The 115,343-nt window shown below is 42.1% G+C and carries 125 protein-coding genes, 1 pseudogene, 1 riboswitch and 1 other annotated feature (1 of these 128 running past the window's edge); of the genes and pseudogenes, 119 read left to right on the top strand and 7 right to left on the bottom strand.

Annotation, left to right across the window (positions count from 1 at the left end; all coding sequences use genetic code 11):
• The 4 genes in view from GQY27_RS08900 to lipB are tightly spaced (at most 47 nt apart) and all read left to right on the top strand, a layout consistent with a single transcriptional unit that may run on beyond the window.
• Positions 1-1,005, top strand: the 3' portion of a protein-coding gene (locus GQY27_RS08900) for a thiamine pyrophosphate-dependent dehydrogenase E1 component subunit alpha (RefSeq protein WP_160033670.1). Its footprint begins 12 nt before the window's first position; 1,005 of the gene's 1,017 nt are visible here — the last part of the coding sequence; its start codon lies off the left edge, out of view; the stop codon is at positions 1,003-1,005.
• Positions 1,005-1,991, top strand: a complete 987-nt coding sequence (locus GQY27_RS08895; protein WP_160033405.1) for an alpha-ketoacid dehydrogenase subunit beta — start codon at positions 1,005-1,007, stop codon at positions 1,989-1,991. The genes GQY27_RS08900 and GQY27_RS08895 overlap by 1 nt, the downstream gene beginning before the upstream one ends.
• Positions 1,992-2,038: 47 nt before the next feature.
• A complete protein-coding gene (locus GQY27_RS08890) occupies positions 2,039-3,409 on the top strand; it encodes a dihydrolipoamide acetyltransferase family protein (protein ID WP_160033403.1) in 1,371 nt (456 codons plus the stop codon).
• Between the two features lie 46 nt (positions 3,410-3,455).
• Positions 3,456-4,154, top strand: a complete 699-nt coding sequence (gene lipB / locus GQY27_RS08885; RefSeq protein WP_160033401.1) for a lipoyl(octanoyl) transferase LipB — start codon at positions 3,456-3,458, stop codon at positions 4,152-4,154.
• A 95-nt stretch (positions 4,155-4,249) separates the two neighbouring features.
• Here lipB and prli42 read toward each other — a convergent pair whose 3' ends face one another.
• Positions 4,250-4,351, bottom strand: coding sequence for a stressosome-associated protein Prli42 (gene prli42 / locus GQY27_RS08880; protein WP_160033399.1), 102 nt, complete (start codon positions 4,349-4,351; stop codon positions 4,250-4,252).
• Between the two features lie 79 nt (positions 4,352-4,430).
• On the opposite strand from prli42, the gene GQY27_RS08875 reads away from it, so the two are divergent.
• Complete coding sequence (locus tag GQY27_RS08875) at positions 4,431-5,567, top strand: M20/M25/M40 family metallo-hydrolase (protein ID WP_201450710.1); 1,137 nt, start codon at positions 4,431-4,433, stop codon at positions 5,565-5,567.
• A gap of 82 nt (positions 5,568-5,649) precedes the next feature.
• Here GQY27_RS08875 and GQY27_RS21490 read toward each other — a convergent pair whose 3' ends face one another.
• Positions 5,650-5,814 (bottom strand): Z-ring formation inhibitor MciZ, encoded by a 165-nt coding sequence (locus GQY27_RS21490; protein ID WP_201450709.1) that lies wholly within the window; start codon positions 5,812-5,814, stop codon positions 5,650-5,652.
• Between the two features lie 100 nt (positions 5,815-5,914).
• On the opposite strand from GQY27_RS21490, the gene GQY27_RS08865 reads away from it, so the two are divergent.
• The 37 genes from GQY27_RS08865 (at position 5,915) to GQY27_RS08685 (ending at position 40,412) form a co-directional block, all read left to right on the top strand.
• Positions 5,915-6,514: an NUDIX domain-containing protein gene (locus GQY27_RS08865; RefSeq protein ID WP_160033395.1), complete on the top strand. Its 600-nt coding sequence runs from the start codon at positions 5,915-5,917 to the stop codon at positions 6,512-6,514.
• A 1-nt stretch (position 6,515) separates the two neighbouring features.
• The gene (locus tag GQY27_RS08860; protein WP_160033393.1) at positions 6,516-7,724 is read left to right on the top strand and encodes an endonuclease Q family protein; all 1,209 of its coding nucleotides are present in this window, start codon (positions 6,516-6,518) and stop codon (positions 7,722-7,724) included.
• Between the two features lie 77 nt (positions 7,725-7,801).
• The gene (spoIIM, locus tag GQY27_RS08855; protein WP_160033391.1) at positions 7,802-8,428 is read left to right on the top strand and encodes a stage II sporulation protein M; all 627 of its coding nucleotides are present in this window, start codon (positions 7,802-7,804) and stop codon (positions 8,426-8,428) included.
• 119 nt (positions 8,429-8,547) lie between these two features.
• Complete coding sequence (gene fur, locus GQY27_RS08850) at positions 8,548-9,009, top strand: ferric iron uptake transcriptional regulator (RefSeq protein WP_160033389.1); 462 nt, start codon at positions 8,548-8,550, stop codon at positions 9,007-9,009.
• 308 nt (positions 9,010-9,317) lie between these two features.
• Positions 9,318-9,560, top strand: a complete 243-nt coding sequence (locus GQY27_RS08845; protein WP_160033387.1) for a DUF4227 family protein — start codon at positions 9,318-9,320, stop codon at positions 9,558-9,560.
• Positions 9,561-9,614: 54 nt separating this feature from the next.
• Entirely contained in the window at positions 9,615-10,520 is a 906-nt protein-coding gene (gene xerD, locus GQY27_RS08840; protein ID WP_160033385.1) for a site-specific tyrosine recombinase XerD, read from the top strand.
• Positions 10,521-10,587: 67 nt separating this feature from the next.
• Positions 10,588-11,781, top strand: a complete 1,194-nt coding sequence (gene deoB, locus GQY27_RS08835) for a phosphopentomutase (protein WP_160033383.1) — start codon at positions 10,588-10,590, stop codon at positions 11,779-11,781.
• 17 nt (positions 11,782-11,798) lie between these two features.
• Positions 11,799-12,623, top strand: a complete 825-nt coding sequence (locus GQY27_RS08830) for a purine-nucleoside phosphorylase (RefSeq protein WP_160033381.1) — start codon at positions 11,799-11,801, stop codon at positions 12,621-12,623.
• Between the two features lie 65 nt (positions 12,624-12,688).
• Positions 12,689-13,555, top strand: a complete 867-nt coding sequence (locus GQY27_RS08825; RefSeq protein WP_160033379.1) for a purine-nucleoside phosphorylase — start codon at positions 12,689-12,691, stop codon at positions 13,553-13,555.
• 51 nt (positions 13,556-13,606) lie between these two features.
• The gene (locus GQY27_RS08820; RefSeq protein WP_160033377.1) at positions 13,607-14,941 is read left to right on the top strand and encodes a pyrimidine-nucleoside phosphorylase; all 1,335 of its coding nucleotides are present in this window, start codon (positions 13,607-13,609) and stop codon (positions 14,939-14,941) included.
• A 610-nt stretch (positions 14,942-15,551) separates the two neighbouring features.
• Positions 15,552-16,736, top strand: a complete 1,185-nt coding sequence (locus GQY27_RS08815; RefSeq protein WP_160033375.1) for a D-alanyl-D-alanine carboxypeptidase family protein — start codon at positions 15,552-15,554, stop codon at positions 16,734-16,736.
• A 113-nt stretch (positions 16,737-16,849) separates the two neighbouring features.
• Entirely contained in the window at positions 16,850-17,203 is a 354-nt protein-coding gene (spoIIAA, locus tag GQY27_RS08810; RefSeq protein WP_160033373.1) for an anti-sigma F factor antagonist, read from the top strand.
• Positions 17,200-17,652, top strand: a complete 453-nt coding sequence (gene spoIIAB / locus GQY27_RS08805) for an anti-sigma F factor (RefSeq protein ID WP_160033371.1) — start codon at positions 17,200-17,202, stop codon at positions 17,650-17,652. Before spoIIAA ends, spoIIAB begins: the two co-directional genes overlap by 4 nt.
• An 11-nt stretch (positions 17,653-17,663) precedes the next feature.
• On the top strand, positions 17,664-18,419 hold the full coding sequence (gene sigF, locus GQY27_RS08800) for an RNA polymerase sporulation sigma factor SigF (RefSeq protein ID WP_160033369.1): 756 nt from the start codon (positions 17,664-17,666) through the stop codon (positions 18,417-18,419).
• A gap of 220 nt (positions 18,420-18,639) precedes the next feature.
• Positions 18,640-19,299, top strand: coding sequence for a stage V sporulation protein AA (locus GQY27_RS08795; protein WP_160033367.1), 660 nt, complete (start codon positions 18,640-18,642; stop codon positions 19,297-19,299).
• Positions 19,296-19,718, top strand: coding sequence for a stage V sporulation protein AB (locus GQY27_RS08790; protein WP_160033365.1), 423 nt, complete (start codon positions 19,296-19,298; stop codon positions 19,716-19,718). The genes GQY27_RS08795 and GQY27_RS08790 overlap by 4 nt, the downstream gene beginning before the upstream one ends.
• Positions 19,719-19,732: 14 nt before the next feature.
• Complete coding sequence (locus GQY27_RS08785; protein ID WP_160033363.1) at positions 19,733-21,310, top strand: spore germination protein; 1,578 nt, start codon at positions 19,733-19,735, stop codon at positions 21,308-21,310.
• Between the two features lie 174 nt (positions 21,311-21,484).
• Positions 21,485-22,816 (top strand): diaminopimelate decarboxylase, encoded by a 1,332-nt coding sequence (gene lysA / locus GQY27_RS08780; RefSeq protein ID WP_160033361.1) that lies wholly within the window; start codon positions 21,485-21,487, stop codon positions 22,814-22,816.
• Positions 22,817-23,074: 258 nt separating this feature from the next.
• Positions 23,075-23,566 carry a nucleoside 2-deoxyribosyltransferase gene (locus tag GQY27_RS08775; RefSeq protein WP_201450708.1) on the top strand — a complete coding sequence of 164 codons (492 nt, stop codon included), beginning with the start codon at positions 23,075-23,077 and terminating at the stop codon, positions 23,564-23,566.
• A gap of 154 nt (positions 23,567-23,720) precedes the next feature.
• Positions 23,721-24,161, top strand: a complete 441-nt coding sequence (locus tag GQY27_RS08770; protein ID WP_160033359.1) for a peptidylprolyl isomerase — start codon at positions 23,721-23,723, stop codon at positions 24,159-24,161.
• Between the two features lie 129 nt (positions 24,162-24,290).
• Positions 24,291-24,456: riboswitch (FMN riboswitch) on the top strand.
• Positions 24,457-24,701: 245 nt separating this feature from the next.
• Positions 24,702-25,817 carry a bifunctional diaminohydroxyphosphoribosylaminopyrimidine deaminase/5-amino-6-(5-phosphoribosylamino)uracil reductase RibD gene (gene ribD / locus GQY27_RS08765; protein ID WP_160033357.1) on the top strand — a complete coding sequence of 372 codons (1,116 nt, stop codon included), beginning with the start codon at positions 24,702-24,704 and terminating at the stop codon, positions 25,815-25,817.
• Between the two features lie 6 nt (positions 25,818-25,823).
• Complete coding sequence (gene ribE, locus GQY27_RS08760) at positions 25,824-26,492, top strand: riboflavin synthase (protein WP_160033355.1); 669 nt, start codon at positions 25,824-25,826, stop codon at positions 26,490-26,492.
• A 51-nt stretch (positions 26,493-26,543) separates the two neighbouring features.
• Positions 26,544-27,785 carry a bifunctional 3,4-dihydroxy-2-butanone-4-phosphate synthase/GTP cyclohydrolase II gene (locus GQY27_RS08755; protein ID WP_160033353.1) on the top strand — a complete coding sequence of 414 codons (1,242 nt, stop codon included), beginning with the start codon at positions 26,544-26,546 and terminating at the stop codon, positions 27,783-27,785.
• Between the two features lie 25 nt (positions 27,786-27,810).
• Entirely contained in the window at positions 27,811-28,278 is a 468-nt protein-coding gene (ribH, locus tag GQY27_RS08750) for a 6,7-dimethyl-8-ribityllumazine synthase (protein WP_160033351.1), read from the top strand.
• A gap of 104 nt (positions 28,279-28,382) precedes the next feature.
• The gene (locus GQY27_RS08745; protein WP_236570538.1) at positions 28,383-29,183 is read left to right on the top strand and encodes a segregation and condensation protein A; all 801 of its coding nucleotides are present in this window, start codon (positions 28,383-28,385) and stop codon (positions 29,181-29,183) included.
• Positions 29,152-29,745, top strand: a complete 594-nt coding sequence (gene scpB, locus GQY27_RS08740; protein ID WP_160033347.1) for an SMC-Scp complex subunit ScpB — start codon at positions 29,152-29,154, stop codon at positions 29,743-29,745. Before GQY27_RS08745 ends, scpB begins: the two co-directional genes overlap by 32 nt.
• A gap of 152 nt (positions 29,746-29,897) precedes the next feature.
• On the top strand, positions 29,898-30,590 hold the full coding sequence (locus GQY27_RS08735; RefSeq protein WP_160033345.1) for a DUF2953 domain-containing protein: 693 nt from the start codon (positions 29,898-29,900) through the stop codon (positions 30,588-30,590).
• 96 nt (positions 30,591-30,686) lie between these two features.
• The gene (ytfJ, locus tag GQY27_RS08730; RefSeq protein WP_160033343.1) at positions 30,687-31,124 is read left to right on the top strand and encodes a GerW family sporulation protein; all 438 of its coding nucleotides are present in this window, start codon (positions 30,687-30,689) and stop codon (positions 31,122-31,124) included.
• A gap of 148 nt (positions 31,125-31,272) precedes the next feature.
• Complete coding sequence (locus GQY27_RS08725) at positions 31,273-32,472, top strand: D-alanyl-D-alanine carboxypeptidase family protein (protein ID WP_160033341.1); 1,200 nt, start codon at positions 31,273-31,275, stop codon at positions 32,470-32,472.
• 27 nt (positions 32,473-32,499) lie between these two features.
• Positions 32,500-33,141 carry a nucleoside recognition domain-containing protein gene (locus GQY27_RS08720; RefSeq protein ID WP_160033339.1) on the top strand — a complete coding sequence of 214 codons (642 nt, stop codon included), beginning with the start codon at positions 32,500-32,502 and terminating at the stop codon, positions 33,139-33,141.
• 4 nt (positions 33,142-33,145) lie between these two features.
• Positions 33,146-33,679: a spore maturation protein gene (locus GQY27_RS08715; protein WP_160033337.1), complete on the top strand. Its 534-nt coding sequence runs from the start codon at positions 33,146-33,148 to the stop codon at positions 33,677-33,679.
• Between the two features lie 118 nt (positions 33,680-33,797).
• Entirely contained in the window at positions 33,798-34,544 is a 747-nt protein-coding gene (locus GQY27_RS08710) for a pseudouridine synthase (protein WP_160033335.1), read from the top strand.
• Between the two features lie 115 nt (positions 34,545-34,659).
• On the top strand, positions 34,660-35,187 hold the full coding sequence (locus GQY27_RS08705; RefSeq protein WP_160033333.1) for a redoxin domain-containing protein: 528 nt from the start codon (positions 34,660-34,662) through the stop codon (positions 35,185-35,187).
• 23 nt (positions 35,188-35,210) lie between these two features.
• Positions 35,211-36,887, top strand: coding sequence for a cytochrome c biogenesis protein ResB (gene resB / locus GQY27_RS08700; protein ID WP_160033331.1), 1,677 nt, complete (start codon positions 35,211-35,213; stop codon positions 36,885-36,887).
• Positions 36,884-38,149 (top strand): cytochrome c biogenesis protein CcsA, encoded by a 1,266-nt coding sequence (ccsA, locus tag GQY27_RS08695; protein ID WP_160033329.1) that lies wholly within the window; start codon positions 36,884-36,886, stop codon positions 38,147-38,149. The genes resB and ccsA overlap by 4 nt, the downstream gene beginning before the upstream one ends.
• An 80-nt stretch (positions 38,150-38,229) precedes the next feature.
• Positions 38,230-38,946: a response regulator transcription factor gene (locus tag GQY27_RS08690; protein ID WP_160033327.1), complete on the top strand. Its 717-nt coding sequence runs from the start codon at positions 38,230-38,232 to the stop codon at positions 38,944-38,946.
• Positions 38,946-40,412, top strand: a complete 1,467-nt coding sequence (locus GQY27_RS08685; protein WP_160033325.1) for an ATP-binding protein — start codon at positions 38,946-38,948, stop codon at positions 40,410-40,412. Before GQY27_RS08690 ends, GQY27_RS08685 begins: the two co-directional genes overlap by 1 nt.
• Positions 40,413-40,623: 211 nt before the next feature.
• Here the strand turns inward: GQY27_RS08685 and serA are convergent, their stop codons facing one another.
• Positions 40,624-42,219: a phosphoglycerate dehydrogenase gene (serA, locus tag GQY27_RS08680; protein WP_160033323.1), complete on the bottom strand. Its 1,596-nt coding sequence runs from the start codon at positions 42,217-42,219 to the stop codon at positions 40,624-40,626.
• A gap of 200 nt (positions 42,220-42,419) precedes the next feature.
• Positions 42,420-42,659 (bottom strand) — a binding site (T-box leader).
• A gap of 230 nt (positions 42,660-42,889) precedes the next feature.
• On the opposite strand from serA, the gene GQY27_RS08675 reads away from it, so the two are divergent.
• From GQY27_RS08675 to GQY27_RS08465, 43 genes are all read left to right on the top strand, one after another.
• Complete coding sequence (locus tag GQY27_RS08675; RefSeq protein ID WP_160033666.1) at positions 42,890-43,483, top strand: CPBP family intramembrane glutamic endopeptidase; 594 nt, start codon at positions 42,890-42,892, stop codon at positions 43,481-43,483.
• Positions 43,480-43,896 carry a hypothetical protein gene (locus GQY27_RS08670; RefSeq protein ID WP_160033321.1) on the top strand — a complete coding sequence of 139 codons (417 nt, stop codon included), beginning with the start codon at positions 43,480-43,482 and terminating at the stop codon, positions 43,894-43,896. The genes GQY27_RS08675 and GQY27_RS08670 overlap by 4 nt, the downstream gene beginning before the upstream one ends.
• A gap of 133 nt (positions 43,897-44,029) precedes the next feature.
• A complete protein-coding gene (locus GQY27_RS08665; RefSeq protein ID WP_160033319.1) occupies positions 44,030-44,389 on the top strand; it encodes a hypothetical protein in 360 nt (119 codons plus the stop codon).
• A 193-nt stretch (positions 44,390-44,582) separates the two neighbouring features.
• Positions 44,583-45,200 (top strand): genetic competence negative regulator, encoded by a 618-nt coding sequence (locus tag GQY27_RS08660; RefSeq protein WP_160033317.1) that lies wholly within the window; start codon positions 44,583-44,585, stop codon positions 45,198-45,200.
• Positions 45,201-45,247: 47 nt separating this feature from the next.
• Positions 45,248-45,952, top strand: a complete 705-nt coding sequence (gene prsW / locus GQY27_RS08655) for a glutamic-type intramembrane protease PrsW (protein ID WP_160033315.1) — start codon at positions 45,248-45,250, stop codon at positions 45,950-45,952.
• A gap of 339 nt (positions 45,953-46,291) precedes the next feature.
• Positions 46,292-47,647 carry a germination protein YpeB gene (ypeB, locus tag GQY27_RS08650; RefSeq protein WP_160033313.1) on the top strand — a complete coding sequence of 452 codons (1,356 nt, stop codon included), beginning with the start codon at positions 46,292-46,294 and terminating at the stop codon, positions 47,645-47,647.
• Positions 47,648-47,773: 126 nt separating this feature from the next.
• Positions 47,774-48,430, top strand: a complete 657-nt coding sequence (locus GQY27_RS08645) for a flagellar brake protein (RefSeq protein ID WP_160033311.1) — start codon at positions 47,774-47,776, stop codon at positions 48,428-48,430.
• An 88-nt stretch (positions 48,431-48,518) separates the two neighbouring features.
• Positions 48,519-48,752 (top strand): hypothetical protein, encoded by a 234-nt coding sequence (locus GQY27_RS08640; RefSeq protein ID WP_160033309.1) that lies wholly within the window; start codon positions 48,519-48,521, stop codon positions 48,750-48,752.
• Positions 48,753-48,849: 97 nt separating this feature from the next.
• On the top strand, positions 48,850-49,554 hold the full coding sequence (gene cmk / locus GQY27_RS08635) for a (d)CMP kinase (RefSeq protein WP_160033307.1): 705 nt from the start codon (positions 48,850-48,852) through the stop codon (positions 49,552-49,554).
• A complete protein-coding gene (locus GQY27_RS08630) occupies positions 49,551-50,141 on the top strand; it encodes a lysophospholipid acyltransferase family protein (RefSeq protein WP_160033305.1) in 591 nt (196 codons plus the stop codon). Before cmk ends, GQY27_RS08630 begins: the two co-directional genes overlap by 4 nt.
• 117 nt (positions 50,142-50,258) lie before the next feature.
• The gene (gene rpsA / locus GQY27_RS08625) at positions 50,259-51,488 is read left to right on the top strand and encodes a 30S ribosomal protein S1 (RefSeq protein ID WP_160033303.1); all 1,230 of its coding nucleotides are present in this window, start codon (positions 50,259-50,261) and stop codon (positions 51,486-51,488) included.
• A 182-nt stretch (positions 51,489-51,670) separates the two neighbouring features.
• Positions 51,671-52,993 carry a ribosome biogenesis GTPase Der gene (der, locus tag GQY27_RS08620; RefSeq protein WP_160033301.1) on the top strand — a complete coding sequence of 441 codons (1,323 nt, stop codon included), beginning with the start codon at positions 51,671-51,673 and terminating at the stop codon, positions 52,991-52,993.
• 12 nt (positions 52,994-53,005) lie between these two features.
• Positions 53,006-53,626 carry a glycerol-3-phosphate 1-O-acyltransferase PlsY gene (gene plsY / locus GQY27_RS08615; protein ID WP_160033299.1) on the top strand — a complete coding sequence of 207 codons (621 nt, stop codon included), beginning with the start codon at positions 53,006-53,008 and terminating at the stop codon, positions 53,624-53,626.
• The gene (locus tag GQY27_RS08610) at positions 53,619-54,659 is read left to right on the top strand and encodes an NAD(P)H-dependent glycerol-3-phosphate dehydrogenase (RefSeq protein WP_160033297.1); all 1,041 of its coding nucleotides are present in this window, start codon (positions 53,619-53,621) and stop codon (positions 54,657-54,659) included. Before plsY ends, GQY27_RS08610 begins: the two co-directional genes overlap by 8 nt.
• Positions 54,660-54,755: 96 nt before the next feature.
• Positions 54,756-55,034 carry a stage VI sporulation protein F gene (locus GQY27_RS08605; RefSeq protein WP_160033295.1) on the top strand — a complete coding sequence of 93 codons (279 nt, stop codon included), beginning with the start codon at positions 54,756-54,758 and terminating at the stop codon, positions 55,032-55,034.
• Positions 55,035-55,228: 194 nt separating this feature from the next.
• Entirely contained in the window at positions 55,229-55,408 is a 180-nt protein-coding gene (locus GQY27_RS08600; RefSeq protein ID WP_160033293.1) for a DUF2768 family protein, read from the top strand.
• A 47-nt stretch (positions 55,409-55,455) separates the two neighbouring features.
• The gene (locus tag GQY27_RS08595) at positions 55,456-56,055 is read left to right on the top strand and encodes a hypothetical protein (RefSeq protein WP_160033291.1); all 600 of its coding nucleotides are present in this window, start codon (positions 55,456-55,458) and stop codon (positions 56,053-56,055) included.
• A gap of 38 nt (positions 56,056-56,093) precedes the next feature.
• The gene (locus tag GQY27_RS08590; RefSeq protein ID WP_160033289.1) at positions 56,094-56,438 is read left to right on the top strand and encodes a 2Fe-2S iron-sulfur cluster-binding protein; all 345 of its coding nucleotides are present in this window, start codon (positions 56,094-56,096) and stop codon (positions 56,436-56,438) included.
• Between the two features lie 49 nt (positions 56,439-56,487).
• Positions 56,488-57,249: a YphF family lipoprotein gene (locus GQY27_RS08585; RefSeq protein WP_160033287.1), complete on the top strand. Its 762-nt coding sequence runs from the start codon at positions 56,488-56,490 to the stop codon at positions 57,247-57,249.
• A 417-nt stretch (positions 57,250-57,666) separates the two neighbouring features.
• Positions 57,667-59,145: a stage IV sporulation protein A gene (gene spoIVA / locus GQY27_RS08580; RefSeq protein ID WP_160033285.1), complete on the top strand. Its 1,479-nt coding sequence runs from the start codon at positions 57,667-57,669 to the stop codon at positions 59,143-59,145.
• 367 nt (positions 59,146-59,512) lie between these two features.
• Positions 59,513-59,785 (top strand): non-specific DNA-binding protein Hbs, encoded by a 273-nt coding sequence (gene hbs, locus GQY27_RS08575; protein ID WP_160033283.1) that lies wholly within the window; start codon positions 59,513-59,515, stop codon positions 59,783-59,785.
• A gap of 83 nt (positions 59,786-59,868) precedes the next feature.
• Positions 59,869-60,096, top strand: coding sequence for a trp RNA-binding attenuation protein MtrB (gene mtrB / locus GQY27_RS08570; RefSeq protein WP_160033281.1), 228 nt, complete (start codon positions 59,869-59,871; stop codon positions 60,094-60,096).
• A gap of 126 nt (positions 60,097-60,222) precedes the next feature.
• On the top strand, positions 60,223-60,777 hold the full coding sequence (locus GQY27_RS08565; RefSeq protein WP_160033279.1) for a hypothetical protein: 555 nt from the start codon (positions 60,223-60,225) through the stop codon (positions 60,775-60,777).
• A gap of 94 nt (positions 60,778-60,871) precedes the next feature.
• Entirely contained in the window at positions 60,872-61,723 is an 852-nt protein-coding gene (locus GQY27_RS08560) for a heptaprenyl diphosphate synthase component 1 (RefSeq protein ID WP_160033277.1), read from the top strand.
• A 42-nt stretch (positions 61,724-61,765) separates the two neighbouring features.
• Entirely contained in the window at positions 61,766-62,494 is a 729-nt protein-coding gene (locus tag GQY27_RS08555; protein ID WP_160033275.1) for a demethylmenaquinone methyltransferase, read from the top strand.
• Positions 62,487-63,353: a UbiA-like polyprenyltransferase gene (locus tag GQY27_RS08550; RefSeq protein ID WP_160033273.1), complete on the top strand. Its 867-nt coding sequence runs from the start codon at positions 62,487-62,489 to the stop codon at positions 63,351-63,353. The genes GQY27_RS08555 and GQY27_RS08550 overlap by 8 nt, the downstream gene beginning before the upstream one ends.
• A 1-nt stretch (position 63,354) precedes the next feature.
• The gene (locus GQY27_RS08545; protein ID WP_236570537.1) at positions 63,355-63,963 is read left to right on the top strand and encodes a UbiX family flavin prenyltransferase; all 609 of its coding nucleotides are present in this window, start codon (positions 63,355-63,357) and stop codon (positions 63,961-63,963) included.
• Complete coding sequence (locus GQY27_RS08540) at positions 63,960-64,820, top strand: menaquinone biosynthetic enzyme MqnA/MqnD family protein (RefSeq protein ID WP_160033271.1); 861 nt, start codon at positions 63,960-63,962, stop codon at positions 64,818-64,820. The genes GQY27_RS08545 and GQY27_RS08540 overlap by 4 nt, the downstream gene beginning before the upstream one ends.
• Positions 64,817-65,791 (top strand): polyprenyl synthetase family protein, encoded by a 975-nt coding sequence (locus GQY27_RS08535; RefSeq protein ID WP_160033269.1) that lies wholly within the window; start codon positions 64,817-64,819, stop codon positions 65,789-65,791. Before GQY27_RS08540 ends, GQY27_RS08535 begins: the two co-directional genes overlap by 4 nt.
• A 79-nt stretch (positions 65,792-65,870) precedes the next feature.
• Complete coding sequence (gene ndk / locus GQY27_RS08530; protein ID WP_160033267.1) at positions 65,871-66,314, top strand: nucleoside-diphosphate kinase; 444 nt, start codon at positions 65,871-65,873, stop codon at positions 66,312-66,314.
• A gap of 34 nt (positions 66,315-66,348) precedes the next feature.
• Complete coding sequence (locus GQY27_RS08525; protein ID WP_160033265.1) at positions 66,349-67,143, top strand: CheR family methyltransferase; 795 nt, start codon at positions 66,349-66,351, stop codon at positions 67,141-67,143.
• A 73-nt stretch (positions 67,144-67,216) separates the two neighbouring features.
• Positions 67,217-67,396 carry a hypothetical protein gene (locus GQY27_RS08520; RefSeq protein ID WP_160033263.1) on the top strand — a complete coding sequence of 60 codons (180 nt, stop codon included), beginning with the start codon at positions 67,217-67,219 and terminating at the stop codon, positions 67,394-67,396.
• Positions 67,397-67,555: 159 nt separating this feature from the next.
• Positions 67,556-68,725, top strand: coding sequence for a chorismate synthase (gene aroC / locus GQY27_RS08515; protein WP_160033261.1), 1,170 nt, complete (start codon positions 67,556-67,558; stop codon positions 68,723-68,725).
• 2 nt (positions 68,726-68,727) lie between these two features.
• Positions 68,728-69,822 (top strand): 3-dehydroquinate synthase, encoded by a 1,095-nt coding sequence (gene aroB, locus GQY27_RS08510; RefSeq protein ID WP_160033662.1) that lies wholly within the window; start codon positions 68,728-68,730, stop codon positions 69,820-69,822.
• A gap of 6 nt (positions 69,823-69,828) precedes the next feature.
• Positions 69,829-70,206 (top strand): chorismate mutase, encoded by a 378-nt coding sequence (gene aroH, locus GQY27_RS08505; RefSeq protein WP_160033259.1) that lies wholly within the window; start codon positions 69,829-69,831, stop codon positions 70,204-70,206.
• A 527-nt stretch (positions 70,207-70,733) separates the two neighbouring features.
• A complete protein-coding gene (gene trpE / locus GQY27_RS08500) occupies positions 70,734-72,296 on the top strand; it encodes an anthranilate synthase component I (RefSeq protein ID WP_160033257.1) in 1,563 nt (520 codons plus the stop codon).
• 21 nt (positions 72,297-72,317) lie between these two features.
• Entirely contained in the window at positions 72,318-73,367 is a 1,050-nt protein-coding gene (gene trpD / locus GQY27_RS08495; RefSeq protein WP_160033660.1) for an anthranilate phosphoribosyltransferase, read from the top strand.
• The gene (gene trpC, locus GQY27_RS08490) at positions 73,351-74,148 is read left to right on the top strand and encodes an indole-3-glycerol phosphate synthase TrpC (RefSeq protein ID WP_160033255.1); all 798 of its coding nucleotides are present in this window, start codon (positions 73,351-73,353) and stop codon (positions 74,146-74,148) included. The genes trpD and trpC overlap by 17 nt, the downstream gene beginning before the upstream one ends.
• Positions 74,149-74,847, top strand: a complete 699-nt coding sequence (locus GQY27_RS08485; RefSeq protein ID WP_236570536.1) for a phosphoribosylanthranilate isomerase — start codon at positions 74,149-74,151, stop codon at positions 74,845-74,847. It abuts the gene before it with no gap.
• Positions 74,844-76,040 (top strand): tryptophan synthase subunit beta, encoded by a 1,197-nt coding sequence (gene trpB / locus GQY27_RS08480; protein ID WP_160033253.1) that lies wholly within the window; start codon positions 74,844-74,846, stop codon positions 76,038-76,040. Before GQY27_RS08485 ends, trpB begins: the two co-directional genes overlap by 4 nt.
• Entirely contained in the window at positions 76,037-76,855 is an 819-nt protein-coding gene (gene trpA, locus GQY27_RS08475; RefSeq protein ID WP_160033251.1) for a tryptophan synthase subunit alpha, read from the top strand. Before trpB ends, trpA begins: the two co-directional genes overlap by 4 nt.
• Before the next feature lie 41 nt (positions 76,856-76,896).
• Positions 76,897-77,994: a histidinol-phosphate transaminase gene (hisC, locus tag GQY27_RS08470; protein WP_160033249.1), complete on the top strand. Its 1,098-nt coding sequence runs from the start codon at positions 76,897-76,899 to the stop codon at positions 77,992-77,994.
• Positions 77,995-78,004: 10 nt separating this feature from the next.
• The gene (locus tag GQY27_RS08465) at positions 78,005-79,114 is read left to right on the top strand and encodes a prephenate dehydrogenase (RefSeq protein ID WP_160033247.1); all 1,110 of its coding nucleotides are present in this window, start codon (positions 78,005-78,007) and stop codon (positions 79,112-79,114) included.
• Positions 79,115-79,322: 208 nt separating this feature from the next.
• Here GQY27_RS08465 and GQY27_RS08460 read toward each other — a convergent pair whose 3' ends face one another.
• Positions 79,323-79,928, bottom strand: a complete 606-nt coding sequence (locus GQY27_RS08460) for a zinc ribbon domain-containing protein (RefSeq protein WP_160033245.1) — start codon at positions 79,926-79,928, stop codon at positions 79,323-79,325.
• A gap of 365 nt (positions 79,929-80,293) precedes the next feature.
• On the opposite strand from GQY27_RS08460, the gene GQY27_RS08455 reads away from it, so the two are divergent.
• Positions 80,294-81,859: an SIR2 family protein gene (locus tag GQY27_RS08455; protein ID WP_160033243.1), complete on the top strand. Its 1,566-nt coding sequence runs from the start codon at positions 80,294-80,296 to the stop codon at positions 81,857-81,859.
• 125 nt (positions 81,860-81,984) lie between these two features.
• Here GQY27_RS08455 and GQY27_RS08450 read toward each other — a convergent pair whose 3' ends face one another.
• Positions 81,985-82,197, bottom strand: coding sequence for a hypothetical protein (locus GQY27_RS08450; RefSeq protein WP_160033241.1), 213 nt, complete (start codon positions 82,195-82,197; stop codon positions 81,985-81,987).
• A 189-nt stretch (positions 82,198-82,386) separates the two neighbouring features.
• Positions 82,387-83,235 (bottom strand): hypothetical protein, encoded by an 849-nt coding sequence (locus GQY27_RS08445; protein WP_160033239.1) that lies wholly within the window; start codon positions 83,233-83,235, stop codon positions 82,387-82,389.
• A gap of 836 nt (positions 83,236-84,071) precedes the next feature.
• Between GQY27_RS08445 and GQY27_RS08440 the strand changes: the two genes are divergently transcribed.
• The 12 genes from GQY27_RS08440 (at position 84,072) to GQY27_RS08385 (ending at position 93,052) form a co-directional block, all read left to right on the top strand.
• Positions 84,072-84,299, top strand: coding sequence for a hypothetical protein (locus tag GQY27_RS08440; protein ID WP_160033237.1), 228 nt, complete (start codon positions 84,072-84,074; stop codon positions 84,297-84,299).
• 965 nt (positions 84,300-85,264) lie between these two features.
• A complete protein-coding gene (locus GQY27_RS08435; protein WP_160033235.1) occupies positions 85,265-85,858 on the top strand; it encodes an RNA polymerase sigma factor in 594 nt (197 codons plus the stop codon).
• On the top strand, positions 85,855-86,448 hold the full coding sequence (locus GQY27_RS08430; protein ID WP_160033233.1) for an anti-sigma factor family protein: 594 nt from the start codon (positions 85,855-85,857) through the stop codon (positions 86,446-86,448). Before GQY27_RS08435 ends, GQY27_RS08430 begins: the two co-directional genes overlap by 4 nt.
• A gap of 27 nt (positions 86,449-86,475) precedes the next feature.
• On the top strand, positions 86,476-87,078 hold the full coding sequence (locus GQY27_RS08425) for a histidine phosphatase family protein (RefSeq protein ID WP_160033231.1): 603 nt from the start codon (positions 86,476-86,478) through the stop codon (positions 87,076-87,078).
• A gap of 109 nt (positions 87,079-87,187) precedes the next feature.
• A complete protein-coding gene (locus GQY27_RS08420; RefSeq protein WP_160033229.1) occupies positions 87,188-88,276 on the top strand; it encodes a hypothetical protein in 1,089 nt (362 codons plus the stop codon).
• Between the two features lie 71 nt (positions 88,277-88,347).
• Positions 88,348-88,530 (top strand): IDEAL domain-containing protein, encoded by a 183-nt coding sequence (locus GQY27_RS08415; protein WP_160033227.1) that lies wholly within the window; start codon positions 88,348-88,350, stop codon positions 88,528-88,530.
• Positions 88,531-88,658: 128 nt separating this feature from the next.
• Positions 88,659-89,093 (top strand): DUF2487 family protein, encoded by a 435-nt coding sequence (locus GQY27_RS08410; protein ID WP_160033225.1) that lies wholly within the window; start codon positions 88,659-88,661, stop codon positions 89,091-89,093.
• A 190-nt stretch (positions 89,094-89,283) separates the two neighbouring features.
• The gene (locus GQY27_RS08405; RefSeq protein ID WP_160033223.1) at positions 89,284-89,826 is read left to right on the top strand and encodes a Rieske (2Fe-2S) protein; all 543 of its coding nucleotides are present in this window, start codon (positions 89,284-89,286) and stop codon (positions 89,824-89,826) included.
• 14 nt (positions 89,827-89,840) lie between these two features.
• The gene (qcrB, locus tag GQY27_RS08400; protein ID WP_160033221.1) at positions 89,841-90,512 is read left to right on the top strand and encodes a menaquinol-cytochrome c reductase cytochrome b subunit; all 672 of its coding nucleotides are present in this window, start codon (positions 89,841-89,843) and stop codon (positions 90,510-90,512) included.
• A 19-nt stretch (positions 90,513-90,531) separates the two neighbouring features.
• The gene (locus tag GQY27_RS08395; RefSeq protein WP_160033219.1) at positions 90,532-91,404 is read left to right on the top strand and encodes a menaquinol-cytochrome c reductase cytochrome b/c subunit; all 873 of its coding nucleotides are present in this window, start codon (positions 90,532-90,534) and stop codon (positions 91,402-91,404) included.
• A gap of 166 nt (positions 91,405-91,570) precedes the next feature.
• Positions 91,571-92,161, top strand: a complete 591-nt coding sequence (locus tag GQY27_RS08390) for a DUF1405 domain-containing protein (protein WP_160033217.1) — start codon at positions 91,571-91,573, stop codon at positions 92,159-92,161.
• 48 nt (positions 92,162-92,209) lie between these two features.
• Positions 92,210-93,052, top strand: a complete 843-nt coding sequence (locus tag GQY27_RS08385; protein ID WP_160033215.1) for a sporulation protein YpjB — start codon at positions 92,210-92,212, stop codon at positions 93,050-93,052.
• 47 nt (positions 93,053-93,099) lie between these two features.
• Here GQY27_RS08385 and GQY27_RS08380 read toward each other — a convergent pair whose 3' ends face one another.
• Positions 93,100-93,969, bottom strand: coding sequence for a YitT family protein (locus GQY27_RS08380; RefSeq protein ID WP_442950893.1), 870 nt, complete (start codon positions 93,967-93,969; stop codon positions 93,100-93,102).
• 158 nt (positions 93,970-94,127) lie between these two features.
• Between GQY27_RS08380 and GQY27_RS08375 the strand changes: the two genes are divergently transcribed.
• From GQY27_RS08375 to GQY27_RS08275, 21 genes and pseudogenes are all read left to right on the top strand, one after another.
• Positions 94,128-94,457, top strand: a complete 330-nt coding sequence (locus tag GQY27_RS08375) for a nucleotide pyrophosphohydrolase (RefSeq protein ID WP_160033213.1) — start codon at positions 94,128-94,130, stop codon at positions 94,455-94,457.
• 52 nt (positions 94,458-94,509) lie between these two features.
• Entirely contained in the window at positions 94,510-95,043 is a 534-nt protein-coding gene (locus tag GQY27_RS08370) for a tetratricopeptide repeat protein (protein WP_160033211.1), read from the top strand.
• A 21-nt stretch (positions 95,044-95,064) separates the two neighbouring features.
• Positions 95,065-95,868 (top strand): 4-hydroxy-tetrahydrodipicolinate reductase, encoded by an 804-nt coding sequence (dapB, locus tag GQY27_RS08365; RefSeq protein ID WP_160033209.1) that lies wholly within the window; start codon positions 95,065-95,067, stop codon positions 95,866-95,868.
• A 44-nt stretch (positions 95,869-95,912) separates the two neighbouring features.
• Entirely contained in the window at positions 95,913-96,347 is a 435-nt protein-coding gene (gene mgsA, locus GQY27_RS08360; RefSeq protein WP_160033207.1) for a methylglyoxal synthase, read from the top strand.
• A 44-nt stretch (positions 96,348-96,391) separates the two neighbouring features.
• Positions 96,392-97,549 carry an N-acetyl-alpha-D-glucosaminyl L-malate synthase BshA gene (gene bshA / locus GQY27_RS08355; RefSeq protein ID WP_160033205.1) on the top strand — a complete coding sequence of 386 codons (1,158 nt, stop codon included), beginning with the start codon at positions 96,392-96,394 and terminating at the stop codon, positions 97,547-97,549.
• A 41-nt stretch (positions 97,550-97,590) separates the two neighbouring features.
• Positions 97,591-98,913, top strand: a complete 1,323-nt coding sequence (locus GQY27_RS08350) for a CCA tRNA nucleotidyltransferase (protein WP_160033203.1) — start codon at positions 97,591-97,593, stop codon at positions 98,911-98,913.
• Positions 98,903-99,877, top strand: coding sequence for a biotin--[acetyl-CoA-carboxylase] ligase (locus GQY27_RS08345; protein ID WP_160033201.1), 975 nt, complete (start codon positions 98,903-98,905; stop codon positions 99,875-99,877). Before GQY27_RS08350 ends, GQY27_RS08345 begins: the two co-directional genes overlap by 11 nt.
• 434 nt (positions 99,878-100,311) lie before the next feature.
• The gene (panB, locus tag GQY27_RS08340; RefSeq protein WP_160033199.1) at positions 100,312-101,184 is read left to right on the top strand and encodes a 3-methyl-2-oxobutanoate hydroxymethyltransferase; all 873 of its coding nucleotides are present in this window, start codon (positions 100,312-100,314) and stop codon (positions 101,182-101,184) included.
• A gap of 1 nt (position 101,185) precedes the next feature.
• On the top strand, positions 101,186-102,082 hold the full coding sequence (gene panC, locus GQY27_RS08335; protein WP_160033197.1) for a pantoate--beta-alanine ligase: 897 nt from the start codon (positions 101,186-101,188) through the stop codon (positions 102,080-102,082).
• Complete coding sequence (gene panD, locus GQY27_RS08330) at positions 102,075-102,458, top strand: aspartate 1-decarboxylase (RefSeq protein ID WP_160033195.1); 384 nt, start codon at positions 102,075-102,077, stop codon at positions 102,456-102,458. The genes panC and panD overlap by 8 nt, the downstream gene beginning before the upstream one ends.
• A 93-nt stretch (positions 102,459-102,551) precedes the next feature.
• Positions 102,552-103,181: a tetratricopeptide repeat protein gene (locus tag GQY27_RS08325; protein WP_160033193.1), complete on the top strand. Its 630-nt coding sequence runs from the start codon at positions 102,552-102,554 to the stop codon at positions 103,179-103,181.
• A 143-nt stretch (positions 103,182-103,324) separates the two neighbouring features.
• Positions 103,325-106,192 carry an ATP-dependent DNA helicase DinG, 3'-5' exoribonuclease type gene (gene dinG, locus GQY27_RS08320; RefSeq protein ID WP_160033191.1) on the top strand — a complete coding sequence of 956 codons (2,868 nt, stop codon included), beginning with the start codon at positions 103,325-103,327 and terminating at the stop codon, positions 106,190-106,192.
• Positions 106,193-106,238: 46 nt separating this feature from the next.
• Entirely contained in the window at positions 106,239-106,892 is a 654-nt protein-coding gene (locus GQY27_RS08315) for a redox-sensing transcriptional repressor Rex (protein ID WP_160033190.1), read from the top strand.
• Positions 106,885-108,186 (top strand): amidohydrolase, encoded by a 1,302-nt coding sequence (locus GQY27_RS08310; RefSeq protein ID WP_160033188.1) that lies wholly within the window; start codon positions 106,885-106,887, stop codon positions 108,184-108,186. The genes GQY27_RS08315 and GQY27_RS08310 overlap by 8 nt, the downstream gene beginning before the upstream one ends.
• A 27-nt stretch (positions 108,187-108,213) precedes the next feature.
• Complete coding sequence (locus tag GQY27_RS08305) at positions 108,214-108,732, top strand: cell wall elongation regulator TseB-like domain-containing protein (protein WP_236570535.1); 519 nt, start codon at positions 108,214-108,216, stop codon at positions 108,730-108,732.
• 188 nt (positions 108,733-108,920) lie between these two features.
• Positions 108,921-109,448 (top strand): hypothetical protein, encoded by a 528-nt coding sequence (locus GQY27_RS08300; RefSeq protein ID WP_160033186.1) that lies wholly within the window; start codon positions 108,921-108,923, stop codon positions 109,446-109,448.
• The gene (locus GQY27_RS08295; protein ID WP_160033184.1) at positions 109,441-110,943 is read left to right on the top strand and encodes an AAA family ATPase; all 1,503 of its coding nucleotides are present in this window, start codon (positions 109,441-109,443) and stop codon (positions 110,941-110,943) included. The genes GQY27_RS08300 and GQY27_RS08295 overlap by 8 nt, the downstream gene beginning before the upstream one ends.
• 143 nt (positions 110,944-111,086) lie before the next feature.
• The gene (locus tag GQY27_RS08290; RefSeq protein ID WP_160033182.1) at positions 111,087-111,959 is read left to right on the top strand and encodes a 3-hydroxyacyl-CoA dehydrogenase family protein; all 873 of its coding nucleotides are present in this window, start codon (positions 111,087-111,089) and stop codon (positions 111,957-111,959) included.
• Entirely contained in the window at positions 111,956-113,161 is a 1,206-nt protein-coding gene (locus tag GQY27_RS08285; RefSeq protein ID WP_160033180.1) for an acetate/propionate family kinase, read from the top strand. Before GQY27_RS08290 ends, GQY27_RS08285 begins: the two co-directional genes overlap by 4 nt.
• 30 nt (positions 113,162-113,191) lie before the next feature.
• Positions 113,192-114,487, top strand: a pseudogene (gene asnS, locus GQY27_RS08280) (asparagine--tRNA ligase).
• Positions 114,488-114,507: 20 nt separating this feature from the next.
• The gene (locus tag GQY27_RS08275; RefSeq protein ID WP_160033178.1) at positions 114,508-115,215 is read left to right on the top strand and encodes a DnaD domain-containing protein; all 708 of its coding nucleotides are present in this window, start codon (positions 114,508-114,510) and stop codon (positions 115,213-115,215) included.
• The last annotated feature ends 128 nt before the right edge of the window (positions 115,216-115,343 follow it).

The raw sequence follows: 115,343 nt of genomic DNA, 5'->3' as shown, positions 1-115,343 counted from the left end.
CAGTACAAACACAATGAGCTTGGTCTATCTGATGGTCAAGTTATTGATATGTACAAATATATGCTCCTGGCCCGTAAATTTGATGAACGCTGTATGCTTTTACAAAGAGCGGGTAAAATCAATTTCCATGTTTCCGGTATTGGTCAAGAGACAGCTCAGGTAGCTGCTGCTTTTGCGCTTGATCGCGAAAAGGATTATTTCTTGCCTTATTATCGAGATTATGGATTTGTTATGGCCGTAGGAATGACACCGCGTGAACTCATGCTGTCCGCTTTTGCGAAAGCAGAAGACCCAAACAGTGGAGGTCGCCAAATGCCTGGTCATTTTGGAAGCAAACGCCTTCGTATTGTAACAGGATCAAGTCCTGTAACTACGCAGGTGCCGCATGCCGTTGGCTTTGCGCTTGCAGCAAAAATGCAGAAGAAAGATTTTGTATCTTTCGTTACTTTTGGCGAAGGTTCAAGTAATCAGGGAGACTTTCATGAAGGAAGTAACTTTGCGGGAGTGCATAAACTTCCGGTTATTATCATGGTTGAGAATAATCAATATGCCATCTCTGTGCCTATTCACAAACAGCTTAGCGGAAAAGTAAGTGATCGTGCTCTCGGATATGGGTTCCCGGGAATTCGGGTAGATGGTAATGATGCCCTTGCCGTGTATGCTGCTGTAAAAGAAGCACGCGAACGTGCGGTGGCGGGAGAAGGTCCGACACTCATAGAGGCAATGATGTACCGGTTATCTCCACATTCCACTTCAGATAACGATCTCGCTTACCGAACAAAAGAAGAAGTAGAAGAAAACTGGAAAAAAGACGGCCTTGCCAAAATGAAACAATATTTGATTGACTGTGGTTTATGGGATGAAGAGCGAGATGCAGATCTGGCTGCACAGCTTAGTATGGAACTGAAAGAAGCGACGGAATATGCAGACAATGCTCCGTTTCCGAAGCCGGAAGATACCCTGCTGCATGTGTATGCCGATGATGAGTCAGGAGGGAAACATTAATGGCTGAAATGGAGTATATTGATGCGATTAGACTCGCGATGAAAGAAGAAATGGAGCGCGATGAGACCGTATTTGTGCTTGGCGAAGACGTAGGGGTTAAAGGCGGTGTATTCACGACAACCAAAGGACTTATGGAACAGTTTGGTGAAATGCGTGTGATGGATACGCCTTTATCGGAGTCAGCAATTGCAGGGGTAGCCATTGGTGCCGCCATGTACGGAATGAAGCCGATTGCGGAGATGCAATATTCTGATTTCATGCTTCCAGCAACCAACCAAATCATTAGTGAAGCTGCTAAAATTAGATACAGATCGAACAATGATTGGAGTTGTCCTGTTGTTATTCGTGCGCCAATCGGCGGCGGTATTTTTGGTGGTCTATACCATTCTCAGTGTCCAGAATCCATTTTCTTTGGAACCCCGGGGCTTAAGATTGTAGCACCTTATACCGCATATGATGCGAAGGGGCTTCTTAAAGCAGCAGTTCGTGATCCAGATCCTGTGCTTTTCTTTGAAAACAAAAAAATGTATCGTCTCTCGAAGGAAGAAGTGCCTGAAGAGGATTACATCGTACCAATTGGTAAGGCTAACTTACTTCGTGAAGGTGACGATATTACCGTGATTGCTTACTCACAGCCGCTGCATTTTGTCATGCAAGCCGCAGAGGAGCTCGAAAAAGAACAAGGAATCACTTCGCATGTTTTGGATCTGCGTACACTACAGCCTCTTGATAAAGAAGCGATTATAGATGCAGCAAAACATACGGGGAAAGTGCTTATTATCCATGAAGATAACAAAACAGGCGGAGTCGGAGCAGAAGTATCTGCCATTATTAATGAAGAATGTCTGTTTGATCTGGATGCTCCGATTGAACGTCTTTGCGGTCCTGATGTGCCTGCAATGCCGATCAGTCCACCAATGGAAAGATTCTACATGCTGAGTAAAGATAAAGTAAAAGATGCAATGCTTAAGCTTGCAATGTATTAAGACTAGGCCTCCTCAGAGATGAGGAGGAAGAATTGGAGTGACAAAACATGGCAGGACAAAAGAAGTTGATTGAAGTGGTTATGCCGCAGCTTGCGGAATCACTCGTATCGGCGACGATCGCCAAATGGCTAAAAAAACCGGGAGATCGGGTAGACCAATATGAACCGATCTGTGAAGTAATTACGGATAAAGTGAATGCAGAGATTCCTTCTACGGTAGAAGGGATTATGGGTGAACTTACGGCAGAAGAAGGTCAAACGGTTGGAGTAGGCGAACTCATCTGCCGTATGGAAGTCCATGCTGCAGCAGGAACCGGAATTGTGAGCGAAACTTCTGAAACAAGTACTTCAGATCAAATCGCCCAAACTGCGTCCACAGCACCTGCTGTGGAAGGCTCCATGCGTAATCGTTATTCACCAGCCGTTCAGAGTCTTGCAGCGGAGCATGGCATTGATCTAAACCAAGTGCCGGGAACCGGAATGAATGGCCGAATTACGCGCAAAGATGTACTCCGTTTCGTAGAAAGTGGAAATACACAGCAGCAAACGTCAGGACTTATGCAGGAAGAACGTAAAGAAGCGCCGAACAGTTTGTCTTCTGAGGCACAGAAGCCACAGAATCTATCCATGGATCCATCTATCCCTGTTCGTCATTCTGGCATTCATTTATCAGAAACACCAAAATTGCCGAAGATTGAAATCGACGGTTATACGCAAGGAAGAGCAGAGCAATACATCGATATTACACCGGTTCGTAATGCAATCGCTAGAAATATGCGTCAGAGTGTAACGGAAATCCCGCATGCTTGGACGATGATCGAAGTGGATGTGACAAATCTCGTTACTTTGCGTAATAAACTGAAAGATGACTTCAAACGTAAAGAAGGTATTAATTTAACTTATTTGGCTTTTCTACTCAAAGCAGTGGTTAATGCGATTAAAGATTATCCAATCATGAACTCGGTATGGGCTGTTGATAAGATCATTGTAAAACGCGATATTAATATTTCTCTTGCCGTAGGAACGGAAGATTCAGTAATGACTCCCGTTATTCAGCGAGCAGACACCAAAAATATTGCTGGACTTGCTCATGAGATTGAAGATCTTGCAAGAAGAACCAGAGAAGGTACGTTAAAGCTGGATGATATGCAGGGAGGAACATTCACCGTAAATAATACCGGTTCGTTTGGTTCTATTCTGTCTTATCCTATTATCAACTATCCGCAGGCTGCTATTCTTACCTTTGAATCTATTGTGAAGAAGCCTGTCGTTATTAATGACATGATTGCCGTAAGGTCGATGGCTAATTTATGTTTGTCCCTGGATCATCGTATTTTGGACGGTGTCATTTCAGGAAGATTCCTGCAGCGAGTAAAAGAGAATTTAGAAAGTTATTCTTTAGACACGAAGCTATACTAAAACATCTGTGGTATGTGGTGAGTTACTCATGGGGAGGTATATTCGTATGAATAGACCGCTTGTTGTAAGCTATACCGATATGATGGATTACGGTGAAGCATGGGATCTACAGAAGAGAATGGTCCATGACATCGATGCCGGAAAGCAGCAGGAACACCTGCTGCTTTTGCAGCATCCGCCTACATATACGATCGGTACGCAGCGACATCCGGAACATTTGCTGATTGGTGAGGAAGATCGGAAGAAAAAAGGCATTTCAGTCTATCAGATCGATCGAGGCGGTGATATTACCTATCACGGACCCGGTCAGCTCGTTGCATACCCCATCATGTTTTTGGGCCGAGGTAAAGAAATTGACTTACATGCTCATTTAAGGAATATGGAAGAAGTAATTATCACGTATTTAAGGTCCTATAGTATTGAAGCAGACCGTAAAGAGCAGTATACAGGAGTATGGGTAGGGAACTTCAAAATTTGTGCCATAGGCATTAAGTTTAATCGCAGTACTTCGCACCGAAAAGACTTTATCACGAGTCACGGGTTTGCATTTAATATCAAATCAGGATTACAGAGCGAAGGATTTGGTGGGATTGTCCCTTGCGGAATTGAGGAGTTTGGGGTAACCACTTTGGAAGATTGTACAGGGCTTGTTCACACTACGGAACAGGTAGCACAGGAACTGGTCCCTATTTTTGCACAGCAATTTGGCTTTGATCCGATTTGGGCTGCAGACGTATACGTTTGAAGTCACAGTGAAAATGAAAATACCCTCCCTGTTCCTCTAAAGAGAGAAGCATAGAGAGGGCTAAGCTTGTCCTACTCATTTGTCTTCAAATCTGCTTATCCAAAGAGCAGTGGTTCAATAACAATTAACAACGTTGAGGCAATCATCGCAATTAACATCAGATAGATTACAACTTTAAACCATTTTTTTTGTTGCATTTTAGTAAGCTCCTTTTATACCATAATTATAGTCTATTGTAACTTATCCATAGCATAGTGAAAAGACTAACTAGAAGGGATGATAACCATGATTAATCAGGAACGGATAACAAAGGAATTTATGGATCTGGTTAAGATCGATAGTGTAACCCAATATGAACAGCAAATTTCCAAAGTACTGAAAACAAAGTTTACAGAGCTTGGACTTGAAGTGAGAGAAGACAACACCAAAGAAGAAACAGGCCACGGCGCAGGCAACTTGATTGTCACATGGAAAGCAGAAGGAACGAATGAGGCTCCAAAACTGTTTTTCACTTGTCACATGGATACGGTCGCTCCTGGCGAAGGAATCAAACCGCAAATCTCTGAAGATGGATTTATTCGCAGTGATGGGACAACCATTTTAGGTGCGGATGATAAAGCAGGTATATCAGCTCTATTTGAAGCCATCCGTGTAATACAAGAGAATAACATTCCTCATGGTCAGATTCAGTTTGTCATTACGGTAGGTGAAGAATCGGGACTAATTGGGGCAAGAGCGATGAAAGCGGAGGATATTGACGCAGAATTCGGATTTGCCCTTGATTCCAACGGTGAAGTGGGCGGAATCTGCGTTGCAGCTCCAGCGAGAGCACAAATTACAATGAAGATTACAGGAAAATCGGCTCATGCTGGCGTGAATCCAGAAGATGGAATCAGCGCGATTCAAGTCGCTGCCAAAGCAATTGCAGCAATGAAACTAGGACGTGTTGACCATGAAACAACAGCGAACATCGGAAGTTTTTCTGGAGCAGGTCCACTGAATGTTGTTTGTGACTATGCTGAAATTTTGGCTGAAGCCCGGAGTATTGTTCAAAGTAAAGTGGAGAATCAAGTTGATCACATGAGAAACGCGCTGCAGGCTACTTGCGAGCAGTATGGGGCCAAAGCTGAATTTGAAAGTGATATCGCTTATCCTGCATTTAAATTAACGGACGAAGATGAGGTTGTAAAACTCGCAGCACGCGCGATTACAAGTGCAGGTCTAACACCAAAAACTTTCCCTTCCGGCGGCGGAAGCGATGCGAATATATTCAATGGTTTTGGTATTCCAACCGTGAATCTTGCCCTTGGATATGAAGATATTCATACGACAAATGAGCGAATCAAAGTAAGCAGTCTCGTGGATGCGGCGCGTGTCGTTGTATCGATCGTGAAAGAATCAGCAAAATCGTAATATAAAAAATAGCATATCAAAAGGTCTGGGCATGCGTAAGCACCAGACCTTTTTTGTAAATAAAAAATTGAAATCTGCTTTTTTATTTACGATTTCGAATTAAGGGTAATAGATGTTGAGGCTTTCGAATGAGGTCAATTACCTGCATATCTGGTCCGTAATCTGACAACCAGTGTCTGAGCGTGTTCATAATCTGGTGTGCTTGTCCGGTCATATATAGGGATTCATGGGTTTTATAGCTTTTCATCAGGGGCTCACTCCTAAATAAAGTCGTATACTACACCGTATGCCCAAGAAGTCTAATTTAATACTTATTGTTTGCTTATGTTTATGAAGGAGGTTTAACTATGAAGGAATCAATTATTCGTCAAAAGCATCCAAAACTAAAACATCCGGATTCGAATCCGGCATTAGTGGAAAAAACCGTGTCCACAGAGCCTATATTTGAGGGGAAAGTGGTTTCTCTTCAAGTGGATACCGTAACTTTACCTAATGGACAGACCGGAACTAGAGAAATTATAAGACACCCGGGAGCGGTTGCTGTTCTGGCAGTTCGCGGAGACCGTATGCTGGTTGTGGATCAGTATAGACAGGCATTAGGAAGAACCGAACTAGAGATCCCAGCAGGCAAGCTGGACCCAGGTGAAGATCCGGAGGAAGCGGCAAAAAGAGAGCTGAGAGAAGAAACGGGGTATCGTGCAAAATCCCTTGTACCACTGCCTGCTTTTTACACCTCCCCTGGTTTTGCTGATGAGGTTATCTATCTATATATGGCTGAAGAGCTTGAGGCGGGCGAGATGGAACTAGATGAAGATGAGTTTCTCGAAGTATCGGAGATCACGTTGGATGAAGCTTATTCCCTAATTAAAGAAGGACGGATCAGCGATGCCAAGACGATTCTCGCAGTCTATGCATGGCACTTATATCAGCTGACAGGAAAGCTGTAAGATGAATCAGCAAGTTTCTGAAGGTGCTTCATCGCTTCGTACGTTCTACGCAGATCTCCATATTCATATTGGCAGAACAAACCGAGGAGAAGCGGTGAAAATCAGCGGCAGTCGGGATCTAACTTTTTTTAACATTGCTAAAGAAGCGGCAACTCGCAAAGGGATTGAACTGATCGGTATTATTGACGCCCATGCTCCTGTGGTACAGCGTGATATTAGAGAAGCACTCGAATCAGGTGAGATGAGAGAAATATCAGGCGGAGGCATCGCGTATCAGAATACGGTGATTTTACTCGGGACAGAGCTTGAAGTGAGGGAACCTGGACGTAAGGAATCCCATTTCCTTGCTTATTTTCGGACGTTGTCAGACATGGAATCTTTTACGGCCTGGATTACCCCTTTGATGAAAAATGTGAATCTTAGTTCGCAGCGAGTGTACGTTCCTTTGAAGGAACTTCAAAAGGATATTGTAGGCCGCGGTGGACTGTTTATCCCTGCTCATGTGTTTACGCCCCATAAAGGCATTTATGGAAGCAGTGTATACCGGATGGAGGAAATTTTAGATGTAGCTGACGTAACAGCCATTGAACTTGGACTTAGTGCGGATTCCGAAATGGCGGGTTATATCAGCGAATTGGATCATATGGCCTTTCTGACAAATTCAGATGCTCATTCCCTTGGCAAAATCGGAAGAGAGTACAATAGTCTTAGGCTGTTAGAGCCTTCATTTGATGAGCTTTGTTATGCTTTACAAAATAAAGACGGCCGCCGGATTGAAGCAAATTATGGTTTGAATCCGCTGCTTGGTAAATATCACCGTACTTACTGCGCAGCATGTAACAGCATTCTTGACGAATCTAAGGTCACCGGAGAGCGCTGTCCTTACTGCGGAAGCACCAAATTGATTCAAGGTGTACTTGATCGAATTTTAACCATTGCGGATCGTGAAGAGTCATATATCCCACCAGGGCGGCCTGCTTACCAGTACCAAGTACCTTTGGAATTTATTCCGGGACTGGGTAAGGTGAAACTGCGTTTATTACTTGAAGCATTCGGAAGTGAAATGGCAATACTGCATCGTACAGAAGAAGCCGAGTTACGTAGTGTCGTGGGAGATGAGCTTGCGAGGTACATTATAATGGCAAGAAGCGGTGAACTGCTGCTGAACTCAGGCGGCGGCGGAACCTACGGAAAAGTCTCAAGAACATGAATTCAGATTCGGGTCATAGAATGAGAGAGAAATTCATAGAGTAGGGTATGTAACCAGAAAGGGGACGACCTCTCGCCATGCCATTTCTCAAGCATACATTCAGAGACCAAACTCCACTTTATGTTTTTGTTGCTGTATTATTTCTGGTCGGGGTTATTTTCGGTGCATTAATGGTAGGAGCACTAACCCTGGATCAGCAGCAAGATCTTGCGGGTTATTTGGATAATTTTTTTGTGAGTATCCATCAAGGAAATGTGAATGAATCGCATTCTTTTTTTGACATTACCATGCTTCATTTGAAGTGGATTGGGCTAATCTTCATTCTTGGTTTGTCCGTCATCGGTCTTCCAGGTATCTTGGTTTTGGATTTTTTAAAAGGAGTGCTGATTGGTTTTTCAGTTGGATATTTGGTTGCTCAGTATTCCTGGAAAGGGTTGCTGCTCGCCTTGCTGTCTATCGCACCGCATAATTTGTTTATCATCCCTGTCTTGATGATTAGCAGTGTAGCAGCAATTACCTTTTCGCTTCATATGATTCGCAGTCGATTTTTTATGCAGCGAAACCAAAGTCTAAAAAGACCGCTTACCAGTTACATTACGTTAACCTTGGCAATGGCTCTGCTTATGGTTGGGATCTCTTCTTTTGAGACCTTTGTAACTCCTGTGTTAATGCAGTGGGTAACCCCATTGTTTATTAAGGTTTAATCCTAAGGCCAAATCGCCCTTAAAACCCTGATACTGTTGACTTTATTTCGTATGTGACCCTATAATAAACAAGTGGGTTTACGTACACGATGCAGTGATTTCCGAGGGGGAGGGATAATATGGAAGCACGGATCGACAAGATAAAACAACAGTTACAATCTCAAGGCTACAAACTAACGCCCCAGCGGGAAGCGACAGTTCGAGTCTTGCTAGAGAATGAAGAAGACCATTTGAGCGCAGAAGACGTGTTCATGTTGGTTAAGGAAAAAGCTCCCGAAATCGGTCTGGCAACCGTATATCGAACCCTGGAACTGCTCAGTGAGCTGCATGTCGTTGAGAAGATAAATTTTGGTGACGGAGTAGCCCGTTATGATTTACGCGGTGACACAAGCAAGCACCATCATCACCATTTGATATGCGTTCAATGCGGCAGTATGGACGAAATACGAGAAGATTGGCTTGGGCCGCTTGAAGAACGTTTAGAGCGTGAGTTTAATTTTACGGTTCTAGATCACAGACTTGATTTTCAAGGAATCTGTCATCGTTGCAAAGACAAGAACGATCAGAAACCGAAGAACTGATATAAAGACAAGCATGAGCAAGCTCTCACCGGGTCAAGTTCGGGGGAGCTTTTTTAGCATGTTCACGTATAAGTATAACTGGAATTAACTTTATAATAGACTCTTACTATTTTAATGAGTTAAGTATTGGACTCAATTTGAAAAATGTAGAGTAAAGCCAGTAGTTTCTCTTTTCGCCAGCCTAAAGGTGGTCATAGTCGGGTTGACAGGTTCATAGGCTGAATCATAGCCCAATTGTCATCGGGGAATACTACACCTAAACCCTATACAAGACAACATTATGACTATAGGAAGGCGGAAAGAACTTTATGGTATTTTCACTTCGTAAATGGCTTCGCATGTTTCGTTTATTTATCATCTTTGCTGCCCTAGTTTATATGTTTTATAATGTGTTCGATTTATTCTCAAACTGGATTACTCCTGTGGATCATTATAAGATTCCTGAGGGGAATGCACTGAAAGTATTTCATCCCGAAGAAGGAATTCAGCTTGCAGCCGAGAAAACAAACTTAATGAATCGTCTTCGTTTTTTTTATTGGTATGGTGAATAGAAGTGTGGTCTTGTTAACTTAAAAATTCAAAGGTAAGGAGCTGTAAGGAAAACGATGAGGAAGTATGTGCAGCCCTACATGGATTATTTGCAGGAGGATAAAGGGTCTTCTGTCAGTACGCTTGAGTCGTACAAACGTGATATTGAACAGTTTATTGGGTATATGAATAGAGAACAGCATATGGATGCGGATTTGGAAGCGTCTGAAATTACACGTACACATATTGTACTGTATTTATCCTATCTTAAAAAAGAAGGGAAGGCGGCTTCAACCATTGCCCGAAATGTCGTCTCCCTTCGTTCTTTTTTTCATTATCTTATGTTTAAAGGCCTGGTTTCTAAAGATCCTACTTATCATTTGGATTCACCCAAAACAGAGAAAAACCCGCCCAAAATTCTTTCCATTTCAGAAGTGGACAGGCTTCTCAGTATCCCGGATCCTTCTGTGCCTTCCGGCCTTAGGGACAAGGCCATGCTAGAGCTTTTATATGCGACGGGAATTAAAGTTTCAGAGCTTGTTCATCTAAACGTAGAAGATCTGAATACCCAGCTCAAGTATGTTCGGACGGGAAGAGACAGCGCGAAAGAAAGGGTAATACCTGTGACGGGGATTGCGGCAAGGGCAACGACTGAATATCTGGAGTCTGCTCGCAGCAAACTATTAAGGGAACATATCGATGAACAAGCTTTGTTTGTCAATACGAATGGTAGCCGATTAACACGGCAAGGCATATGGAAAATGATAAAAAAGTACGCAGAAGAAGCGGGTCTCGCCGGCGAAGGAATTACACCGCATACGCTTAGACATTCTTTTGCTGCACATTTGCTGGAGAATGGTGCTGATCTAAGATCGGTGCAGGAAATGATGGGGCATGCTGATATTTCGACTACACAAATCTACAACCAAGTGGTCAAACGTAATATGAAAGATGTTTATGATCATTATCATCCCCGTGCCTGATGGTTTTCAGCACAACACTATAAGTATATTCCGATAAATTATGGAACTAGGGAAGGGGCAATACATCATGACAAGCAGAGAATCACGTTTCAAACGGATATGTTTCATCGTGCTGGATAGTGTAGGAATTGGAGAGCAACCAGATGCGTCTAAGTTTGGTGATGCAGGTGCTCATACACTAGGTCATATTTTGGAACGAGTACCGGGTACAAAGCTTCCCAACATGCAAAAATTAGGGCTTGGAAATATTGCTTCTATTCCGCCTCTGTCTCCTGTGGAAGAACCTGCAGGATATTACGGAAAGATGAAAGAAGTATCTGCAGGTAAAGATACGATGACCGGACACTGGGAATTAATGGGGCTCAAAATTGAAACTCCGTTTAATACATATCCTGCCGGCTTCCCGCAAGACTTAATTACTGAATTTGAAAAACAGACAGGCCGTAAAGTTCTTTGTAATAAACCGGCTTCCGGTACGGAAGTTCTTGAGGAGTACGGTGAAGAGCAGATGAAGACAGGCGCTTGGATTGTCTACACATCGGCAGACAGTGTATTCCAAATTGCTGCGCATGAAGACATAATTCCGGTTGAGGAGTTGTTCAAAGCTTGCCGGATTGCTCGTAAACTTACGCTTGCTCCTGAACACTCTGTAGGGCGTGTAATTGCTCGTCCTTATGTGGGACAACCAGGTTCTTTCAGAAGAACGCCTAACCGGCACGATTACGCAGTAAAACCGCCAGAGCCAACGGTGATGAATTCTCTGCAATTATCTGGTTATGATGTAATCGCAGTAGGAAAGATTAATGACATTTTCGATGGAGAAGGGGTAACCGCTTCTTATCCATCCAAGAGTAATGAACATGGTATTGAACTAACTATTGAGCAATTAGGCAAGGATTTTAACGGACTTTTGTTTACGAATTTAGTAGACTTTGATTCCTTGTACGGTCACCGCAGGGACCCAGAAGGCTATGCAGGTGCTCTTGAAGTATTTGATAAGGCTTTGCCAGAGATTATGCAGCACATCGGTCCTGATGACCTTCTCATCATCTCTGCTGACCATGGTAATGATCCTGTACATGCAGGAACGGATCATACGAGAGAATATGTACCCGTGTTGATCTATAGTCCATCTTTACAAAATCCAGGAAAAAGCATTGGTATAAGAGATACGTATTCTGATCTTGGTGCGACGATTGCTGATAATTTTGGTACGAAAGCTCCACTGCACGGGGAGAGTTTTTTAAGGGAACTTATTTAAGGGGGACAATTAAGTTTATGACACAGCTAGCGCAAAGCAACGTAGGGGAAGCAGCAACTTATATCCAATCAAAAACGAACGTGATTCCAGAAATCGGACTTATTCTTGGTTCAGGACTTGGCATTCTTGCAGAACTGATCGAAGATGCTATCGCCATTCCTTATGAAGAGATTCCTCATTTTCCGGTTTCCACTGTAGAAGGTCATGTTGGGGAATTACTGATTGGAACCATTCAGGGGCGTCCTGTTGTAATGATGAAAGGCCGTTTCCATATGTATGAAGGTTATGGTCCAGAAGTAACCGCGTTTCCGGTGCGTGTTATGAAAGCGATCGGTGTTCAAAAGATGCTTGTGACAAACGCAGCAGGTGGCGTTAACACGTCTTATACACCTGGTGATCTGATGATTATATCCGATCATCTCAATATGACAGGCCGCAATCCGCTGATTGGACCGAATCATGAGGATTTTGGTGTGCGGTTCCCAGATATGTCTGAAGCATATAGTCTTAGACTCCGCAAGCTTGCCAAAGAAACGGCGGAAAAACAAGGATTTGCGATGAAGGAAGGCGTATATGCTGGTCTTCTTGGTCCTAACTATGAGACACCGGCTGAAATCGTTATGTTACGGACGCTGGGCGCGGATGCAGTAGGAATGTCTACGGTGGCTGAAGTCATTGTAGCTCGTCATGCAGGAATTGAAGTGCTCGGTATCTCATGCATTACCAATATGGCTGCAGGTATTCTTGAACAGCCGTTATCTCATGAGGAAGTCATGGAAACAGCGGAAATGGTAAAAGAAAAATTCTTGAACCTGGTCATGTCGCTTATTCCACAAATGTAGGAATAGTACGGTAGATAGGGTACGGATCATAGCAACATAATTTTGACTAAAGGGGAATAACATATATGTCTCAAACTACAAGTGATCTGACAAAAGATTATGGTGCTCGCATTGAAGAAGCTGCAGCTTATATCAAACAAAAATTAGGCAAGTATGCTCCTAAAATAGGTCTAGTTTTAGGTTCCGGTCTCGGCGATCTGGGTGACCAGATTGAAGATGCCGTCTATATTCCATATAACGAAGTTCCTCATTTTCCTGAATCCACCGTTGCAGGACATGCGGGCCGGTTTGTTATTGGTCAGCTTGAAGGCAAAGATGTAATGATTATGCAAGGACGTTTCCATTACTATGAAGGTTATGATATGCGTACTGTTGTTCTTCCTGTGTATGTGATGGCACAGATCGGTGTAGAGACATTGATGCTGACGAATGCAGCAGGCGGTATGAATCGAGGATTTAAAGCAGGAGATCTCATGTTAATTACAGATCACCTCAATATGACGGGAGCAAATCCCCTGATTGGTCCCAATGATTCGAAACTTGGCGTTCGCTTCCCAGATATGTCTGCTGCCTATGATCCAGAATATCGTGCTCTTGCCAAAAAACTTTCGAAAGAAATTAAAGGCGAGGATGGTACGCATTTGGAATTGCAGGAAGGGGTATACTGCGGCATCAGCGGACCAACGTATTCAACACCGAAAGAATCAACCATGTTTGCTCTTCTTGGGGGAGATGCGATTGGGATGTCTACCGTAGGTGAAGTAATTGCGGCAAGACATGCGGGTTTACGTGTACTGGGCATTTCTTGTATTACGGATATGGCAATTGGAGAGGAACTAGAACCTTTGACTCATGAACAAGTAGTTGCTGTTGCAAATCGTACCAAACCGAAATTTATCGGTCTTGTACGTGCTTTCGTTCGTGAAGTGTAATCAATGGTGCTGTGAACTTTTTAAATACGGTAATAAGGTGTGGTCAAGCATATGAGAGCTGTAGATATAATTCAGAAGAAGCGCGATGGACATGAGTTGTCAGCAGAAGAAATTACGTTTTTAATCCAGGGTTACAGCCGTGGTGAGATACCAGATTATCAGATGTCTGCTTGGGCTATGGCGGTTTATTTCCAGGGAATGACGGCACAGGAGACAGGTCATCTTACGATGGAAATGGCGAAGTCAGGAGATCAAGTGGATCTATCCCCAATTCAGGGCATTAAAGTAGACAAACATTCCACAGGGGGTGTAGGAGACAAAACGACGATTGTACTTGCTCCGCTTGTTGCCGCGGCAGGTGTTCCTGTTGCTAAAATGTCAGGTCGTGGATTAGGTCATACTGGCGGTACCCTGGACAAGTTAGAGTCGATCTCAGGCTTTACTATCGAGCTCACTAGAGACGAGTTTCTGAATCAAGTGAATGAAGTGGGAGCAGCTGTTATTGGTCAGAGTGGGAATATGGCTCCTGCAGACAAGAAGTTATATGCTCTTCGAGATGTTACTTCAACGGTTAACTCTATTCCACTAATTGCAAGTTCGGTCATGAGCAAGAAGATTGCCGCAGGCGCTGATGCGATTGTACTGGACGTAAAAACAGGCAGTGGAGCTTTTATGAAAACACTGGATGATTCGATTCGTCTTGCAGAAGCCATGGTTGATATCGGAACCCATGTTGGTCGTGATACCGTTGCTGTAATCAGCGATATGGATCAGCCGCTTGGTTTTGGCATTGGTAATGCGCTTGAGATCAAGGAAGCAGTTGAAACTTTGCAAGGAAACGGACCGGAAGATCTTCAGGAAGTCAGTCTTATTTTGGCATCGCATATGCTCGTACTCGGCGGAAAAGTAAAGACCGTAGAAGAAGCACGTGTTGTGCTTGAAGAACTGCTGAGAAGCGGAGCGGCTTTTGATAAACTAAAACAAATGGTCGCTGCCCAGCATGGAGATGTAGGACAAATAGAAGATCTAAGCAAACTTCCTGGAGCGAGCCGTACACTCGAGGTAAAAGCAGATACAAGCGGTTATGTGGCGAGTATTGAAGCAGAAGCCATCGGTATTGCTGCCATGCTGCTCGGTGCAGGGCGCGAGACAAAGGAATCTGTTATTGATTACGGAGTCGGCGTTACCCTTGTGAAGAAAGTCAGCGATGAAGTAAAAGCAGGAGATACTCTTGCTGTTATGCACATCAATGAGGCGAGTGAATCAAAGGTGCAGGAGGCGGAGAATAAGCTGAAACAAGCTTACAGCATTACAGATGCTGCCGTACCTAAACAACCCTTAATTTATGCACTTGTTACTAAACATGGCGTAGAGCGATTCGTATAGCTTTATAAGGCCATATAGATCGCTATCAGATACCAAAAAGAAGCAGAAGTCCGTAAAAGGATAACTGCTTCTTTTTCATTTTTAATTACAAGGTTCTTCAAGAGGGAGTTTTTTACCGATCTTAAAGGCAAATAAGGAAAGTCCCATGTGAGTGTGACCTCCACCGCCGTCACGAGAGTGTCTGTAGTCATGGTTATGGTGGTGGTGGTTTCCATGACGATGGGAATGACTCTTTTTATGGCCTTGTGTGCTGGTTCTCTTTCATTTTTGCTGTTCCTCCAGATAGTAACAAAGGTGAGTCTAACAAGATATGTTACTTGGTATTACCCTATACATACTTGTGTTGAAGCCCTCTTTTATGGATAGATTTTTGTTTCCTTCCCTCTAAAATTTACTTGTGCATTCTGAAGAAGAAAATAACAGGTTCATTTTACCGAGATAACAATTCTCCCCATGTATTATGTAGGTCCTATTAAACGAATACGCAAAGTCAAATTATTATTTATCTCAGATAATGGAATAATTACCAATAATCCTGACGAGAATGTATAGCAGTATGACGTCACACATCAGTTAACTGAATAGATCGAAGAGGAGGATACGGGTACTTATGAGAAAAAGGATAAAAATACTGACCGCTCTTTTGTTGACTTGCGCCATTATTGTTCCAGGTACCGCAACAGCCGAGGAGCCGATTAAAGAGCAAAATAATGTAGTACCTCCCGTTGAACTTGCGGAAAATGCAGTTTCGGCAGTACTGCTTGACGCTGACACAGGGACCATTATCTATGAGAAAAATGGGCATGAGAAACTTCCTCCAGCGAGTATTACCAAAATCATGACGATGTTATTGGTCGTTGAAGCGATTGATGCTGGAAAACTGAAATGGACCGATAAAGTTCGTACAAGTGAATATGCTGCATCGATGGGCGGGTCACAAATCTTCCTTGAAGCCGGAGAAGAAATGACGGTAGATGATATGCTCAAAGGAATCGCTATGGCTTCAGGTAATGATGCATCCGTGGCTATGGCAGAGAAGCTGGCCGGGACGGAAGCAGCTTTTGTTGAAATGATGAATAAACGTGCTAAGGAACTTGGCATGAACGATACTCATTTCGCTAACTGTAACGGCCTGCCTGTTGATAATCATTATTCATCTGCACACGATATTGCGATCATGAGCAGGGAATTACTAAAACATAAAGACATTACAAAATATACAGGAGCCTATCAGGACCATTTGCGGAAAGATTCCGAAAAACCATTTTGGCTGGTAAATACGAATAAATTAGTTCGGTTCTATCCGGGTGCCGATGGTCTTAAGACAGGTTATACATCAGAAGCTAAATTCTGTTTGTCTGCGACTGCTGTAAAAGACAGCATGCGGGTGGTAGCGGTGGTTCTTGGCGAACCAAATACAAAAACAAGAAACAGTGAAGTTTCTAACATGCTGGACTACGCATTTTCTCAGTATATGATGAAAACCATCTATAAAAAAGGTGATGTTATAGGCAAAGTACAGATAGAAAAAGGGAACATCAAAGAGATTGAAATTATTGCCGACACACCTTACAGCGTCCTCATGAAAAAAGGAGCATCAGATGAAACAACTCAGCAGCTGACTATTCCAGCAGAGATCAAAGCTCCTATTACCAAAGGTCAAGTTTTAGGAAAATTAATTGTTTCCCAAGATAACAAGGTCTTAAAAGAATTTGAGATTAAAGCAGCGGTGGATGTGGAGAAAGCAGGCTTCTGGAAACTGTTTAAACGGACTACCTCTGATCTTTTTCGCTAAAAAAAGTGCTTTTGTAGATTCATGAGAGTTTTCTTCTAGTTTTGTCGGGGGGCAGGAAACCATTTTACAGATGTAGAAATGGTTGGCTATGACAGGGAGGAGAGTGAGCAAGCATGAATTTGCAAGTGAACATGGAGCACGATCGCGGGGTACTCATTGTCCGGCTTACAGGAGAGCTAGATCATCACACGGCAGATGGCGTTCGTATGCAGATGGATGAAGCGATTCAGAAGCAACAGTGCAAGCATCTCGTACTTAGTTTACAAGATCTTCAGTTTATGGACAGTTCGGGTCTCGGTGTCATTTTAGGACGCTATAAACTGATCCATCATAAAGGCGGGAAAATGGTGATCTCGGGCGCTAATCCAGCGGTTCACCGTTTGCTTGATATGTCGGGCTTGTTCAAAATAATGCCGGTTTTTGATAATGAGGGAAGTGCCCTCTCGGGTCTGGAGGTAGTTTCATGAAACCAGGACAATCGAATTTTATGAACTTGCAGTTCTCTGCAAAGTCGGAAAATGAATCTTTTGCTCGTGTGGCTGTTGCTGCCTTTATTTCACAGCTTGATCCAACGATGGATGAACTGAGTGATCTGAAGACCGTGGTATCAGAAGCAGTAACTAATAGCATTATTCATGGTTATCACAGTGATGAGAGCGGTGTGGTTACGATTAGGGCAGAGATCCTTAACGATACCATTACCCTGGTTATTGAAGATAACGGACACGGAATAGAGGATCTCGAAATGGCTAAGCAGCCGCTTTATACTTCTAAGCCGGAGCTGGAACGTTCAGGTATGGGCTTTACGATTATGGAAAACTTCATGGATGAATTTGAAGTGTCAAGCGAGCTTGGACGCGGGACTTCAATCCTCATGAAGAAGAGGATTGAATCCAAGAAAGCACTGTATAATTAGGGGTTGGACCTATGGAAGCAGAAACGAAACATAAAACACACACGTATCTAGAAGATGCGGAAGTCAAACGCCTCATTGCTCTCTCCCAAAGCGGGGACAATGTGGCCAGAGACACGCTTGTCAATTGTAACATACGTCTTGTGTGGTCCGTCGTACAGCGGTTTATGAACCGTGGATACGAGCCTGAGGATCTGTTTCAGATCGGCTGCATCGGGCTGCTGAAATCAGTAGATAAGTTTGATCTCAGCTACGACGTCAAGTTCTCTACGTATGCAGTGCCAATGATCATTGGCGAGATTCAAAGGTTCCTAAGAGATGATGGAACCATCAAGGTAAGCCGGTCACTTAAGGAGACAGCGAACAAAGTTCGTAAAAAGAAAGACGAACTTTCTAAATATTTAGACCGGTTGCCGACAATTAAAGAAGTGGCAGAGGCGCTGGAGATTACACCAGAAGAAGTAGTCTTCGCACAGGAGGCAAATAAGCCTCCTACTTCCATTCATGAGACGGTATTTGAGAATGATGGAGATCCAATTACCTTAATGGATCAGATTGCTGACGAATCTCAGGAGCGCTGGTTTGATAAACTAGCGTTGAATGAAGCGATTGGAACTTTGTCTGAGCGAGAGCGACTGATTGTATATCTCAGATATTACCGCGATCAGACTCAGTCCGAAGTAGCTACAAGACTTGGTATTTCCCAAGTACAAGTATCCAGATTAGAAAAGAAAATTCTACAGGTCATTCGTGATCAGATTGCGCAGTAACGGTGCAAGTAAGAAACTGATGATGTGTAGGTAAGTATTTAGTTAATTCGTGTAACAACGATAACACGAAACTAGTGAGACCCTATCCTGTACTTAGGATGGGGTCTTTTTAGTGATGTCGTTTTCGCTGAATCAACCTATATTCCTGAATTTCGGAATAATTAAGAGCCTAAATCTCCATACTATGTCTAATTTCGCAGTATAAGGAGTGACGCCAGGGATGAATGGAACATCCACTCCTGTAGTGTACGTTCGGCTGCACAGCCGAATTAAAATTAAGATGGGTAGCACACTCCAAATTAAGCATGTTGCTAATATTTTGAGTGATCCGCCAGAGTATGAGCATAAATTACGGGAAACCGTACTGATACATACTGAAAAAAAAGATGGGACATTGTTACTTATTGATGTGCTTCCTCTTATTGCGCGGATTAAACAAGTCGTTCCGAGTGCTCAGGTGGAGACGCTTGGGAGCAGCCATACCTTGGTCGAACTTCTCCCAAATGAGAAGCCTCCTTCCAAATCTCTTTTCATTTTAGTATGGCTTTTGCTGTTTTTCGGATCAGCTCTGACCATTATGAATTTTCATGCAGACGTCAATATGAAAGAGGTTCATGTTCGTGTTGTTGAGATGCTTACTGGGTATAGGGATGAGAATCCTTATATGTTCCAGATTGCTTATTCCATCGGAATAGGGTTTGGTATGGCCGTATTTTTTAACCACTTATTTAAGAAAAAGTGGAACGATGAGCCTACTCCGCTTGAAGTGGAAATGTATCTGTATCAACAGAATGTAGATCAGTACACGATCAGCGAGGAATATGAACGTATTAAATCTTCAATCAGCACGGATAACTTGAGCGGCAGGGATTCACTATGACTGTACTTGATGGCGTCATTATTATGTTTCTTGGTGTCGCCAGCGGTATTGCGGTTGGAAGTGGTGTCATTGCTTTGTTTATCGTGCTGGATATCATTCCGCGGCTCGCACAGTTAACTCGCTCATACGACAAGGCCCATGCATATGAAGTCGCTATGATATCCGGGTCTCTGATTGGAACGGCAGCTGATTTTTGGCATTTAAAAATTAGATTGCTGCCAATTGTGGCTGTTTTTGTGGGATTACTATGCGGTGTATTTATTGGTCTGCTTGCAGCTGCACTAACCGAAGTGCTCAATGTACTTCCTATATTAGCGAAAAGGCTGGGAATGAAACCGTATCTATTCGGATTACTCATGGCTATGGTTTTTGGAAAAGTAGCAGGTTCGTTATTTGATTGGTTTATCTTTGACAAATAAGGGAGGACCTGATTATGCCAGAAGAAAAAGAGAAAGAAAAAGAAAAAATGAGAGAAGCTGAACTCAAAGAGAAAAAGCACAGTGAACGATCAGATTCAATCGAAGAATCTGTTGTTTATTGGCAGGGAAAAGACACAGTGCTTCCTGAATTTGATAAGCTCAAGGAAACGTTTAAATATGTCATGGGACTTGGAGAAAGTTTTGATATTAACTTCCGGGAAATGACGCTCGGCGGAAGACATACGGGGTTATTATTCGTTACAGGCCTTACCAAAGACGCAGTGTTAACAGAAATATTAGAGAGACTATCCTATGTGAGTTCAAGGGGAATGAGTGTTGATGCAGCGGAAGATTTCTTTGAGTATTACATTCCCCACATCCAGGTAACGAAATATACAGAACTCAGTAAAATCTTTATCCAGGTAATGAGCGGAATGAGTGCATTCTTTATTGAAGGTGAAGAAACAGCACTCGTCATTGATACACGTAGTTACCCAGCCCGAAGTCCTGAAGAACCTTCACTGGAACGAGTCGTTCGGGGATCAAGAGATGGTTTTACAGAGACGCTGCTGACCAACGTTGCTCTCGTCCGCAGAAGACTTCGTGACCCAGGGTTCAAGCTTGAGTTGTTGCAAGTTGGTCGCAGAACAAAAACAGATGTTTGTATTGCTTACATCGATGATATTGTCGATAAAGTACAAGTTGATAGTATTCGTAAAAAGATTGAGAAGGTAAACCTTGATGGTATCCCGCTTGCAGATAAACAGCTCGAAGAAGCGATTATTAATGAAGGTTGGAATCCTTTTCCTTTGGTTAGATACTCGGAAAGGCCTGATTCGGTAGCTTCCCACTTGTTGGAGGGCAGGGTTGTCGTTTTTGTAGATACATCACCGAGCGTTATGATTATGCCGACGACATTCTTTGATCTTTGTCAGCATGCGGAAGAAAATAGGCAAACGCCTTTTATGGGGACTTATTTACGGCTAGTCCGTTATCTAGGGATCTTTGCCTCTTTATTTCTGCTTCCTTTATGGATGCTCTTTGTCATCGAGCCCAGTCTAAAACCAGAGGGAATGGAGTTTATTGGGCCTCAAGAAAATGTAAAACTGCCGATCATCATGCAGTTTCTCATTGTTGAGATAGGAATTGACCTGATGCGGATGGCGGCCGTGCATACACCTACTCCGCTGGCCTCAGCGATGGGGCTGATTGCTGCCATTCTCATTGGAGATGTTGCCGTCAAAACAGGGCTCTTTGTTAATGAAGTGCTGCTGTATATGGCGGTTGCAGCTATAGGTATGTTCGCTACGCCAAGTTATGAACTAGGTCTCGCGAACCGAATTGTCAGGCTGATCTTACTAGTTGTCGTAGCTGCATTTAAAGCTCCGGGGCTGATCATAGGAACGACAATCCTGATCTTGATCCTTGCTCTCCATCGTTCATATAATTCGGCGTATCTCTGGCCGTTTATACCTTTTAATGCAAAGGCAATGATGGAAACAATAATTCGTTCTCCGGTACTTGCATCTAAGAAGAGACCATCATTCAATAAGCCGCGAGATAATACACGGCAACCGGCGAAGAAGAAGTAAGGTTCGCCGTTTGAATCAATTTGTTAACTCATCAAAAAGAAATTATGAAAAAAATTCCAGTAATTAAAATACAAATGATGTGCCGATTAATCCATATATACGTAAAGCCAAATTCTGCTATACTGGTGTAAAATTAGATGGAATCATTCCAGGAAAAGTGAGGAATTGCCAACAATGTATTTACACGGTACTAGCAGTATTAATGCTTTAGGTCATCTTGAAATCGGTGGCTGCGATACGGTTGAACTAAAAAAAGAATATGGAACACCGCTATACATCGTAGACGAGCATTTGATTCGTCAGCGTGCAAGAGAGTATATGGATGCATTCAAAGCATCAGGACTCACTTTTCAAGTAGCCTATGCAAGCAAAGCTTTCAGTGTAAAAGCAATGTGCACTCTTGTGGAACAGGAAGGTCTTTCCTTGGATGTGGTTTCAGATGGAGAATTATATACCGCAATGCAAGCGGGTTTCCCGGCAGAACGTATTCATTTTCACGGGAACAATAAAACACCTGACGAAATTGAAATGGCGCTGGATGCAAAGATTGGTTGTTTTGTAGTAGATAACTTTACTGAGATTCATCTATTGCAAGCCATGGCAGCAGAAAAGCATCAGACTGTGAAAATTTTGCTGCGGATTACTCCAGGTGTTGAAGCACATACACATGAATATATTTCTACTGGACAGACGGATTCCAAATTTGGATTTGATATTGGTAATGGATCTGCTTTTGAAGCTATAGAACTGGCAAGTAAGCAGTCTCATTTACAGCTCCTTGGTGTACATTCTCATATTGGTTCTCAAATCTTCGAAGTGGAAGGTTTCCATATGGCAGTAGAGCGTGTAGCTGGATTCGCTAGAGAAGTAAAAGAGAAGCTTGGACTTACATTCCAGGTCGTTAATCTTGGCGGTGGATTTGGAATCCGTTATGTAGAGGGGGATACACCTCTCGAAGTGTCACAGTATGTTAAAGCGATAACGGACGGTGTTAAGAATCATTTTGCAGGTATTGGTGAAGAACTTCCTGAAATCTGGGTTGAACCAGGCCGTAGTCTTGTCGGGGAAGCAGGAACTACACTGTATACCGTAGGTACAAGTAAAGAGATCCCTGGAGTTCGTAAATATGTTGCTGTCGATGGCGGAATGTCAGATAATCCACGTCCTGCATTATATGAATCTCAGTATGAAGCTATGCTGGCTAACCGTGCGAATGAACCTGCAGCTGAGACGGTATCTATCGCAGGGAAAGCTTGTGAGAGTGGAGATATGCTGATATGGGATTTGGCGCTCCCAAAAGTGGAAACAGGAGATCTCTTAGCGGTAGCTTGTACGGGTGCTTATAACTATTCAATGGCAAGCAATTATAACCGGATTCGCAGGCCCGCTGTTGTTTTTGTACAGGATGGACAAAGCGATTTGGTTGTTCGTAGAGAGAGCCACGAAGATATCGTTCGTAATGATCTGATTCCCGCACGTATGAATAAGCAAACGGTGACTTCTTAGTACAGGTTGATCATGTTCTGAAATGTCGATAGACCAAGAATCTTACCTTAGAAGCTGTGGCTTCAGGAAGAGTAGAGAGAGCTGAAAAGCTCTCTTTCTTTGGTTTATATACTTGACACCTTGGTTTATATAATCGCCACACTTTTACCAAACCGGTTAACCTGAGGTTACAGATCGAGTTAAGAGATGAAAAGTGTAGCGTATTGATTTGGGTAGGATAACAAATTAAAATAATGACTATAAAAGAGGAGATTGATCATGATGATGAAACAAGAAATGAATAAGGTTAAAGTGTACCTTGCTAGTCCGTTTTTTAATGAGGAACAAATTGACAGAGTGCAGAGAGTTGAGAAAGCACTGGAGAGTAATCCTTATGTTGGAGAGTTCTTTTCTCCAAGACTTGAGCAGCTAACCCATCTAACTATGTATACAGCAGAGTGGGCAGATGCAGTTTATCGTAATGATGTTAAGCATGTTGATTGGGCTGATGTTGTCGTTGCAGTGATTGATTATGAAGGAGAGACTGAGCTGCATGGTGTAAGACATGGACATGTAGACAGTGGTACAGCTTTTGAGATTGGTTATGCCATTGCTAAAGGTAAGCCTGTTATCATTGTGCATGAAAAGTCAGGTGTTGTTAACTTGATGATTAGCCAAAGTTGCCATGCGTACCTTGAATCTGCAGAGGCAGTTGCGGATTATCATTTTATTGACATGCCCAATATGCCTTTCACTGGAGATGTAATGTAGAGATAATTGAAGTAAGAAAAGGATATGATTCTGCTTTTTTTACTCAAGAGAGCTTTTAGGCTCTATTTTTTATGATGAGAATGCTCAAAGTTGCTTTACAGTGTTTACTCATAGTATGCTATTGGAGGCAATTTATTTTTTAGGAGGAATTACAATGGCTAAAAAAGGATATATTGTTATGGAAAATGGGGAAAAAATGGAACTTGAATTTTACCCAAATGAAGCTCCTAACACCGTAGCAAACTTCGAGAAATTGGCTAATGAGGGATTTTATGATGGAGTTATTTTCCACAGAGTAATCCCAGGTTTTGTTAGTCAAGGTGGAGACCCTACAGGTACGGGTATGGGCGGCAGCGGAACTACGATCAAATGTGAAACTGCAGGAAATCCTCATAAACATGTGGCAGGTTCCTTGTCTATGGCTCATGCAGGCAGAGATACTGGCTCCAGTCAGTTTTTCATTGTGCATGAACCACAACCACATTTAGATGGTGTTCACACTGTATTTGGTAAAGTAACTTCTGGTCTTGAAACAGCCCTTAACATGAAAAATGGGGACAAGATGGTAGAGGTTAAAGTATTTGATGTTGAATAGGATTTAGTCCGCAGGCACCCCCGAGCAGGGGTGCTTTTTTATTTTTAAGAATGAATTATTTATAGATCCTGTTGATTTTTATAGAGCAGGGTGCTACTATTTCATTAAGCTTTTTACAATTTCATATCGATTTTCCTTCGGGGCAGGGCGAAATTCCCTACCGGCGGTGATGACCTCCATGGTACGTAATTGGAATATGGATCAGTCTAAGTCCGTGACCCGCTAAGCGTATGCTTACGGTGGATCTGGTGAAACTCCGGAACCGACAGTATAGTCTGGATGAGAGAAGGAATAGAAAGTACATAGACGTTATTTGTTTATATACTAGCTATCAAATCAGTTGAGTTAGCAGAAGTTTTTCTATTTGTTATGTCTATTTATTTGGCATACCTATAATGAAGAGCTGCTTATTAGCGATTTTGATTTGTTATGCTTTTATTCGTCGTTCTCTCAGGGCCCCCGTCCGATATTATGTATCGGTTGAGGGTCTTTTTTGTTTTCTATTGCTTGAAAGAGGCATAGTGAAATGGGGTGATCTATATGGACGTAATGAATGATGAGTTCTACATGACACTTGCACTCGAAATGGCAGAAAGGGCACAGGGACAGACAGGAATTAATCCAGTTGTAGGTTGTGTTATTGTCAAAAACGGCCGAATGGTTGGGCTCGGTACTCATCTGCAAAGAGGTAAGGGGCATGCGGAAGTACATGCTCTTGAAATGGCTGGGGCAGAAGCGGAAGGAAGTACCGTTTACGTTACCTTAGAACCTTGCTCTCATTACGGCAAAACTCCTCCATGCAGTGAAAAGTTGATCAGAGCCAAAGTAAAAAAAGTGATCATTGCTTGCGAGGATCCGAATCATGAAGTTGCGGGTAAAGGAATCTCTATGCTTCGAGAGCAAGGAACTGAAGTGGAAGTGGGACTGCTTGAAGATCGTGCGAAATATCTTAACGAAAAGTTTTTTAAGTATATTACGACAGGGCTTCCTTTTGTAACGCTGAAGGCAGCTTCCACTCTAGATGGGAAAATAGCTGCCAAGAGTGGAGACAGTAAGTGGATTTCAAATGAAAAAGCGAGAGAAAATGTTCACTTGCTCCGGCATCGTCATCAAGGGATTATGGTCGGGGTAGGGACAGTAATTGCAGACAATCCCGAGTTAACAACCCGGTTAGATGTGGATGGTGTAAATCCAGTGCGGATCATCATAGATTCACAGCTTCGAACCCCTCGGGACGCGAAGGTAGTGAAAGATGGTCTTGCACCCACCATTCTGATTACAACGGAGGGAGCGGATAAGGAGCGCGCCGATTTTTTTGAGAAACAAGGTGTTCAGGTCATTCGCTCTGGTACAGGTTCAAGGGTTGATCTCTTGGCCGCACTTCGTAAACTTAGTGAACTTGAAATTGGTTCAATCCTGCTGGAGGGCGGAGGTACGTTAAACGGAGCTATGCTGGAGAACCAATTGGTAGATCGGCTCGTTATGTTCATGGCTCCTAAAATTGTCGGCGGTTATAAGAACCTCGGAAGCTTCTATTTTGAAGGAGTAGAACGTATGAGTGAAGCGATTACGCTGAGGAATCTTGAGGTAGAAATGCTGGATGATAATATCCGCATTTCAGGTGTGCCCGTCTGGCGGAAAGCGGATAAGGAGTGATGTATTTTGTTTACCGGCTTAGTTGAAGAAGTAGGAAAAGTACGGACTATAGGCCGGAAGGGCGAAGCAATGGTGCTTGGTATTTCAGCGAGTCGGGTTATGGAGGATTTAAACATTGGTGACAGTGTAGCTGTAAATGGCGTATGTCTAACCGTAACGTCGATCGAAGCTTCCGGATTTTTAGTCGATGTGATGCCTGAGACTTATAGAAGTACGAATCTGAAATTACTGGCAAACGGAAGTTTGGTTAACCTCGAAAGGGCGATGTCTGCAAAAGGTCGATTTGGTGGTCACATTGTGCAAGGTCATGTTGATGGTACAGCCCGTATTCTGTCTATTAAACGAGACCAAAATGCAGTCGTATTTGAAATAGCTCCGGTAAGTACAGAATTATTTCGTTATATCATTCCCAAAGGATCAATCACTGTGGAAGGAACCAGCTTAACCGTTGTAGATGTTACGGGGAGTGCATTTACAGTCTCGATCATTCCTCATACACTAGCTCAGACGGTGCTGGGTTATCGAAATACGGGAGATCTTATCAATATTGAATGTGATGTGATCGGAAAATATGTGAATCATTTACTCGGATATCATGAAAATAACGGACCAACGCAGAAGGATCCATCTGCTGGACTCAGTTATGATTTTTTAAGCAATCATGGTTTTTTATAAAAAATTTCATACCTCATTACAAGACTATCAAGTGAAAGCAGGTAATCATTGATGGAAAGTACATTTCATTTTCATACCGTAGAAGAAGCGATTCAGGATCTACAAAAAGGAAAGGTCGTTATCGTTGTTGACGATGAAGACCGTGAGAATGAAGGGGACCTCGTCGCCCTGGCTGAACTGGCTACGCCAGAAGTCATTAATTTTATGATTACGGAGGGCCGTGGCCTCGTATGTGTTCCGATTACGCAAGAACGAGCAAATGAGTTGGATTTAAAACCCATGGTTCAGCATAATACAGATTTTCATGGTACAGCCTTTACGGTGTCTGTAGATCATAAGCTGACAACGACAGGAATTTCGGCGCAAGAACGTTCAATGACGGTGAAGTCGCTTATTGATCCTGAGGCTGCAGGAGAGGACTTCAGAAAACCAGGGCATATGTTTCCTTTAATCGCGAAAAAAGGCGGGGTATTAAGAAGAGCAGGACATACGGAAGCCGCTGTAGATCTTGCACGAATGAGCGGAGCTTATCAAGCTGGTGTGATATGTGAAATTATTAAAGAGGATGGATCGATGGCACGTCTGCCTGATCTATTTGAAATGGCTAAAAAGCATGATCTAAAACTGATTACTATTAAAGATATGATTGCTTATCGCAATTCGCAAGAAAGACTCGTAACAAGGGAAGTTAGCGTTCGGATGCCTACTGACTTTGGCGTGTTTCAGGCAGTCGCCTATACCAATGAACTAGATAACAAAGAGCATATCGCTCTTGTCAAAGGGGAGCTGAATACAGATGAACCTGTACTGGTGCGTGTCCACTCCGAGTGCCTGACAGGCGATGTTTTCCACTCTCACAGATGTGACTGTGGACCTCAATTTGAAGCAGCTCTTCGGCAAATTCACGACAATGGAAGCGGCGTTCTGCTCTATATGCGACAAGAAGGACGAGGAATCGGACTTATTAATAAATTAAAAGCTTATAAGCTTCAGGAACAAGGACTCGATACCGTGGATGCAAATTTAAAACTTGGTTTTCCGGCAGATCTTCGGGACTATGGCATTGGTGCTCAAATTTTAAAAGACCTGGGAATTCGTAAAATCAGGCTTCTTACCAACAATCCGCGTAAGATCAAAGGTCTGGAAGGATATGGTCTAGAAGTTGTGGAACGTGTTCCCATTCAAATTGCAGAGAATGTAGAGAATACTTCCTATCTCCATACGAAGCAAGCAAAGCTCGGTCATATGTTAACGTTTGATGATATGGAACAGAACGAGAATAAAGAGTTGTAAGCGACATAAAAAGGAGATGTAGATAATGGCAAATGTTTTTGAGGGGAACTTAGTATCTGAGGGATTACGATATGGAGTTGTGGTAGCCCGGTTTAACGAGTTTTTAACAAGTAAGTTATTATCTGCTTCACTCGATGCTTTCAAGCGCCATGGAGTAAAAGATGATGAAATCGATGTGGCATGGGTTCCTGGTGCTTTTGAAATTCCGCTTGTAGCACAAAAGATGGCGGAGAGCGGTAAATATGACGCAGTTGTCACGCTGGCTACCGTCATCAGAGGGTCAACAACCCACTATGATTATGTATGTAATGAAATGTCCAAAGGAGTTGCGTCAATTAACCTGAAAACAGGTGTTCCTACCATCTTCGGACTGGTTTCAACAGAGAACATAGAGCAAGCGATTGAGCGTTCTGGAACCAAGGCAGGTAATAAAGGTTGGGACGCTGCAGTAGCAGCGATTGAAATGGCAAACTTGACGAAACAGCTAAAATAGTGCTTATTTAATGTAGTGCCCTGTACTCGTATCTTTTGTTACAATACAAAAGTTACGGGGGCAGGGCTCTTGTATTTTGTAACTGTAGCGGGAGGATGCGTCCATTGACGGTTGTAACCTATAAGCTTGAAACGTTTGAAGGACCTTTGGACCTTTTATTGCACTTGATTGACAAACATGAAATTGACATCCAAGATATTCCGATCAGTCATATTACAGATCAATATATGGACTACATTCATTCCATGCAGGAATTGGAACTTGATATTACAAGTGAATTTCTTGTCATGGCGGCAACCTTGCTTGCGATTAAATCCAAAATACTTCTTCCCAAACCACCGGTGTTTGCGGATGATGAAATCTATGATGACTACATGGAAGAGGAAATGTATGATCCTCGTGCAGAACTTGTACAGCGACTCATGGAATACCGTAAATTTAAAGGAATTGCTCGTCATCTGCATGAAAGGGAATCTGAAAGAAGTTTGATCTTCTCTAAGGAGCCGGAAGACCTGACTCCATACGTTCAGGTAGAGCCAAGTAATCCGGTGCAGGGACTTCATACCTCAGATTTAATAGCAGCTTTTCAAAAAGCGCTAAGCAGATCTTCCAGGCAGCCGGCTGTGGCTAAAATTCATCGGGATGAAATATCGGTCAAAGATCGGATTCGTGATGTGGCAGGAGCACTGCAAGCCAAAGGTTATGGTGGGAAGATGTTATTTTCCAAGCTTTTTCATGAAGAAATGATCCGTCAAGAAGTAGTAGTAACGTTTTTAGCGATTTTGGAGTTGATGAAAATGAAAAAAATTGTATGTTACCAGGAACGATTGTTTGAAGATATCGTGATGGAATGGAGAGGGGAAAAACAGATCGATGGACTTGCGAACATTGAAATCGATTATTGAGGGACTTTTGTTTTTAGCGGGAGAGGAAGGGCTGGGCGTTAAGCAGCTCTCGGAAATCGTTAACGAGTCTCAAGATATCGTGGCTGGTGCCCTCGAGGAGCTAAAACAAGAGTATGCAGAACAGCAGAGAGGTCTACAAATTCTGAAAATTGCCGGCAATTTTCAAATGAGTACACTTCCGGATCACGCTCCGTATTTTGAAAAACTAGCCTATTCGCCGTCACGTTCTTCTCTTTCCCAGGCAGCTCTTGAAACGCTGTCCATCATTGCTTATCGTCAGCCGATCACAAGAATTGAGATTGAAGAAATTCGCGGAGTCAAATCGGAACGAGCGATTCATACGCTGGTCAACAAAGATTTGATACACGAAGTAGGAAGAGCGGAAGCCATTGGCAGACCGATTCTCTATGGAACAACAAAAGCATTCCTTGATTATTTTGGTCTTGGATCCATTAAGGATCTGCCAGAACCTAATTTATTTGAGGAAGCTGAAGCGCAAGAAGAAGAAACCCAACTTCTGTTCACTAAGCTTGAACAGACTGGGTTTGAGGAAGATAACTAACAAAATAGTTAAATGAGAAACCGACGCTCTTTTTTAGGAGTATCGGTTTCTTTTTGTTCTGCAGCAGAATGCTTTCCATTTTTTATGAACATACTAGACTGATGTATGCATGAAAGTAAGCAGAGAGACTTATAAAACAGGAGGAAACCCGCGTGTGGATCTGGATTGGATTGATATTTTTAGCTGTTATAATTCTACTCCTCATCTTGGCCTTGTTATCCAATATACATATTGAAGCTAGTATAAAGACGCGAAACACTCAAGCAAAAATGGAATTTCGAGTGAAATTGGTATATGGTGCCGTCCGATTTCATTACGAACTTCCAGCTGAACGTTTTGAAGAACTTAAGAGACAGTTTGCTCAACTCGTAGCAGATAAATTGTCCGATAAAAAGGGTGACGATGGATCTCAAAATGATCCTTCCACTAATAAGCGAGGCAAAAAAGGATTCAATTATCAAATCAAGGACCTTATGAAAAGTGCTTATGCACTTCGTATCTGGGAGACAAATGACTTTTCCCAGCTCCACATAACGAAACTTGTTTGGCAAACCAGGCTTGGTACGGAGGATGTGGTAACCACCTCTGTACTGACCGGCTTGTTGTGGGGGATTAAAAACACCTTGCTCGGGTGGTTGTCTTACAAAGTGACGTTTACAGACGGTCCTAATCTAAAAGTAAAGGCGATCTGGGAGGAAAAGTGGTCCTTGGATACCCTTCTCGAGTTTCGGGCTTATATTCGGTTTTTTAGGTTGATGAAAATCTTCCGTACCATAAGTCACAGTATCGTGAATGCACATGGTGGAATTTGGGCTTGGCGACGAGAGTTAAGCAGCAGAGAATAACTTAGAATCTTTTTTCTTAAATATACACATAGCAAGAGGAAAAGTTGGGAAACCTATATTATGTCAAACTATTGATTAGCAGGAGGTATGTATTCTATGTCCGATCATCCGATTCAAGGTCTAATGAAAACAGCCATGGAAAATATTAAAGCGATGGTTGATGTAAATACCATTGTAGGCGATGCAGTAGAAACACCAGACGGTACTGTTATTTTGCCGATTAGCCGTGTTGGTTTTGGATTTGCAGCAGGAGGCAGTGATTTTCATCTAGAAACAGAACAGCAGCATGACCGCAGTAGTGCTCATTCGCCATCAGCCGTTCCTTTTGGCGGAGGCAGCGGGGGTGGTGTATCCATACATCCGATCGCTTTTCTTGTTGTGGGAAAAGATGGAGTAAATATCGTTCCTCTAGATAACAATACGCATTTGTTCGAGAAAATTATTGATCAAGCGCCGAAATTAATTGATCAAATGCAGCAGCTTTTCAAAAATAATCAAACAAACACAACAACAACTCTTTCTTCTTCCCAATAGAAGCACCAAAACAAATTCCCTTCCAGTCTTGTGCTGGAAGGGAATTTGTTTTGGTAACGACAAGCGGTTTGATTAAACAAGGACATACTTCGATGGACAAGGACATAGTATAGTACAAGATTCTGCAAAAGGACCCGGAGGAGAACTTATGAAACTATTAAAAAAATGTAGTATGTTGCCCTTGGTAGTAACACTTATGTTATCACCTCTTACTGCTTATGCTGATCATAAACCCGAACATAAGGAACCCCCAGCACTTCATACCAATGCAGAAACCGCTTCTCTTATTGATGTGAGTTCGGGCCGTATTCTGTACAGCAAAGACGGAGATAAAGAAATGAGAATCGCAAGCCTAACCAAAATCATGACTGCCCTCGTTGCAGTGGAAAAAATGGACTTAAAGAGCATGGTAACTGTAAGTAAAAATGCAGCCGGTAAGGAAGGCTCCTCTTTGTATTTGAAACTTGGAGAGAAAATGTCACTGGAGAATATGCTGTACGGCCTTATGCTCCGCTCAGGAAACGACGCAGCAACCGCGATTGCTGAACACGTTGGGGGATCAGAAGAAGGGTTCGTTCACTTAATGAATCAGAAGGCGGAGGAAATCGGGCTCAGTCACACTCAGTTTAAGAACCCGCACGGGCTTGATGCCGAAGGTCACTATTCTACAGCTAATGATGTGGCCAAGCTAACCGCGTACGCACTTCATAATGCGGATTTCAAACGCATTGTCGGTACGCAGCAGAAAAAAGCACCCAATCCGAATGAATCCTGGGATTATAATTGGCTGAATAAAAACAAGATGTTGCGGCTTTATGAAGGAGCAGACGGAGTAAAAACCGGGTATACTAAGATGGCATTCAGGTGTCTTGTGAGTTCTGCAACTCGCGAAGGGCAACAGCTCGCAGCGGTAACTTTAAATGATGGGGATGACTGGAGCGATCATGCTAAAATGCTGAACTATGGATTTGAGCATTATCCGCTTGTTGATCTCGCACAAAAAGGCCAGTCCATTCAAAAATTTCAATATGTTACAGGTAACTCATTTAAGTACCCTTTACTAGCTTCCGAAGCGGGAAGTATTAAAACAAAGCTGATTCTTTATGATCAGCAGCTTGAAGAAGCTAAAAAAATTGTGGACAAGGATGCAGACTTTGGGCTTAAAGGACGGGTTGAGTTTATGCTGAATGGAGTAAAAATCGGTCATATCCCCGTGTATAAAAAGGGAAGTTATATTCCGAAAGATACTTCAGCCGAAACTTCCGTTTTATCTTATAATCTGGTTCATAAAAGCACATTTTTAAGTTCACTCCGAGAAGTACTCGGCCAAATATTCACAAGGGAATAAAGGAATCCGAAGCGGGAGGGGTTCGCGTTGATAAATGTCATTTGGCTTGCCATGATTGTGATTGGATTTTGTTTTGCAGCGGCAAAAGGGAACATTGAAGTCGTTACTCAGTCCGCCTTTGATGGTGCTGCTACGGGTGTAACGGTATGTTTTGGACTCATTAGTGTTCTTGTCTTCTGGATGGGAATGATGAAGATGGCAGAAGATGCTGGATTACTGTCTAAGATTGCAAAACTTCTAGGACCCATTGTTGCTTTCTTATTTCCTGATGTTCCTAAAAATCATCCTGCCATGGGATATATCCTCTCCAATATGAGTGCCAACTTACTGGGACTTGGAAATGCGGCTACTCCAATGGGGATAAAAGCAATGCAGCAGCTACAGGAACTGAATCCGGATAAACAAGTAGCAAGTCCAGCGATGTGCACACTGCTGGCTATAAATACAGCAAGCATTACCTTGATTCCGACCACACTGATAGCGATCCGGCTGAATTATCATTCTGCCAATCCTGCTGAAATTGTGGGGACGACCCTTGTTGCTACTGCTTTTGCAACGGCGGCAGCCATTATGCTGGATCGCTATTACCGCAGTAGATTGCCGAGGACACCTAAACGCATCGTAGATAGAACACAGCCGCCGCCCCCGGAAACAAGTGTGAAAGGGTGAGCACATGTTAGCGTTCATTAATCTCATTTCTACATGGGCCATCCCAATTATTATTGCTTTTGTTCCATTATATGCCTATTACCGTAAGGTCCTTGTGTATGAATCCTTTGTAGACGGAGCCAAAGAGGGATTTGGAACTGCAATTTCTATCATTCCTCAGCTTGTAGCTATGATGGTGGCAATCAGTGTATTTCGTGCTTCGGGAGCACTTGATTTCTTTTTGAGTTTCTTTACTCCCTTTTTTCAGTGGATGGGGGTTCCTTCTGAAATATTACCTCTTGGTATACTTCGGCCGCTGACAGGGACAGGTTCTCTTGCCTTTACAACGGATTTGATTGGAACCTATGGTCCAGACTCCATGATTGGAAGAATCGCTTCAACAGTACAAGGAAGCACGGATACGACGCTGTATGTACTTACTGTTTATTTTGGGGCTGTCGGTATTAGAAATAGCAGATATGCACTCAAAGTGGGACTTTTATCTGATCTAGTTGGCTTTGTTGCAGCTATTTTTATATGTCTTCTTGTATTTGGTTAAAACCTGTTTACCCTGATCGCAAGCCCTTGGAGAATGCCCCGAGGGTTATTTCCTTTTCATAACCTTGTTATTTCTCCTTCTGATGGGTATCATTAATTCCTGAGGTGACTTATTGAATATGGAGAGATTACAAAAAATTATTGCACAAGCAGGGATTGCTTCCAGACGTAAAAGCGAAGAGCTTATTCTGTCCGGTAAGGTTGAAGTCAACGGAGAAGTAGTGACCGAGCTTGGTACGAAAGCAAATCCCGATGAGGATATCATTACGGTAAACGGCAAGCCGATTCGTAGTGAGAAGAAAATTTATATCATGCTGAATAAGCCAAAAGGAGTCATCACAAGTGCTTCTGACCCAGAAGGCAGAAAAATTGTGTCAGACTATCTGAAAGGAATCAAAGAAAGAGTCTATCCGGTAGGAAGACTGGATTATGATACCGAAGGACTGCTTTTGCTAACGAATGATGGTGAATTTGCACATCTGTTGACGCATCCGAAGCATCATGTACCTAAGACTTATTTGGCTACTGTAAAAGGAGTTCCGCACGGAACTGCACTCGATCAGCTGAGAAAAGGAATTATGCTGGACGATGGAATGACATATCCTGCAGAAGTGGAATATAAGGATGTAGATACCGATAAGAAAGAAGCGGTCATTAGTATTACGATTCATGAAGGACGTAACCGGCAGGTTCGGCGTATGTTCGAAGCCATCAATCATCCGGTAACCAGACTAAAACGGATATCTTTTGGCGGACTCCTCCTTCAAAACTTGAAACGGGGACTATATCGGCACTTGACCAAAGAAGAAATTAATAACTTGATGCAATCTGCTCAATCCGCTGCAGAGAAGAATAACAAAAAATAAATCCGTAAGGACACATAATTTTCAAAAAACAGACGAAGTTTTGTGACATTTTTCGTTATAATTATCCATAGGCTGGATAATTGGACATAATTGTCATAAAAGGAGCGCATTAACGATGGGGAAATCAAAACGAACCGTTCAGGTTATTATTTTGATATTCATTGTCATCTTGGGTGCCTACGCCATTGGCTCGTCTGTTTTTGGTTCGGATGGAAAACCCGGTGTCGGTGATCGTGTGCCTGATTTTGAACTGCTTGGAATGGATGGTAAAGTTCATACCCTTGCAGAATACAAGGATAAGGTCATGGTTATCAATTTCTGGGGGACTTGGTGTGAGCCATGTGTTGATGAAATGCCCGCCTTGCAGAAACAATGGGACAAATGGAAAGAGCAGGGCGTGGTATTCATCGGCGTAAATGTAGGGGAAGATCAGATGACGGTGGATCAGTTTGTTCGCGGAGTCGGTGTAGATTTTCCGATTATGTATGACAAGGGAAGAAAAGTGACAGGTGAGTTTGGTATTTCACCGATGCCTTCTACTTTTTTTGTATCTAAAGACGGAAAAATCTCCGAGAAATTTGAAGGTCAGCTGAATTTGGACACGTTGGAGTACAAAATCAAGCAGCTAGTCAATTCAAATTGAAGGAATAGGAGGTTAACGTCACCATGATTCAAAACACAAAGTGTGAATGTGGCCACCAGAATCCAGTGGGTACCGTACTGTGTGAAGCCTGCGGTAAACCGCAAGATGAAAAAGATCTTGTTTCCACTGAACTGCTTGAAATGCGTTATGACGGCAGGGCGAGGCGTTCACAGCGAAGTAATCCAAATGCGATTGACCGAGTATGGAATTTCTTCTCATCTGTTAAAGTGGCGATCTATTTGATCGTCTTTACTTTGGTTGGAGCCATGCTTGGAACGATTTACCCACAGGAGAATGCTTTTGTTAATCTAGATCCTTCTGTCTACTACAAAGAAACGTATGGTCTGCCAGGAAACATCTATTACATATTAGGACTATCACATACATACGAATCCTGGTGGTTTATTTTACTGCTTGTTATGATCGGTGCTTCTCTTGTTATTTGCAGCATAGATCGGGTACTGCCGCTGTATAAGGCACTTAACAAGCAACGTATTCCTAAACATATGCAGTTCCTAACAAGACAAAGAATTACCTATCAGACAGAAATGTCGGAAGAGCAAACAAAAGAATGGATTGAGAAAGCGGTTACCCCGCTTAAGAAAAAAGGATACCGTGTAAAAACAGACGAATCTGCACTGCTTGCAGAAAAGTATCGTTTTAGCCGGTGGGGTCCCTATGTTATACATATTGGACTGATTATTTTCTTGCTGGCCGTATTGGCAAGAGGGCTGCCTGGCCTGCATATGGACAAGCATGTTGCTTTTCCGCAAGGTGAAATTGTAAATTTACCGGATACTACGTTCTATCTCGAAAATGTAAACTTCCGGGTGGAATATTACAGTGAGGAAGAAACGCCGGAAGAGTTTAAGAATGTAGGGAGAATTGTTCCTAAGCTGTTTGAGACTGAAGCTAAATTATATGAATGTACAGCTGATTGTACAGATCTATCAAAAGAGCCGCAGTTAAAACAGGTAGATCACCATTTCATTCAAGTGAATGACCCGCTAGATTACAAAGGACTTAAAGCGTACCAGTACGATTATGATTTGACTCCTATTCTTAGGGCTGTTTCTCCAGAAGTTATAGATACGAAAACAGGTGAATCTTATGGAACAATTGAGCTTAGTATGAATAATCCGCAGCTTGAGTATGAAGCAGGACCTTATCATTTGAAACTAACTAGCAAATTTATGGATTTTGGCTTAAATGACCGGGGAGAACCGGTATCCAAGACTCCAAATCCCAATGCGCCTGCCTTTTTGTTTACAGTGACAGGCAAGGATCTTCCAGCAGACGGGGTGAAGTATCTTTATTTTCCGAAGGAAATTGATAAGGAACGTTTTCAGCAGGATCTAATTAATGAAAGACTAAGTGAAGGAAACATGCCGCTTAGGCTTGATGTGAACGGAATGGATAATGTCGACATCATTAACTCCACTACGTATCTTAATATTCGTGTTGATAAAGCCATGCCGTTTGTTTGGCTCGGAGCAGCGATTGTTATGCTGGGTCTGATCATGGGATTCTACTGGCAGCATCGCAGAATTTGGATTCGAATTGACCAGGGAACTCTTACCTTGGGTGCCCATACCAATAAAAACTGGATTGGTCTAAGGCGAGAAGTGGCTGATGTGCTGAAGAAAGGTAATCTTATAGTGGATGAAAAGTCACTGGACAACGGAGGGAATAAAGCGTGAACATGCTTAACGTAAGCAGTAATGCATTTATGATTGCCTTTTTCTTATATTGTGGAGCTTTTATCGTACATGCAATCGCCGTTATGGGTCGCAAGTTCAGTAATCGAGAGCCGGAAGCTCATGTTAGAAAATGGGGGAGATATGGCTTGATTCTTACCTTAATCGGCCTAGGATCACAGCTCGTTTATTTTTTCACCAGATGGGCAGGGTCAGGACATATCCCCGTGTCTAATATGTATGAATTTATGACCTTCTTGTCTATGATGGTCATTGTTGCTTTTGCGATCCTTTACATGATATATAAAACATCGCTTCTCGGGCTCTTTGCACTGCCGATTACCATTATACTAATGGCATATGCAGCAGTCTTTCCACAGGAGGTACAGCCTCTGGTTCCATCCCTGAAATCGATTTGGCTGAATATCCACGTTACCCTTGCTGCTCTTGGTGAATCATTCTTTGCAGTGGGCTTTGCCGCAGGGCTGATGTATTTGCTAAGAACGGTTAAATTCGATAGTTCTGCAAAAGTTGATAAAAGACAGCAAAAGTGGCTTGAATTTACGTTAGTTGTTATTATTATTGTTATAGGGTTTATTGGTACCGTATTTGCCTTTCGCGCAAGCGGGTACGAAGCGGTATTTGTTCAGCAACAGGTGACGGACGTTGACACCGGGGGGACAAATAATAGTAAAATAGAGAAAGTCATTTATCACATGCCGCCTCTTGTAGCACCACATAACAGTGATACAGAAAGTTATACTTCATTCTTAGGAATGAAAGAACCTTTATTTGAAGCACCTTCATGGATGAATGGTGTAAATGCAGGACGCAAACTGAATACAGTCATATGGTCTGTGATTTCGGGTCTGCTATTATACGGGGTGCTTCGATTAATTATTAGGAAACCACTTAGCCGGGCGCTGAGTCCTTATCTGGCGGATATTGATCCTGACGATTTGGATGAAATCAGTTACCGCGCAATTGCGATAGGATTTCCCATCTTCACCTTAGGTGCACTTATATTTGCCATGATATGGGCAGAGATCGCTTGGGGACGGTTTTGGGGCTGGGATCCCAAGGAAGTATGGGCACTAATTACTTGGCTCTATTACAGTGCTTATTTGCATCTTCGTTTGTCTAAAGGTTGGCAGGGACGTAATTCCGCATGGCTTGCTGTACTCGGCTTCCTGATCGTGATGTTTACACTGGTTGGCGTGAACTTGATTATCGCTGGACTTCATTCCTATGCTGGAACAGAATAACTGGAAATGAAGTTTATGTTTTTATTGAGGATAGAACATACTATGAGAACTGGTTTAAGAAAGTGAGGCGAATCGTACGAATGGCAGATCATGAGAACCGGATACTCGTCGTCGATGATGAAGAAAGAATTCGGCGTTTGTTAAAGATGTATCTGGAAAAAGAAGGCTATGACATCGACGAGGCGGAGGATGGTGAATCCGCACTCAGTAAAGCGACATCAGAAGATTATGGCTTGATCTTGCTGGACGTAATGTTGCCGGGTATGGATGGTATTGAAGTGTGTACTAGGTTGCGTCAAGTGAAATCAACTCCCGTACTGATGCTTACAGCCAAAGGGGAAGAAATCAATCGCGTACAGGGTTTTGAAGTTGGGGCAGATGATTACGTTGTTAAGCCTTTCAGCCCTCGTGAAGTAATCTACCGAGTTAAAGCTATTTTGCGTAGAGCTTCTGCAACCGCTTATCTATCTAAAGAAAGTAATTCAAGCAATAATATTGTTTTTCCTCACTTACTTATTGAGCATGATGCTCACCGGGTTACAGCGAATGGGTCAGAAGTTAGTCTTACTCCGAAAGAGTACGAACTGCTGCATTATCTCGCTGTATCGCCGGACAAGGTCTTCTCCAGAGAAGATTTACTTAAAGATGTGTGGAATTATGAGTTTTTTGGCGACTTACGTACGGTGGATACCCATGTGAAACGTCTTCGTGAGAAGCTGAATAAAGTTTCTCCAGAAGCAGCATCGATGATAACAACGGTATGGGGAGTTGGATATAAGCTGGAGGTTCCGAAGTAGTGAAATTTTGGAAATCACTAGTTGGCAAGCTGTGGTACACCATCATACTATTAGTGGCCTGCATCCTCATGACACTGGGGGTGTTCCTCCTCCCATACATTGACAGCAATTTCTCTGCGGATGAGTCCGGTGAAATTAAGAAGATGTTTGTGCTTGTCTGTATTGTTGGATTTAGTTTAACTACTTTTTTTGCACTCTTTCTTCTAAGTAAAATAACACAACCGATGCAGAAGCTGATTCAAGCAACAAATGAGATTCGTAAAGGAAATTATGATACTAGACTCTCTTTAGTTACAAGCGATGAGATCGGTGAGCTCGCGAGCACCTTTAATCATATGGCGGGAGAATTAGAAGATACGATTCGGAACCTCAACCATGAGAAAGAACGTGTTGCAAGCGTCCTGCGCAGTATGAGGGATGCAGTCGTATCTTTTGATAGTGAAGGGAAGATTATTTCTACGAATCCGCAAGGTGCAAAATTGATGTCAGCTTGGCAAGGAATTGAATGGAACAAGATCGATGTTAGATACTCTCCTCAGGAACAGAATGAGGATACGGATAATGATGTCCCTGAACCGCTGAGACCACTGTTTAAAGCGGTGGTAAGCCATGGAGAAGACCAAAGTGCAGAAGTACATGTAAAACAGAGTGTATGGTCCGTACAGATGGCTCCATTGCATACAGAACCAGGAAACCGAGGGGCCGTTGCGGTACTGAGGGATGTGACGGAGGAAGCACATTTAGAGAAGATGCGCAGTGACTTTATAGCGAACATTTCTCATGAGATTAGAACTCCGTTATCGATGATTCAAGGGTACAGTGAGGCACTGCTTGATGGAATGGCAGCTTCTCCAAAAGAAAGCGAAGAACTAATACAAGTTATTCATGATGAATCTCTGCGAATGGGCAGATTAGTTAAGGATCTGCTGGATCTTGCTCGGATGGAAGCGGGGCATATTGATGTCACCCTCGACAGAGTGGATTTGAACCAGCTGCTTGATCGTGTATATCGCAAGTTTAGTGTGGCTGCTAAAGATCAGGGGTTACTCTTAGAGTATAAACATGCAGATGGACCTTTGATACTCGAAGCAGCCGACGAGGACAAGCTGGAACAGGTATTTACCAACTTACTTGATAATGCTTTCAGACACACCCCGTCAGGGAAACATATTTATATTATCTCTTCTATGATCAGCGAGGATGAACTGGAGATTCGTATTCAAGACGAAGGGAAAGGAATTCCTCGGGAGGATCTGCCTTTTATCTTTGAAAGATTCTATAAGGCAGATAAAGCAAGAGTTCGTGATGTAGGCCGTGGAACTGGTCTTGGGCTTGCCATTGTTAAGCACATCATTGATGCGCACAAAGGGACAATTGAAGTAGACAGTATTCATGGAGAAGGTACAGAGTTCACGGTTCTACTTCCTATAAAACAACACAAATCGGATAAATCAAAGCTTACTTGATCTTATCTACGAAAAAGCACCTATTGGAAGGTGCTTTTTTTGTTGAACAGTACCGATTAATCTTGTTCAACGTGGAACAATTTTATTTATAACCTGTTAGATCGTGTAAATAAAAATGAGAACAAGGGCAGTGTTTATAAAATGATGGAGCATAAGAAAAAAAGCTGACCGAGATGGCCAGCTTTTTATTATATTACAGATGAATGACAAATTATTTTTGAAGTACAATTTCTTGAGCTGTATTCAGTTCAGGCAGTTCTGTAAGTTTTTTGAGTACTTCTTTAGGTACTTCTTTATCAACCGTCAGAATCATAATAGCAGCTCCGCCAATAATTTTACGTCCTACTTGCATGGAGGCAATATTTACATCATTCTCACCAAGAAGCGTACCTACACGGCCGATGATTCCCGGTTTATCGTTATGAGAAATGAAAATTTGATGATCTTCAGGAGCAAAGTCAACTGGGAAATGATCGAGTCTAACAATACGCTCGCCATATCCAGCGAGAAGTGTTCCAGCAATACGTCTTTCTTGCTCATGTTGGTTTTTGAGTGTCACGGTAATCAAGTTAGTGAAACCTTTTGTACGCGGCGCTTGGGATACGACAACGTTAATATCGCGAATCTTCGCTAAATGCAGAGAGTTTACGATATTAGCTTCACTTCCAAGATGTCTCTCAAGTATGCCTTTTAAAACATAACGCGTCAGCTGCTGAGTATCAACTTCCGACAAGTCGCCAGAGTAGTCAATATGGATTTCCTGAATTGCTTCATTTGCCATCTGAGCTGCGAAGCTTCCCAGAGTTTCGCCAAGTTTGAAATAAGGTTGAATAATATTCATCACACTTGGAGCCACAGGAGGCATATTAACCGCATTTTTAAAAGGTTCGTTCCGTAAGATATGAAGCACTTGCTCAGATACGTCAATCGCTACGTTCTCTTGTGCTTCTACTGTAGATGCACCAAGGTGAGGAGTAACGATGATATTCGGATGACTTAGGAATGGATGATCCGCTGCAGGAGGCTCACTTTCAAATACGTCAAAGGCAGCACCTGCTACAATCCCCTCATCAATAGCTTCAATTAATGCCATCTCATCAATAATTCCGCCACGCGCACAGTTGATGATTCTCATGCCTTTTTTCATGACTTCAAATTGTGGCCGAGCAATCATATGCTTTGTTTCTGGAGTCAGTGGAGTATGGACGGTCATGAAATCTGCGTTACGAATAATATCATCAACGGAAGCCAGGGTAACACCCATTTTCTCAGCACGTTCTTTCGTTAAGAATGGATCGTAGCCGAGAATGTTCATGCCAAATGCTTTGGCTCTTTTTGCTACTTCACTGCCGATTCTACCCATGCCAAGGACACCAAGTGTTTTGTTGCGAAGTTCTACACCAAGGAACGTTTTACGATCCCATGTTCCGTTTATCGTTTTAGCATATGCTTGAGGAATATGTCTTGCTAGAGCCATCATCATCGCAAATGTATGTTCACAAGTAGTGATGGTATTTCCATCAGGCGCATTAATAACGATAATACCTCGCTCAGTAGCTGCTTCGAGATTGATATTGTCAACACCAACTCCGGCACGACCAACCACTTTGAGGCGTGTGCCAGCTTTCATAATGGCAGGAGTTACACGAGTTTGACTGCGTACAAGAAGTGCATCATAATCTCCAATAATTTGAATAAGTTCATCTTCCGAAAGACCTGTCTTTTTATCAACTACAACATCCTCAGCATCCATAAGCTGCTGAATTCCCAAATCGCTGATTGGATCAGATACCAAAACTTTTAACATTGATCATCGTCCTCCTTGATTTTGAACAACATGTATAGAATAAGAAGCGGCGTTCACATATAAAGCTAAGCCATTTCCTTAAACTCGGTGAAAAATTAATGCGTTGAAGTGACATAGTACAACATTGTAACAAAAGAAGCTATACCAAAAATCTGATGGGATAACGCAAAAAAACTCTCAATCCGCATACTACTACCGTAGTAAGGGACGAGAGTTGTCGTGGTGCCACCCTAATTCGCTATTACTCTTCAAAGAAGAGCAACGGCCTTAATGGCCTACAAAATAGACCAGATTCATAACGCGAATCACGCGACTATATCTACTAATAATTCAATATAGTAACTCGGGAGCGCTAAAGTATACTGTATGATTACTGATTCTCACCAACCATCAGCTCTCTGAATAATCGGTACAGTTCTTTTCTCCGTCATCGCTGTTTAGATATTGTTAAATAACAATTTTTTCATAATGTATCATGTGTAACATCAGCATGTCAATAGTTCAAACTACTAAAAAGAGGAAGAAAACCCAAAGTTGCCTCCTAAATTTTTCCTCCATCTATCGAAGGTTCTTGAATCTATTGAGTATTTTGGATATCATTTAAATATTCCCTTTATTTACATCTGAGGCAAAGACATCATTTATAGAATAGGAGTAAGAATTGGCGAGAATGAAAAAACAACATTGGAAGAAATTAAAATTTCAAAAGATTGAACCGCACCAGCTGACGGATCGCCTTCTTCTTATCAACCTTTATTTAACACAAGCATTCACATTAATTATAGGTATTATCTGGATCCTTTTTCAAAAAAGAAATCCGCTGGATTTATTAAGTTTACCCCAAGGCTGGCAATTTGTAATGTATGGTCTTGGACTTGCTGCAATCATGCTGGTAGTTGATTTCTTGTTATCAGCGGTTATGCCTGAGGACAGCATGGACGACGGCGGTATTAACCGTATGTTATTCCGCAAAAGACCTATCTGGCATATTATATGTATCGCTGCCGTTGTGTCGATTTGCGAAGAACTTCTGTTTAGAGGTGCCATTCAGCATTCCTTTGGTCCTTATTGGACAAGTATTATTTTTGCTCTCATTCATTTTAGATATTTGAATCACTGGCTCCCTACAGGCTGGGTTTTTGTATCTAGTTACGGCTTAGGATATATCTATGAGCAATCCGGAACATTATGGGCTCCCATACTGTGCCATTTCCTAATTGATTTAATATCCGGACTCGCCATTCGTTTTCGGAGGGAAACATGAATCAACAACTAAGTAGAACACAAAAGTATGGTCAACATCGTCGTCGCAAGGAGGGAAAGGAACTAAAACCTTCCAAGTCACTTCATAAGATCGCTGAAAATAGTACACCGATAGATAATTCAGTTGTGAACAAGACAATGTATAAAAAACCTGTGAGAAAAAGTCAGCCCGTTCCCGAGTTATCAAGAATGCAGCGCAAACTCCAGGCTGAACAAAAACAAAAGAAGGAAGCGAATGGACGTATCCAAGAAGCGGAGACGCTTCCCACAAGGGCAGAACTGTTTCCATCTCGAAGAGTAAGACTTAGCAAGTGGTTCATTAACTCACTTATTCTCCTTTTTATCCTTCTAACTGGATTTCTTGTCTATTGGGGGATTATAGGAGCTCCTCCATTAAATACATTGATCCCCTAGAGCTCTAGATCGATTAGCAGCTAAGGTTCAGGCTGCATTCGGTCTGAAAACTTTCTTGTGTGATCCGCGCATGACTTCTCTTATTTGCGTGAACAATAAGGAATGCATCCTATCACACAAGGAGGTTTTATAGGTGAGAACTTCTTCGTTTCTAATGGGCTTAACAGTTGGTGCTGTGGCTTGTTCTGTCCTTTCTCAAAAAGGAAATATGCCTACGGCAAAACAAGCGAAAAAATATCTGCATGATGCCAAAGAAAAGGTAATGGACATGACCTTTCCTGGAATGGATAGCATGCTGAGCAAAGCATTGACAGATGAGAACACAACGAATGCAGGATCAAACTCGAAATCTTCGGCTCAAAAATTATCGACTTCAGAACAAAAAGCCGAGAATTTAGATTTGATTAAAACTTTTATCCGTTCGAATCCAGACGTGAAAAAAGAAGTGGAAAAAGTGCTGGCGGAATCGCATACAGCAATCCCTGGATTGTAAAGAAATAAGGATTTGAGGAAAGAATCATTGCAGATCCTTATTGGACTGTAAATGATTCTTTTTTTATCGTTTTTATTACGTGCATTTGTGGGTATAAAATGATAACATACTTACATAATCCATTTTGAGCACATACTCACAGAATAGAACATAATCTGTTTATAACACATGCTTAATAAAGGGGAGATCCTGTATGAAAATAGAACGCTTAAGCAATGACAAGATACGGATTTTCCTGACTTTTGATGATTTAAGCGAGCGTGGTATCCAGAAGGAAGATATGTGGCAGGAAGAACCAAAAGTTCATGAACTGTTTACGGAAATGATGGACCAGGCCTACAGCGAACTTGGATTTGATGCTACTGGCCCTTTGGCCGTTGAGGTCTTCGCGTTACCAGCTCAAGGAATGGTCGTTATTGTCACAAGAGGCAAATATGATCGTGAACGATATGGTGCATTACACGAAGATGATATAGCAGACGAAATATACGAAATGGAAGTAACACTCGAGCAGAGTGATTCTGTGATGTATGTATTTAAGGATTTTGAAGTATTGATTGAGGCAGCTCACATGCTAAAAGCAAAAGTAACGGAAGCTGGACGTTTGTATCATTATAAGGACAAATGGTTCTTGCATCTTGAACCGGACGAAGTCGACACGGAACAGCACGGAGCGCTTATTGCCCTTCTTGCTGAATTTGGCGAGGGAAGTTCGGTTACCTCAGCCGTACTCGGAGAATATGGCAAGCTCGTTATGCCAGAAAATGCAATCGGAACGATTTGTGAACACTTCAAACGTCATGATTCTTAAATTTTGATGAGTAAGTATGTGAAACCATTATCTTGGAGGGATGTTCGGTGCTTTTGTTTTCGGTCTTGACGGCAGCAATTGCGCCGGGACTTTCCCTGCTTACGTATTTTTATCTTAAAGACCGTTACGATGCCGAACCTCTCCATATGGTTATTCGAATGTTTTTTTTCGGACTCCTTATCGTATTTCCCATTATGTTCCTGCAGCGAGGGTTAATGCTTTTTCTCGGTGATTTCGGAAATCATCCGTTTTTGCATGCATCTGTTGTTTCTGCTGGGATTGAGGAAATACTCAAATGGCTTGTTTTATTTTTCGTTATTTATCATCACACTGAATTTGATGAGCCATATGACGGAATATTATATGCGGTAGCCATCTCACTAGGTTTCGCCACAGTGGAAAATTTGCTGTATGCATGGGCTGGAAATGCTTCAATGAGTTTCATGCTTTATAGAGCATTACTCCCTGTTTCGGGACATGCGATGTTTGGTGTTATTATGGGATATTATATGGGCAGGGCAAAATTTAGCGACAAAAAGAACTTGCAACGTAAGTTTCTTGTTATGTCGATTCTTCTTCCGATTTTCTGGCACGGACTTTACGATCTGATTCTCGGAGTAGAACAGGCTTGGTATTGGTTTATCGTCCCTGTTATGCTCATCCTTTGGTATGGAGGTATGGGGAAAGTATACCGTGCTAATAATCGTTCACCATTTCGATTCGTGAAACGTGAGGAAGAGGTTAACCTGTAATTGATTTGGATACACTTGTTTCTAGTTGACAGTTTTTCTGTCTATTTTAGGGACAAGTGTTTTTTTTGTGTTTACTTCCAAATTCAGCCAAGGAGTGAAGGTTTAAATCATGAGAGTAAAAGTGAAGATTCACTGCAAGCAATGCGGTGAAAGGTTTGTCTTACGAGGTAAAAAAGAACGGGGAAGAATTGAAACTGGATTCAAACAGTGTGTCTGTGATAATAGGGACATGTTTGATATTGAGGAAGAAAGCTTCTAATTTTAAGATCATCCATGCATAACCTTCCTTTCTTCTTGTCACAATAAGGTCATCGTACCTGAAGAAAGGAGCAATATAAGATGTATAAAAGGTTAAGTTCGGTGTTATTCCCAATTGTATCAATACTGCTCATTGGTTCTTTGATCTGGGGGTATCAACAATATCAACAACGTAATGCAGTTGCTTTGAAGTCGGAAAATCAATATCAACGTTTATTTCATGATCTCTCGTACCACATGGACCGGATTCATTCGGAACTAGGAAATACGCTTGCGGTTAGCAGCACATCAGATGGCATGCATAAAAAGGGGCTTATGAATGTATGGATGCTCGCGAGTCAAGCACAGAGTGAACTTAATCAGCTTCCACTCACATCGCTTCCCGTTAACAAAACAGAAGAGCTTCTATCTCGCATATCTAAATTTGCGTATCAAACTTCGTTAAGAGATCTTCGTGAGAAGCCGTTAACAGCTCAAGAAAAAGAGAATCTTAGAACTTTGTACAAAAACTCAGCTGAGATTAACAAAGATTTGGACCAAGTACAATTATCTGTACTCTCTGATAACCTGAAGTGGGGTGACGCAGAGGCTGTTATCAACGCGCAAGGGAATAAGCAACAGCAAAATGTAATAGTAGATGGTCTTCGAGCTGTGGATCAAAAAGTTGGTAACTATCCACCTATGGATTGGGGACCATCCGTTTCGAGTCTTTATGAGCATCGTACTGTGCGTAAATTAGGCGGAGTACCCGTTACAGCGGAAGACATTAAACGAAAAGCTCAAAAGTTCACAGATATAGACAGTCCCGCTATTCAGGTGATTCAGAACGGGAAAGGAACAGATTACAGGTCCTACACCGCAAGCCTTACTGCACCAGATGGTCATTTGATTCGTATGGATTTTACTGTGGATGGCGGCCTGCTAATTTCATATAATGATGAAAGAGAAGTAGGTCCAAAACAAGTGAATCGGGATACAGCAATGTCTAAAGCCGATCGTTTCCTTGAGCACAAAGGATATCGTGATATGAAAGCTGTTGCTTACAATGAATATGACAATCTAGGTAACTTCACTTATGTAAGAGAACATGATGATGTGCTCGTTTATCCTGAAAAAATCACGGTACGTGTAGGTCTGGATAACGGAGAGGTTATTGGGATCCAAGCATCGGATTTCCTTAACGAACATAAGGATGATCGTAAATTTGCAGAGCCAAAAATTAAGCTGAAGGATGCGCGAGCGCAGCTAAATCCTGACTTTAAAGTATCCTTTACGCGTAAAGCGTTAATTAAAAATGAGTATAATGAAGAAGTGCTCTGCTATCAATTTGGTGGAAAAATAAACGATACGATGTACCGTATATACATTAATACAGAGACAGGTGTTGAAGAAGCAGTGGAAGAAATCCCTGCTCCAACCGCAGGTTCTAAAATGTAGATGGAAAGCTTCTCCTTTGGGGAAGCTTTTTTTTGCATTTTTCTGAATGTAATTCCAAGAACGCATGGTATAATATTCCTGTTATAATTCATGAATGTGCGACTATAGACAGGGAGTGAATGAGGTTTGTATCCGAAAGTAAATGATGTGTTGTTCATCCAGTTACCCTCAGAAGGTGAGAAAGAAGCGAATTACGAATACCGTTCAAGAATTGCCGAAACAGATGAAGATGATATTTATATGGAAGTTCCGATTCGAGAGGGTAGCGGACAGCTGAAAAAACTTCATATGGGTGATGAGCTGTCGGTTTACTTTCTAACAGAAGGTGGAGTAAAGCATTACTTCAATACATACGTGACTGGTTTCAAAGAAGATGTAATAAGAATGGTGAAGTTTCGTAAGCCGACTGCAGAAGAAATTTTTCAAGTGCAGCGGCGTAATTTTTTAAGAGTCCAGTCCGAGTTAGAACTGGCTGTTAAGTTCAAACATGATTTTACCCGGTTTTTAACCTATACCGATGATGTAGGCGGAGGAGGCATTTCTTTTGTAGGGAATTCCAAACATGAAGTTAAGGAAGGGCAGATCCTTTCTTGTTGGCTGTTGCTTCCTTATAAGAACGGAGAGCTCGAACATGTTCCTTTTGAGGGCATCGTGGTACGGAGCATTACCCTCGAAAGTGGCCGGCAGAAAGCCATGCTTGAATTTACACAAATCTCTGACATGGAACGTCAAAAAATAATAAAGTACTGTTTTGAGCGTCAACTTGATTTTAGAGGTAGATAAATAAATTCATAACGATATATTCATGGAGTGAATGAATCATTATTTCTCAGGGCACAATGAACAAAATTGTTCTGCAGGAGAGATGGGAATGAAGCAGCCTGGTGATGAAGTCCGCAGATATGAAGCTTTATTTATCAAATTCAGTACGCAGGTTGAACGTAAGTTAAAGACACTGCTGCTATGTCTTCTTCTGTTACTGATCGTTTTTCAAATTTTGCTGCATAACAGATTCACAGCACCCTATATGTCAGCAGTGTTTCGGCTTGAGGGAACCCCCTTGCCTGCTTCTTTCCAACTACCCAATATGCTTAATAAAGAGTGACCATTTTTGCATCACTGTTGGTTGTGTGGTATAATTTTCTCGTCGCAGGCAATGCCTGCTTTTTTCTTGAGGCTTAAGTTTGAGGAGGAATGCCCCGTTGACAAGCCAGAATACAGCAGAGAACGGGAAACTGAACGTGGCTATTGACGGTCCCGCAGGAGCTGGGAAAAGTACCGTTGCTAGACGCGTGGCGAGCAAACTGTCTTATGTGTACGTGGATACAGGCGCTATGTATCGTGCTGTAACCTATTATATGCTTCGCCATGAGATTAAACCAGAAGAGGTAGATACCGTACTTGCACACGTTAGAAAACTGGATATTGAACTTATACCAGCGGAAGGCGGGCAGAAGGTATTCCTTAATGGGGAAGAAGTATCAGGGCCGATCCGTTCGAGAGAAGTTACTGGAGTTGTATCCTTATATTCGCAAATCGAAGATTTGCGTCATCACCTTGTTGAGATGCAGAGAAAAATGGCACTTCGCAAGGGCGTTGTTATGGATGGAAGGGACATCGGAACGACGGTTTTACCCGATGCAGAAGTGAAAATTTTTATGACCGCAAGCGTTAGGGAACGTGCACTTCGTAGGTTCAAGGAACTCGATAAGATGGAAGAGGTAACACTGGACCAGCTCGAAAGAGAGATTGCGGCTCGGGACAAGCTGGATCAGGAACGTGAAGTTTCGCCGCTGCGTCAAGCAGAAGATGCCTTCGTTCTTGATACCACATTAATGAGTATTGATGAGGTTGTTGAACACATTGTAACGCGCTGTATGGAAGTCAGGGGAGAGGTTGGATTATGATTTATTCAATTGGTCGGTTTCTGTTAAACGTAATTTACACTGTTCTATTTCGTTTAGAGGCCACCGGGAGAGAGAATATTCCCCGCGAAGGCGGCGTGGTATTGTGTTGTAATCACATTAGTAACTTTGACCCGCCAACTCTTGGAATTAAGATTCACCGCAAGATCCGATTTATGGCAAAAAGTGAATTGTTTGAAGTTCCGGTGCTCGGTCCAATCTTAAAAGAACTTGGAGCATTCCCTGTGAAACGGGGCGGTGTGAGTAAGGATTCCATTAAAACAGCGCTTAACATCCTTCGGGGTGGAGAAGTCTTGGGGATTTTCCCGCAAGGAAGTCGTCATAATGATGGTGGTATGGGAAAAAAGGGAGCTGCTAGTTTCGCACTGCGAAGCGGAGCTGCTGTAGTACCTGCTGCTGTAATCGGTGAATACAAACCTTTCAGAAAAATGAAAATTGTTTACGGTGAACCCGTTGATCTAGATGAGTTCAGAGATGATCCTACAGGAGAGTCACTTGAACGGGCAACGGAAAAAATTATGTCTAAAATTGATGAAATGGCTAAGACTGGTGTACCATCGAAGCCATAAAGCCAATGAATGACACATCATATTTTATGGTAAGCTAAGCATTACCAGGTTATGTTTTGAACTCTGCTACGGCAGGTTTAAATAAATGGGGTTTTTGAATTGAGGAGGGTATTGATTATGTCGGAAGAAACTAAAAATCAAGAAGTAACAGAAGCAGCAACCCAAGATGAATTGGATTCATTCGTATCATTAAAAAAAGGCGATACTGTAAAAGGAACCATTGTCAAATTGGAAGATAACCAAGCTTATGTAAGTATTGGATATAAATATGACGGTGTGATTCCAGTTCGCGAACTTTCCTCTGTACAAGTGGATAATATCAGCGAAGCAGTAGAAGTTGGCCAAGAAGTGGAATGCAAAGTAGTTAGCATCGATGACGAGAAAGAAAAACTCGTTCTTTCCAAACGTGCAATCGACAGCGAAAATGCTTGGGAAGATCTTGCTAAAAAGCAAGAGTCTGGTGAAGTATTTGAAGTTGTTGTATCCGATGTCGTTAAAGGCGGCGTAGTTGCTGACGTTGGCGTACGCGGATTCATCCCTGCTTCTATGGTTGAGCGTCATTTTGTGGAAGATTTCAGTGATTACAAAGGAAAAACACTTCGCGTTGTTGTAAAAGAACTTGATCGTGAAGCTAACAAAGTAATCCTTTCCCAAAAAGATGTTCTGGATGCAGAACACGAAGTTAACAAACAAAAAGTGATTGCTGAACTTACAGAAGGACAACAAATTGAAGGTACTGTACAGCGCCTGACTCAATTTGGAGCTTTCGTAGATGTAGGCGGCGTTGACGGTCTTGTTCACGTTTCCGAGATTGCTTGGAGCCATGTGGATAAACCATCTGATGTTCTTTCCGAAGGCGAAAAAGTGAATGTTAAAGTACTGAAAGTTGATCCTGAAAAAGGAAAAATCAGCCTTAGTATTAAAGCAGCACAACCAGGTCCTTGGGAAACGGCTGCAGATCAGTTCAAAACAGGCGATATCGTAACAGGTACTGTAAAACGTCTAGTTCAGTTTGGTGCTTTCGTAGAAATCGCACCAGGTGTAGAAGGTCTGGTTCACATTTCCCAGATTTCTCACAAACACATCGGTACTCCGCATGAAGTACTGAAAGAAGGACAAGAAGTTCAAGTGAAAGTTCTTGAACTGAACCCTGCTGAGCAACGTGCAAGCCTGAGCATCAAAGAAACAGAAGAAGCTCCTGCTGATGCAGCGCCGCGTGCTGAAAAATCCAGAAAATCAAATGCTCCACGTGAAGTGGTTAACAACCCTAACGTTTCTTTGAGCAACGAAGGACTCAGCGTTACACTGGGCGACCTTTTCGGTGATAAATTAAGTAAATTTAAATAATGAAGTCGCGTTAAGCTTATCTTCATACAGGCAACACAAACAGGTTGCTAATCACGATTGGCGGATCCTTCGGGGTTCGCCGATTGTTGTTAGAACCTGTTTTTTGGATAAGGAAAGCATTAGCTTAATTATCTTTTTTTTGCTATGATGAAGCGTAAGAAGTGACAGGAGGAGTGTATTTTATGGCAAGACCCGTTGTGGCTATAGTCGGACGTCCGAATGTAGGAAAATCAACAATTTTTAACCGGATCATCGGCGATCGGTTGGCCATTGTGGAAGATAAACCAGGAATTACGCGTGACCGTTTGTATGGTGTGGCGGAATGGAACGGCAAACCTTTCAGTATTATTGATACGGGAGGAATCGAAATTGATGGTGAAGATATCATTTTGAGATCCATCCGTATGCAAGCAGAACTCGCTATTGAAGAAGCTGATGTCATCGTATTTATGTGTGATGCGAAGACAGGCGTTACGCAAGCTGATGAAGAAGTGGCTCAAATACTGTATCGATCCGGTAAACCGATCATCGTTGCAGTTAATAAAGTAGACAATATGGGTCGAAGCGACCTCATTTATGAATTCTATTCTTTTGGTTTTGGTGATCCGATTGGTATCTCCGGAAGTCATGGTACGGGTATTGGTGACTTGCTTGATGCGATTGCTAGTAACCTCCCTGAGCTCGAGGAAGATGGGTATGATGAGGATGTAATAAGAGTTGCTCTCATCGGACGACCAAATGTAGGGAAATCATCGCTAGTCAATGCAATCCTTGGGGAAGAACGCGTTATCGTAAGTGATATAGCCGGAACAACAAGGGATGCGATTGATACTCCATTCGAAAAAGATGGCCAGCGTTATGTTCTTATTGACACGGCAGGTATGAGAAAACGCGGCAAGGTATATGAAACTACCGAGAAATACAGCGTAATGCGTGCAATGCGTGCGATTGAACGTGCTGATGTTGTACTGATTGTGATTAATGGCGAAGAGGGAATCATTGATCAGGACAAGCATATTGCTGGTTATGCTTATGAAGCAGGTAAAGCTTCTTTATTCGTCGTGAACAAATGGGATGTTGTAGATAAAGACGACAAAACCATGCGTGAATTTGAAAAGAACATTCGGGATCATTTCTTGTTCATGACCTATGCACCGATCGTATTCCTATCTGCAAAAACTAAACAACGCTTACAAAAATTGCTTCCTGTAGTACAACATGTATCACAGCAACATGTCATGCGTGTTCAGACTCATTTACTTAACGATGTAGTATCTGATGCAGTGGCGATTAACCCGCCGCCAACAGACAAAGGAAGACGACTGCGCATTAATTATGTAACACAAGTAGCAGTGAAGCCTCCTACCATTGTTGTTTTTGTAAATGATCCGGAACTGATGCACTTCTCTTACGAGCGTTATCTTGAGAATAAAATACGTGCTGCTTTCAATTTTGAAGGTACACCTATTCGTATATTTACTCGGCGTAAGTCCGACGAAGGTTAGGGGAGAAACAATGTGATTTATGCTATCATGGCTATAATCATCAGCTATCTTCTAGGTTCCGTAAGCTTTAGCTTTTTGCTTGGTAAACTAACAAAAGGCATAGATATACGGGATCATGGAAGCGGCAATGCAGGTGCAACGAATACGTTACGTGTTCTTGGAAAAGGACCGGCTATTCTTGTGCTTGTACTTGACGTTGCAAAAGGGATCGCAGCGGTATGGATCGGCAGATGGCTTGGCGGTGATTCACAGTGGGTTCCAGCGCTGTGCGGAGTCGCTGCTATTGTTGGTCATAACTGGCCCGTATTTTTCCGTTTTCGTGGAGGGAAAGGGATTGCAACCGCCATTGGCGTGCTTGCAACCCTTTGTTTGTTACCCGCTTTATATGCAGGAATTATAGCGATTATGTGTATTGTAATTACTAGATACGTATCCTTAGGTTCTTTAATTTTCGTATTTCTAACACCAGTGTTCTTATTTATCCTTCTTTATCCATGGCCGATATTTTGGTGTAGTCTCGTGATTTGTATACTAGCCTTCTGGAGGCATCGGACGAATATCAGAAAACTGATACGCGGGGAAGAAAGTAAGCTGGGATCTCGTTCATCAAAAGGGGGTAAACGGGTTGTCTAACAAAGTAACGTTACTGGTAGCTGGAAGCTGGGGAACTGCACTGGCAAGTGTTCTTGCAGACAATGGCCATGATGTATACATGTGGACACGAAGTAACGAGCAAGCTGCTGAGATCAACGAGCAGCATATGAATGCTCGGTACTTACCCGGCATTATTTTATCTGAACGGATTAGGGCTACAAATGATATGGAAGAAGCGGTAGAAGGCAGTCAGGCTATTATTATTGTAGCTCCTTCTTCAGCGATGCGTTCCGTAGTACAACAGCTGCAGCCTTTTTACAAAAAAGACACACTGATTGTACATGCAACGAAAGGCTTTGAAACGGCAACTTTAAAGAGAATGTCTGTCGTCATTTCGGAGGAACTCGGCTGTCCTGAGGGAGATATTGTTGTGCTTTCAGGTCCGAGTCATGCGGAAGAAGTTGTTCAGAAAAAACCGACCACAACTGTGGTGGCGTCCTTAAATGATGAGCTTGCTAATCGTGCTCGAGATTTGTTCATGAATGTGAACTTTCGAGTATACACCAATCGAGATTTGCTTGGTGTTGAACTAGCAGGTGCGTTTAAGAATATCATTGCTTTAGGTGCAGGAATGTCAGACGGTCTTGGATTTGGCGATAATGCCAAAGCAGCGATCATAACCCGCGGCCTTGCGGAAATTGCTCGCATAGGTGTAGAGATGGGTGCTAACCCGCTTACTTTTTCGGGACTCGCTGGCGTAGGGGATTTAGTCGTGACCGCAACAAGCAAGCATAGCCGTAACTGGCGTGCTGGATATTCGCTCGGACAAGGCAAACCGCTGCAAGAAGTACTAGATGCCATGGGCATGGTTGTGGAAGGAATTCGTACTACAGAAGCAGCTCATGCGATATCACAAAAGTATAATGTCCAAATGCCGATCGCTGATCAGCTCTATAAAGTGCTCTTCACAGGCAAAGACAGCCGTACTGCGGTAGAAGCGCTGATGGGCCGCGATCCGAAGACAGAGATGGAAGTCATGAGACTCGAAACATGGGAGCAGTGGCACACTTAGGCTTCTGGGTTCTTTTCTCATTTCTCCATTATCCTTCACCCTTCGATAAGACAGCTCATATAATATGTTGAGTTTTTGTCTTGAGGAGGGGAATAAATGGCAGACAATATTTCTAAAGATGCTTTAAATGCAATTAATAAAAAGACAGGGAAGAAAATCACGGAGGGCGCAGTGAAAAAGCTCGCTAGTACGGTGAAACCTTCTACTTTACAAAATGAGGATCAGCTGAGAACGCTGATCAAACAAGTATCTGCAATGGCAAAAATACCTGTTAGTGAAGAAACGATTCAGGAAATTGTCAATGCGATCAAGAAAAGCGGTATGAGTCCGAGTAACATGGAAGCGATTATGAAGATGATGATGAAAAAGAAATAATAGATCCAGTTAAGAAAGAGATATTTACCTCTTTCTTACTACGAAGAACAAAGTTGGGCTCCTGCCTGTTATCTTTGTTCTTTTTCTTTTTACAAGGAGGAATGGTTAAGATTTCATGTTATAATCACCTTATCTGAAAAAAGATGGGTAATACATTGTTTTCTGGGATCAATAGATGTATTGGAGGATGAAACATGGATGCAATGGACAAGATGTGGCTTTCGATTATTGCTGTTCTAATTATGGGATTGTCTGTCTTCTTGATTACTTTTGCACGTGCGAAGACAAAGGGTATAATAAAAGGAGTTTTATCTTTTCTTGCTTTTATAATTATGCTGCTCGGACTTCTTAGTGGTCTGGTTTCCATTATGTAATTATAACAAGGAAGACTGAATTCATTAAACGATTGGAGTCATGATAAGTGCTTGATACAGCTTTAAACGTCTTAGGTAAGACTTGGAACCCGAAGCGATACAACTGGCTGTTAGGAGGAAGCTGCAGCCTTCTGCTGCAGGGAGTAGAACTAGCAGACCCGCCGAATGATATTGATGTATATGCTGATTTTGAAACCGCGAGACCCTTACATAAAGAGATAAGTTCCTATTCAGTTGATGAGCAGCGTCTTGATCGCAGCGGTACCTATACTTCTTTGCTCAGTCATTATCAGATCGGTGAAGCATCTATAGAATTATCCGGAGGCTTTGAAATTTGTACATCGGACTCCCTTTATCGAACAGATATTGCTTTTTTGATACCTTATGCAAAGAAATTTAATATTCCCGGTGCGCAGCATTCCATATCTATGACACCGCTAAGTCATGAGCTCATGTTTAACATCCTTCGTGAGCGGGCAGATCGATATGAGCTTATAGCAAAGAAAATGAAAGAAAATATAGACGTTCATATCCCTTTATTAAAAGATCTAATTCGCCGTAATGTGTGGTCATCAGCACATCTCAAACAGTTGGAGGATGCACTGGGGATAGATGGAGATTTATTACGTGAACAAGGTCTGCTCTGATACAGCTATACTGAGCACGGACAAGCAGGGGGTAAGTGATGAAGGTAACCTTTTTACCAAGTGGCAAACAGGTTGAAGTGAAGCAGGGAGTTACTTTACTTCAAGCAAGTCGTTTAGCAGGGATAACGATCCCTACAAGGTGCGGAGGCAAGGCTGGATGTATGATGTGCAAAGTGGACGTTCCCGAAGGAGAAGAAGGTCATCTGAGTAAACCAGGAAGAGCTGAACGTAACAAGCTCGGCGCATGGATCGATCATGGGACACGTTTAGCTTGTCAGGCTGCTATTCAGGACTCGGTTACCGTTCAAGTACCTGAAGATAAGCTGAAAGCAGCGATCCGCAAACAGCTCGAAAGACAAGCAGAAGAAGATAAACTATGGTAAGGTTCCGAAAAAAAGATAGCTAGATTCTAATAAAGGACGGGCTTAATTTATGAGGGAAGTATACAGAATCATAAGAAAACAGCATGTTTTCCTATGTGCTGTTATAACTGCGCTCATGTTGTTGCTGTCGGGCTGTATGCAATCTTCAGGGGGCAGTAACAAAGAAGCGTGGGCCACAAATTATGACGGGAGTGTCTCGAGGGTACAGAATGCCATAGATGCCTTTCAGGACTCGAAGGGTGTTTTGCCGATTATTACGGCAGGGGCTGAAGTCCGTATATACGAGAAATTCCGAGTTGATATGAGCAAGCTTGAACGAGAAGGTTATATTGACGATATTCCAAAGACGGCCTTTGAGAAAGGCGGAAGTGCGTATTTCCTCGTTCAAAATGAAGAAGTTGATCCGGTTGTTAAAGTAATGGATCTTATAACTGTTCAAAAAGTAACTCTAGTTCAGCGTCTAGTTGATTCTTATTATGCCGCCCATGGAACCTGGCCAGTGAAGGAAGAGATATATCCAAACATTCATCTAGTGGACATAGAAGCCATTCAAAATTCGGGAAACCGGGTTGAAGATTTGGCAAGTGTATATTCTGGTGAAATACTTCCTTACATCATAGACCCTGAAGGAACAGTGTATGCAGATTATGCTTTTGACATTATGCAGCTTATTGATCGAAAAAAAATCAATCCGAAAAGCTCGGAAGACATAAGGAAATACCTTACGGAAGAATCTCATTTTGTGCCTGTAAAATCACTCCCTTATACATGGGATGGCGGTCAGCCTATTGCTGTTCCGTCCCTTCCATAATTATGGTCTAGCATGAACGACGTCCATTACACCGTCCCACTAAGGGACGGTGTTTTTATATATTAAAGTGCCATTCGTCATAATTGATAGCTAGCATTCATATATTTAGCGTGGATGGTCTTCGGGAGATCGTGAATCTTCTTAAAAAGAGAGTGCTTCAAGAATAACCAACCAAAAAAAATAGAAAAGACGTCATACTGCAAAGGTCCTGTACATACTATGATACTAGTCCAAAAGCATGTACGAGTTACGCCGCTCATCTTTCTTTCATCAGAATGTGATATGTCGGCGGCGGACGACTTCCGGGCAATCGTTATAACTGCTCTACCGTTGCAGGGATTAACGTCTTCTGATTGAAAACGAAGCGGATGCTCTTTAGCATTTTTCCTTCGGAGTATGTTTAGGAGGGGATTTCACTTGGAAAAAGTAGACATTTTCAAAGACATTGCTGAGCGAACCGGTGGAGACATTTATCTCGGAGTAGTCGGTGCAGTTCGCACAGGGAAATCAACATTCATCAAACGATTTATGGAAACCATTGTTTTACCTAACATTACTAGCGATGCAGACAGAGTAAGGGCGATTGATGAACTTCCGCAAAGTGCAGCTGGAAAAACAATAATGACTACTGAACCTAAATTTGTACCTAACAGTGCCGTACAGATTAAAGTAGCAGATGGCCTTGATGTTAATGTCCGTCTTGTGGATTGTGTAGGATATGCGGTAGAGGGAGCCAAAGGATATGAAGATGAAAACGGCCCTCGCATGATTTCTACACCATGGTTTGAAGAACCCATTCCTTTTCAGGAAGCAGCAGAGATTGGGACACGAAAGGTCATTCAGGAACATTCTACACTTGGTGTCGTGGTCACAACCGATGGCACGATTGCGGAGATTGCACGTGAATCCTATGTGGAATCCGAAGAAAGAGTCATCGCTGAACTGAAAGAAGTAGGTAAACCTTTTGTTCTCATCATAAACTCAACGAAGCCTAAGGGCGAAGAAGCCTTACAACTTCGTGCTGAACTTGCCGAAAAATATGATGTCCCTGTTATGACATTAAGTGCTGCAACGATGACAGAAGAGGATGTTACTGGTGTGCTTCGAGAAGTACTGTATGAATTCCCGGTTCACGAGGTGAATGTAAATTTACCAAGCTGGGTTATGGTACTGAATGAAAATCACTGGCTGCGTGCAAGTTATGAAAACTCCGTTCGGGATACAGTAAAGGATATTCGCAGACTAAGAGATGTGGATCACGTAGTATCTCAGTTTATGGAATATGAATTTATTGACCGGGCAGGACTCAGCGGAATGAATATGGGGCAAGGGGTTGCAGAGATCGATCTCTATGCGCCAGATGAGCTCTATGATCAGATTCTATATGAGGTAGTGGGAATTGAAATTAGAGGTAAGGATCACCTCTTGCAACTGATGCAGGACTTCTCCCACGCCAAAAAAGAGTACGACCGTTTCGCAGAAGCACTGGAGATGGTCAAAACAACGGGGTACGGAATTGCTGCTCCATCGCTTGCTGAGATGGCTTTGGATGAACCCGAACTTATCCGTCAAGGAACTAGATTTGGGGTTAGGCTGAAAGCAACAGCACCATCGATCCACATGATCCGTGTCGATGTAGAGTCTGAATTTGCACCGATCATTGGTACCGAGAAACAGAGTGAGGAATTAGTCCGATATCTCATGCAGGATTTCGAAAATGATCCAATTAAGGTTTGGGATTCAGATATGTTTGGTCGTTCCCTGCATTCTATTGTAAGGGAAGGAATTCAAGGTAAAATTGCCATGATGCCGGATAATGCAAGATATAAACTCCAAGAGACGCTCGGACGGATTATTAACGAAGGTTCGGGCGGACTGATAGCAATCATATTATAATTCATGGCCTGGCCCATAGATTTGCCACCAAAATAACCGTAGGGGTTTCTCCCTTTCGGTTATTTTGTGTATCTTCGTTCTCTGTCAAAATAGGGGAAATAATCAATTAGTCGTATGTCTTTTTATCAATTTTGTCCCGAGAACAGTGATTCTACTTGAAATTGTGTTCTGACTGTATTACTATAAACCTTGTTCCGCTTGAGGGATAGAGATTCACTTGAAGTAACAATATGAACCTAGTCTCATGCGGAGAAAGTATGAACCTATGAACAATATTACTTGGGAATAGGTATATCTTATGTATATTTTGTGAAGAAACGGGAACAAAGTATAACACTTAGATAATAATATCAGGAGGTGAATTGACTTGAATAAATCGGATCTGATCACACAAGTAGCTGAATCTACTGAACTTGCTAAGAAAGATGTAACGAAAGCGGTTGATGCCGTATTCGAAGCTATTTCTGAAGCATTGCAAAAAGGTGACAAAGTACAACTCGTTGGTTTTGGTAACTTTGAAGTACGCGAGCGTTCTGCACGTAAAGGACGTAACCCGCAAACAGGTGAGGAAATCGAAATTCCAGCGAGCAAAATTCCTGCTTTTAAACCAGGTAAAGCGCTCAAAGACGGAATCAAATAAGATTTCTACATACTTTTATGTAATCGAAAAGTCCGTGAATTCGTTCACGGCTTTTTTCTTTTTAGCAGGAAGGGGTGAAGTTCATGGAAGGTCCAATCAACAACGGGGATTATATCGTAATCAAGGCAAAAGAGAACGGTGTTCATGTCATTGGTTTGACACGAGGTCATGATACCCGGTTCCACCATACGGAGAAGCTTGATAAGGGTGAGGTTCTCATCGCACAATTTACAGATCATACCTCTGCTATTAAAATTCGCGGCAAAGCAGAAGTCATGACAAAACATGGTGTTATTGAATCAGATCAATAAAAAGAGCGGGAAATTAGAAACCGTCTTTTCATTTCAAAAGCAGGCATAGCCTGTTTTTTTCGTTGTACAATAGAGTATGGGCCTTCTGCTTGATGCTTACACTAAGAAGGACAGGAGGTCTATCTATTGAAGAAGCGAAGAATATTATCCCTTGTTCTCGTCATGTCTCTTGGAGCGGCAGTACTTTTGTCAACGTTTGTTACGGGACAAAGTAAAATGTGGGTAGCAGAAGAATCGAAAGAAGTGCTTTCGGCAAATGAACAATTAACACTAACGGATAAAAATTTGGTTGACGCTCTGCATGATCTTTCTTTGAATACACCGATCAGTAAAGTGAAATGGAGTAAAAATGTGCTGACCTTAGATCTCAAAGTGACAAGGAACTCCATCATACCTTCCGAAATTTATATAGATATTGCGAGTATCGCGTCCTTTTCGATGGAACGAACGAATAACGTAAATCAGCTTATGCTTCGCGTGCTTGCGGAAGATGAATGGGCAGGGAAGAGGCATTTACTTCTCTCTGCAGATATAAAACGCACGGAATGGGACAGAGAAACATGGATGAAATTAAGGGAATGGAAAAATTCGGTGTTACCTGACGAACTGATCCAAAGGTTCCATATGACAGAGACAAATCTATGGCGTGAGCAGTTTATTTCCTCTGAAAACGGTTATTGATGCCCTGTGCGGGTATAAGAAACATATGTTATAATAGATAAGATTGTGACGAAGATGATTGATTACTTTTGAATGAACGCTCGGAGGATTTATAATGATTTCATACCGCGTAGCAAATCTTGCAAAAAAATATACGGATTACGATATGATACAGCGGCATACGGAATTGCCGACGTTTCCTAATGGCCGTGTACAATTGCTTTACACGTTTTTGAACCAAGGGCAGAGATACTCAGTTGAGGACAGCGAACTCTTTTCCTTAGTTACAGCACTTGTACAGATGGGACTAGATACGCATGAAATGATTGATGTTCAGGAAGAAGATCTTGGAGAGCAGGATATGCGTTCTCGTCAGCTGAAAGTGCTCGGAGGCGATTTTTTTAGTTCGCGGTTTTATCAATTGCTGGCCCAGTCCGGTCATATATCGGTTATTGCTTCGCTCAGTGATGGGATCTGCCGATTAAATGAACGGAAGATGAGCCTTTATGACCGTATGAAGAAACACAAGGTTTCCTCTGAAGAATATGTACAAGAATCGGTACAGCTGAAGAAGCAGCTGTTTCTTTCTTTTCAAAACATGATTGCGGAGCAACAAGCAGGGCTTTATGACCAGTTTCTAACCTCAGTTAGTCTTCTGGATCTGCTTGTTGAAGAACGGGAAGCTGCAAGCGATGTGGAACGTTCAAAATCGAGATTTGCTTATTTACATGTTTATGAGAATGAAAGTTCAGATGTACGCTCTGCCTTGGCAAAAGGGAAGGTTACTCCTTCCGAATGGAATGAACTGATTAATAAGCATAAAACAATTGAAGTGCTGACGAAGAAGATAGACCAGTCCGTTCTTTCGGTTCAAGGTTTATTAGAGAGTCAAGTGCAAGATCATGTGCTTAGTGAAGAACTCAAGACCCTCATAGAACCCTATTTCATACATAGGGCAAGTGCATAAGTTTATGGTTTGATGAAAAGTGGATAAAGGTGGTATTTATACATGCAGCATGGGGGGGGCAAGCCGAAGGAACAGTACGTCCATTCGGTTTTTCAGAGTATTGCTGGTAAGTATGATGTAATGAACGACACGCTTAGCTTTAGAAGGCATAAGGCCTGGCGTAAATTCACAATGAAAAAAATGAATGTACAGCCTGGACAAACGGCACTAGATGTATGCTGTGGTACTTGTGACTGGACGCTCGCACTTGCAGAGGCAAGTGAAACGGGTCACATCGAAGGACTTGATTTTAGCAGCAATATGCTGGAAGTAGGTCAGCATAAAGTTGAAAAGCTTGGCCGCAAGCAGCAGATTACGCTCATTCAGGGAAATGCGATGAGTTTGCCTTATGAAGATAACAGCTTTGATTACGTAACGATCGGCTTTGGTCTTCGTAATGTGCCGGATATCAAACAAGTATTAAACGAAATGAAGCGGGTAGTAAAACCAGGAGGGAAGGTCGTCTGTCTGGAACTCTCTAAACCTACCTGGCAGCCGTTCAAAGGTTTGTATTATTTTTATTTTAGAAATATGCTTCCTTTCATTGCCAAGCTGTTAGCAAAGCGTTACGAACAGTACAAATGGTTACCTGACTCCCTTATGATGTTTCCTGGAAGAGCGGAACTCGAACAGATTTTCAAAGAGACCGGCTTACAAAACGTCACTTCCTTTGCCTTGACGGGCGGAATAGCAGCATTACATATCGGGACCAAGGAGAGTCAGCATGTTTAAGAAAATGGGTATATTTCTAGAAATGATTAAAATTGAGCATACGCTGTTTGCGTTGCCATTTGCATTTATGGGTGCTGTGCTGGGATCGACAGAAATAACGGGCCATTTACCAAGTTGGGCTCAGATTGGCTGGGTACTGCTCGCTATGATTGGTGCACGAAGCGCTGCCTTTGGACTCAACCGAATGATAGACCGCGTGATTGATGCCAAGAACCCTAGAACGGCTGGACGAGCCATTCCAGCAGGACTTCTCAAAATCAGTGAAGTTGTTGTTTTTGTAATTATCTCTTTTATTTTATTATTCTGGGCGGCATCACAGCTTAATCCGCTCTCGGTAAAACTTCTTCCAATTGCTGTATTCATGCTTGTTATTTATTCTTATACCAAACGATTTACCTGGGCTTGCCATATCGTATTAGGTTTAACGATTGCCCTCGCTCCGCTTGGCGGATGGGTCGCAGTGACAGGGGAAATTAACCTGAGCAGTCTTGTACTGTATGTTGCGGCTGCTTTTTGGACAGCTGGTTTTGATATTATTTATGCGTGCCAGGATATTGAATTTGATAGAGAAGAAGGCGTGTACTCCATTCCTTCGCGTTTTGGTATTGCTGGAGCATTGACTATTGCAAAAGTATTTCACCTCATTACTGCGGCTGGCTTTATTGCCTTACTCTTTATTACAGGCCTCAGCTGGATCTATGCAGTAGGAATTTTGATTTCTTGTGCGCTGCTTATTTATGAGCATTACATTGTGACGCCGAGTGATCTAAGTCGTTTACAGACGGCTTTCTTTACTCTGAACAGTGTAGTCAGCATCGTAATCTTTGTCTTTACTTTGATTGATGTGGTGGTGTTTTAACTTGACAGCAAACCGGTTGAAAAGACTTGCCGTTGGTATTACAGGGGCAAGCGGCAGTATATACGGAATACGACTGATTGAAACTTTACTTGATCAGGCCTATGAAGTACACCTTGTCGTATCAAATGCAGGCTGGCGTGTCATAAAAGAAGAACTAGGCTGGAACGTTACGGACCGGGAAGGGATTTTGAACGAGAAGTTCGGGAGCCGTCCCGGTTCTCTTGTTTATCATCCCGTAAACGACATCGGGGCTTCGATCGCAAGCGGGTCCTTTTTAATGGACGGGATGATTATCATGCCATGTTCCATGGGGACTTTATCAGCCATAGCTCATGGAGCCTCCGATAATCTGATGGCTCGGGCGGCAGATGTGATGATGAAAGAGGGACGTTCCTTAGTTTTGGTTCCGAGAGAGACGCCGCTTCATGCGATACATCTCGAAAATATGTTGAAGCTGTCACGCCTTGGAGTCAAAATGATTCCTGCGATGCCGGCCTTTTATTACCATCCCAAAACGATGGATGATTTAATTAATTTTCTTGTTGGTAAAGTACTTGATACTCTTCATATTGAGCATGATCTGTTTACGAGATGGGGGGAGACAACATGAATACTCATAGTAAAACCGTTCTCGGTAAGATTAGTTATACCAATGCTTGGCCTATCTTTCATTATTTCGATCCGAGGAAACTTACCCACCCGGTCGAGATGGTTACAGAAGTCCCCGCTGTACTGAATCAAAGAATACACGACGGTGCACTTGATCTGAGTGCAATGTCTTCTTTTGCTTATGGAATGGAATCAAAACGCCTGATGGTTTTACCAGATATATCAGTTAGTAGTAAGGGCGAAGTGAAATCAATTCTGCTTTTCAGTAAAAAGAAGATCGAAGATCTGGGGGGCGGAACAATCGCTCTGACGAATACGTCAGCTACTTCTGTGAATTTATTGAAAATACTAATGACAAAGTTCTATAAATTGAACCCAGCGTATATTACGCAAGAACCGGATCTGCCTTCTATGATGGAACATGCAGATGCAGCTCTATTGATCGGCGATTCTGCGATACAGGCATCTTGGACAAATCACGGCTATTATGTGTATGATCTGGGTGAGAGATGGCACGATTTCACAAACCAAAGTATGACTTTTGCGGTATGGGCTGTTTCATCCGATTATGCCAAATGTCATAGTGAAGTAATTCATGAGATCACAGATGCTTTTATATCAAGTAAAGAAAAGATTATGCAAGACCTTACTCCGGTTATAGATGAAGCGATACAAAAAAACGGAGGAACAAAATCTTATTGGTATGATTATTTTACGAATTTATGTTACGATTTTGGTGAAAATGAGTTGCAGGGACTGCAACTGTATTTCCGTTATGCACATGAGCTCGGTCTCATGGAGCATGAGGTCCGGCTGGATCTCTGGAATGAGAATAAGCTGATACGGGTGACGGAATGAAACTACTGGATATATTGACTGAACTTAAAAAAGATATGAAGTACATTGAGAAAGAATTGTATAAAAGTGTGGAAACGGATCAGAAGCTGCTCGCTGAGACTTCCTTACACTTGCTGAAAGCAGGCGGTAAAAGGCTGCGTCCCGTCTTTGTTTTGCTGGGCGGTAAATTTGGAACCTATGATATTGAAGTGCTGAAACATATCGCTGTTCCGTTAGAACTCATTCACTCTTCTTCTCTTGTTCATGATGATGTGATTGATAACGCGAAGACACGCCGCGGACAACTCACAGTGAAATCCAAATGGGATAACCGGATTGCTATGTACACAGGAGATTATATTTATGCCAGAGCAATGCTCATGATTACGGAACTCCCTAATCCGTTGATTCATCAGACCATGGCAAAAGCGATGGTTCAGATGACTATTGGTGAAATGGAACAAATCCGGGATTTCTTCAATACGGATCAGAGCATTCGGAATTACTTACTTCGTATCCGCCGGAAGACGGCTCTGCTGATTGCGATCAGTTGCCAGCTAGGAGCCGTGGCTGCGGGAGCTTCCAGTGACATTTGTAGACGCTTATACAGCTACGGATACAATGTGGGAATGGCTTTCCAAATTCAGGATGACCTGCTGGACCTTAGAGGAACAGAGAAGCAGCTTGGTAAACCGCCGGGAAGTGATATGCTTCAAGGCAATATTACAATCCCTGTCATTTATGCGTTACAGGATGAGGAGATTAGACCCGATTTGTTGCAGCTGATCGCTAACATTCGTGATCAGAATGATATGGGTAGCGTTCGTGCTGCGGTGGGTATGATTAAAGAGAGTGCGGGAATGACTAAAGCAGAGGAGCTTGCTGACCGATATATGAATAAAGCTCTTGATGCCTTGGATGGACTTCCTGACATCAAGACAAAGAAAAATTTGCGGGATATCGCTCATTTTGTCGTAAAACGTTCATATTAATCAGGCAGGAAGATGTTCTCACGAAGTCGAAAGCTTACGAAAGCAGCGCATTCATAACTAAGCCTGGAGGAGAATACACATGGAACGTACTTTTTTAATGGTGAAACCAGATGGCGTACAACGTGGACTCATTGGACGAATTGTTAGTCGGTTTGAGGATAAGGGGTTTAAACTGGTTGCAGGTAAATTCGTACAGATGACTGACGAGCAAGCAAAACGTCATTATGCGGAACATGAAGGTAAGCCTTTCTTTGATGAGCTCGTGTCTTTCATTACTTCTGGGCCGGTCTTTGCTATGGTATGGGAAGGCGAAGATGTAATTGAACTTGCTCGGGTGATCATGGGGAAAACCAAAGTGAAAGAGGCGCTCCCTGGAACGATTCGCGGAGATTTTGCAGCAGTTACTCCGCATAATCTGATTCATGGTGCTGATTCTCCTGAAAGTGCAGCTCGTGAGCTTGCTAACTTCTTTAATGAGGCTGAACTGGTATCTTACAGTAAAACGGTTGCTGCCTGGACATAAACGAGTGATCTTTCCGTAAGAAGGAAGGAATCAAATGTCATTGCTTGAAAAAGGCTCTGAACAGGATGACTATGTCCTGTTTATTCATAAGATCAAGGCAGCTACGGGAATTGATCTTGCCCAGTACAAAGAAACTCAAATGAAGCGGCGGTTGACTACCCTTAGGTTAAGACACGGGTATGATTCTTTTGCCGCTTTTTTTGAAGGGATGGAACAGAATAAAGCACTTTTTCTAGATTTTCTAGATCGAATGACGATTAATGTGTCTGAATTTTGGAGAAACCGGAATCGGTGGGAAGTACTGCAAAACACGTTGCTTCCTTCCCTTACTTCCCATCTTCCGCTTAAAGTATGGAGTGCCGCTTGTTCTACAGGAGAAGAGCCCTATACAATTGCTATGATCCTTGACATGGCTGGGTTGCTCTCAAACAGTAGAATTATGGCTACTGACATTGATGACGGTGCTTTGGCAAAGGCAAAGCAAGGTACATATTTGGAACGCTCTCTAAAAGAAGTTCCTGAGCAGGCAGTTAAAAAATACTTTATACCTGAAGGAATGCATTATAGAATCGATCCTAAACTTGCGGAAACTGTCCATTTTAGTAAACAAAACTTGCTGATGGACTCCTTTGAGGATGGATTTGATTTGATTGTGTGCCGAAATGTGATGATCTATTTTACAGAAGAAGCGAAGCACGTACTTTATCAAAAATTTGCGAATGCACTTCGTCCTGGCGGTATTTTATTTGTGGGAAGCACAGAACAAATTTTCTCACCGGGAGAGTACGGCCTTGAAGGAGCAGAGACTTTTTTCTATCGCAAAAAATAAATGCATAAAAAACAGCTGGAATGTCTCATACTGAAGCAATCAGATAGGATGGATAGATCTGGAGGCGAAAGTGATGGATAAGCGAGCAGTGATTACTGCCTACCGGCAGGGAACGATTAGCATTTTGGAATGTGCTCAGATTCTTGGACTCGATCCTTCTCAATTGAGACAGGTTCTTGGCAGCATAAAGCCCGATAGTAATCTACAGAACAGTATGAGATCCAAGCAGACCAGTCTGATGGGAAACAAGTAAACTTACGTAATAGAGAACACGCAGATTCGTCCATTTGAATCTGCGTGTTTTTTTATGAATGAGAACATTTCTTGTCAAAGATAACATGCTATACTATAATGATCAAAGATTAAAGATTTTAGCAGTTTAAAGCTTAACAGTATAAAGGGGGAACGTATTATGAGTCTTCGTTATTTAACCGCAGGGGAAACGCACGGACCCCAATTAACCGCAATCGTTGAAGGTCTTCCGAGCAATATGAAGGTGGATTTTGAGGAACTGAATTTCCAGCTCCATCGCCGTCAAAAGGGATATGGCCGAGGCCGTCGTATGCAAATTGAGAAAGATACCGCTGAATTTGTGGGTGGAATTCGTCACGGATATACAACCGGTGCACCAGTAGCGCTCGTTGTTGAAAATAAAGACTGGACACATTGGCGTAATATTATGAACATTGAACCGATCGAAGGCAATGATGAAGAGAAACGCCGGGTACATCGCCCGCGTCCAGGTCATGCAGATTTGAACGGCGGACTTAAATATAATTTGAAAGATCTCCGTAATGTACTAGAACGTTCTAGTGCCAGAGAAACAACGGTACGTGTTGCAGTGGGTGCGCTCGCACGTCAACTACTCTCCGAGTTTGGAATAGAGGTTGCCGGCAGAGTGCTTCGGATTGGGGAGATTGAAGCTCCTTATGAAGATTTGCCGCTAGAAGAACTGCGTGCTCGTACAGAAGCTTCATCGGTTCGCGTTACGGATGAAGCAACAGAGAAGAAGATGGAAGCTTATATTGATCAGATTAAGCAAGAAGGCGATTCAATCGGCGGGATCGTAGAATGTATTGTGGAAGGTGTACCTGTCGGTCTTGGAAGCTACGTTCAATATGACCGGAAGCTTGATGGACGTATTGCTCAAGGGGTTATGTCCATTAACGCATTTAAAGGTGTAGAGATTGGAATTGGATTTGATGCAGGCACGATTCCTGGTTCCCAGGTTCATGATGAAATTCTGTATACGGAAGAGAAAGGATACCACCGTGCTACGAATCGCCTTGGCGGCTTTGAAGGCGGGGTAACGAATGGTATGCCAATAAAAGTACGCGGCGTTATGAAGCCCATTCCGACGCTTTATAAACCGCTGCAAAGTGTAGACATTGATACAAAAGAGCCGTTTACCGCTCAGGTTGAACGTTCGGATGCTTGTGCTGTACCTGCTGCGAGTGTGGTAATGGAGCATGTAGTTGCTTTTGAAGTTGCTAAAGCATTCTTGGAGAAATTCGGCGGGGATTCTATAGAGGAGATCCGGGCCAACCTCGATAACTATAATGCACAATTGGAGCGTTACTAATGATGCGGGAGTTAAAGGTTGACCTCGGCGAACGATCGTATCCAATCTATATTGGCGGTGGACTTCTTGAAGAAGCAGGAGACTATATTCAGAAGCATGGAATCAGCATAAAAAGTTCTTTGCTTGTTATTACGGATGAGAAAGTTGCTCCTCATTATCTTGATACACTTCTCACTTCTCTAAAAACTGCAGGGTATACTGTAGCTTCTACTGTGGTACCAAGCGGTGAAACCTCGAAGTCACTAAAGGTTTATGAAGAGATGATGACAAGTGCAATTGAAGCGAAGCTGGATCGCAGCTCGGCTATTCTTGCGCTTGGAGGCGGAGTGGTTGGAGATTTAGCTGGATTTGTAGCTGCTACTTATATGCGAGGAATCAAATTTGTGCAAATCCCGACTACGATCCTCGCTCATGACAGCAGTGTGGGCGGAAAAGTAGCGATTAACCATCCACTTGCCAAAAATATGATCGGTGCTTTTCATCAACCAGAGCTTGTTTTATATGATGTAAACACGCTGCTCACACTACCGCGCCGCGAGATATCCGCCGGGCTTGCAGAGATGGTTAAGCACGGACTGATTAGGGATGCAGAATTTGCGCATTGGTGCGAGGAAAATGCAGATCAGTTATTAGCTCTTGATAAGGATACTTTAGCGTATGGACTACTCAAAGGTTGTGCGATCAAAGCAGAGATTGTTTCTCAAGATGAGCAAGAAAACGGAATTCGCGCCATCCTGAATCTAGGTCATACCATTGGTCACGCGATTGAAGCCATTGCTGGTTATGGGGAGTTCCTTCATGGAGAAGCCATCTCCATCGGAATGGTTGGATCCGCTAAACTTGGTGTCATGAGAGGAGCAGATGCTTCCCTATATGAAGACACAAAACGGATGCTTAAGGCAATTGGACTGCCGACTTCTCTCCCTGGGCATCTAAGTAGTGAAGATATTATGTCTGCGATGATGCATGACAAGAAATTCAGAGAAGGTCATATGGTCTTTATTATTCCAACAGCGATTGGTGAGGTTACGATTGCCAAAGATGTGCGGACCGAAGATGTTCGCCTGGTGCTTGAGGAACTGAAAAAGGAGGTGTAAGATCGGATGTACACAAGAGGAATTCGCGGTGCAACAACCGTTGCCAGCAATACAGAAGCAGATATTGTGAATGAAACGAGCAAACTTCTCAGAGAAATCGTCCAGAAGAATTCGCTCGATCCTGAGGCGATATGCAGCGTATGGATTACGCTGACGAAAGATCTGGATGCAGCATTTCCTGCCAAGTCCATTCGTGAATTACAGGGATGGGAGCTTGTTCCCCTCATGTGTTCCCAGGAGGTACCTGTCAAAGGATCACTTGAGAGATGTATTCGATTCATGATTCATGTGAATACAGACAAAACGCAAAAGGAAATGGCTCACGTATATCTGAATGGAGCTAAGGCTTTGCGGCCGGATTTAGCAGAATCATCGAATACATAGGTGAAAATGGCTTCTTGCCAAAACCTGTAGATGTAATGTATAGTGATTGTTAGCAGAGATGAGAAGAGTTTAGAGTTTAGATAAAACTTTAATTAAGTAGAGTATAGCAGAGCTGAGACGAGTTCCTATGATTTATGGCTTATGTGCGGTAGCGCATATGGGTAGCATAAAGAGTGAGGAACAACCCATTGATTCATACTTTAGTGTATGGACCAATAGGGAGAGATGAACATGGATTTTAACAATATCTTGTACATATGAATCACGGCATGGGCCATGTTTATAGAAATATGGATGCTGTGGAGAAGAGTTCATAGGCCCTTTGATTACGTAGGATTACGTATCTTAGGATAAGACTCTTTCTTTGTACATAGTTAAATAAACCTCCATGATCGGATCATGCTGTATACCTTAACTTTATTATTGTTTTTATAAACCTCTACGTTCTCGTAGAGGTTTTTTTGCGTAAGCATATCCTACTTCCATCCATCTACACTCTGCCTATCTCAATGAAAAAGGAGAGTTTTATGATGAATAGCGAAGCACAGCAAGTATTAAAATTAGCAACAGAATATAATCTCATTCCTGTGGTAAAGCGGATTTTGGCCGATATGGAGACACCTATTCGATTGTTTAGCCGATTTGCAAATGAGGAATATGCCTTTTTACTGGAAAGTGTGGAAGGAGGCAGCCAGTGGGCTAGATATTCTTTTATTGGCACAGCTCCTTTTTTATCGATAGCAGGGAAGAATGGTGTGTTAACACTCACACATAAAGGTGAGAAATCACAAATGAAAGCAAAACCGATTGAAGAATTGAAAGCACTGCTTAGACAATATCGCAGTCCAAAAATAAAAGATTTGCCTCCCTTTACTGGCGGAGCTATTGGATTCTTCGGATATGACTTGCTTCAATATTATGAAAAACTTCCGAAGCATCAGGTGGATGATCTTCAAATGGAAGATATTCAGTTTATGTTCTGTGATGAAATTATCGTCTTCGATCATGTGAAGCAGCAGATCCTGCTTGTTGGCAATGTACATGTGAATCCGGGAGATCTGGATCAAGATATTCTTGAAACTTATCAAAGAGTGACAGATCGGCTCGAACAGCTCGCAAGCCAGCTGGCGGAAGAAGGACCTGCGGAAAATGTAAATCGTCGATCAATTCCAGACTCTGTGGAGCTGGGGACGGTACACTCGAATTTGACAAAAGAAAAATTTATCGCAAATACGGAAAAGGCTAAGGAATATATTCGGGCGGGAGACATTTTCCAAGTCGTATTATCCCAGCGTTTTCATATCGAAACGGATGTATCGCCGCTTCAAGTATACCGTGTACTTCGAACACTTAATCCTTCCCCTTATATGTATTATCTGAAAATGGAGGAAGAAATCATCGTCGGCACTTCACCTGAACCGCTTGTAAAAGTGGATGGTGGTCGCGTGCAGACAAGACCTATTGCCGGAACTAGGCCACGAGGTAAGACAGAAGCACAGGATGCTGAATTTGCACAAGATTTACTTACGGATGAGAAAGAACGTTCAGAACATCTCATGTTAGTGGATCTTGGTCGGAACGATATTGGGAGAGTCAGTGAGTTTGGCAGCGTCAAGTGCGATTCCTATATGGAAATTGAGAAGTATTCGCATGTCATGCACATGGTATCCAATGTCTCCGGCACACTTCGAGAAGATCGTGATTTCTTTGATGCATTTCTGTCATGTCTGCCAGCAGGTACGGTATCGGGGGCTCCTAAACTGAGAGCAATGGAGATTATTGCTGAACTGGAACGTGAAGCGAGAGGGGCTTATGCAGGCGCAATCGGGTATCTCGGTTTTACAGGTAATATGGATACTTGCATCACGATCCGTACCATTATTTTTAAAGAAGGTAAAGCTTACGTGCAAGCAGGGGCAGGAATTGTATGGGACTCGGTACCGGAAAAAGAATATGAGGAAACTGTAAATAAGGCAAAAGCTCTGCTGACCGCTATTCGCTACGCAGAAGCAATGTTTCCTGCAGAGCCATCAGCTCCAGCGTATGCTAACCAAGACTATATTTGTATGTCATCAAATCATAAAGGATAAGGAGGAGGAGAAATCATGAATATGCTAAGCAGCGTAACTGCCATCCAGCAGGGTCTAAATAAGATATTAGGTGGAAATCATCTGTCGCAGGAAGAGGCAAGGCTTGTTATGTCCAGTATCATGAATGGGGAAGCGACATCCTCGCAAATTGGCGGATTGTTAACAGCACTTCGCATGAAGGGCGAAACGGTGGATGAGATTACAGGTTTTGCTCAGGCGATGCGAAGTTCTGCTAATAAGATGATAACGGACCAAGAAAATTTACTGGATACTTGCGGTACCGGAGGCTCTGGTATTAGTAAGTTTAATATTTCCACAGCTTCAGCAATCATTGCCTCCTCCGTATCGGTACGGGTAGCTAAACACGGTAATCGTTCCGCAAGCAGTAAAGCTGGAAGCGCGGATGTTCTCGAAGCATTAGGCGTAAATATTCACCTGAATAACACTCAAGCTAAGGCTTGTTTAGATGAAATCAATATTTGTTTCTTATTTGCTCAGCTGTATCATCCTTCGATGAAGTATGCTGCAGCACCGCGTAAAGAACTCGGTTTTCGTACCGTATTTAATATGCTTGGTCCGCTTACCAATCCAGCTGGAGCAGATCGGCAGGTATTAGGACTATATGATATCAACAAGACAGAGATTATTGCTGAGGTACTAGGAAGACTTGGTCTCAAAAGAGCACTCGTAGTAGCAAGTTATGACGGTCTTGATGAGATCAGTATTTCAGACAAAACAAAGGTTTCAGAACTTAAGGATGGAATAGTTCATACGTATGATATTCATCCTAGCGACCTTGGCCTGCGTGTACATCCGCTGACGAGTGTGCTTGGCGGCAATGCGGCTGAAAATGCGGAGATTATAAAAAGTGTATTATCGGGTGAAATGAGCCCTTATCGTGATATCGTACTTGCGAACAGCGGTGCTTCAATCTATGTAACCGGCCTTGCGGGAAGTTTGGCTGAAGGTGTTCATATGGCGAAGGGGGCTATTGATTCGGGCAAAGCCTATGCAAAGCTTACACAACTTATTCAGAAAACGGGGGAATATGACCATGAGTACGTATCTTGAACGCATTGTAGCCACCAAAATAGAAGAAGTAGCAAAGCTTAAGCAAAGCTTTGATCTTACTGCAGCCGAAAGAAAGATTGCACAAATGCCTAATACGAAAGGGTTTGAGCAGGCATTATCAAGAGTTCATCCTCGCGGAATGGGACTTATTGCAGAAGTAAAGAAAGCATCCCCTTCAAAAGGATTAATTCGCCCTGATTTTGATCCCGTACAAATTGCCAAAGCCTATGAAGAGGCAGGAACGGATTGTATATCCGTTTTGACAGACGAATTATATTTTCAGGGCCAGGCTGCCTATTTAACGGAGATTAGAAATGCGGTGAACGTTCCCTTACTTCGTAAAGATTTTATTATTAGTGAGCTTCAGATTGCGGAGGCACGCTTAATCGGTGCTGATGCAGTCTTACTTATTGCCAGCATACTGACACAAGAACAGATGGGAGCCTATCATCAGTACGCTAAGGACCTTGGTCTTGATGTTCTGGTTGAAGTGCATGATGAGCACGAACTTACACAGGTGCTTGATCTGAATGCTGCCACCCTTATTGGAATTAATAATCGGAATCTGAAAAGCTTTGAAACGGATCTGAATACAACTGCACTTCTATCACAGCGGGTTCCTGCCGGCATCACCTTAATTAGTGAAAGCGGGATAAGAACAAAGGCGGATGTTGAGTTTTTAAAAACAACAGGGGCAAAAGGAATTTTAGTCGGAGAACAGTTTATGCGTAACGAAAATGTGGGTGAAGCCGTGCTTGAGATGATGGGAACGGGGAACTAAATGATGTCTATTTCTAAAGTGAAGGAGAAGCCGCTTGTAAAAATATGTGGACTTCAGGACGTTGAAGTGCTAAAATCTATGAAACACTTAACTGTCGATTTTATTGGATTCGTTTTTGCAAGATCAAAGCGTCAGGTGACTGCAGCACAAGCAGCAGATCTAGTGAAAGTATTGTCAGAATGGCAAGTGCGTCCATTACCCAGATCTGTTGGGGTATTCGTAAATCCCTCAGTAGAGGAGATTGAAGAAGTTCTTCGTCAAGTATCGCTGGATGTAATTCAGCTGCATGGTGATGAATCTCCAGCATTATGCCGAGAACTAAGAGCTAAGTTTGGTGTGAATGTATTCAAAGTGTTCTCTTTGAATAACGATCCTAACCAGGCGGCTGAAGATATAGATCTAAGTCTCGCTCCCTATGAAGGAGTAATAGATGCCGTTCTTATAGATACTTTTGATCCTGTATACGGAGGCGGTTCTGGCCGTACTTTTTGCTGGGAACGCAGCATTCCCTATCAGCTATGGGCAAGGAAAATGCAAATTCCGCTCTTTATAGCGGGAGGGTTAGAACCTGATAACGTACATGAACTTGTGAATGGGTATGCACCGGGTGGTGTTGATGTATCCAGCGGTGTAGAGACAAATGGAATCAAAGACTTGAGTAAAATGACAGCTTTTGTGGAAAGGGTGAAGAAGGCATGACACTGGTACCGGATGTATACGGTCGTTTTGGACCTTTTGGAGGACGTTATGTACCTGAGACATTAATGAATGCACTGATTGAACTGGAAGAGGAATTTAAACGTTTTTCCGAAGATGATGAATTTAATGAGGAACTCCGTTATTTGTTAAAACAATATTCAGGCAGAGAAACACCTCTCTATTACGCTGAACGCCTTAGTCATCAGTTGGGCGGTCCAAAAATTTATTTGAAGCGAGAAGATTTGAATCACACAGGCGCTCATAAAATTAATAATGCGCTCGCTCAGGGGCTTCTTGCAAAACGAATGGGCAAAAAGAAGGTCATCGCAGAGACAGGAGCTGGACAGCACGGAGTAGCTACTGCTACCGTTGCAGCGCTGCTAGGTCTGGAGTGTAAAGTATTTATGGGTGAAGAAGATACAAAACGGCAGCAGCTGAATGTGTTCCGTATGAACTTACTCGGAGCGGAAGTCATTCCGGTTACGTCAGGTTCTCGCACGCTGAAAGATGCGGGCAACGAGGCCTTAAGATACTGGGTGAGTAACGTGGAAGATACGTTCTATATATTAGGTTCTGCAGTCGGACCTCACCCATATCCGCTCATGGTCCGTAACTTTCAGCGTGTGATTGGTGATGAGACCCGTCGTCAAATCTTGGATACCGAAGGCAGACTTCCGGATGTAGTGGTTGCACCTGTTGGCGGCGGAAGTAATGCGATCGGTATGTTTTATCCTTTTATTGAAGATGAAGAGGTGCAGCTAATTGGCTGTGAGGCTGCTGGCAAAGGGGTAGATACAGAATTTCATGCCGCAACGATGAGCAAGGGGACCCAAGGGGTGTTCCAGGGCTCAATGAGTTATCTACTTCAAGATGAATATGGGCAAGTCCAAGAGGCTCACTCAATTTCGGCTGGACTAGATTATCCGGGCGTTGGTCCAGAACATTCTTATTTGAAGGATATCAAACGTGCACAGTATGTGCCTATAACAGATCAAGAAGCGCTTGATGCTTTGCAGCTATTAAGCATAATTGAAGGGATTATTCCTGCACTTGAATCTGCACATGCGGTTGCAGAAGTAGTGAAACTAGCACCAACCATGAAGAAAGATCAGATCATTGTCATCTGTCTATCAGGCAGAGGAGACAAAGATGTGGAATCGATTATGAAATATACGGGAGGTGGACTCGCATGAGTATCCGATTAAACCGGATGGATGAGGCCTTCCAAACGCTGCAGATGAGCGGCAAAACAGCACTTATTCCTTTTATAACCGTGGGAGATCCAGATCTGAGCACGACTGTTGAGGTCATTATTGAACTCGAGAAGGCAGGAGCTGATGTGATTGAACTAGGGGTTCCCTATTCTGACCCGCTTGCAGATGGACCTGTTATTCAGCGTGCTTCTGAACGAGCACTAAAACAGCAGGTTACGATTCGTACCTGTTTGGAGACAGCTAAACGTGCACGTGAGGCGGGAGTGAGGCTGCCATTTGTACTCTTTACATATTACAATCCCGTGCTTCAGACAGGTCTGGAATCTTTCTTTGACTTGCTAGTAGAGCATGATATTAGCGGTATGATTATTCCGGATCTTCCCATTGAAGAATCTGCACAGATTCGTGAGTATGCGGATCGTGCTAATATTCACCTTATACCCCTAGTTGCGCCGACATCAAAGGAAAGAATAAAGAAAATTGTCTCCAGCGCTAGAGGATTTATTTACTGTGTATCATCACTAGGTGTAACAGGAGAGAGAGCTGCGTTCCACCAGAAAGTAGATGAATTTATTACAACAGTAAAATCATATACAACGCTTCCCGTTGCTGTTGGCTTTGGAATATCCAGCCGTGAACAGGTAGAGCATTTTTCTGAAATTTGTGATGGAGTTATCGTAGGCAGTGCCATTGTGAGAGAGATCGAAAATACGATTCCTTTGTTATCAAATCCAGATACGAAGGAAAAAGGACTTTTGCAAATACGCCAGTTTGTGGCACAATTAAAAGTATAATTTTGGATATTTTTTTATTATCCACGAGGGAGGGCTTGTTTATGAAACATAAGTCTACTATTGGCAATTTACCCGTATATAAACCAGGAAAGCCCGTTGAAGAAGTGAAAAAAGAGTTGGGACTCAGTGAAGTGATTAAGCTTGCATCAAATGAGAATCCTTATGGCAGTTCGGCGCTTGTGAGGGATGCAATTCAGGCAGAACTTGCAAATCTGAGTATCTATCCAGATGGTTCAGCAGGAGAGCTTACAGCCGATCTTGCCGTACATCTAGGTGTGCAAAAAGATCAAATAATTTTTGGCGCAGGTTCGGATGAAATCATTGCCCTGATCGCTAGAGCTTTTTTTGTTTCCGGTGACGAGACGATCATGGCGGATCAAACGTTTTCAGTATATAAGAGTAATGCAGATATTGAAGGAGCAGTAAGTATTGAGGTTCCACTTGTTGACGGTACGCATGATCTAGAAGGTATGTTATCAAAAGTGTCCTCCAAAACAAAAATAATCTGGGTATGTAATCCGAATAATCCAACAGGCACCATTATCACCGAGAAAGAGCTTATTTCCTTTATGGAACGTGTTCCTTCCCATGTGATGGTCGTTCTTGATGAAGCTTATTTTGAATTTGTTACAGATGAATCCTATCCAGAAACGATTCCTATGCTGGAGAAATACAGTAACCTTGTCATACTGCGAACATTCTCCAAGATTTATGGACTTGCGTCTTTACGGATCGGCTATGGGATCGCGAGTTCCGAAGTAATCTCTTTAATTAATCAAGTCAGAGAACCGTTTAACACGACAAGATTTGGTCAGGTTGCTGCTCGTGCGGCTCTGCAAGATCAAGACTTTGTAAAAGATTGCCGTGATAAGAATCGTCAAGGTGTTACTTATTTGCAAAGCGAATTTGATCGTTTAGGACTTCACTACTTCCCTTCACAAGGTAATTTTATACTTGTACAAATTGGCAGACCGGCTGCCGAAATGTTTGATATCTTACTGCGACAAGGGATCATTATCCGTTCTGGGTTCCAGGTTTATCCTGACTACATCCGGGTATCTGTAGGTACCCCAGAACAGAATCAAGCGTTCATCAAAGCTCTAGAGCATGCGCTTACCCCTGAACGCTCGGAAGTATAGTGGACTCGGAATGAGAACAGAAGGAATAAACTGCAAAATTGCAATCTTTGGCGTGGGACTCATCGGAGGGTCTCTCGCCCTTTGTTTTAAAGGGAAGCCGGGAATAGAAGTAGTCGGTTATGCGCATGAACCGGAAATTCAAGAAAGATACCTAAAGAGCGGCGTACTTGATCATGCGACCTTATCCATTGAAGAGGCAGCACTGGGTGCCGATTTTATTTTTTTAAGTGTACCGGTCGGCATGCTGAATTATTATCTTCAGGAACTAAATAAACTCCCGCTAAAGAAAGGCTGTATCATTACGGATGTAGGCAGCACCAAAGCCTCGATTACATCCGCTGCGAAGACACTCAATTTTCGAGATGTGTATTTTATAGGCGGGCATCCAATGGCAGGTTCAGAGCGGTCTGGCGTAGAGGCGGCTTCACCGCTGCTATTTGAAAATGCATATTATGTTCTTACACCTCAGCCAGAGATCAAGGAAGACGTCTATAATAAGCTCCATCATCTGCTGTCTTATACTAGAGCACAAGTCATTCGGGTAGAACCTGAACATCACGATGATATCGTGGGCGCTATTAGTCACTTGCCTCATATTATTGCAGTAGCATTAGTTAATCAGATCAGCGGCTATAACCAAAATGAACCCTTATATCAGCTGCTTGCAGCTGGAGGATTCCGTGATATTACCCGTATTGCATCGAGCGACCCGGTAGTATGGCGTGATATTCTACTTAGCAACCGTGATGTATTACTGCGGCTTCTTAGGGACTGGAATAAGCAAGTAGGCCAGTTTACTCAGGTGCTGGAGGAAAGTAATGGGGAAGCAATCGAAGCCGCTTTTCGTGAAGCCGGTTCTTTTCGAGATCAATTACCGGAGCGAAGAAAAGGAATCATCAATGCTTTATTTGACATATATATTGATGTTCCGGATACCCCGGGGATTATTGGCCGGATTGCTACGGAACTGGGGACGGCTCGGATCAATCTGAGCAATATGCAGATCATTGAGAGCAGAGAAGATGTACCCGGCATTCTCAGACTGTCCTTTCGGCAGGAAGAGGATATGGAGAGAGCGATTGAACTTCTTACTAATCTGGGTTATACCGTACGAAGCTAAGAGAGAGGGAAAGCCCTCTTTCTTTGTTTATAAAACCGCTTTCTTTATGCGAATATGCAAGATCCTAAATAAATGTATAATTATGGTTGACAAAATGAAAACGGATACATATAATAAAAGTACAGTATGGTTTCTCTCCACTCCTATCCAATAACTGTGTTGCCCCGAAAATGGGCGACGGGCCGCGATTTTTGCGGCCTCTTTTTTTTTAGAAGAGGAAGAGTTTGCTTTTATATTTAAAGTGACTTTTTGGGAATATCTCTTTTACTTCACCCCAACGGAAATGAACAAGTGTAACTTCCCCAGGTTCGATCTTATCGACTAAGAGTTCTACAGATCGTCTTTTATCTTCATCGTTCAGTACTTCAAGAGCTTCTGCTAATTCATCAATAATATCACCCAGATCACCAAACGATTTAGATTTAGGCATTGGTATTTTTTCCATTAGTTTAATTATTTCTTTTTTTCTTTTAGAATACCTTCTGATGGTATTCTCGTATTGTATTTCAGATATTTTACTATGAAGGAAATAAGCATCAAACAACTTTTGTTCTGCTTGTTCTAAATCATATAACTCCTTGTTAAGTTGCCTAATAGTAGACATTTCTTTATCTGAATCAGAATTTGTTGAAATTTCAGGCAATATATCGTTTCGGTCAATTCGATTCTTAGCAATGTTAGAAATCAATTTTAAAATAGCATTATTTAAACTAGGTTGATCGAAGTTCGGGCTTTTACAACGACCAATTTCATTTTTTTTGCTGCATACATACTTTCGTGATCCTTTTTCTGAATTTGATGATATCCATTCCATATCTTTTGGCATTTTCAGAGCAAGGCTATGTATCATCTATCTTCGCTATACTTAAAACACCAATGTGCTTTCTATAGCTTGACTTCTTTAATTCAAACTTCATTTGATACCTTCAATTTACAAATTGCCTCAATAGCGATATATTCAAATTAAATAAAAGATTCAAGAGGTTAATCTATAAATGTCATCATATAGAATTCATAATAAAATATAGTTTTTTTGTCGTTACTTTATCTGGGACGAAGGAACAGTGTGTCAACATGAAGATTTAATAGATTACGGTAGTCAAATAGAGAAGTATTCGGAGTCTATTGTTAAAAAACTTACTTATACTGATATATATATTAGAATTACGAGGTGTAGAAATGAAAGAATTCATCGAGGATTTGAGTAGACATGATACTGCGCCATTTCTTTTTTTAGGCTCTGGTTTTTCTCGTAGATACTTAGGAACACCTAGTTGGGATGGCTTATTGGAAACCAGTGCGTCTTGGATGGGAAAAAACTTTAAAGAGTACATATCAAAAGTATCTACCTATAATCAAGAGCACCCTATGTATTTGCCTCATCTAGCCACATTGTTGGCAAAAGATTTTTCAGAAGTTTGGTGGCAAAAACCAGAATTTGAATTACAGCGGGAACAGCATTCTAGCATTGTAAGTGATTATCGAAGTGCTTTAAAGATTGCTATTTCTGAGTACCTTGGGAAGTTTGAACTTGTTAGTAGTCCTGATATTCAAGAAGAATTAAAAGCTATTAGTGATCTTAGGGATAGGAATTCAATCGATGGTATTATTACAACGAATTGGGACTGTCTCAGTGAGAATATTTTTGACTATAAAAAGTATATAGGTCAGCAAGAACTTTTATTTTCAAATGTGCTTAATGTGGGCGAGATACTTAAAATTCATGGATGTATAACCTCTCCAAACTCATTAATTTTGGATGAAAAAGATTATGAGTCATTTAATAAACGAAATCCTTATTTGGCTGCAAAATTAACTACTATTTTTATTGAGCATCCAATTGTGTTTATTGGTTATTCAATACGTGATACTAACATAAGAGAAATATTGGACTCTATTATCTATGGTATAGGTTCACAAAATGTCAATAAGTTTGGACGTAATATCTATTTTGTTGAACACGATTGGGAAAATAAAGGGTATATTTATAGTCAAATCCCTATTGATCTACAAAATGGTAATCTTGATATAAATTATATTAGAACAAATGACTTTGTTTCTCTCTATAAAGCGCTGGGGCAAATTGAAAGAAAATTTTCTGCTAGGCTTGTTCGCCAAATGAAAGAGCATCTTTATGAATTACTACTGACAGATGATCCGAAAGAACAAATTTATGTAGCTACAGGTTTAGAATCAGAAGAGGATCTGGAAAAAATACAGTTTGTTTATGGTGCGGGAATTATAGAGAAAGTATCGCAAACTGGATATAGTACGTATCCAAATGATGTACTACTTAAAGATATAGTAGGTATTGGGGATAATAATTTTGATTATGCTTCAATCGTAACTAAGACTCTCTTGATACCAGGAAAAAATCATATCCCTGTCCATAAATTCATCAAGATGAGTAAATTAAAAGAAAGTGAAATTCCTTATAGAGTGTTGGATAGAAAAGCATCTAAGCATACAGATGTAATATCACAGCGAAAATCTTTGAGAGATATGAGGAATAAGATCAACGAGGTTAATGATAATTATGAGTCTCTGGAACAACTCATTAATTCAGATCTTTCGAAAGATAAAATTTTGGAAAATGCAGTATACATTCATCCTTCAAAAATTAATACTGAAGTGTTGAGAAATTTAATAGTAATTAATATTACAGATAACGGAATTCTTTCTACTCATATAAGGAGATTAATTAAATACTATGATTGGCTGAAATATGGATTAAATAAAGATTAGAAGAGAAGTAATTAAATCATAAGTTGAAAACTGCACGGCACTGTTCATTACTGGACCCACTACTGATATCACACCGAAGAAGTAAATTAAAATAAAAAGAGGCAGCTTTTTAAGCTGCCCTTATATTATCTGCCATATCTAAACTCACAAACTCCGCGCATATAATGCTCATCTTTCACCTTGATGCTAGTCTCCGTAATTCCCTCAATTACACCGCTTCCAACGAGTTCAGCACCAATGAATATAATAATTGACGTCCGGTCCATTTGCGCTGTATACAGGTGAATATAAGAGGTTAACGATTGCCTGTGCCGTTTTGAATATTGGGTATGTTGCATATAATCGCATTCCTTTCGTGGATATTTTTGGAATTATATTTCGACAAAATAGAACGGTATTCCTGCATGGTACTTAGTATATGAGAGATCAATATAAATTTAGTTTAAATGTTGCTTCTTTCAGTTACTAAAAGGAATTCGATTTATTTATAGATAAAAAAGACCCTTGTTTCCAAGGGTGTAATTTTTTTATAGTTTTTGAATAGTAGAAATCGTAATTAATGTTGCGTTGGTTGTTCCTCCACCTACATTGGCAAAAGAATAGGCAGCGGTCGGAACACCTCTTAATCTAATGGTGTCACCTTCAAGAATATCACCTGTTGAACCCAAATAATAACCTGTGACTGAATTAAACTCATCGTCCATAATATGTACGTAAGCTAATGTTCCATAGTCAGTTTCTTCTTCTTGAATACTAATTACATCTCCTGAAATTGAGATCATTTTATCCAGATAAGGAGTAATGTTTTTTTGAAGGTGCTTAGTAGTGATATTTGGATCGGCTGCATCTTGAGCCGCCTGTTTTGCTTCTGCTGATATAGCTGGAAAGAGAGTATAGTTTTCTACAAGGTAATTGTAAGTCTTATCATTTATCTCAGCGATATTTTCAGTTATGCTGGGTACTAAAATTTTCATGAGTCCGGCTGTCTGGGATTTCTTTGCTTCCTCTGCCGCTTTAGCCTCAGCCTCGGCCTCAGCTTTTGCTTTTTCCTCTGCTGCCTTAGCAGCTGCTTCAGCTTTTGCCTTTTCTTCAGCTTCTTTTTGTATATTACCTTCATCATTTGTAGCTTCTACATTGTTCTTCGAAGTGTCTGATGCTATATTCGCTTCAACTCCCTCAGTTGGGGGTTGCTCTGAATCAGCTGTCTCAGTAGTACTTGGATCAGCAATTATGGCTACGATAAATAAAAAGAATAATACCAAAGAAGTAAGAAATTTCTTTTTGGCGAGGCCGTTTTTTTTAACAAGTGCAACTAATCCCAGTACTAAGTAAATTATGAAACCAAGAAAACTTATCAATCCTATAAACATCCACATGCAAATTAATCCTCCTAATATTGTTATATTAAATCAAAATACAGTCTAACAGAACTAGGTATATTTATCCATGTATTGCGTAAAAAAAAAGTAACTAAATGCAAAGTTTACATTCCTATGTATGGAATATTGTTGAAAAATATCGTTATACGTCATATAATGGGAACAAATGTTCTGTATGAGTGATTATTGATGTTGTTAGAAACTACAGCTGTCCCGGAACATTTACTGCTAAATAAAAGGAAGCTCGTCCGAAACGTGATTAATTTATATTGCAAGAGTTGGCAGAAAAATTGGAGGTAGCAAAAGCGAATAAAGACCTTCTTACATTGTTTGGAAGAGGGAAAAGCCGATAACTAGAGAGATTGAGAAGATGGATGGAGGAACGAACTTGTTCATTTTAAGGGAAAATATGGTGTAGTAAAATTACGTTTATAGATATATTTAGAGCTACTAACCCAGAGTCATTTTGACTATTGGATGAAATATTACTAAATAATGTAAACTTTTAGTTGACAAAATTCCTAAGGGAGATGTAGCGCTTTTTAATCCGCTATATCCTCTACATCGAATTCATACAGCTCTTCAAGCGAACAACCCAGTATCATTTGAGCATTTAAAATGTTTTCGGGTTGCATAACTCTCTCATTTGAACAGAACTAAGATACCATTTGTCGTGATCTTCCAGTTCGACGAGCATATTCAGCTTGAGATAACCCTTCTGTAATGAGTTTCTGCAGGTTGCATCTCCCTCGGGAGATTTTAGGAAATTAAAATAATCCTTTCAATTATAAGATAGAGATAATAATGAAGGGATTATAACAAGGTATCACTAAATGGTAAACAAAGGCAGCATGAAAGATACTCAACAGGGAGGGCACAAGTTATTTAATGGTACGATGGAGCATATAAAAAAACATGCTCCCAATCACTTGAATGATGATCTTATGCTTCTGGAAGATATTTTTCTGCAGAAAAATACCCAAGTGGTGAAGACTGCTCATAGACTTGGGTTTAGTGATGCGCTAATGCTTAAAGAAGAGTTACATAAGTTCTTTAAATAAAACTTCAGTTACCAGATAGGAGTCTCCACTCCTATCCAATAACTGGTTGTTCTGAAAGATGAACAACGGGCCGCGATGATTCGCGGCCTCTTTTTTTTGTAGTGAAAGACTTGCTTCTGTAAGTAAAGGAGATTTATCAGAAAAATTTCATAATCAACTGCCATTAATTAACTGTATAAAATCTAGGGTGCCGCGTAAGATTGATTTTGTTCTACATATTGGTTATATAGAGAACATCAGTCATCAAGATCATTCACAAAAGAGAAGGTGTAGCATTGTTATTATTTATCATGTTTATTTGTCTTTTATTCTCCATACTCTTTATAGTGAGAGAGGGAGAGAATATTCTCAGAAAAGTCTCTTTTGTAGTATTAATTACCAGTGTACTATTAAGTATACTACTTCTTAATCATGCTACATTTGGTGGTATGAATAACGATATTGAATTTCTTTCCATTTTTGTTTTCAGTGCATCCTCGATTTTTGAGAAAGTTGAAATATTGTTTTGTATTTCTTTAGTAGCAATGACTGTCTATATTTTTTCTAATAAAAATCAATAATTTTCAATCAAGAAATTGTAATAACATAGATTTCGAACAATGGGCTGCGATGAACTCGCGGCCTATTTTTTTGCTTACATAACTAGATCAAACTAGTCCGCTTTAGTCTTAAAGTATTATAGACATAAAATAAATAACAAATTTTTCATAAATTAAAAGGGAAACTCTGGTTGGTTATATGGTATAATGTTCCTTGGAATTACAGGAATGTTTAGGAAAGTGTTACTACATAAGGATTTAGAAGCAAGAGAGTAAGAACTAGCAATCTATTTACAACCTAATAATAAAAATTACATTTCTGTAATTATATTCAATCATAAACGTAGGTTCCCGCTCTAAAAAGTGTTGTTACAGGTATTTTTAATACCTGGGCACTATGGAACTGCAAGGAGGAGCTTAGACCTAATGGATGATTCAGAGTTGATTAAAGAAATAAAAGCAGGAAATGTCGAGCTGTATTCTGAGCTCATGGGACGATATGAAAGAAAGATGTATGCTTTTGTCTACCACATGCTTCGCAGTTCAGGACTTGAACATATGTCAGAAGATTTAGTATCTGAAACTTTTTATAAAGCTTATAAAAGCCTAAATTCCTTCCGCGAGATTGATGCATCTTTCTCCACCTGGGTGTATACTATTGCTAGAAATACGGTTCTTAGCGAACTGCGAAAACATCGAGGAAGTAATATTCCGCTTGAAACAAGTGGAGTTACTCCTGTTGCGTCTTCGGATACAGCTCCTGAACAAGCGATGCTGAGGAATGAACGTGTCATTAAAGTGCGTGAAGCAATTAATAATTTGCCTGATAAGCAGCGAACGGCTCTTATACTCCGTGAATATGATCAGCTTGAATATCAGGAAATTTCGGATATTTTAGGGCAGACGGTAAGTTCCGTCAAATCTTTATTGTTTCGTGCACGGATGAGCGTCAAGAATCAGTTGCATTCGTATTTCTTTGAACCGATCTATGAGGAGTATGAAGGGATGAAAAGTCAATGAATTGCAACGAAGCCCAGGAGTGCATGGCACAGGTTTGGGATTTGTCCGCACATCATCCGGTACGAGTTGAACTGAATAAACATATAGAAGAATGCCCTGATTGTGCCTTTGAATATAGCATGTGGGAGGAATTATATGATCTGATCCCCGAGACTTCAGATCCTGTTCCTGAGAAGTCGCTTCAATCGATGCACAATAAGGTAATGGACAAGATATACAGCGACCATCCGCATATTCAAAGAACAGATATCAAACCCTACAAATGGATGGACACAACGGTTAATCGTTATTCTATCTGGATTTCTGCCTGTTTAGCCGTGTTGTTATGCAGTATTGTACTGATGGTATGGAAGATAAGTATGAATGACGCTACAGGCATAAACAACGATGCGGGGATTGTTCCTACCGGAATAGCGAGTAGTGCACCGGCCTTCAGCTTGCCTTATCATGATCCAAAGGGTGCTTCTGGGATTATTGAACCTTTTGTAGCAGGAATTCCAGCTTACCCTGAGTACTGGATAATCATATCTCTGCTAGCTTTGGGGATGGCTTTATTCTCTTTACGCAGAATGCATCATATAACAAAATAACAAAAAGAGAAGGAGGCATATCTTGAAATGAGAATTGGTTTAATACGTCATGGACTTACCGATTGGAACGTAGCTGGACGAATACAAGGTCGCAGTGACATTCCTCTGAATGATGAAGGCAGACTGCAGGCCAAGCTGCTTGGAGAACGTCTTCTCACTGAACCCTATGAATGGGATTATATTATCACGAGCGGATTGTCTCGTGCACAGGAAACAGGAGAAATTATAAGCCGTATTATTAATGTTCCTATGCTGCCGCCTGATGAACGACTTCAAGAAAGATCTTTTGGACAAGCCGAAGGTCTAACGCAAGAAGAACGAGAAGCAAAATGGGGAGTGGATTGGAATTCATTAGATTTAGGGCAGGAAAAAGAACCTGATATGCGGGTAAGGGCCTTAACCTTTATTAATGAGTTAGCCGAGACACATCCTCATCAGCATATTCTTGTTGTTTCTCACGGGGCTCTGCTTGCTCAGTTATATAAAGCACTTTACGAAGATCGATATAACGAGAGAATTGGAAATTTGTCTCTTACCATACTTGAGAACGAAGAAGAAAAATGGAATCCGTTGCTTTATAACTGTACGAAGCATTTACAGGAATGTTCGTTTGAAAAGTCAAAAAAATAATTGGTGTGTAAATAACTCGAATGCAGATTCGGGTTATTTTTTTTGCCGTAAAGGAATAAATGTTGCAATAATTCCCATAATGGTAGTAAAACGGCGAGGCGATGGGACAATGAATTTAGCGGATCTACTTACATATGCTGACATTGGTCAGCTGAACCGCATTGCAAACCATTATGAATGCAGCAGCAACACCCATTCCAAACATGAGTTAATTCAGAGTATTTTAGTGACTCTTGGTAATTCTTCCTTTATTGAAGAACTGGTATATGATCTGCCAAAGGGTCAGCTTAGCTTTCTGAATGCACTATTGTTTGATGGAAGGGTAAATTACAGCATAGAAGAACTTACGGCCCTTGCAAAACAAGCAATGGAACCCAAAGGCGAACGTCCTGCTGCCTATTTTCGCGATATTGTTGTTCAGTTTACGAAGCGCGGCTGGTTATTTAACGGTTCAACACAGCAAACGAAATATTTGTATCGTGTTCCCCAAGATTTAAAAAAGAAATTTATGGGCGTAATACGTTCAAAATTTATACAGCTTGCTGAAGTTGTCCCTGAACCTTCTGTCTATCGTGAAGAACACCATTTACTGTTCGAGGATATGAAATTGCTGCTTACATTCACTGATCAGTATGAAATTCCTCTGAATCAGGAAGGATTTATGTATAAGAGGACGCAGCAGCAACTGCTGGATTTTCTACATGTAAAAGAACCATTGGTAGGAAAAACAGGATGGCGTTTCGGATATGGGAGAAGCTATAAAGAATACCCTGATCGGTTAGCTCTACTGTATGATTATGCGATTCATCAGCGGTATATAGCAGAAAACAATGGAATTCTTGCAATTACCGATGAAGGCACTCATGTTTTTGAGAAATCATCAGACGAAGAGTTGATGCAGATTTTTCGCTATTGGTTAAGACTTTATAAAGGAGCCATTCCGTGTCTTGCTTCTGTGGTGTATTGGATTGGGGAGTGTGCGAAGGAATGGACTACGGTTTCCTCTTTACTGGAAAGCATGGGTGAGATCATTCATCCCTTCTATTACGATACGAATGAAGCTGTTCTGAAACAGCGAATACTTCAAATGATGATGCATCTAGGAATGGTTCGAATCGGAGAACATGAGGAGAAGGGACCGGTTGTTAGAATGACACCTTGGGGGAACCGGTTAACGGTAACCTGCAATGCGGTTTAGTACATCTCGTTAACCCGTGATAATAACTTAGCTTAGCCTGATAATATAACAATTGGTTGGAGGTGCATCCTATGGATAAAATGAAAGTTACTTACGAGGTCATGTTAGGACTGGCTGCAGAAATGGTCTGGGACGCGGCATTACGCAAACATCGGAGTGAACAATTATATGATGAAATTGACAAAGCACTGGCATCGGGGGATGAAGTGGCTTTCCGCAGCCTGACGGATGAACTGAGATTAATTATTTCGTAAGACAAACCTTAAAAAAAGAACCCTTCTCTGAAAAATGAGAAGGGTTTTTTTGTGAATCTTTAGAATGTCTTTCCAGTTATGGTTTCGAACCTTATAATAGAAGTAATACATAAAGAGGAGGCAGACTCTTGAAATTCAGCGAGATTACATCAGAAGATTGGGTAGAATTACAGCCTTACCTAGATACATGTCTCATACCATACACCGCACTTACGGGATGGGAATCCCCTTACGAGGCGGTGATTGCACTTGAAAGGCTAAGAGATTTTCTGGACTACGTTGAAATTCCTTTCAAGGGGCGAGTAGTTACCTATCCTGCGGTTCATTATAGCCAAGCTTCGCAATTACAGTATTTAAATGAGCTGTGCTCACATCTAAAAGTGGGCGGATTTAAATATGTCATTGTGATGACTGCTGACGAAGCATTGGTTCAAGCTGAACTTCCTGAGGCAGATCTAGTCTTATCTTTAGCTGCGTTACTTGGGAAGGAAGAATGGGAACACGCTAATGAAAACGAATTAAAGAAGGATATCCAAAGTCAAATCTATCAAATGTGGAATTAATCCATTTCATAGGGATATGTGACAAATTACCAACATTTTTATTGTAACGCTTCCATTCCCTGTTTGAAAAGTTGTGACAAATTCTTGACGGTCCTTGTAGGCTACTATATGATAATGTATGTCATAGTAATTTGTGGAATTTTTTAAGAGAAGAATGAAATATTTGGATGAAAAAGGGGGTCGGAAGAGGATGAGCAATCACAATGACAGTGAGCATAATGTGCCTAAGCCACCCAAGCGGAAAGAGATGTCACGCAGACAGTTTCTGACGTACACTTTGGGCGGAGCTACCGCATATATGGCTGCAGGTGTCGTTTTGCCTATGGTTCGATTTGGTGTGGATCCAATATTGCAGAAGAAAGATGAAGGCGCTTTTGTAAAAGCAGTTGAAGTGAGTAAAGTGACTTCGGAGCCTTTGGAAGTTCATTTTGAACTGAAACAGCAAGATGGTTGGTACACAAGCAATTCTTCACTCATTGCGTGGGTTCGCAGAGGGGAAGACGGTTCCATTTATGCATTGTCACCGATATGTAAACATCTTGGATGTACGGTTGGTTACAATAACAATCCTGAGCTGCCAAATCAATATTTCTGCCCTTGCCATGGTGCACACTATACTCAAGAGGGGAAACAGTTAGCAGTTGCTTCCAAGCCGCTTGATGAGTACGCCGTCAAGGAAGATGAAGGATGGGTTTACCTTGGGGAGATCATTCCGAATCAGAGAGTCCAATAGGAAGGCGTGAGTAGATGTTTAAAAATATTTACAACTGGGTCGACGAACGTCTGGATATCACTCCTATTTGGCGTGACGTTGCTGACCATGAAGTTCCTGAACACGTAAATCCAGCCCATCACTTTTCAGCGTTTGTGTATTGCTTTGGCGGACTTACGTTCTTCATCACGGTTATTCAGATTCTATCAGGAATGTTTCTAACGATGTATTACGTACCCGATATTATTAATGCGTATGCTAGTGTAGAGTTTTTGCAAACCCAAGTCGCTTTTGGTCAGATTGTACGAGGAATGCACCACTGGGGAGCCAGTCTGGTCATAGTGATGATGTTTTTACATACGATGCGGGTGTTTTTCACAGGATCCTATAAAGCCCCACGTGAGATGAACTGGGTAGTAGGAATGTTAATCTTTTTCGTTATGCTTGGACTTGGATTAACAGGTTATCTGCTGCCTTGGGATAACAAAGCTTACTTTGCAACCAAAGTAACGCTCGAGATCGCGAATACGGTTCCTTATCTGGGACCTGTTATCAAAGAACTTTTACAAGGCGGTACGATTGTTGGAGCTGAGACATTAACAAGATTCTTTGCCCTTCACGTGTTCTTCCTTCCTGCTGTTCTGCTTATTTTACTTGTAGGCCATTTTATTATGATCCGCCGACAAGGTATCTCCGGACCACTATAATAGAAGGGGGGAAACGCCTATGGCACACGGGAAAAAATCAGACGAAAAAGTTGTTTTTGTTGGAGATTCCAGGGTACGTAAAGGTATGGGATTTATTACACCGCCTGACTATACTTCTTATCCGGGGAAATCAGAGGCTTTTATACCAAACTTTCTGTTAAAAGAATGGATGGTAGGGGTCGTTGTTCTTGTTGGTTTTCTGGTGCTAACGATTTCTGAACCAGCGCCGCTTGGGTATCCAGCCGACCCTGGTGCATCGGTAATACCGATGCCTGACTGGTACTTTTTATTCTTATATCAATATCTGAAATATCCTTATGCTTCTGGTGATTATGTTGTACTTGGTTCACTCGGTGTTTCAGGTGTAGCATTTGGAGCTTTGCTCCTTGCACCTTTTCTAGATACGGGGAAAGAACGCCGTTTCTATAAGAGGCCCATTGCATCAACGCTTATGCTGCTATCCATTGTTTCGGTCTTCTATCTGACTAATGTAGCATGGACTCATTACCAACATGAGCTTGAAAAGTCCGGGCAAATTCCTGAACATATTGCACGTGAGGAAGAAGCACTTGAGAGACATAACGCAGGGCTTCCGACCTCAGTGGCGCCTACCACAGAAGAAGTAGCCATTGTAGATCCAGACGGAGTAGGTGCTGATACTTACAAAAAAGCTACCTGCGTAACCTGCCATGCTGCGGATCTGAAAGGGCAAATGGGACCTTCACTTCGGGGTATTGGCGATGTTCATAGCAAGGAAGAACTTCTCGGTATCATCCATGACGGTATTGGTGGTATGGGACCTCAATATGATCTGAATATTGCACAAGGTCTAACTGACGAAGATATTGACACTCTTGCAGACTGGCTTGCTTCCCAGAAAACGGCAGAGTAATATTAGAATACGGGTTACCAAAAAGGGCCTGACTGCTTCTATGAGCAGTCAGGCCCTTTTTAGAGAGAACTCAGTCACCATCATTCTTAGAAATGAAGATTAGATTATAAAGGAGGATGTAGGGCACGTGTTATCCCTATCTTTTTTTTGGAGCCGCTCTGTGCTGATGAACCGTAGATTTTTATGGCTCTTATTTTGGTGTAATTTACTAGGTACAGTATATGGATACATATGGTATGAAAATCAGCTTCTTTTCACACTTCAAAATTATCCGGCAGCGCTTCTTGTTTTTGTACCGGATAGCCCTACTGCTAGTTTATTTTTTACGTTGTCCCTTTTATTTCTGTTATACCCTCCTCAGAACCGCGGGTTGCAAGGGGTAGGTCATGTAATTCAGGGCCTTGCTGTTGTGACATCCGTCAAATATGGGGTATGGGCAGTGAGTATGATTGTAGCAGGATGGTCCTTCGGAGGAGATATGATCTGGCAGGATTTTATGCTGATTGCTTCTCACTTAGCGATGGCAGTAGAGGCACTTCTCTATGTTCGCTTCTTTGGATTTGGAATGGTTAGTCTAATTGTAGCAGCAGGGTGGACCCTCTTAAATGATGTCATGGATTACACATTTGGAATTTATCCGTATCTTCCTTATGAGCTGCATGATTACGTGAGTGAAGTACGTACTTTTACCTTCACGCTGACGATTCTTAGTTTTATAGCAGGCTGGATCGCCTTAAAAAAGGCAAAACGGTTATAGTTCTAGGTGGACATCTCTCTTCATACGATACAGTAGGAGGGGATGTCCTTGTTTTTTCGAATAAAACGTTCTTCCTTATTAATGGTGGGTCTACTATGTTGTACGCTACTGAGTCAGAATTTCTTGCTGAACACGGCATATGCGGAAAGTTCAGAGGAAGCGAGTCCAAGCCTTGTAAAGAGTGCTGAACAACTCAATCAGATCGCAACCTCCTTATACCGGAATGCGCCCGATTATAATCTATCTGCAGTACGGAAAGATGTAGAGGATTTAACGAGTAAAGTAGAGCGGTTCTCATTCGATGGGTTAACTACAGTAGAAGGGATGCATGCTCTCACGGAGACGATTGTCGAAGTGAAAGAAGCTACTGCCAGTGTGCAGGCTGCCTCGGACTCTTTACAGCATGCGTCTGCAAAACTGAGACTTGCAGTGGATAGTTTGGCTCATCCGGATAAGCCGCTGTGGCTTCAATACTACAAGATTATGAAAGAAGACTTATCCTCTATTGAACAAAGAGTAAAGAATGAACCAGGAACCGATATAACTACAAATTATATGGAACTGGAAAGTCATTATGAAACAATTCGTCCTGCAGCGATCATTCGGAGACAACCTTATGAGATTGAAAGATTTGATTCCTGGATGTCTTATCTAAAGGGACTTACTATGAGTAATGGAGTAAAACAACAAGACATTCTCGATACGTTAAAGCAGGGGGATGAATTTGCCAATGCTTTATTCGGCAGGGAGAAGGATGCAACCGCTTTTGTTCCCTTTGCAGCAGGGCCTGAACCTTGGGCAGCCAATTTATTCCTTGGTTCTGCAATTGTGGCAGTGCTGGCGTACGTCGGTTACCGTAAGTACAGGGGGAATCATCAATCCTATTTTTAGCCAGATATAATAAAAAGAAAAAAGAGAAAATAGTCCGGATGTCCGGGCTATTTTTCTGCTTCCTTGAAACCTTCTCCATGGACATCATGCACCTCATTAATAATGAGAAATGCGCTTGGATCGATGGATCTTACCATTTGATGAAGTTCTCTCATCTCTTGTCTAGAAACGACAGAGTATACAACATGCTTTGCTTTTTTTGAGTAGGCTCCAATCGCTGGAATCAGCGTAACCCCGCGTTCCATCTCTTTGGTTATTTTATCCGCAATTTCAGGGCCATAATCACTAATAATTGTAAATGCTTTGGCAGCATATGCCCCTTCTTGAATGAAGTCAATAACCTTGGATCCGATAAATACGGCAATGAGCGTATACAGGATTTTTTCAATAGGTATGTAAATAAGGGAAGACCCAATAATAACAATATCAATGGCGAGCATAACTCGTCCGATACTGAGCCCCGTTTTCTTGGACAGAATTCTTGCAATGATATCAGAACCCCCGGTTGTCCCCCCTGCACGAAACACAATCCCTAAACCAAGACCAATGGTAACACCGGCATAAAGTGCAGCAAGCAGTAGATCATGCTCTGTTTGCAAAGGAACGATATATCCTGCGTCTATTAAACGTTCAAATAAACCAAGGAAAATGGTAAGACCGATGATTCCGACACCGGTATAAATAATTTGTCTTCCGCCAAAAACTTTCCATCCCAGTAGAAACAGCGGGATATTAATGATGAGTGTAGATAGGGAAGGAGATATACCAAAAGCATAATTGAGAAGCACGGTAATACCCGTGACTCCGCCTTCCATCAATTGATTCGGGATAATGAAATACAGGAGACCGAACGCAAAAATGGCGGTGCCCACGAGGATTGGTACAATGATCTTAAGCTGCGCTGTAATCTTATTCATTTGAATGAATCCCTCACTAGTATTAGATTTGCCTAATGCTCAAATGTAGTATGCCTTTTTCATGGGAAGTTTAAAAAATGATTTGTTTTCACTTTCTCAATACGTTAACATATGGATGAAGTGAGTTATAAACATTGGTTAGTAAGGAGTATGCTCACATGGAAAAAACTTTATTAGAAATGCAAAAAGAAGTGGACGATTACATTTCCCAGTTTAAAGAAGGTTATTTCAGCCCGCTGACGATGCTCGCTCGAATGACGGAAGAAGTTGGAGAACTGGCACGTGAAGTCAAACACGAGTACGGAGAAAAACCTAAAAAAGCAACGGAAGCAGACAATTCCATAGAACTGGAGCTTGGTGACATTTTGTTTATAACCATTTGTTTTGCCAATTCGCTCGGAATAGATCTAACCGAAGCTCATGATAAAGTGATGCACAAATTTAATACGCGAGATAAGGATCGCTGGACGAAAAAGGACACCGATTAGGCCATTCTTACATATGCTGTACTGACCGACGATACGGGAGGTGCAAGCTAACGTGAAGGCTGACGACTACATTCAAGAAGCGTATAAAGCCATTTTTCATAATGACTTTGAACGGGCTGTCTACTGGTTTGAAACGGCATTAGCAGAGGAACCTAATAATCCAGAAATTCATTATCGCTGCTCGATTACGTATGCTCGTAATGGAAAGCTTGATCAGGCTTTTGTTCACGCGAACAAAGCAGCTGAGATCGCACCAGGGCATATTGAATATCTCATCCACATCAATCGTCTCCAGTCCAAAAAGCTGACTGCCATGTCTCGTGTTCTCATTGAGTCGTCAAATGCAGATCCAAAGAAGAATTACGATAAGGCACTGGAGCAATTGAAACAGGCGATTACGCTGGATCCGCTCTACACAGAAGCGTATGTATGGCTCGCCATTGCATATGCCGAGATAAATGAATATATACTGGCTATTGCTGTATTAAAGGAAGCAATCGCGATGGAACCTCAAAATGAACAATTAACAGATCTATTGCATGATTTTAATAAACGGATGAGAACATATTTCCAGAAACCAACCTAGTCAATCTAAGGAGTGTTCGTTTTGGCTGATAAAATTAAAGTTATTGTTGTAGGTGCAGGGGGGCGCATGGGGCGCGAGGTTGTTAAACTTGTGCTTCAGGATGAGGAATTAGAACTTGTTGCTGCAGTGAACCGTTCCGAAGCAGGTACGGATGCCGGCAAACTGGTAGGACTTGAACCTTGCGGAATCCTCGTTATGGATCAGCTTGAAAAAGCGCTGAGTCAGACCGATGCTGATGTCATGGTTGATTTCACAACACCTCAATATGCTTATGAGCATACCTCCCTGGCCATTTCTCATGGGGTAAGACCTGTCATGGGGACAACCGGTTTTACGACCGAACAGATTACGGAACTGGACAAGCAATGTGAAAAACAAGGGATTGGCGGCCTAATCGCACCGAATTTCTCAATTGGAGCGATCCTGATGATGAAATTTGCTGCACAAGCGGCGAAATATTTGCCAAACCTCGAAATTATTGAATATCACGGAGATCAGAAACTCGATGCACCATCAGGAACGGCTGTAAAAACAGCTGAGATGATCGCAGAGAATCGCAAAGAAATCCGTCAAGGAAATCCAAAAGAAGAAGAAACAATTGAAGGATCACGCGGCGGGTACTACAATGGTTTCCGTATTCATAGTGTTAGGCTTCCGGGTGTATTTGCGCAGCAAGAAGTTATTTTTGGTGACTTCGGACAAACGCTGAAGATTAGACACGACTCCTATGAGCGTGCCGGTTATATGCCAGGCGTTAAGATCGGGATTCAAAAAGTAATGGAATATACCGGAATGGTTTATGGATTCGATCATTTTATAGACTAGTAGTTTGAAAAGCCTCAATTTATAGACATAGGGAGAGAACAGATATGTTGAAAATCGCTTTTATTGCACATGACCGTAAAAAAGATGAAATGGTTAACTTTGTAACAGCATATGAACACGTATTTGTTGGACACCAGCTTTATTCAACGGGGACAACCGGGCAGCGTATCATGGCAGGTACCAATTTGAAAATTCATCGCTTTATGTCAGGCCCGCTTGGCGGTGACCAGCAGATTGGTGCACTTGTTGCTCAAAATGAGATGGACTTAATCATTTTCCTGCGCGATCCATTAATGGCACAGCCGCATGAACCGGATATCAATGCATTACTTCGTCTATGTGATGTCCAAGGAATTCCGCTTGCTACCAATGTAGCTACGGCTGAAATTTTGGTGAAGGCGCTGGATCGTGGAGATTTCGCATGGCGTCAGCTTGTACATAAATATAAACCAGGTACCGACGGTACAATTTCCGAATAGTAATTCGGAAAATTTATTATTCTTAAGTAAAAGGAGGCCCTTCTTTGAGTCAAGCGGGTAAACACTTAAAAATCGGGATTACCTGTTATCCGTCTCTAGGCGGTTCGGGTGTCGTAGCAACTGAGCTTGGAAAAAGGCTCGCCGAAAGAGGGCATCAGGTTCATTTTATTGCGAACAGTATACCTTTTCGACTTGGACAATTCCATAAAAACGTATTTTATCACGAGGTGGAAGTGAACGATTATTACGTCTTTCGCTATCCTCCTTATGATTTGTCATTAGCTACAAAAATGGCTCAAGTAGCCAAAGCACAGCAGCTCGACTTGCTTCATGTGCATTATGCGGTACCTCATGCGGTATGTGCCTATTTGGCCAAACAAATGGTGCCGGATGATTTAAAAGTCGTGACCACTCTGCATGGAACGGATATTACGGTACTTGCACAGGATGAATCACTCAAAGACTTGATACAGCTGGCTATTAATAAAAGTGATGCGGTCACAGCGGTCTCAAATGATTTAATTCACGAGACACATGAACTGCTTGATATTACGCGAGATATTGATCTTACGTATAATTTTGTGGATGAGAGAGTGTATTATCCAAGAGAAGTTTCATCTTTGCGGAGAGATTATGTAAGTGATCAAGAGAAAGTGCTCATGCATATTTCTAATTTCCGTCCAGTGAAGCGAACCCTGGATGTGATTGATGTGTTTGCAAAAGTTCAGCGAGAGCTTCCCGCGAAGCTGATCCTTGTTGGTGAAGGACCAGACTTACCTAAAATTCAGTGTAAAATCCAGGAGCTTGGTCTATCTGAAAAAGTTCTCTTTCTCGGAAAGCAAGATGATGTGGCCCAGGTAATTTCAATGGCTGATCTATTATTACTTCCATCTGAAAAAGAAAGCTTTGGTCTTGTTGCTCTTGAAGCAATGGCTTGCGGTGTACCCACGATCGGATCTACTGCAGGCGGAATTCCAGAACTCGTATTACACGGCCAAACAGGGATGTTATCCCCGATTGGAGATACGGAACAAATGGCAAAAGATGCTGTCCGCTTGCTAACAGATGGTGAACTGATGAACAAATTCAAAAAAGCTTGTCTTGAAAGAGCAAGCGTTAACTTTAATATTGATAAAATAACGGAACAGTATGAACGAATTTATAATCGGGTATTAACACAAAAACCGGCATCAATTTTATAAAAAATCCTGTGTGGATGAGGTTCGGTAAAGGAGTAAGTGGAATGAAGAAGTGGAATTATACGCTTCCAGCAATGGCCGCTGGGGGAGAACAAGTGCTGCAAAAACTAAACGAGCAGGGTTACGATGCCTTTTTTGTTGGTGGGTGTGTGCGGGACGAGCTTATGCATAGAACGGTTACGGACATGGACATCACAACTTCGGCAACGCCTGAACAGGTTATTGCTCTCTTTCCGGACTCCATTCCTACCGGGCTTCAGCATGGGACAGTTACGGTGCGAAGTAACGGACATCATTATGAAGTTACGACTTTTCGTACGGAGAGCGGTTATGAAGATTTTCGCCGCCCGACCGAAGTACAATTTGTGGATCGAGTAGAAGACGATTTAAAACGAAGAGACTTTACGATGAATGCGATTGCCCGTAATGTAACCGGCGATTTGCTCGATCCTTTTTCCGGTCAAGAGGATATTAAACAAGGTACTGTTAAGTGTGTCGGGACCCCAGAAGAAAGATTTGAAGAAGACGCCCTTCGCATCATGAGAGGCGTTCGTTTTGCTTCCGTTTTCAATTTTGGGCTGGAGACAGATACTTGGTCGGGAATGATTCGTCAGCGTGATAAACTCGCTTACATAGCGATGGAACGAGTTCGTACGGAGATGGATAAAATGATGGCGGGTCCTTTTCCTTCTAAAGGTGTTGAGCTTCTAATGGACAGCCGCATTTTAGAATATGTAAAGTCTCCCGTTCGTCTTGCTTCATTGGACCGCAATCTTACTGGATATCTAGATAAACTTCCGCAGCAAGCAATTTATCGCTATGAAATGTTGCTGTTGTTACTTGAGATGGGTTCATCGGAGGCTGGTTCCTTACTTCGGGAATGGACATTTTCAGGCGAAGCACGTGATCGAATAACAAATATGTTAGCCTTTCATGAGCATATTTTGAGTTTGTTTGAAAAGCTCGCCTTAAATATGGAGCAGCTTGAGAAAACAGAACTTTTGAGTTTGCTGCGTACAGACTGGATCCCCCTTGTTCTTCGGTTTGGAAGAGAAGCGGCTCAAGACTGGATACTGATCAATAGGGGAATAGCAGTTGAAGAGGATATCTTTTCTCCTGCGTATCGCAACCTTTGTCCCTTGCTGCTTCTTAAAGCGGAAGATTGGACTGCTGAAATGAATGTATATCACGTAAAAGATCTGGCGCTCGGAGGGGCTGACTTGATGAGAGTCACAGGGCGCAAGGGCGGGCCTTGGCTCGGTTTAACCATGAAGAGACTTTTACATGTTGTAGCACTGGGACAGATTCCTAATGACCACGATTCATTATTAGATGCAGCGAAGAAGGTGATTGAAGATGAAGTTTAAATTGTTGCTCGATCTATTTGATGAAAAGTCAAATGGCTTTCTTTCCGGAGAAGAAATCAGTAACCGATTATCCATCAGCAGAGCTGCGGTATGGAAACAAATTAACCAATTGCGTGAGCTCGGTTATGAATTCGAAGCGGTGTCCCGTAAAGGATATCGTTTACTCTACAAACCCGATGAGTATGAGCATAAGGATCTTATGCAAAATATAAACACAGCCGTTTTTGGAAGCAAGCTTCATCTTCTGGAATCAACAACCTCTACGCAGATCGAAGCAATCAAACTTGCAGAAGAAGGAGCCGAAGCAGGAACGCTGGTAATCTCCGATATGCAGACGAGCGGGCGAGGGCGTCTTGGACGCAGCTGGTTCTCTCCTGCTGGAAAAGGCATCTGGATGAGCCTGGTGTTACGTCCGGAATTGCCGGTTAGATTTATGCCTCAGTTAACGTTGTTAACAGGCGTAGCAGTCTGCAGTGCGATTCGAAAAGTTACGGGAGTGGAAGCAGGACTCAAATGGCCAAATGATATTTTAATTGGCGGCCGTAAAGTGTGCGGTATTCTTCTTGAAGCAGCTACCGAAGATAACAAGGTTAGATATTGTATTGCAGGGATTGGCATTGATGTTAATTTGTCTGAACAGGATTATCCAGAAGAACTGCGAAGTATAGCTACTTCTCTGCGAATGGAAGCGGGAACTTCTGTGTCTCGGTCCAAACTGATCGGTGAAGTGATGAATGAACTCGAAACAAGATATTTGCAGTATGAGAAGGAAGGATTTGCTCCGATCTTGAGAGAGTGGGAAGCTTTATCAGCCTCTATTGGGAAACAAGTACGCTCGGTAGCACTCAACCAGGTGATCGAAGGAACGGCAATTGGTTTATCCGACAGCGGAGGCCTTATGGTTTTGACGGAAGAAGGAACGAATTCTACTATTTTTTCCGGTGAAGTGGAGATAATACAATAAGGGCAGCAAGCTTTGTAAGCATATGTGATAACAGGATGGCTTCTCCATCCATCTTTTTATGGTTCATCCTGTATGCTTTAGATTAATTATTCCGAGGCATAGACATTTGATCTTTTTTTGGTATACTTTCTTCTTGAGGCGGTATTAAATGATTACCATTTGAATTGCACTCAATAAGTTAGTTTGCTTTGTAAACTATATTTATAGGTTTGTTGGATTCTGCTCTGAGCCGAAGAGGACCGAGACAGAAGGGACGATCGTTAAGTGACTCTTTTTTGACTTTTGGGACCTTTTTAGTGACAACTAAAAGGTTTTTTTGTGTGTTTAATATCTAAACCTCCAGGGCCCAGCTGATGAGAATCCGTAGGACATTACGCTTTTTGAACATCTAAAGACTTACGGTCAATATCAGAACAGAAGGGAGCCACATCCAAATGGCTGCAGTAAAAAAACCACTTAATATCGTGAAAATGAAAAAAATGAAAGAAAATAAAGAGCCGATCACAATGGTGACTGCTTACGATTATCCTTCCGCGTTACTTGCTGAGGAAGCGGGAGTGGATATGATTCTTGTAGGAGATTCACTTGGTAACGTTGTGCTTGGATATAACTCCACAATTCCTGTAACACTCGATGATATGGTTTACCACAGCCGCTCGGTTGCACGCGGGGCTGAGCATACATTTATTGTTGCCGATATGCCTTTTATGACGTATCACGGCAGCATCGACGAAAGCTTGCGCGGTGTTCGCAGATTAATGCAGGAAGGGCATGCCCATGCCGTAAAACTGGAGGGCGGAGCTGAGATTGCAGACACCGTTCGTACCATTGTTTCCGCAGGTGTTCCTGTTCTTGGACACATTGGACTAACGCCTCAGTCTGTGAATCAAATTGGTGGATTCCGGGTACAAGGAAAAGACGCGCAAGATGCAAAACGACTGCTTGAAGACGCTAAGGCTCTAGAAAAAGCAGGTGCTTTTGCAGTAGTACTGGAGCTTGTAACTGAAGAAGTAGCGGAAGCAATCTCCCGCGAGCTGAGCATCCCAACCATTGGTATTGGTGCAGGTCGAGGGTGCGATGGGCAAGTTCTTGTGTTCCATGATATTGTTCAGTATGCTTCTCCTTATATTCCGAAACGATTTGTGAAAACGTACAGTGATGTAGGTTCCCTCATTCGTGAGAGCATTGCGAGTTACGTTAAAGAAGTAAAAGAAAGATCTTTCCCAGCTGAAGAGCATGTATTTACGGCAGAAGACGGTGTCGTTGAATCGCTGTACGGAAATCATAAAGCAGAGGTGGACAACTAAGATGATTACCGTTCGTTGTATTCAGGAACTAAGATCACAAATTGCAGGGATGAAAAAGCAGATTTCAAAACCCGAAGTAACGGTTGGTTTTGTGCCTACAATGGGTTACCTGCATGAAGGTCATGCCAGTTTGATGAAACAAGCAAGAAACAAAACGGATATTGTTGTTCTTAGTATTTTTGTGAACCCAATCCAGTTTGGTCCAAATGAGGATTTCGAAAGTTACCCGCGTGATGAGAAGAGAGATCTTGCGGTAGCTGAAAAAGAAGGAGTGGATATTGTATTTATTCCTTCGGTTGAAGAAATGTATCCACAGCCTACGAAGACGACGATTCAAGTCGCTGGTCTGACAGAACGCCTATGCGGTGCTTCTCGTCCAGGTCACTTTGACGGCGTAACTACGGTTGTTGCCAAACTGTTCAATATCGTTCAGCCTGATTTCGCATTTTTTGGTATGAAAGATGCGCAGCAAGTGGCAGTGCTGTCGCAAATGGTTGCGGATTTGAATATACCTGTAACCATTGTTCCTTGCCCGATTATGAGAGAGGACGACGGGCTTGCTTTGAGCTCTCGTAACGTCTATTTGAGCAGTGAGGAACGTTCGCAGGCTCTCTGCTTATCACGTTCCCTTGCACTTGCTGAGAAAGCAAGTAAAGAACGTGCGGATATCACCATTGGTGAGCTTCGCAGCCTGGTTACCGCAGAGATCAAGAAATCACCTGTTGCCGTGATTGACTATGTGGAAATTTTGACATTCCCCGGCTTACAGCCGATAGATGAAGAACAGAAACTTACCGATCTAGAAGATGTGATTGTTGCATTAGCCGTTAAATTCGGCAAAACTCGTCTGATCGATAATCATCGTTTACAGAAAGTGAAGGTGGTCTCGCATGTTTAGAACTTTAATGAAATCTAAAATACATCGTGCAACTGTAACAGAGGCAAATTTGAATTATGTAGGAAGTATTACCATTGACCGCGATCTAATGGAAGCAGCGGATATTTTTGAGAACGAGAAAGTACAGATTGTGAATAACAATAATGGAGCCAGATTAGAGACTTATGTTATTCCCGGCCCGCGCGGTTCTGGAACGATTTGTCTGAACGGTGCTGCAGCTCGTCTCGTTCAGCCAGGAGATACGGTTATTATTATCTCTTATGCGATGATGGATGCAGCAGAGATGGCAAGTCATAAGCCTACTGTTGTATTTGTTAATGATGCGAACAAACCGGTTCAAACGGTTCAACAGGAAGTTCACGCTACGATCATGTAATCCATGGGAATAAGGAATGAAAACTGCCCATTACGCAGAAAATGTGATTAGGTTACTGCACTAATCCATTTTACCGAGGGTGGGATGCAAGCCATGTTTCACTATTTATTCGCCGAAATGAATGATGCGCTTGATGAGATTGAAAAGTATTATTCTGCTGCACCTGCCGTTAAGAAACAAGAAATGTTACGAAAGTGGAATTTGCTAAAACAGATGAGCGATGGAATTATGGATGAGTGGATGTCATTCGAAGAAAAAATGGCTCGGATACGGGAAAGCGGTTTGTTCCGCGGAACGGATCCCTTTACCATGATTCCAGAACTCAAGCTTCAATCTTTTGTCAAAGGACAGGGTTATTTTAAGCTTCTTATGTATAAACACGCGGCTGAAGAATTTAACAAAGTCGTTGAATTGTACCCGGAAAGTTTAATGTCTCGTCTGTATTTAGCTGTGTCGTATCTTCATTTAGAAGAAACACATGTGGCTGCAAAGGAACTGAATCGAATTTTGCTGAACAGCGATCAGCCTAGACTTAAAGCGCTGGCATATAATGCACTTGGCTGTATCCATGCCAAACATACGGATCTTGAGAAAGCTCTTTCCTGTTTTGCACTTTCTCTAAAGCTTGATCCTAGTTTGCAAGAGCCGCTGTATAATCTGGAAGCATGCAGATCTAATAGCGGAAAACTCCATTATGGAACCCAGTTGCTTGCTCTCTCCTAGAGATGAATCAAAAGGCAGTGCAGTGCATCAAAAAGGCGATGTCTCTTCATTTGGCATCGTCATTTTTTTGTGCTCTAATGTTCAAAAGTCTTTTTTTTTGCTATGCTACTAAAGAGACTGGATGAAGGGAACGTTTAATTGTAATGAAATTTGCCGTGCTTGATTTTGAAACAACAGGTACCCAGTCTGATGGAGAAATTACCCAGGTTGGACTTACCATAATAGATCATGATTTAAGTATAAAAGAGACATACAGCTCTTATGTCAATCCTGGCGTTCCCATTCCACCTTTTATTACTGGACTTACTGGAATTTCGGACGACGATGTCAAAGATGCACCTCATCTTGAAGAAATGATGATGGAACTTGTTCCATTGCTGGATGATGTTGTACTTGTTGGTCATAATGTAGCTTTTGATTTTTACTTTTTGCAAAATGCGTTAGATCGATGCGGATACCTGCCGTTTACAGGCCGTATTTTGGATACGATGGACTTTTTGAAAGTTTGTTTTCCTTCGCTTTCCTCTTACCAGCTGGGTTATGTTTCCACTGAATTTGGATTTGAACATGACAGACCACACCAAGCGGATAGCGATGCACTGGCAACTGCTCATGTATTTCTGAAAAGCATCGACGAACTGAGAGGTTTACCTTTGATTACACTGCAGCGTCTTTCGGACCTCTTTCCTGTAGAGGAAAGTGATTTCGGCTGGTTTTTAGATGGACTGCTGGCAGAGAAGGAAAGCGAGCCGATTCAGGATCTGGACGGTCAGAAATACTACAGGCAACTTGCGCTCGCCATTGATGATTGGTCTACGATTGCTCCGCCACGGGACGAACATGCGCCGAACCCTTTGGAGAATCAATCGTTTAGCAAGTATATGGAGAAGGTCCAACAGAACTTAAAAGAAAAACTTCCCAACTATGAACAAAGGGAAGCGCAAAATATGATGTTCGACGAAGTGAATAAAGCACTATATGAGGACAAGCATTTACTAATTGAGGCGGGAACAGGAACAGGTAAATCCCTTGGATATTTGTTGCCTTCAATTTACCAAAGTGTTAAGCAGGAGACGAAGGTTACGGTAAGTACACACACGATAAATCTGCAGGAACAACTGCGTGAACGTGATCTTCCTTTGTTAACAAAAGTCATTCCTTTTCCTTTTAAAGCAGCGATCTTCAAAGGTCGCGGACATTATCTTTGTCTGCGTAAGTTTGAACAGAAGCTGAATAATAAAGAATTTGCTACACCCAAAGAAGATGTGTTTACAGCTGCCCAGATGCTCGTCTGGCTCACGCAAACAGAAACCGGAGATGATGAAGAACTAAACTTAAGCCACCGGGGAACAGATTTCTGGGAGACCGTGCAAAGCGAGTCTGAATCCTGTTTAGGACGGAGCTGTCCTTGGTTTAAAAAATGTTTTTATCATCGTGCACGTCATGAAGCGGGAATTGCAGATGTTGTAATTACCAATCACTCGAAACTGTTTACAGATGTGAAAGCCAGCCATCAACTGCTTCCAAGTTATGACTATTTAGTGATTGATGAAGCTCATCATTTAGAAGACGTAGCTGGTAAACATCTAGGGATGCATATGAAATATTTCTCAGTGGTCCATACGCTAACAAGACTGTTTAAGGATAGTCGTAACGGTCAGTTTCCTGCACTTCATCAGCAAATCGTTCAGTCAGGACATGAGAAATACGTGGAATGGACTTCAGCTATTGACGAATTGTTCCCATTTGCTCTTGAAGCGAAAGAAGAATGGGATACACTGAGTGATATGCTATTTAAGCTGTTACCAGAGAGAATGGATGCTGCGCCAGGAGATTCGGGACAGTTCTCGCTAAGACTGAAGCCGCAAGCAAAGCCAAAAGCATGGGACAAAATCTCAAAACATGAAAATCAGTTTTATGTCACAGTAGGCGAGATGGTTCGCAAAGCCGATAAGCTCCTTGGAGAAGTGAGAGAAGAACTAGATGATTATGCATCAGATAGTCTCATTACGGATATCACAGGTCTTGTCAGAGATTTAGCAGAACTTAGGGATAATCTGAGACTCTTTATGCGGCTTGACGATACAGGTACCGTATACTGGCTTGAAGCAAGCGGTCAGTTTAGAAGTAAGTCCCTGCAGCTATACGCAGTTCCTGTCGATGTAAGTTCACATTTGAAGGAACTGTTTTTTGATAAAAAACACAGTGTGATCCTGACCTCTGCTACGTTATCTGTAGACAAGTCATTTCAATTTATGATCGATCAGCTGGGACTATCAGAGGCACAGGAAAAAGGCAGGCTTTTGACGTCCTTGCTGCCATCGCCATTTAATTATAGGGATCAGGCACTTCTTGTCATTCCCCGCGATTTTCCAAGCGTAAAAGGAAGTGTAGGGGATGATCACTTTGTAAGTATGCTGGTGACTTCACTTGCGGAGACAGCGAAGGCAACCAAAGGCAGAATGTTAGTGTTGTTTACATCCTACCGTATGCTGAGACAAGTGCATGAACCTCTAAAAGAAGCACTTGCAGCTAGTGACATCACGGTGCTTGGACAAGGGGTAGATACAGGCAGCCGGACAAAACTTACACGTCGATTCCAAGAGGCTAAGGCTTCTGTCTTGCTTGGAACAAGCAGCTTCTGGGAAGGTGTAGATATTCCAGGAGAAGCTTTAACTTGCCTTGCGATCGTACGGCTGCCTTTTCAGCCGCCCAGCCATCCGGTAGTGGAAGCAAAAAGTGAACTCTTGGAAAAAGAAAAGAAAAACCCTTTCATGAAACTTTCTGTTCCACAGGCAGTGATCCGGTTCAAACAAGGTTTTGGACGGCTCGTTCGTACAGCACAGGACAGAGGTATCGTTATCGTTTATGATACAAGGGTTATTGAATCCTATTATGGAAAGTACTTTTTGTACTCCCTGCCAGGTCCCAAAATGGAACACATGGTTACGGAAAAAATGGTTCCAAGGATTAGTGAATGGCTGATGGAACATGAAACGAATAAAGAATAAGACGGAACATAAGTAATTTGTGTTTTGATGTAAGGGGGAGTTAACATTGAAGTCGGATAAAATTTCAGAGGCAGTCGTTCGCCGGCTGCCCGTATATCTGCGTTATCTGCAGGAGCTATTTAAAAGAGAAGTGACAACGGTATCCTCTCAAGAACTCGGACTTAAACTGGATTTAAATCCAGCTCAGATCCGTAAAGATTTAGCTTATTTTGGTGATTTTGGACGGAAAGGAATCGGATATGACGTTGCTTATCTTATCGATAAAATTCGTCAAATTCTCAAAATTGACCAAGTCATCAATGTTGCCCTCGTTGGAGCAGGTAATCTCGGTCAAGCTTTATCTAACTATAACCGCTATGTAAAAGACAATATGAAGATTGTTGCCGTGTTTGACTCGTATGATAAAAAAATTGGAACGATGATCAATACACTTACGGTGCAACCAATGGAAGAGTTACAGGATACAGTGAAAGAACGTAATATCCGGATTGGCATCATTACGGTGCCTGATTTTGAAGCTCAGCGTGTAGCGGATTGCATGGTTGAAGCAGGTATAGAGGCCATACTTAATTTTGCACCGATTATTATTAAAGCTCCGCCGCATATTCGGATCCATACGGCCGATTTCACAACAGATCTATTAAGCCTTGCTTATTATCTGGAAAGCGAAGAAGGAAAGGAAGTTACAGAGGATGAATAGTCATAAATGGCTTATTAAGAACGGACAATTCGCAGTTAGTGATCCAGAATGGCGAATCGTAAAAGGGTATATGCTTGTAGAGAATGATAAGATTGTCTACATAGGCGAGAAACTCCCTGAGGGGGAGGAAGAAACAACCGTTTTTGACGGGAAAAATCTACTCTTTATTCCTGGTCTAATCAATACGCACGGTCACGCTGCTATGTCTCTTCTGAGAGGATATGGAGATGACCTTGCACTCCAAATTTGGCTTCAAGAAAAAATGTGGCCAATGGAAGAGAAGTTCACGGCAGACGATGTATATTGGGGAGCTTCCTTGTCGATCCTGGAGATGATTAAAGGGGGCACAACCGCTTTTCTAGACATGTATGATCAGATGGATCAAGTGGCTAAAGTAGTAGAGGAGTCAGGGATACGTGCAAGCCTGATGCGCGGTGTTATTGGATTCGGTTCAGATGAACTGCGAGCTGCTAAACTTGCTGAAGCGACTTCTTTTGCTAAGGAATGGAACGGGCAGGCGAATGGCAGAATTACTACGATGTTGTCACCTCATGCACCGTATACATGTGGTCCTGAGTTTATTGAGAAATTTGTTCAGGCAGCACATGACTTGGACCTGCCGCTTCATACGCACATGTCTGAGACAAAGGCAGAGGTAGAGCAGAATGTGAAAGATTATGGACTCCGTCCGGTTGCTCACTTAGAGAAATTGGGCTTCTTCTCCCGTCCATCTCTCGTGGCGCATGCGGTTCATTTAACTGACGAAGAAATTGAGATTCTTGCTAAATATAATGTGGCTGTAGCGCACAATCCAGGAAGTAACCTCAAACTTGCCAGCGGTGTAGCTCGAGTTCCGGATCTATTAAAAGCGGGGGTTGTTGTATCCTTAGCAACGGATGGACCTGCAAGCAATAATAATCTAGACATGTTTGAAGAGATGCGTCTCGCAGCCCTTATCCATAAAGGAGTCTCTGGTGACCCAACGGCGGTTCCAGCGACAGAAGCTCTACGTATGGGAACAGAATACGGAGCAAAATCGATCTATGTTGAAGATACGGGAACGCTTGCAGCAGGCAAAAAAGCAGATTTTATAGCGATTGATTTAGATCAGGCGCACTTTTTGCCATATTCAGATTTGATCTCTCATGTTGTATACTCGGCAAGTGCTAAAGACGTAAAACATGTTTGGGTGGATGGCAAGCAGTTGTTAAAAGATGGTGAAGCTCTTACTTTAGATGAAGAACGTATTAAGCGTGAAGCAGAATCTGCATTTAAAGGACTGAAAGCCCGCTAGGGCGAAGGGTGAGAAGGGAGTCCCGCCTTGAGGAGAAATCGGAAAAAGTGGATATACATTAGTATTCTTACCGTATTACTAATTTTATTTGGAATTTATCAATTTTATGTTTACGTAATGAAAGATCAGTGGGCGGAAAGAGATCTGGCGGTGTCGATTGCAGAGCAGCAGACACAGCTTACATCCGTTACAAAAACGCAGAAATCGGTTTGGGGAGAAGAGTCGATCTATTGGACGATTGAAGGCACGAACAGCGAGAGTAAGCCAATTATGGTCTGGGTTCAGTTCGGGATGGATCATAAACCAGTGAGTGGGAAAAACAGTGTTCATACTGAACTCATTGAGAATAGTTTCTCTGAAGATGAAATGTTCGCCAAAATCGCTGCAGAGTTAGGCAATATAGAGATTATTCATTTGCATCCAAGCTACTACAATAAAACATATGTATGGCAGCTCTTTTATAAGCAAGATGGCAAATATGTGTATCGATTCTACCAATTTAGTGATGGAACCGAAATAGGGAATGGATATCAACTGCCCGATTAAGGAATAAAATAGATATAACAAATAACCCCCATATGGTCGATATAGATCATTCGGGGGTTATTTTATGTGGTAACATAGAAAAATATTTCATAGTTTAGATTTCATGCTTACGATATGTTATGCTATATTTATAGATTTTATTTACAGTAAAAACAATAAAAAGACTAAAAGGCAAGGGAGGTTGTCACTTGAAATTGCGTCCCATCCCAATTGCAGTATCTTTGTTCGTTACTGCTACATTGCTGTTTGGAGGCTGGTTTGCTTACCGTCAGGTGGCTATGATTAAACCAATTGACAAACTGGTATCAACATACGATGGTGTCAACAATGTTCAAATAGATATTACCCCTAAAGAAGTGACTTTGAATCTCGATTTGGAACCTCAAACGAATCTTAGGGGTCTAGTTGAACTTATTCATACAGACGGAAATCCGTATTTGAAGGGAAAGAAACTTAAACTTGACGTAAAAAATCATTCTACAGAGGAACTCGACGAATTTTGGTCAAGTGCCTTATTTACGGTGGCAGAAGCAATGGAAACGAGACAATATACGCAGATTCCTGAAGAACTGCAGAAAATGAGCGACGGCAGCATACAAGTAGATTACGATATGGATGATCAGAATGTGTATGTAAGTCTATCTGACGGAGAAGCAAGCAAGTTTATTATTCTGCCGCGCCAGTCGGCAACGATGGGGGTATGGCCAAATGCCTAAATGGACCAAGGAAATCTTGATTGGAGCAACGCCCGTCATCATTATATTTCTCGTCTATATCGGTGTTAATGTAGTTCCTTTATTGCTTATGGGACTTCTGGTTGGAGGTGTATTTCTTCTCATGCAGATGCGCGGCGGTCTGACCGTTGGTGCAAGCAGTGAAAGAAAACGAAAAAAGGCAGGCCCGCCGAAGCTCACTTTTGAGGAAATAGGTGGTCAAGATAGTGCGAAACAGGAGCTTAGAGAAGCACTTGATTTTTTAATCAGACATGAGGAAATACAGAAATTTGGTATCCGTCCCTTAAAAGGAATCTTGTTAACCGGCCCTCCGGGAACAGGTAAGACACTCATGGCCAAAGCAGCAGCACATTACACGAATTCCGTGTTTATTGCTACATCAGGCAGTGAATTTGTAGAGATGTATGTAGGTGTGGGGGCGGGCCGTGTTCGGGAGTTGTTCCGTGACGCGAGAACGCGAGCAGCCAAGGAAAACAAAGAAAATGCAATTATTTTTATTGATGAGATCGATGTTATTGGAGGTAAGCGAGAAGGCGGACAACAACGTGAATACGATCAGACCCTGAACCAGCTTCTGACGGAAATGGATGGGATTTATACATCAGAGGCGCCGCGTATTCTAATCATAGCTGCAACCAACCGTAAAGAAATGCTGGACAGCGCTTTGCTTCGCCCAGGACGTTTTGATAGACATATACAAGTGGACTTGCCGGATAAAAAAGGACGCAGACACATTCTTGAACTGCATGCCAAAAACAAGCCGCTTGATAAAAGCACCAACATGGACAAAATTGCGGAAGAATCTTATGGCTTCTCTGGCGCACAACTGGAAAGTCTAATGAACGAAGCAGCGATTTATGCGATGCGGGATGATAGCCAGTATATTACACAAAAACATCTATCCATGGCCATTGATAAGGTGATGATGGGTGAAAAAACAGACAGAGAGTCAAATGAAGATGAGAAAAAACGGGTAGCCGTACACGAATTAGGACATGCCATTGCGGCAGAAGCTGTACGTCCTAATAGTGTCGGCCAAGTTGCATTAAGTCCGCGTGGACAAGCGTTAGGCTATGTAAGACATAACCCGCAAGTAGAACAATACTTATACACCAAAGACTTTTTAGAAGCTCAAATTATGATAGCACTTGGCGGTGCTGCAGCAGAGGAAATTTACTATGGGGGCCGCAGTACGGGTTCGAGAAATGATTTTGAGCAAGCATTAGATATTGTTAAAACCATGATCAGCTCTGGACTTACGGAACTCGGAATTGTGCATCTGGAGATGGTCTCCCAAGCGGACATGTCGAAAGAAAACGCAGCGATATTAAATGAACTTTTCTCCCGTACAAAACAGCTGCTTATCGATCACGGTCCTATCTTTGATCAATCATTAAGTATCCTGCTTAAAGAAGAAGTGTTATCTGGTGATGAATTTCGCAAATTATTCAAAGAAAGTACATTATTGCCAGCATAATCTATGATGCTGGTTATTTTTTTTTACTTTTGTTTCATGCTAAGATATTATTAGATGTTGGGTCATAAAATGTATTCTTCATGTTTCGACAAAGAAGAATACAAAAAATTACTAGAGACCAAGAAAGGGATGGAGTAGTTACCATGTTGTTTAAAAAAATAGGAGTTATCGGCGGAGGTACAATGGGCCAAGGTATAGCAGAGATGCTTGCAGCCAAAGGCCTCGACGTCTTGCTTGTAGAACAAACCCCTGAGAAATTAGATCATTCAGTAGAAATGATTGAAACAGGACTAGACAAGAAATTAGAGAAGTGGGCTATCACCCAAGCAGAGAAGAAATTGATCTTGTCCAGAATCCATAAAACGACAAGTTATGAGGAACTTTCTGTTTGCGATTTGATCATAGAGACCATTACGGAAGATCTGGAAGAGAAAAAAGTTCTCTTTAGAAAACTGGAAGAAGCAATTGGTAAAGATATTATTCTGACTAGTAATACTTCTACTCTTAGCTTAACTGAGCTTGCAGGTTCCATTAATTCGCCTGAACGTATGATTGGACTTCACTGGACACATCCGGTTTCCAGCATTGATATGGTTGAGATTATTCGTGGTCTTAAAACTTCAGATGAAACGTTCAATGCAACAAAACAGTTTGTAGAAGAAGTGCTAGGCAAAAAAGGGATCATGGTTTATGAGTCCCCTGGATTTGTTACTTCTCGTCTGATCTGCCTTCACATTAACGAAGCTCTTCATCTGCTTGAAGAGGGAGTTGCTTCTGCAGAAGATATCGATGAAGCAGTACGCATTGGTTACAAATTCCAACATGGGCCGCTTGAAATGGCGGATCGTTTCGGACTTGATTCTGTTCATGCAGCGCTTGATGGAATGTTCCGCGAGTTTGGTGAACTGAAGTATAGACCATCTACTGTTTTGAAAAAAATGGTTCGCGCTGGACAACTCGGCGTAAAAACAGGAGAAGGCTTCTTCAAGTACGACAAGGATGGTGACCGAGTATGAAAATTTTAGTTATCAATTCAGGGAGTTCTTCTCTGAAATATCAAGTATATGACATGACGAATGAATCTGTTCTTGCAAAAGGACTTGTAGAACGGATTGGTATGGATTCTTCTATTTTGAATCACAAACCTACAGGCAAAGAAGAAATTACAGAAGTTAGTGAAATTCTTGAGCATAACACTGCTATTCGTAAAGTGCTCGACAAATTGACTCATGAAGAACACGGTGTAATGAGCTCGATTTCCGAAATTCAAGCAGTAGGTCACCGCGTAGTGCACGGCGGGGAAGCTTTTAAAGAATCTGCTCTTGTAACAGACGAAGTAAAAGCTGAGATCCGTCGTCTGATCGACCTTGCTCCGCTTCATAACCCAGCAGCAATGATGGGAATTAACGCTGCAGAGCTTAATATGCCGGGTATCCCGCAGGTTGTCGTATTTGATACTGCGTTCCATCAAACGATGCCTGAGCACGCATACCTGTATGCTATTCCACGTGTACTTTATAACAAGTACAAAGTACGTCGTTATGGTGCACACGGTACTTCCCACGATTTTGTAAGTAAAGCAGCTGCTGAATTCCTTAATCGTCCGATCGAAGACCTGAAGATCATTACATGCCACGTAGGTAACGGAGGCAGCTTAACAGCAGTGAAGAATGGGGTTTCCGTTGATACTTCGATGGGTATGACTCCTCTTGAAGGTCTGATGATGGGAACACGCAGCGGGGATCTCGATCCAGCGATTGTACCTTATGTGATGAACAAAGAAGAGCTTACGATTAACGAAGTGAATTCGATGCTTAATAAACATAGTGGACTGCTTGCTATCTCCGGTATCAGCAGTGACATGCGTGAGATTACAGAAGGAATGGAGAACGGTGAGCCAAACTCTACACTTGCTTTCAATATGTATGAGTACCGTCTTCGTAAATACATTGGTTCCTATGCTGCAGCGATGAACGGTGTGGATGTTATCGTCTTTACAGCAGGGGTTGGAGAGAATTCTGTTGTGCTTCGTCAGCGTGTACTTGAGCAGCTTACTTACCTTGGTGTTGAAGTAGACGAAGAGCTGAATAAAATCCGTTCTGGTGAGCCGCGCCGTATCTCTTCAACAAATTCCAAAGTAGAGGTTCTCGTGATTCCAACGAATGAAGAACTTGTGATTGCACGCGATACACATCGTATTGTAGAAGCAACTCAATAATTAATAATATATAAGCAGGGAGAGATCGGAATGAGCACGAAAAGTGACATTCGCAATGTCAGCAAGCACGTTGGAGAGACAGTAACGATCGGTGCTTGGGTCAATAACAAGCGCTCCAGCGGTAAAATACAATTTTTACAGCTTCGCGACGGTACAGGCTAGATCCAGGGGGTTGTGGTGAAAAGTGAAGTTTCTGAAGAAATTTGGAACAACGCGAAAAGCCTCACCCAAGAAAGTTCACTGTATGTAACAGGGGTGGTTCGTGAAGAGCCGCGCAGCCAGTCTGGATATGAACTTACAGTTACAGGAATTGAAATTATTCATTTAACTGAAAATTATCCTATTACGCCGAAAGAACACGGTGTTGATTTCTTGATGGATCATCGCCACCTGTGGCTTCGTTCGAACAAACAGCGTGCAATTATGGTGATTCGTGCGGAAATTATCCGCGCAGTTCAGGAGTATTTTGATACCAATGGATTTACGATTGTAGATCCTCCGATCCTGACACCTTCTTCTGCTGAAGGAACAACCAACCTGTTCCACATCAAATATTTTGATGAGGATGCATACCTGACACAAAGCGGTCAGCTTTATATGGAAGCAGCTGCAATGGCTCTTGGTAAAGTGTATTCCTTTGGTCCTACTTTCCGTGCAGAAAAATCCAAAACTCGCCGTCACTTGATTGAGTTCTGGATGATTGAACCGGAAATGGCATTTGTGGATCATGAAGAAAGCTTGCGTATTCAGGAAGAGTTCATTTCACACGTAGTACAGTCGGTAGTGAAAAACTGCCGTAAAGAGCTGGAAAGCATCGGCCGTGATATCTCTAAACTCGAGAATATCAAAGCTCCATTCCCGCGTATTACGTATGATGAAGCAATTACATTCCTGCAAGGAGAAGGTTTTGATATTCCATGGGGTGAAGATTTTGGTGCTCCTCATGAAACAGCAATTGCCGAAAAATACGACAAACCTGTATTCATTACTCACTATCCAGCAGGAATTAAAGCTTTCTATATGAAACCAGATCCGAACCGTCCAGAAGTGGTATTATGTGCAGACATGATCGCACCGGAAGGATACGGCGAAATTATCGGCGGCTCCCAGCGTATTGATGATCCGAAACTGATGGAAGAGCGTTTTGAAGAGCATAATCTTTCCCGTGAAGCTTATCAGTGGTACTTGGATCTTCGCACCTATGGATCTGTTCCTCACTCCGGATTTGGTCTTGGACTTGAACGTACAGTAGCTTGGATTTGCGGACTTGATCATGTACGTGAAACAATCCCATTCCCACGCACACTGTATCGTCTTTATCCGTAAGGACCTTAGGAGGTATGTAAATGAGCGAACCAGGTGAGGGTACATGGGTGAAAGGTATTGCTTACGGGATGTCTATGGGGAGCGTTCAGCTCCCTTATGCACTGCTCCGTTATTACACCCGGCTTGGTTTGTCAGATGGAGAGATGCTTCTAATCCAACATCTGATATCATTTCAACAGCTGGAAGGAAATGATTTTCCGACGCTTGAGGAATTGGCAGTTCGAATGAACATACCGCCGGAACAGGTTGCTCGTGGCTTACAGAGGCTGATGAGAGATGGTTTTGTTAGTATAGACGAAGATTTGGATAAAGCGAGCGGCATACAATACGAGCGTTATAATGTGCTTGGATTATATGTAAAACTTGCGGAATGTCTTCAAGAAGAATCATCTTCCCCAGCGGTTGCTCGAAAATCAGCAGCATTACCTTATCAGCAGAATGCAAGACAAACGATGGAAGAAGCCGAAGAACGTAATATGTTCCGAGTTTTTGAGAATGAGTTCGGCAGACCTCTATCTCCCATGGAATATGAAACGATCTCTGGCTGGATCGATCAGGATCGATACCCTGAAGAGTTGATATTGCTTGCTCTGAAGGAAGCCGTGTTTGCTGGAAAAGTACATTTCAGATATATTGATCGTATATTACTGGAATGGAGCCGTAATAGAGTTAAGACAACCGAGGATGTAAAAGCATACGCCGCCCGCTTCCGTAGTGGTGGACGTTAATCATATAGGTTATATAAGGCACTCCTTTATAAGGGGTGCCCAGATTGTAGACAAAAGGCATTCGGAATGTATTCATTCTGAATGCCTTTTGTCATTTCTACTTCTTTTCATGAATAAATCAGACCGGT

The sequence above is a fragment of the Paenibacillus sp. An7 genome, assembly GCF_009870785.1.
GTDB lineage: Bacteria > Bacillota > Bacilli > Paenibacillales > Paenibacillaceae > Paenibacillus.
The sequence above is the reverse complement of the archived record's forward strand: the minus strand, read 5'-3'. Positions and strand labels throughout refer to the sequence as shown.

Coding starts and splice junctions, on each gene's coding strand:
- GQY27_RS08830 (WP_160033381.1), top strand. CDS start 11,799: ATGACACAGCTAGCGCAAAGCAACGTAGGGGAAGCAGCAACTTATATC.
- prli42 (WP_160033399.1), bottom strand. CDS start 4,351: ATGCAACAAAAAAAATGGTTTAAAGTTGTAATCTATCTGATGTTAATT.
- panB (WP_160033199.1), top strand. CDS start 100,312: ATGGCTGCAGTAAAAAAACCACTTAATATCGTGAAAATGAAAAAAATG.
- xerD (WP_160033385.1), top strand. CDS start 9,615: ATGAGGAAGTATGTGCAGCCCTACATGGATTATTTGCAGGAGGATAAA.
- aroB (WP_160033662.1), top strand. CDS start 68,728: ATGCGGGAGTTAAAGGTTGACCTCGGCGAACGATCGTATCCAATCTAT.
- fur (WP_160033389.1), top strand. CDS start 8,548: ATGGAAGCACGGATCGACAAGATAAAACAACAGTTACAATCTCAAGGC.
- GQY27_RS08465 (WP_160033247.1), top strand. CDS start 78,005: ATGAGAACAGAAGGAATAAACTGCAAAATTGCAATCTTTGGCGTGGGA.
- GQY27_RS08445 (WP_160033239.1), bottom strand. CDS start 83,235: ATGTGGATGTTTATAGGATTGATAAGTTTTCTTGGTTTCATAATTTAC.
- trpC (WP_160033255.1), top strand. CDS start 73,351: ATGAGTACGTATCTTGAACGCATTGTAGCCACCAAAATAGAAGAAGTA.
- GQY27_RS08430 (WP_160033233.1), top strand. CDS start 85,855: ATGAATTGCAACGAAGCCCAGGAGTGCATGGCACAGGTTTGGGATTTG.
- deoB (WP_160033383.1), top strand. CDS start 10,588: ATGACAAGCAGAGAATCACGTTTCAAACGGATATGTTTCATCGTGCTG.
- GQY27_RS08525 (WP_160033265.1), top strand. CDS start 66,349: ATGTCATTGCTTGAAAAAGGCTCTGAACAGGATGACTATGTCCTGTTT.
- GQY27_RS08415 (WP_160033227.1), top strand. CDS start 88,348: ATGGATAAAATGAAAGTTACTTACGAGGTCATGTTAGGACTGGCTGCA.
- der (WP_160033301.1), top strand. CDS start 51,671: ATGGCAAGACCCGTTGTGGCTATAGTCGGACGTCCGAATGTAGGAAAA.
- resB (WP_160033331.1), top strand. CDS start 35,211: ATGATTCAAAACACAAAGTGTGAATGTGGCCACCAGAATCCAGTGGGT.
- lysA (WP_160033361.1), top strand. CDS start 21,485: ATGTATTTACACGGTACTAGCAGTATTAATGCTTTAGGTCATCTTGAA.
- GQY27_RS08405 (WP_160033223.1), top strand. CDS start 89,284: ATGAGCAATCACAATGACAGTGAGCATAATGTGCCTAAGCCACCCAAG.
- GQY27_RS08815 (WP_160033375.1), top strand. CDS start 15,552: ATGAGAAAAAGGATAAAAATACTGACCGCTCTTTTGTTGACTTGCGCC.
- GQY27_RS08395 (WP_160033219.1), top strand. CDS start 90,532: ATGGCACACGGGAAAAAATCAGACGAAAAAGTTGTTTTTGTTGGAGAT.
- GQY27_RS08710 (WP_160033335.1), top strand. CDS start 33,798: ATGGAGAGATTACAAAAAATTATTGCACAAGCAGGGATTGCTTCCAGA.
- GQY27_RS08560 (WP_160033277.1), top strand. CDS start 60,872: ATGATTTCATACCGCGTAGCAAATCTTGCAAAAAAATATACGGATTAC.
- GQY27_RS08775 (WP_201450708.1), top strand. CDS start 23,075: ATGATGATGAAACAAGAAATGAATAAGGTTAAAGTGTACCTTGCTAGT.
- sigF (WP_160033369.1), top strand. CDS start 17,664: ATGGAAGCAGAAACGAAACATAAAACACACACGTATCTAGAAGATGCG.
- GQY27_RS08310 (WP_160033188.1), top strand. CDS start 106,885: ATGAATAGTCATAAATGGCTTATTAAGAACGGACAATTCGCAGTTAGT.
- ribD (WP_160033357.1), top strand. CDS start 24,702: ATGGACGTAATGAATGATGAGTTCTACATGACACTTGCACTCGAAATG.
- spoIIAB (WP_160033371.1), top strand. CDS start 17,200: ATGAAACCAGGACAATCGAATTTTATGAACTTGCAGTTCTCTGCAAAG.
- ribH (WP_160033351.1), top strand. CDS start 27,811: ATGGCAAATGTTTTTGAGGGGAACTTAGTATCTGAGGGATTACGATAT.
- GQY27_RS08600 (WP_160033293.1), top strand. CDS start 55,229: ATGGATGCAATGGACAAGATGTGGCTTTCGATTATTGCTGTTCTAATT.
- GQY27_RS08380 (WP_442950893.1), bottom strand. CDS start 93,969: ATGAATAAGATTACAGCGCAGCTTAAGATCATTGTACCAATCCTCGTG.
- spoIIAA (WP_160033373.1), top strand. CDS start 16,850: ATGAATTTGCAAGTGAACATGGAGCACGATCGCGGGGTACTCATTGTC.
- GQY27_RS08860 (WP_160033393.1), top strand. CDS start 6,516: ATGAATCAGCAAGTTTCTGAAGGTGCTTCATCGCTTCGTACGTTCTAC.
- GQY27_RS08435 (WP_160033235.1), top strand. CDS start 85,265: ATGGATGATTCAGAGTTGATTAAAGAAATAAAAGCAGGAAATGTCGAG.
- GQY27_RS08455 (WP_160033243.1), top strand. CDS start 80,294: ATGAAAGAATTCATCGAGGATTTGAGTAGACATGATACTGCGCCATTT.
- GQY27_RS08460 (WP_160033245.1), bottom strand. CDS start 79,928: ATGGAATGGATATCATCAAATTCAGAAAAAGGATCACGAAAGTATGTA.
- panC (WP_160033197.1), top strand. CDS start 101,186: ATGATTACCGTTCGTTGTATTCAGGAACTAAGATCACAAATTGCAGGG.
- scpB (WP_160033347.1), top strand. CDS start 29,152: ATGGACTTGCGAACATTGAAATCGATTATTGAGGGACTTTTGTTTTTA.
- ytfJ (WP_160033343.1), top strand. CDS start 30,687: ATGTCCGATCATCCGATTCAAGGTCTAATGAAAACAGCCATGGAAAAT.
- GQY27_RS08660 (WP_160033317.1), top strand. CDS start 44,583: ATGAAAATAGAACGCTTAAGCAATGACAAGATACGGATTTTCCTGACT.
- GQY27_RS08770 (WP_160033359.1), top strand. CDS start 23,721: ATGGCTAAAAAAGGATATATTGTTATGGAAAATGGGGAAAAAATGGAA.
- GQY27_RS08690 (WP_160033327.1), top strand. CDS start 38,230: ATGGCAGATCATGAGAACCGGATACTCGTCGTCGATGATGAAGAAAGA.
- GQY27_RS08755 (WP_160033353.1), top strand. CDS start 26,544: ATGGAAAGTACATTTCATTTTCATACCGTAGAAGAAGCGATTCAGGAT.
- ndk (WP_160033267.1), top strand. CDS start 65,871: ATGGAACGTACTTTTTTAATGGTGAAACCAGATGGCGTACAACGTGGA.
- GQY27_RS08390 (WP_160033217.1), top strand. CDS start 91,571: ATGAACCGTAGATTTTTATGGCTCTTATTTTGGTGTAATTTACTAGGT.
- GQY27_RS08540 (WP_160033271.1), top strand. CDS start 63,960: ATGAATACTCATAGTAAAACCGTTCTCGGTAAGATTAGTTATACCAAT.
- GQY27_RS08375 (WP_160033213.1), top strand. CDS start 94,128: ATGGAAAAAACTTTATTAGAAATGCAAAAAGAAGTGGACGATTACATT.
- dinG (WP_160033191.1), top strand. CDS start 103,325: ATGAAATTTGCCGTGCTTGATTTTGAAACAACAGGTACCCAGTCTGAT.
- GQY27_RS08485 (WP_236570536.1), top strand. CDS start 74,149: ATGATGTCTATTTCTAAAGTGAAGGAGAAGCCGCTTGTAAAAATATGT.
- rpsA (WP_160033303.1), top strand. CDS start 50,259: ATGTCGGAAGAAACTAAAAATCAAGAAGTAACAGAAGCAGCAACCCAA.
- GQY27_RS21490 (WP_201450709.1), bottom strand. CDS start 5,814: ATGAAAAGCTATAAAACCCATGAATCCCTATATATGACCGGACAAGCA.
- GQY27_RS08795 (WP_160033367.1), top strand. CDS start 18,640: ATGAATGGAACATCCACTCCTGTAGTGTACGTTCGGCTGCACAGCCGA.
- panD (WP_160033195.1), top strand. CDS start 102,075: ATGTTTAGAACTTTAATGAAATCTAAAATACATCGTGCAACTGTAACA.
- aroH (WP_160033259.1), top strand. CDS start 69,829: ATGTACACAAGAGGAATTCGCGGTGCAACAACCGTTGCCAGCAATACA.
- GQY27_RS08440 (WP_160033237.1), top strand. CDS start 84,072: ATGGTAAACAAAGGCAGCATGAAAGATACTCAACAGGGAGGGCACAAG.
- trpD (WP_160033660.1), top strand. CDS start 72,318: ATGCTAAGCAGCGTAACTGCCATCCAGCAGGGTCTAAATAAGATATTA.
- trpB (WP_160033253.1), top strand. CDS start 74,844: ATGACACTGGTACCGGATGTATACGGTCGTTTTGGACCTTTTGGAGGA.
- mgsA (WP_160033207.1), top strand. CDS start 95,913: ATGTTGAAAATCGCTTTTATTGCACATGACCGTAAAAAAGATGAAATG.
- GQY27_RS08865 (WP_160033395.1), top strand. CDS start 5,915: ATGAAGGAATCAATTATTCGTCAAAAGCATCCAAAACTAAAACATCCG.
- spoIIM (WP_160033391.1), top strand. CDS start 7,802: ATGCCATTTCTCAAGCATACATTCAGAGACCAAACTCCACTTTATGTT.
- GQY27_RS08890 (WP_160033403.1), top strand. CDS start 2,039: ATGGCAGGACAAAAGAAGTTGATTGAAGTGGTTATGCCGCAGCTTGCG.
- trpE (WP_160033257.1), top strand. CDS start 70,734: ATGATGAATAGCGAAGCACAGCAAGTATTAAAATTAGCAACAGAATAT.
- GQY27_RS08715 (WP_160033337.1), top strand. CDS start 33,146: ATGTTAGCGTTCATTAATCTCATTTCTACATGGGCCATCCCAATTATT.
- GQY27_RS08670 (WP_160033321.1), top strand. CDS start 43,480: ATGAATCAACAACTAAGTAGAACACAAAAGTATGGTCAACATCGTCGT.
- mtrB (WP_160033281.1), top strand. CDS start 59,869: ATGGAAGGTCCAATCAACAACGGGGATTATATCGTAATCAAGGCAAAA.
- GQY27_RS08590 (WP_160033289.1), top strand. CDS start 56,094: ATGAAGGTAACCTTTTTACCAAGTGGCAAACAGGTTGAAGTGAAGCAG.
- GQY27_RS08535 (WP_160033269.1), top strand. CDS start 64,817: ATGAAACTACTGGATATATTGACTGAACTTAAAAAAGATATGAAGTAC.
- GQY27_RS08790 (WP_160033365.1), top strand. CDS start 19,296: ATGACTGTACTTGATGGCGTCATTATTATGTTTCTTGGTGTCGCCAGC.
- GQY27_RS08820 (WP_160033377.1), top strand. CDS start 13,607: ATGAGAGCTGTAGATATAATTCAGAAGAAGCGCGATGGACATGAGTTG.
- trpA (WP_160033251.1), top strand. CDS start 76,037: ATGAGTATCCGATTAAACCGGATGGATGAGGCCTTCCAAACGCTGCAG.
- GQY27_RS08630 (WP_160033305.1), top strand. CDS start 49,551: ATGATTTATTCAATTGGTCGGTTTCTGTTAAACGTAATTTACACTGTT.
- GQY27_RS08675 (WP_160033666.1), top strand. CDS start 42,890: ATGAAAAAACAACATTGGAAGAAATTAAAATTTCAAAAGATTGAACCG.
- GQY27_RS08295 (WP_160033184.1), top strand. CDS start 109,441: ATGCCTAAATGGACCAAGGAAATCTTGATTGGAGCAACGCCCGTCATC.
- GQY27_RS08605 (WP_160033295.1), top strand. CDS start 54,756: ATGGCAGACAATATTTCTAAAGATGCTTTAAATGCAATTAATAAAAAG.
- ypeB (WP_160033313.1), top strand. CDS start 46,292: ATGTATAAAAGGTTAAGTTCGGTGTTATTCCCAATTGTATCAATACTG.
- GQY27_RS08555 (WP_160033275.1), top strand. CDS start 61,766: ATGCAGCATGGGGGGGGCAAGCCGAAGGAACAGTACGTCCATTCGGTT.
- GQY27_RS08705 (WP_160033333.1), top strand. CDS start 34,660: ATGGGGAAATCAAAACGAACCGTTCAGGTTATTATTTTGATATTCATT.
- GQY27_RS08825 (WP_160033379.1), top strand. CDS start 12,689: ATGTCTCAAACTACAAGTGATCTGACAAAAGATTATGGTGCTCGCATT.
- GQY27_RS08520 (WP_160033263.1), top strand. CDS start 67,217: ATGGATAAGCGAGCAGTGATTACTGCCTACCGGCAGGGAACGATTAGC.
- aroC (WP_160033261.1), top strand. CDS start 67,556: ATGAGTCTTCGTTATTTAACCGCAGGGGAAACGCACGGACCCCAATTA.
- GQY27_RS08450 (WP_160033241.1), bottom strand. CDS start 82,197: ATGCAACATACCCAATATTCAAAACGGCACAGGCAATCGTTAACCTCT.
- GQY27_RS08325 (WP_160033193.1), top strand. CDS start 102,552: ATGTTTCACTATTTATTCGCCGAAATGAATGATGCGCTTGATGAGATT.
- lipB (WP_160033401.1), top strand. CDS start 3,456: ATGAATAGACCGCTTGTTGTAAGCTATACCGATATGATGGATTACGGT.
- hisC (WP_160033249.1), top strand. CDS start 76,897: ATGAAACATAAGTCTACTATTGGCAATTTACCCGTATATAAACCAGGA.
- GQY27_RS08725 (WP_160033341.1), top strand. CDS start 31,273: ATGAAACTATTAAAAAAATGTAGTATGTTGCCCTTGGTAGTAACACTT.
- GQY27_RS08275 (WP_160033178.1), top strand. CDS start 114,508: ATGAGCGAACCAGGTGAGGGTACATGGGTGAAAGGTATTGCTTACGGG.
- GQY27_RS08350 (WP_160033203.1), top strand. CDS start 97,591: ATGAAGAAGTGGAATTATACGCTTCCAGCAATGGCCGCTGGGGGAGAA.
- GQY27_RS08845 (WP_160033387.1), top strand. CDS start 9,318: ATGGTATTTTCACTTCGTAAATGGCTTCGCATGTTTCGTTTATTTATC.
- GQY27_RS08425 (WP_160033231.1), top strand. CDS start 86,476: ATGAGAATTGGTTTAATACGTCATGGACTTACCGATTGGAACGTAGCT.
- GQY27_RS08550 (WP_160033273.1), top strand. CDS start 62,487: ATGTTTAAGAAAATGGGTATATTTCTAGAAATGATTAAAATTGAGCAT.
- GQY27_RS08285 (WP_160033180.1), top strand. CDS start 111,956: ATGAAAATTTTAGTTATCAATTCAGGGAGTTCTTCTCTGAAATATCAA.
- GQY27_RS08640 (WP_160033309.1), top strand. CDS start 48,519: ATGAAGCAGCCTGGTGATGAAGTCCGCAGATATGAAGCTTTATTTATC.
- GQY27_RS08290 (WP_160033182.1), top strand. CDS start 111,087: ATGTTGTTTAAAAAAATAGGAGTTATCGGCGGAGGTACAATGGGCCAA.
- qcrB (WP_160033221.1), top strand. CDS start 89,841: ATGTTTAAAAATATTTACAACTGGGTCGACGAACGTCTGGATATCACT.
- GQY27_RS08345 (WP_160033201.1), top strand. CDS start 98,903: ATGAAGTTTAAATTGTTGCTCGATCTATTTGATGAAAAGTCAAATGGC.
- GQY27_RS08785 (WP_160033363.1), top strand. CDS start 19,733: ATGCCAGAAGAAAAAGAGAAAGAAAAAGAAAAAATGAGAGAAGCTGAA.
- serA (WP_160033323.1), bottom strand. CDS start 42,219: ATGTTAAAAGTTTTGGTATCTGATCCAATCAGCGATTTGGGAATTCAG.
- GQY27_RS08875 (WP_201450710.1), top strand. CDS start 4,431: ATGATAACCATGATTAATCAGGAACGGATAACAAAGGAATTTATGGAT.
- GQY27_RS08895 (WP_160033405.1), top strand. CDS start 1,005: ATGGCTGAAATGGAGTATATTGATGCGATTAGACTCGCGATGAAAGAA.
- GQY27_RS08585 (WP_160033287.1), top strand. CDS start 56,488: ATGAGGGAAGTATACAGAATCATAAGAAAACAGCATGTTTTCCTATGT.
- GQY27_RS08420 (WP_160033229.1), top strand. CDS start 87,188: ATGAATTTAGCGGATCTACTTACATATGCTGACATTGGTCAGCTGAAC.